This is a genomic window from Corticimicrobacter sp. (assembly GCF_040137905.1).
Classification (GTDB): domain Bacteria; phylum Pseudomonadota; class Gammaproteobacteria; order Burkholderiales; family Burkholderiaceae_B; genus Corticimicrobacter.
The window spans coordinates 1-85041 of sequence record NZ_JBEFDG010000017.1 but is presented as its reverse complement, the minus strand read 5'-3'; the positions used below and the strand labels follow the sequence as shown (position 1 = coordinate 85041).

Below are 85041 nucleotides of genomic sequence, written 5' to 3'. Positions count from 1 at the left end.
GACGCCACGACGCGCCATTACCTTGATCTCCACTGCTTGCTCCTGAGTCAACATTGTCGGTGGCCAAAAGGCCACCATCATTGCCCAGGTGGGTCAGTATTACATCGGCGCTAACAGAAATGGGCTGCATGGCGCATGCGCGGCGCAAGTTCCACGAACTGAACCAGTCGGGCAAAAGCCAGATCGCCGAACCGGCGTTGACCTTGATCCAGGTGCTGTATGCCATTGAGGCTCAGGCCAAGAGCCTAGCGTCAGAAGAACGACAGCGATTACGCCAGGAACAGGCCCGGCCATTAGCCGATGCGCTATATGCCTGGATGCTCGCGCATCGGGAAAAGGTGTCGGACAACAGCGGCACCAGCCGCGCCTTGGACTAGAGCTTGAAACGCTGGGCAGCGCTGACGCGCTACCTGGATGATGGGCACCTGCCCATCGACAATAACCGGGTGGAAAACCAGATCCGGCCGGTGGCGTTGGGGCGCAAGAACTGGTTGTTCGCAGGATCGCTGCGGGCAGGACGGCGGGCGGCTGCCGACGCTGCCCAATAGCAGGATCGGAGAACTGACCGTCAAGGTGGGGTCGTCGGACGCTTCCGGCGACTGACCCGAGATTATTAGCGGCTGCCAGAAACCCTTGCCGGCCGCACTTCGTTGTGTTTGCCATGCTCATGCTGAACAACATGCGGCAGAGATTAAGTCCATAACACGCTCTAAGCGTGGAAAAATATTTTTGGCTTATGTGATTAACACATCAATTCCGTTCAAATTTATACGACAACACCACTTTGAAATGGGATCTTTTTGAAACTCATTCAATACTGCAAAACCTTCAGCCAGTAAATATTCTTTTTCACCATTTTCATAGTGATTGTATTCATATATTGCTACAGGCCTACCAACCCACAGCATGATTTTTTGTCCTGAGGAGTCTTCGATTTCATCATCTTTAGAGAGAAGAACCAAATCTTTATCTATTAGCGAATTGAAGTCCACTCTGATTCTTGGCTTATCCATTCCTGATCACATAACGCCTACAAAACCAGCAAATATAGCAGTCTACAAATCAAATGGAAGCATGGTCCCTGCCTGGAATCTCTCATTGCAAGGCGGAGGGTCTTGGTTTGATGGCCGTACTGCATTTAGCGGCATCATTTTGTGCTGATGATGGGCATCGTCTGGGAAGGCCTGCCGCAGGAGCTTGGCTACGGCTCTGGCATGCCTAAAAATTTGCGGATCGATAATTTTCACTATTGGTAGATTCCAACTTTCACCCCACTCCCAAAACCACTCCCACCATCCCCCCCACCAACGCGACCCCCTTCCCCAGCACTCCTTCATCAAAATCAAACTCAGCCGTATGGTGCCCACTGGGCAGATCCGCCCCCAGCACTATATAAGCCGTCTTTCCCCCCCGAGCAGCCACCGCATGCGTCATCAACGTGGCATCTTCACTGACACGCACATCGTAGCGATTCACCGTGTCCCGAAAGGCACCACTGCACTGCGCAACTTCCCTCGCCCACGCCACCATATCGGCAGGGTTTTCCCAGTCTCGCGCTTCGCCGATCAGCCGAATATCCGCCTCCAGTTGATGCGCAGCCGCCGTCCCTGAAATCAGTGCCTGTACACGGGGATCCAGTGCGTCCAGGTCGTGCTGGCGCTCGGCGCGCAATTCGACGCCGAAGCGGGCTTCGTCCGGGACGATATTGAGAGCCTGGCCGGCGTGCATGGTGCCGACGTTTACGCGGATGCCCGGTTGGCCGGACTGCGCCAGGGCGTGCAGGCCGAGGGTGGCCTGGCAGGCACCGAGCAGCGCGTTGCGGCCGGTCTCCGGGGCGCGGCCGGCGTGGGCGGGGGCTCCGCGATAGGTCACGCTGTACTTGCGCGTGGCCAGGAAGCCGACCGGGTCCAGTGCCACGGTATCGGAGGGGACGCCCAGGCCGATATGAAAGCCCAGGAACACATCCACGTCATCGAGCCAGCCCTGTTCCACGATGGCGCGGGCACCGCGGGTACCCTCTTCTGCCGGCTGGAAGATCAGGCGCAGGGTGCCGCACAGGTGTGCTTTCTGCGTGGACATGATCTGGGCGATACCCAGTGCGATGGCCAGATGCCCGTCATGTCCACAGGCATGCATGACGCCGGTGTGCTGCGAGTGCCAGCCTTCCTCGGCGGGGCGATGGCCCTGCCCTTGTGTGTCTACTTCGTGGATCGGCAGTGCATCGAGGTCGGCACGGATGGCGACGGTGGGGCCGGGCCGGTCGAAATGCAGTTCGGCAATGCAGCCGGTGTGCGCAGGGCCTTCCGCGGGGGCACCCAGGATCTTGCTGCCGATGACGGGTGCGCCGGTCTTGATGTCGAAGCCGAGCGCTTCGACATACCGCGCCACGTAGGCGGTGGTGGCGGCTTCCTGCCAGCCCAGTTCGGGATGGGCATGCAGGTGTCGGCGCCATTGCACCAGTTTGGGGATCAGGGCCTGGGCCTGTTCGGCCATGGACCGGACAAGCGCAGGGTTGGGGACTGGCAAGGTAACGGTGGTCATGGCGAACAGAAATTCAATATATTGGAGGAATGAAACCTAGATGTATGAAACCGGCATCCGCGTATTCATGATCCAGAGCACATTGGCGGCCGTCTCGGTCTCGTTGCGCAGGAAATGGGTCTGCGTGCTGTCGAACTGAAAGCTGTCGCCCGCTTCCAGCCGGGCCTGCTGGCTGCCCACACCCAGGGTGAGCTGGCCGTCGAGTACCAGGCCGGCCTTTTCTCCCGGCCCGATCAGCACTTCGTCAGCGCTGGTATGGGGCGGGATTTCGATGATCATGAACTGGATGTCGTGCTTGCCGTGCGGTGTCAGCAACTGCTTGTTCAGCGGGCCGACGCTGAAGTGCGGGCGCTGCGCTGCGCGGCGCACGAAGTCGTGCTCGGCGCTGGGCTGCGCTTCTTCCTCATCGGTTTCCAGCAGGTCGGAAAGCGGTACGTCCAGCGCCATGCGCAGCCGTTCCAGGGTACGCAGCGAAGGGTTGGCGATGCCTCGCTCGACCTGACTGATCATACCGACGGAGACGCCGGCCTTGAGGGCGAGTTCGTTGACGGTCATCTTGCGCGTGCGGCGCAGGGCACGGATACGGGCACCGGGGCGGGCTGCAGCTGTCGAGTCGGGCATAACGAAATTTCAAGATTTTGAGTTGATTTCATTATATTTATATTTTTGCCTCTGTGTCGCCTATGTGCCGTCTCGTGCTGTATTCCCGCCCTGTGGGGGTCTTCAGGTTGCGTTTCGGATACGCTCGGCAATGTCCTGGCCGACGTCGGTTGTTCTGGCCTGACCACCCAGGTCGGGCGTGTGTGGCCCCTGCTTGAGCGAGTCCTCGATGGCGCGCACGATGGCGTCATGAGCCTCTGCATGACCCAGGAATTGCAGCATCAGCGCACCGCTCCAGATCATGGCAATGGGGTTGGCGATGCCCTTGCCGTAGATGTCGGGTGCCGAGCCGTGCACGGGTTCGAACAGCGAGGGGAAATCACGCTCCGGGTTCAGGTTGGCCGACGGTGCCAGCCCGATGGTGCCGGTGCAGGCCGGGCCGAGGTCGGAGAGGATGTCACCGAACAGGTTGGAGGCCACCACCACGTCGAAACGCTGCGGTTGCAGTACGAAGCGGGCGGTGAGGATATCGATGTGCTGCTTGTCCACTGCGATGTCCGGATAGTCGGCACCGATGGCATCGGCTCGCCGATCCCACCAGGGCATGCTGATGGCGATGCCGTTGCTCTTGGTGGCGACGGTCAGCTTGCGCTTGCGCTGTTGCGCCAGTTCGTAGGCAAACCTGAGGACGCGGTCGGTGCCCTTGCGCGAGAACACCGATTCCTGGATGACGATTTCGCGGTCCGTGCCCTCGAACAGGATGCCGCCGAGGTTGGTGTATTCGCCTTCGGTGTTCTCGCGCACGACCAGAAAGTCGATGTCGCCGGCCTTGCGTCCGGTCAGCGGGCATGGCACGCCGTCGAACAGGCGTACCGGGCGCAGGTTGATGTACTGGTCGAACTCGCGCCTGAATTTAAGCAGCGAGCCCCACAGGGAGATATGGTCGGGCGTGGTGGCGGGCCAGCCGACGGCACCGAAATAGATGGCGTCATAGCCCGAGAGCTGTGCCTTCCAGTCCTCGGGCATCATGGCTCCGGTTTGCTGATAGTAGTCGCAGTTGGCCCAGTCGATGGTGTCGATCTGCAGGCTGATGCCAAAGCGCTGTGCGGCAGCTTCCAGCACGCGCAGGCCTTCCGGCATCACTTCCCGGCCGATGCCGTCTCCGGCGATGGCGGCGATTTTCAGTGTCTGGCTCATGGTCTCTTCCTGTTGTGGTGTTGTGTCAGCCGCTCATCGTAAGCCTCGCTACCATCACCTACAATGAGCCATCTTGTGAACTGAATATTCACACATCATGAATAAAGATCCATTGCCGGAAGACCTGCGGGTATTCTGCGCGGTCGTCAGGCACGCCGGGTTTTCGGCGGCGGCGCGGCAGCTTGGCGCGTCGCCGGCCTATGTGACCAAGCGCATCCATGTGCTGGAGGCGGTGCTGCAGACGACGCTGCTGCATCGCACGACCCGGCGCGTGGCCGTGACGCCGGCTGGCGAGCGTGTCTACCACTGGGCGCTGCGGATTCTCGATGATGTCGAGCAACTGGTGGATGACATCAGCGCCACCCGGCGTGCCCCGCGCGGCGTGTTGCGGGTCTGCAGCAGCATCGGCTTTGGCCGGCGCGTGGTGGGGCCGGCCCTGTCGCAGTTTGCCCGCGAGCACCCGGCGGTGCAGGTGCGCTTCGAGGTGTTCGACCATCTGGTTGATATCGCGGCGGCGGGTTTCGATCTGGATATCCGCGTGGGGGAAGACATTGCGCCGGACATGATTGCGCGTCGTCTGGCGGACAACAGCCGCATCCTGTGCGCGGCACCCGAGTACCTGGCGCGGCGCGGCGAGCCGCGCTCGCTGCAGGAACTGGCGGCGCACGACTGCCTGGTGATCAAGGAGCGCGACCACCCTTTCGGAATCTGGCGTCTGCAGCATGGTCGCCAGGAAAGCCGCGTCAAGGTGCAGGGACCGCTGTCCACCAATCACGGTGAAATGGCCGTGCAATGGGCGGTAGACGGCCATGGCGTGATCCTGCGTTCGCAATGGGACGTGGCACCACTGATCCAGGCGGGAAAGCTGGTGCATATCCTGGCCGACTACCGGCAGGAGGCCAATGTCTGGGCGGTCTACCCGTCGCGGCTCAATGCCTCGGCCAAGGTGCGGGTGTTCGTGGAATTTTTGCAGCGCAGCCTGGATCGGGGGTTTCCCTAGTAACGGCAGCTCGGAGCGCCGGGGATAATGGATCGCGCCAGCCCGAATCCGTACGCTACACCTTTCCTGCCATGTCTGTGCCCATCAAACTCGATCGACTCGACCTGCGTATTCTGTCGCAACTGCAGCAGAATGGCCGAATGACCAATGTGGTGCTGGCCGATGCCGTCGGCCTGTCTGCCAGCCCGTGCCTGATTCGCGTCAAGCGGCTTGAAAAGGCCGGCTACATCGAGGGCTACAGCGCGCAGATCAACCTCAACAAGCTGGGCGATGTGCTGACGGTGTTTACCGAGGTGACGCTGAACGATCATCATCGCGAGGATTTCCAGCGGTTCGAGACGGCCATCCGTGATGTCGACGAACTGGTCGAGTGCCATCTCATCAGCGGCGGCTATGACTACCTGCTGAAATTCATGACGCGCGGCGTGGCTCACTACCAGCAGATCATCGAGGGCCTGCTGGAGCGCGATATCGGCATCGAGCAGTATTTCAGCTATATCGTGATCAAGTCGCCCATCGTCAAGAAACAGTATCTCGTCGAGCGGCTGTTCCCGGCTGTGGCGTAGGCCAGGTACCCGTATGAACCTGGCCGCTTGATCAGTCTGCCTGCTGCAGCATATCGAGCATCCGCGTCAACTGCGCATCGGCATGGGCCAGCTTGTCGGCCGGCACGTCGGCAGTGGACTGCACCGCAGCCTGAGGGGCCGAATAGTCCATGTAGGCCATGACATTGCTGTCGCCCCAGAAAAACGGATAGATCAGGGCGAAGTCATCCTCCGAGGGCAGTTTCTCGTCCTGCAACTGCTGGGCAAACACCAGCAGCGGCAGGATTTCCAGATAGTTTTCCGAGGCCATCACGATCCCGACCTGCCAGCATTGCGTCGGTTCGTCGTAGCTGACGACGGTGCCGGTACGCACATCGTTGCGCCACATCTCCAGGATGGCCTGGTTGGTTTCGCAGCGATAGGCCTGCAGGTCGCTGGCCGTCAGCGGCTGGTCGCCGTATTTTTCCCGGCTGTTCCACCATTGCAGCCATGCCGCGGTAAGTTCGGCGTTGCGCGGCGCAGCCTGGAGAAAGGCTTGCAGCCGCTCGGGGCTGATCGTGGCGCGCAGGAAAAAGGAATGCGGTTCAGACATGCAGGGTGGGCTCCGTTTGAAGATGACACCAATAGCGGAGCACCAGTATAGCGAGAGGCTGCTTTCCTCAATCCAGTGCCAGTACGACATAGACTTTGCGCAGGGTTTCGGTGATCTCCCAGACCCCCGTGGTATTACGCGGAAAGAACAGCGTATCGCCGGCATGGATCCTGACGGGTGCCTGGCCCGTCGGGGTGAAGGTGCAGGCACCCGACAGGATATGCATCACTTCGGCGTTGTCGAGCTGGCGTTCGAAGCGGCCCGGTGCGCACTCCCACAGCCCTGTTCCGTGTTCTTCGGCCCCTGCCAGCATGACCTCCAGTGTGCGGGTATGGATGGGTTTGCCGTCCAGCGGCCGTGACACGGTGCCGGAGTCCAGCAGGCCGGTTGCGGTGGCGGCATCGGAAATGACGGTAATGGACATGGTTTGTGCTCCAGGAAGGTGTGATGACCGTTCGCAGGCATGCGGCGGTTTCGCACGGAAAGGTTACGCGCAGGTGCCGTGGTGATGTGACTGATCTGGCGGGGCACAACCGCATTGAATTGCGATTTTCAGGTGTCGGGCGGCAGATTGTTCGGTGTCTGGCCGGGCTTCGTGCAGATGCAGGGACGATACGGCTCGTTAAAGGCAGAACTGCGGATATTTGCTTCTGTTTTCAGTGAAGATGGAAGCGCTATATCCGAAATTAATAACGGATCAATGTTGTCTTGGCACAAAGACCATGCTCGCGTCGTGGCAGTCCAATACGACTGTAGATTCCCTACATCAATTCAAGGATGTTCCTATGCGTATCGCCAGTGTGCTGGTTCGTACCAGTAGCCCGACCAAAACCAAACAGGCACTGCTGGCGATCCCTGGGGTGCAGATACATATCAGCGATGCAGAAAAGCATGCGCTGATTGTCACGGTTGAAGATGGCGAGGGCTATGACGTTGCCGACTCCCTGACATTGGTCAGCAAAGCGGACGGTGTACTGAGTGCCGCACTGGTCTACGAACATACAGATGAACATCCCGAGCAAGTGGGAGCATGAAATCATGAGCATGAACCGACGCGAATTTATCAAGACCAATGCGGTTGCTGCCGCCGCGACCACTGCCGGCATTACGATTCCAGTCGTGGCCCAACCGGTATCCGGAGGGCAGGATGCGATTCGCTGGGACAAGATCCCCTGCCGTTTCTGTGGAACGGGATGTTCCGTACTGGCAGGGGTGCAGGATGGACGGATTGTGGCGACGCAGGGCGATCCTGATGCTGCCGTCAATCGTGGACTGAACTGCATCAAGGGCTACTTTCTGTCCAAGATCATGTACGGGGCTGACCGGCTGACTGAGCCTCTGCTGCGCATGACCAACGGGCAGTATGACAAGAATGGCGAATTTACGCCGATCTCGTGGGATCAGGCCTTTGACATCATGGCCGAGAAATGGAAGGCGGCGCTCAAGGATCATGGTCCCAATGCGATCGGGATGTTTGGCTCCGGGCAATGGACGGTGATGGAAGGGTACGCCGCCGTCAAGCTGATGAAGGCAGGCCTGCGCTCGAACAACCTGGATCCCAATGCCCGCCATTGCATGGCTTCGGCGGTGGCCGGCTTTATGCGGACGTTCGGTATCGATGAACCCATGGGCTGCTACGACGACATGGAAAATGCCGATGCGTTCGTGCTGTGGGGATCGAACATGGCAGAAATGCACCCGATCCTCTGGACGCGCATCACCGATCGCCGCCTGAGCCATGTGGGCAGTGAAGTGCATGTGCTGTCAACGTTCGAGCACCGTTCTTTCGAGCTGGCGGACAACGGCATGATCTTTGTGCCGCAGACCGATCTGGCGATCATGAACTATATCTGCAACCACATCATCCAGACCGGACGGGTCAATACGGACTTCCTCAGCAAGCATGTCAAGTTCAAGGCGGGCGAAGATGATATCGGCTATGGCCTGCGTCCCAACCATCCTCTGGAAGTAGAGGCCACCAGCAATGGCTATATGGGCGAAGATGGTAAGCCCAAGGGTGATACGGGTGCCGCCCGCGACAGCACGTTCGAGGAGTTTGCCGAGTTTGTGTCGGAGTACACGCTGGAAAAGGTGGCCGAGCTGTCCGGTGTACCGGCAGACCGGCTGTTGCGCCTTGCCGAACTGTATGCCGATCCTGACCGCAAGGTGATGTCACTCTGGACCATGGGATTCAACCAGCATACGCGTGGTACCTGGGCCAACAACATGATCTACAACGTGCACTTGCTGACCGGCAAGATCAGCACGCCGGGTTGCGGGCCATTTTCCCTGACGGGTCAGCCCTCTGCCTGCGGTACGGCACGTGAAGTGGGCACATTCGCCCATCGGCTGCCGGCGGACATGGTCATTACCAATCCGGCGCATCGGGCACACAGCGAAGAGCTGTGGCAACTGCCGGAAGGAGCCATTCCTTCGCTGATGGGCTTGCATGCGGTAGCCCAGAGCCGTGCCCTCAAGGATGGCAAGATCAAGTGCTACTGGACAGGTGCAAACAACAACATGCAGGCAGGGCCCAACGTAAACCAGGAAATCTATCCTGGCTGGCGCAACCCGGAAGCCTTCGTGGTGGTATCGGATGTCTATCCCACCGTGTCGGCCCTGTCGGCTGACCTGATCCTGCCGGCTGCCATGTGGGCGGAAAAGGAAGGCGCGTTTGGCAACGCCGAGCGCCGTACCCAGGTCTGGCGCCAGCAAGTCAAGGCTCCGGGCAACGCCAAGAGCGATCTGTGGCAGATGATGGAGTTTTCCCGGCGGTTCCGGGTGGATGAGATCTGGCCGGAAGAACTCATCGCCAAGAAGCCGGAGTTCAGGGACAAGACGCTGTTCGACATTCTCTATGCCAATGGCACAGTGAACAAATACCCGCTGGAAAACCTGGCAGAGGTCAACGGTCATGCCATCCCGAATTACATGAATGACGAGGCCGCCTATTTCGGTTTCTATGTACAGAAGGGATTGTTCGAGGAGTATGCATCTTTTGGCCGTGGGCACGGTCACGACCTGGCCTACTACGACGTTTACCACAAGGCCCGTGGCATGCGCTGGCCCGTCGTGGACGGCAAGGAGACGCTGTGGCGCTTCCGTGAGGGTTATGACCCCTATGTACCGGCGGGCGAGGACTTCCGTTTCTATGGGCACAAGGATGGCAAGGCCATCATTTTCGCCCTGCCCTATCAGGATCCTCCTGAGATGCCGGACGAAGAATACGATATGTGGCTCTGCACCGGGCGTGTGCTCGAGCACTGGCATACCGGTTCGATGACCCGGCGCGTGCCGGAGTTGCATCGGTCCGTCCCGGAAGCCCAGGTATTCATGCACCCGGAAGATGCCATCCAGCGCGGCCTGCAGCGAGGTATGCAGGTCAAGGTCGTGTCCCGTCGTGGCGAAGTCATTGCCCAGTTGGAAACACGTGGCCGCAACAAGCCACCCAAGGGTTTGATTTTCGTGCCTTTCTTTGATGAAAGCCGATTGATCAACAAGCTGACACTGGATGCGACGTGTCCCATCTCCAAGCAGACCGACTACAAGAAATGCGCAGTCAAGGTCTTGCGTGCCTGAAGGGAACGGCGCATAGGGCACCATCATGGACAAGCAGAAAACTCCTTCCTCCCGGCAGGCTGTCGATCCTCAGGATCGACAGGCGGCGAGTGCCCGGCGGCGGTTCATAAAGAACACGGCCGGTACGGTTTGCGCGGGTTGCCTGCTGTCCATGGGCGTGGGCATGTATGCCCGGCAGACCAATGCCCTGCCGGCCACGGCTTTGCGGCCGCCCGGTGCGCTGCCTGAGGAGGATTTTCTGTCGGCCTGCGTGCGGTGTGGCCTGTGCGTGCGTGCCTGCCCCTTCGATACCCTGGTATTGGCGCAGTGGGGGGATCACGTCACGACCGGCACGCCGTATTTCACGGCACGTGAAACACCGTGCGAAATGTGTACGGACATTCCCTGTGCGGCCGCTTGCCCGACGGGTGCCCTGGATCGCTCATTGACCAATATCGATGATGCCGAGATGGGCCTGGCGGTGCTGATCGACCATGAAAACTGCCTGAATTATCTGGGCTTGCGCTGTGATGTCTGCTATCGGGTCTGCCCGTTGATCGACAAGGCGATCACGCTGGAGAAACAGCACAATCCGCGTTCGGATCGGCATGCCCTGATGTTGCCGACTGTTCACGCCGACGCCTGTACCGGCTGCGGAAAATGCGAAAAGGCCTGTGTGTTGCCCGACGAATCCGCGATCAAGGTATTGCCCGTGTCGCTGGCCAAGGCGTCGCGCGCGCAGCATTATCGGCGTGGCTGGGAGGAAAAGGAAGCGGCGGGCGGTCAGTCCCTGATCGGAGATCAACTGGAGGTGCCGGTACGCGGTCTGGAGGATGGCAATACCTTGAATATCCTGCCGGAGCGCACTCCTGCGATGCCGGCGGCAGAGGTGACAGCCCCTGTGCCCGCCAGCCCTGCTCCTGCTCCTGCCGCTGCGCCTGTTGCGCCTCCGCCTGCGATGGGCAAACAGGACGGTGTCATGCCTTTTACCGGCATGGGCCTCAACTCTAAATGGAAACCGTGATGAGCGAGCCTGGCGCGGTATCTCCTTCTTCCGGATCAAGCCGGCCGACCAGCCAGCCCGTTGGGCTGCGTGCGGGTAAACGACCTGGTGCAGAGGCCATTGCCGTCAAGGGCTGGCTGCGTGCGCACAAATGGTTGCTGCTTCGGAGAATCAGTCAGCTCGGCATACTCTTGCTGTTCCTGATTGGACCGTGGTTCGGACTGTGGGTATTGAGGGGCAACCTCAGTGCCAGTCTGGTGCTGGATACGGTTCCTCTGGCGGATCCATTCGTAGCCCTGCAATCGCTGTCCACGGGCTATCTGCCCTACCGTGAAGTGCTTATCGGCGCAGGCATCATGCTGGCGTTCTATCTCTTGCTGGGGGGGCGGCTCTACTGTTCGTGGGTCTGCCCCATGAATATGGTCACGGATGCGGCTGCGTGGCTGCGTCGCCGGCTGGGCATCAAAGGCAACAAGGCACCTGAGGCCTCGACGCGCTACTGGCTGCTCCTGTTCATTCTGTTGACCGCTTTTCTGACCGGTAGCCTGGCATGGGAGTGGGTCAATCCCGTGTCGATCCTGCATCGTGGCCTGATTTTCGGTTTTGGCTTGTCCTGGGGCATCGTGCTGGGCGTGTTTTTGTATGACCTCTTGATTGCCCATCATGGCTGGTGTGGCCATCTCTGCCCGCAAGGAGCCTTTTATGGCCTGCTGGGCCGGGTCGCCGTGCTGCGCATCAAGGCCGCCAGACGCCAGGATTGTGATGACTGCATGGACTGTTTTGCGGTGTGCCCTGAAATGCAGGTCATCCGCCCCGCCCTGAAGGGGGCCGGACAGGAGCATGCCTTGATTCTCGATGGTGACTGTACGACCTGTGGACGATGCATTGATGTGTGTGGCAAGGATGTCTTCCAACTGGCCAGCCGATTCGATCGCGATATCCCATTACTGCCCGTCCGACAGGAAAGGAGTGCCAGGCGCACTTCTCCCGCAGGGCGGGAATCCCCGGAGCAACACTGATGAAAAACCGCATATCGCCTTCCAATTTTTCCAAGCCGGACAAGCCGAATGACCTGCACGTGGCGATGAAAACCCGCAAACCGTCCGGTCTGGGCCGCTATCGATCCTATGGACTGTCACTGTTCGTGATGGCGGCCCTGTCTGCAGGAGGGTTGTTGACGAATGCCCAGGCGCAGGATGATCTCAAGGGGCTGCGCGGCATTGATGTCGCAGAGCCGGATACCTTGCCTGCCGGCACCTTTCGTTCGACGCAGGACAGCGAGTTGATCGAACGCAATTACGAACAGCAGCCACCTGTCATTCCTCACAAGATTGATGGATATGAAATATCCCTGAACTTCAACCGCTGCATGGATTGCCATTCCGACACCCGCTACAAGGAAATGAATGCCACGCGGGTGAGCCAGACGCATTACAAGACGCGCGATGGCCAGGAGCTGGCGAACATATCGCCCCGGCGCTATTTCTGCGTCCAGTGCCATGTGCCTCAGACAGACGCTCGTCCTCTGGTTGAAAACACGTACCAGCGTACAGAACGGCAACATTGATTGTTCAAGGAATTCAGCATGAAAACGAATGGAAAACTGGTAAGACTGAAAGCCTGGGCATACGAGCGGCGGAAAATGCTGGCGATTGCCTGCGGCAGTTTTGTGCTTGGCATCTTGGCACTGGTGGGTTTCATGGTGGGTCTGGAAGCGACCAATACGGAAAAATTCTGTATTTCCTGCCACGAGATGGGCGACAACGTCTATCTGGAATATCGGAACACCATCCACTATCAGAGTGCATCGGGCGTACGGGCGATCTGCTCGGACTGCCACGTACCCAAGGAGTTCTGGCCCAAGATGTATCGCAAGCTCGAGGCCTACAACGATGTGTTGCAGACGATTCTGGGCAAGGTGGATACGCCCGAAAAGTTCAACCAGCATCGGCGTGAAATGGCGGAGCGCGAGTGGGCCCGGATGCGGCGCAGCGATTCCAGTACATGCCGTAGCTGTCACAAGTCAGATCACTTCGACTTCTCACAGCAGAACAGGCGTGCTTCCACCATGCACCAGCAAGGATTGCTGGAGGAAGGCAAGACGTGTATCGATTGCCACAAGGGAATTGCCCACAGACTGCCTCCGGTTGATCAGGGCATCGGTGCGGAACGATCCGATGCGGTTGCCCCGTCGACCCTGCATCCCGATACGGCGAATTCATCGCCTCACTGAACCAGGAGAGCATCATGGTGCTGCGTGTCCAGGATCTGAGCTGCATGAAAGGCGATCGTCTGCTGTTTCGCGGACTGGCGTTGTGGGCAAAGCCGGGCATGATTCTGCGCGTGGCGGGTGGTAACGGCATTGGCAAGAGCAGCCTGCTGCGTATCCTGGCCGGGTTGGCGGCACCTGAAGGCGGTTCCATAGAGTGGGCGGGTCGCCCGGTCGAGGCTGACCGGGATGGCTTTCGGCGCTGCCTGTTCTATCTCGGCCATGCGGCTGCAACCCATGAATTGCTCAGTCCCTGCGAAAACCTGCGCTGGGCCTGCGCCAGCGCAGGGGAGCCGCAGCCGGATCGCAACCTGCATGCCGCGCTTGAGCAGGTGGGCCTTGAGCGCGAGATGGAGATGCCGTTGCGCATGCTGTCTCAAGGGCAGCGGCGACGCGCCAGTCTGGCACGGCTGTTCCTGTCGGCACAGCGTCCCCTGTGGCTGCTGGACGAACCGTTCGTCGCGCTGGATGTCGAGGCCGTCGGGCGGGTGGTGCAAGCCATACAGGCGCATTGTGCTCGGGGCGGTACGACAGTGCTGACCACGCACCAGGATGTCCCATTCGGCTTGCCGGTGTCCTGTGTCGATCTGGGAGCCTACGCATGAGACAGGTTTTTCTCTCTGTCTTGCAGCGAGATCTGTTGCTGGTCTGGCGCAATCGTATGGATGCGGTGACGACACTGGGCTTCCTGGTTGTGGTGGCCAGTCTGTTTCCTCTGGGGATCGGGGCAGATCCGGCCCGCCTGGCCGCAATCGGTCCTGGCGTGATCTGGGTGGCGGCCTTGCTGTCGGTGCTGCTGTCATTGCCGCGGCTGTTTGCCCAGGATCATGACAATGGCACCCTGGAGCAATTGGTGCTCTCGGGTGAGCCGGCTGTGGTGTGGGTCCTGGCCAAGCTGCTGGCATTCTGGCTGGGAGCCTGCCTGCCGGTCATCCTGGCGACGCCGTTGCTGGCGCTCTGGTTCCAGTTGCCAGCCAGCGCATTGCCTGCGCTGGTGACAGGGTTGCTGCTGGGCACACCGGTACTGGCGATGCTGGGTGCCATCGGTGCCGCGCTGACGCTGGGCCTGCGCAATGGCGGTATGTTGCTGGGGTTGCTGGTACTGCCACTGTATATCCCTGTGCTGATTTTCGGTGCCGGTGCGGTCGAGGCGGACCTGTCCGGCACGGGTGCGCGTGCGCACCTGCTGTTGCTTGGGGGGATCTGTGCTGCCACGTTGGCACTGGCACCCTGGGCCTGTTCTGCCTCTCTGAACATTGCCATGGAGTCCTGACATGAATTCGAATGCCTCCATTTCTTCATTGCCAGCCGCACCCCTGTCGGGAATGACCCAGACAGGCCCGGGCGACCTGCAGGTTGACAGCCCTGCCAGGCGTGTGCGGCTGTTTCATTTTGCTGCGCCACAAAATTTCTATTCCCTGGCTGGCCGGGTTGCGCCCTGGAGCGCTGTGCTTGCCATGTTGCTGGCGCTGGTGGGGCTGTGGCTGGGCTTCTGGGTCGCGCCGACCGATGCACAGCAGGGTGAGGTCTACCGGATCATTTTCATCCATGTTCCTGCCGCCTGGATGTCGATGCTGGTGTATCTGGCCATGGCGTTCTGGTCAGTCATCGGCCTGGCATTCAATACGCGGCTGTCGTTCGTGATGAGCCAGGCGCTGGCCCCGACAGGTGCCCTGTTCTGCGTGATAGCCCTGTGGACCGGTGCCTTGTGGGGGCGACCGACCTGGGGTGCCTACTGGGTATGGGATGCACGCCTGACCTCACAATTGCTGTTGTTGTTCCTCTACCTTGGTCATATCGCCCTGACGCGTGCCATCGATGATCCCCGCCGTGCAGACCGGACGGGTGCCTTGATTGCGTTGGTAGGGGCGGTCAATGTGCCGATCATCTATTTTTCGGTGAGTTGGTGGAATACCCTGCATCAGGGGGCATCCGTCAGCCTGACGCGAGCACCCAGCATGGCGACGACCATGTTGCTGGGCATGCTGGCGCTGACTTTTGCTGCCTGGTTCTACACGATTGCCGTCACCTTGTGGCGGGCCCGCAGCCTTGTGCTGGTGCGTGAGCGCCATGCTGGATGGGTAACACAAATGCTGGATAGCCGCCTGGCCGCTGCCTCGGTAGTTGGAAACCATGCCGGCGATCTGAAAGGAGGTCGATGATGGTCTGGTCATCCTGGTCTGAGTTCTGGAAAATGGGCGGTCATGCCTGGTTTGTATGGGGCAGCTACGGTGTGTGTGCGGCGCTGCTGTTGGTCGAAGTATTGCAGTTGCGTGCGGGGGCGCGTGCCTCGCTGCACAGACTGTTGCGCTGGCGGCGGGCGACAGCTGCCAGACAGGGAGCATCATCATGAAAACACGGCACAAGCGTCTTGCGCTGATCATGGGCGGACTGGGGCTGTTGACGGCAGCGGTCATGCTGGTCCTGTCGGCCTTTCAGGACAATCTGGTGTTTTTTCACTCTCCCAGCGAGATATTGCAGGGTCAGGCCACACCGGAGCGGATGTTGAGGATAGGCGGCATTGTTGAGGAAGGATCCGTGCAGCGTCAGGCAGATGGGTTGAGCGTCAAGTTTGCCGTGACCGATACGGCCAGTTCGATTCCTGTGGTGTACCAGGGCTCGTTGCCTGATCTTTTCCGGGAAGGCAAGGGTGTCGTGGCGCAGGGGCGGCTGGATGAAGCAGGCCTGTTCCATGCCAGTCAGGTGCTGGCCAAACACGATGAGAACTACATGCCGCCCGAAGCTGCGGATGCCTTGCAGCAGGCGCAGAAAAGCATGCTGACGGTGGTGCAGCCATGATTCCGGAGCTTGGCCACTATGCGCTGCTGCTGGCCTTTGCGTTGGCATTGGTACAGGCTGTCGTTCCCCTGGTGGGTGCCAGGTCAGGTCGATTGGCCTTGATGCGTGTCGGGCGTGCTGCAGCCCATGCCCAATTGCTGTTCATTGCCCTCGCCTATGCTGCATTGACCTGGGCTTTCGTGATCAGTGATTTCTCGGTGCGCTATGTCGTCTTGCATTCCAATACCGCGACGCCATTGATCTATCGGATCACGGCGGTCTGGGGCAGCCATGAGGGGTCATTGTTGTTGTGGAATCTGGCGCTGGCTGCGTGGGCCGTTGCCGTCGCCCGCTATTCGCGTAGCCTGCCGGATGATTTCTCGGCACGTGTCATGGCCGTGCTCGGCTGGGTGGGAGCGGGATTTCTGGCCTTCATGCTGCTGACATCGAATCCGTTTGTGCGCATGTTGCCGGCTGCTGCCGAAGGACGTGACCTGAATCCTTTGCTGCAGGATCCAGGCATGATCATCCATCCACCCTTGCTGTATATGGGCTATGTCGGATTTTCAGTGGCGTTTGCCTTTGCCATTGCCGCCTTGTTGTCCGGGCGACTGGATGCAGCGTGGGCGCGCTGGTCGCGTCCCTGGACCACAGCGGCCTGGGTATTCCTGACCGCGGGCATTGCAGTAGGTTCTGGCTGGGCCTATTACGAATTGGGTTGGGGCGGCTGGTGGTTCTGGGATCCGGTCGAGAATTCGTCGCTGATGCCCTGGTTGCTCGGCACGGCGCTGATACATTCCCTGGCCGTGACTGAAAAGCGCGGTGCGTTCCGCAGTTGGACCGTGCTGTTGGCGATCGGTACGTTTTCATTGTCTCTGCTGGGGGCGTTCCTGGTGCGCTCCGGTGTGCTGACCAGCGTGCATGCCTTTGCGGTGGATCCCAGCCGTGGCCTGTTCATTCTGAGTTTTCTGGTGGCAGTGATCGGTTCTTCCCTGTTGCTCTATGCCTGGCGCGCGCCCACGCTGGGTGGGGGTGGGCGTTTCAGCCTGGTGTCGCGCGATGCGGCGTTGCTGGGCAATAACATGCTGCTGGCGGTCGTGACGGCATCGGTGCTGTTGGGCACGCTGTATCCCCTGTTCATGGATGTGCTGAAACTGGGCAAGATTTCGGTCGGCCCGCCTTATTTCGAAGCCGTCTTCGTGCCGCTCATGACGCCTGTGGTGATCCTGATGATGCTGGGGACGTTCCTGCGCTGGAAGGATGACGATCCTGCCATCTTGCTGCGACGGGTGGCTCCGGCATTTGCCATGAGCATCCTCGTGGGGGTGCTGTCAGCCCTGCTGCACCAGCAACTTGGCTGGCGGGCCGGGCTGGGCCTGGGGCTTGCAGCCTGGGTGGTACTGGCCAGCGTGCAACTGCTGATGAGTCAGTTGCGTGCCAGGGGCCGTGCGACACTGCGCGAACGGTTTACTTCCGTGCCTGCTGCCTGGTGGGGAATGTGGCTGTCGCACCTGGGTATCGGTGTGTTCATCATCGGTGTCACTCTGGTGGGCAGCCTGGATGAAAACCGTGATGTGCGCATGCAGCCGGGAGACAGCGTGGCGTTTGCCGGGCATGAATTGCGTTTCGAAGGTATCCAGGATTTCGGCAGGTCGAATTATGATGCGGCGCGGGCAACCTTCACGCTGTCTTACGAAGGACGAACGGTCGGTACGCTGTTGCCGGAAAAACGGTTGTATATCGCGCAGCAGATGCCAATGACAGAGGCTGCGCTGGACATCGGTTTCTGGCGTGATTTCTATGTCGCCCTGGGTGAGCCGCTGGATCAGGACGCCTGGATCGTGCACCTGTATTACCGGCCGTTCATCAGCTGGATATGGGCTGGCTGCGCATTGATGGGGCTGGGTGGTGTCCTGGCCGCGCTGGACCGGCGCTACCGGCGCAGGAAAAAGGGAGCATGACATGAAACTGCGCTTTGTCGTACCTGCTGTGCTTTTGCTGATGCTGGCTGGTTTCCTGGCCTATGGCCTGACATTGGACCCGCGCAGCTTGCCGTCAGCGTTGATCGATCGACCCGTACCTGCCTTTGCGCTGAAACGGCTGGATGCGCCGGAGCAGACCTTCTCGCCCCAGGACATGCGTGGCAAGGTCTGGCTGCTCAATGTATGGGCTTCCTGGTGCGTCGCCTGCCGTGAGGAACATGAGGCACTGATGGAGATTGCCCGGCGCGATATGTTGCCGGTCGTGGGCCTGAGCTACAAGGAAGTGCGCGGAGCCGGTATCAATGTGAGTGGCATGGCCGCCGATGCCGAGATGGCCCAGGCGCGTGAGCGCGCAACCATATGGCTGAACAATCGGGGCGATCCCTATGTTTTGACAGCCATGGATGTGGATGGGCGCACGGCCATCGATCTGGGCGTCTATGGTGTGCCGGAAACCTTCCTGATTGATGGCGAGGGAAGGATACGCTATCGCCATCTGGGGCCGATCACGGTCAGCAAGCTGGAGCAGGAGTTGTTGCCCATGTTGCGTGCTGCGGGCGCACTGGGAGTGGCACCATGATAGAAACAAGAGGGTTGGCACACATACGGTATGGCCTATGCGCAGTCTTTGTGCTGCTGTGTATGCTGGTCGGTGCGGGGGCGATGGCTCAGACCGGGGCAGAGGCTTCGCGCGAGGCCGCCAGCCTGGAGGCGCAGGTACAGAGGATTGCTTATACGCTGCGGTGCCTGGTATGCCAGAACCAATCGATTGCCGAGTCCAATGCCCCACTGGCGCTGGATCTGCGTGAGCAGGTGCGCGAACAGTTGCAGCAGGGACGTACCGAAACCGAGATTGCCGACTATATGGTTGAACGCTATGGCGATTTTGTGCTTTATCGGCCGCCCTTGAAGGGGGCGACGCTGTTGCTCTGGATCGGACCGTTCCTGTTATTGCTGGCGGGGGCGAGCTGGCTGATCGTGTTGCTGCGCAGACGGGCCCGCCAGGACCGGAGTGTCCTGACGCCGGCCCAGCGGCAGCAGGCACAGGCATTGCTTGATGACACACCTGAACGGAGCTGAACATGGATGGGTCTTATATGATGCTGCTGTTCGTCCTGTTGGCGGTAGGCATGACAGTCGCCACGGCATGGTGGATTGCGTTGCCTCTGGTGCGTGGCGTGCGGTCAGCGGGCATGGCACCGCTCGGGCAAGCGCCCGGAGGCGCTGCGGCGGTTGTGGGCCAGAGCCTGGATATCCAGGCCGGGGCTGCGCTGGATGTACTGCGTGAGCAGCGGCGTGACCTGCAGCGGGAACATGCAGCTGGCTTGCTGGATGCTGCTGCATTTGATCAGGCGATGACGGAACTGGAGCTGCGGGCTCTGTCAGACGGGCAGCAACAGATTCAGCAACAGACTGCGACACCCCAGCCGCGCTGGGCGTGGGGTGTCATGGTCTGGCTTGTCGTGATGCCATTGGCAGGCTATCTGGTGCTGGGCAACCAGACCGCAGTCGAGCCTGTCAACAATCAGCCCGCTGTAGAAGTCAATAATGCGCAGGCACTGGCAGAAATGGTCGATGGCCTGGCCCGACGTCTTGATGAAGGTGTAGGTACGCCATCGGAATGGGCCATGCTGGCCAGATCCTATCTCGTGCTGGAAAACTATGCAGGCGCAGCACATGCCTATGAACGGCTGCTGGTCCTGATCGGGCCGGATGATCCGAATGCTGCGGATGTGCAGGCGGCCCTGGTGGAAGTACGGCTGCAACTGGCGAAGCCATAAAAGAACCGAGCCTGAGTGCTGCCAGCAGGCCTTGAATGTGGGTCATGACGTGCCCCAGGATTCGACCCCTGGGGCACGTTCACGTGGTCTTTGTGGAATGACAAACTGAATGCATGTTTGCTGTAGATCCCATGTCGTGAATATTGTTATATATGTAGAAATATAACGAAGATGGAAGCAACATGAAGTCCCGCAGCATCAAGCATCAAATCCAGTCGTACCGTGTTTCCCGTATTTTTGCAGTTATCGCCGCTGCCTTTCCCCTGGTTCCCCTGCCTGTCTACGCTCAGCCGGAACATGTCCCAGCCGTCACGGATCTGCCTGTAATCACGGTTTCCAGCAAGTCCGAACCGCTGACGGTCGGGGAGCCGGAAGACATACAGGGGCACAACAATTACGTCGTTACACGCTCCGATACCGGCAGCAAGACGGAACAACCCAACCGCTGGGTACCGCAATCCGTCATTACTGTCCCGGAAATGGTGATCAGGCAGCAGGGCAATACCAGTGTCTCATCTGCCCTTGAAAATGTTTCGGGAGTCACGAATATTCGTCCTTCCTACTACCCGCTGGATCAATGGTCGGATGCTTATATTCGTGGTTTTCGAACCAGCATGACATTGTATGACGGGCTTTGGGATCCCACGCCGTTTGGTAACTCCTGGATGGGAAATGTCGAACGGGTCGAGGTTCTCAAGGGACCGGCGGGTTTGCTGTATGGGGCCTATTCGGGCGATATCGGCGGCATCATCAATGTCAGGACCAAACAGCCGAAAAAGGATTTCTATGCCGAAGCAACGGCTGAAACCGACAGCTATGGTTCAACGGGGCTGGTTGCAGATCTATCAACACCAATTTCAAACGACAAGACCTGGCTGTTGCGCATCGTCGGCAATGTCGGGAAATACAAATCCTTCTATAAAAACTCGGATACCGACAAGCGGAATATCCAGGTTTCGCTTGAGGGCCTGGCGACTGACAGCGACAGGCTCAAGTTCACGTATGAATATCGCTGGCAAAAAGCTTTTCCCTATAGTGGTCAACCTGGATATGGCGTGATCGGTTCAGGAGACAGCGCACATCTGGTGTCGTTCGGTAGCTTCAAGGATGACTTGAATCTCTTTGACCCGCGCTCATACTGGGAGTACGAGAGTAATACTGGCCGTGCAACCTGGGAGCACAGGTTCAATGATCGCTGGTCTTTCCGGAGCCACAGCCAGGTCACGGAGACATCGCGCGATGTGTTTTCCATCTCGGCTGACCCGAGCTTTGTCAATGGCTCTCCGCTGTATACACAGTATGCGCAGAATATTCGCATGGGGCCTGTCCGAGCCTACGATACGGATAACATGATCAATGGGCGATTTGCTGCGCTTGGCATGGATCATGACTTGGTCGTTGGGGCCCGGTACGCAGTCATCAAATACGATATGAACATGGCGCGCCCTACCCCCTATCAGTTTCGCAATTATCGCTTCACCGATCCGGACTCTCCGAACTGGGGGCAGCCGGCGGGCAATGTCAGTCAGTACATGTACGGGCATTCGGATACCAGGCAGTCCAATTTTTACATAAACGACACCTTGTCCCTGACAGACCGGCTGCGGATTGTCGGCGGTGCGAATTATGTCGACTACACGACCAAATCCAGTTCCGGTATGAATCCCGCACGACTGTCCCAGTCAAGAACCTCCGGGAATGGTTTTGCCTGGCGCGTGGGCATGCTGTATGACATTACGTCCAACGTGACACCCTATGTGTCCTATTCGACGACCTTCAAGCCTCAGGGTACCAATACGACCGATGACGGCACCATCCAGTCTTTTTCTCCGCTCAAGGGTGAACAGATCGAAGGCGGTGTGAAATTTGATATCGATAACAAGGCATCCATCACGGCGGCTATCTACCAGATCACTCTTTCAAATGTGACACAAGCAGATCCTGATCCCGTCCGAGGCACTCTGGGGTATGAGGTACAAACCGGCAAGCAGCGCTCTCGCGGGTTTGAGCTGGATGGAACCTATCGCCTGCAGCCTGGTTGGAACATGCTTTTCTCCTATGCCTACACGGATGCCAGCTATGTCCGGGATGATACCTATGAGGTAGGGTCAGGCGTGCCTAACGTGCCCCGCCACGCGGTTCGTCTGTGGAGCACCTACGACATCCAGGAAGGGCCGCTGCAGGGATTTGGTTTTGGGGCAGGCATCCGGGCCGTCAGTTCGCGCCAGGCAGCCTTGGTCAATAAGGCAACGCCACAACTGTCGGCTACCCTGCCAGGCTATGCCACGTTTGACGCAATGGCCTATTACGCCTACCGGAACATGAAGATCACGCTGAACCTGTATAACCTTTTCGATCGTGACTACACGGCTGGATCCAATGGGTATGCATGGCTCTATCCGGGTGAGCCATTCCACGCGGCGCTGCGACTGCAGGCGAGCTTCTGATGATGGCTGGCTGGCAATGGCGTACGGATGTGCTATTGCGGCCCGGGATGCGGGCCGCAATAGTCAGGGGGATATTGACTCTCCTGATGGTTGTCTGTTCGGCAGGGGTACATGCCCGGGACGTGACGGATATGGCGGGGCGCACGGTGACGCTTCCTGAACGGATCACCAGTATCTATTCGTCCTCGCATCCGGTATCTCTCCTGTTATATGCCCTGGCACCGGAAATGCTGGTTGGCATCAACTATCGTATCCGGGAAGATCTGCGTCCTTATCTGCCGAAAGCGGTTGTTGAGTTGCCGGTAATCGGTGCCGTGATGGGGCACGGCGGCAAGATGGATCCCGAGGAAGTATTGCGGCTTGGGCCGGATGTGGTCATCGTCTGGCTGGATAGATTCAGCGATAACGAACGGATCCTCGCTCAGTTCGACAAGGTTGGGCTGCCAGTCGTTTTTGTCAGGCTGGACACGCTGGAAGATCATCCGGAAACTCTTCGTTTTCTGGGTGATCTGCTGGGGCGCGAGGAGCGAGCAGGCATGCTTGAGATTTATATCTCCAATGTGCTGGGCAAACTGCATGATACGGTGGGACGTATTGCGCCAGAGGCGCGCCGGCAAGTCTATTATGCTGAAGGCCCCGATGGCCTGGCGACGGAATGCGATGAATCCTGGCATGCCGAGGCGATCATTCTGGCAGGTGGCAGCAATGTCCATCGTTGCAAGCAGACTCGTCATGTTGGTATGGATCGCGTCAGTCTGGAACAGATCATGCTCTACAGGCCGGATTTCGTGCTTGCACAGGATGAGAAGTTTACCCAGACCGTTCTTTCCAATCCTGCCTGGCAAGGCATTCCTGCGATTGATGCAGGAGCGATTTCTTTTGCTCCTACGCTGCCATTCAACTGGATTGATCGGCCACCGAGTTTCATGCGCGCAATAGGTGCCCAATGGCTTGCCAATAGACTGTATCCAGCGATTTATCCGCTCGATATCAAAGAAGAAACACGGAGGTTCTACCGGCTTTTTCTTGATGTGGAGCTGGATGATGCGCAAATTTCCAGGATTCTGGCAGGGCAGTCGCAAGGATAAATGTCGAGCATGCCGATACGCAGTATTCGTACGGGTCTGGTGATTTTGCCAGTCCTGTTGGTATTCAGCATTTGCTTTGCCCTCACTGTCGGTCGATATCCGTTGACGCTGACAGACATCCTGGCATGGGCTGGCACACGTCTGGATCTGACCTCCATGGCACAGGATTCGTTCCAGACCTTTGATCGCATCATCATGGAAGTACGGCTGCCCCGGATCCTGGCGGCTGCTTTGGTGGGGGCGGCGCTGGCATCATCGGGTTGTGCGTTTCAGGCCGTGTTCCGCAATCCGTTGGTATCTCCCGGTATTCTTGGGGTCTTGAGCGGGGCCAGTTTTGGTGCGGCGCTGGGGATGCTGGTGCTGGGAAACTGGTTGTATGTGCAATTGTCGGCGTTCGGCATGGGCCTGCTTGCCGTGGGGCTTGGCGTGCTGGTTGCCCGATTGTTCGGGGGGGGATCGCTGATCATGCTGGTATTGGGCGGGATGATCTCGGCGGCATTGTTTACTTCAGGCCTGTCTATCGTCAAATATCTCGCGGATCCCTATGAGCAGTTGCCCTCCCTGATCTATTGGCTGATGGGTAGCTTGGGCGGACTGGACTGGTTGCAGATACAGTGGGCGTCAGGTCCGATATTGGTTGGTATCTTTCTCCTGGCGCTTTCTGGTCGAGCCCTGGATGCACTGACCATGGGTGATGATGAAGCGCGTACGCTAGGTATCCCCGTGGCATTTGTACGCTATGGGGTGATTGGGGCGGCAACATTGGTGTCATCGCTATCGGTGTCGCTGGTCGGTATGATTGGCTGGCTGGGGCTTGTCATCCCTCACGTTGCCCGGCTGCTGTTTGGGCCTGGCAATGTAGGCCTGATCCCGGGGAGCGCCTTGCTCGGTGCCATCTTCCTGGTCTGTGTAGATACTTTGGCGCGTAGCCTGACGCATGCAGAATTGCCGATTGGGGTCTTGACGGACTTGTTGGGTATTCCGCTTTTCCTGCTGGTGCTGGGCAGGGCCAGACGTGCGTGGACGTGATGTTACGGAAAACACAGATGAACCAAGCCAAGCACGAGCAGGAGGTCGTCACGCTTCAGGCCAGTCGTCTTTCTTTCAGTCATGGTGTCCGTACGGTTCTGACGGAGATCGAGTTCTCGCTGAGGCAAGGCGAAATCGTTGCCTTGCTGGGTGCAAATGGTGCAGGCAAAAGTACGCTGTTTCGTCTCTTTCTGGGGCTGATCAGGCCAAAGGGGGGTGTGGTCTGCCTCCAGGGACGAAATATTGCGACCTGGTCCGCACGCGATATCGCCAGGCGTATCGCTTATGTCCCTCAAGGCCATACGGCAGTGTTTCCTTATACGGTGCGTGAGGTGGCCATGCTGGGACGCATTGCCGAGACACGCCTGATCCTTCCGCCAAATGCGCAAGACAGGGCTGTGGTCGATCAGATACTCGGGCGGATGGGGCTTTTGCATCTGGCAGATCAGCCATATACGGAAATTTCAGGAGGCGAAAGGCAATTGACCCTGATTGCCCGTGCCCTTGCCCAGGGGGCGCGCCTGCTGATTCTGGACGAACCGACGAGCAGCCTGGATTTTGGTAACCAGGTCCGTTTGCTCAAACACTTGCGTGGCTTGGCTGCCGAGGGACATGGCATTCTGTTTTCTACGCATCTTCCTGAACAGGCGGCACGGACAGCTACCCGTATCGCAGTACTGCATCAGGGGCGCATTATGGTGGACGGTGCACCGAATGAGGTCATGACATCGAAGCTCATTGGGACAATTTATAACCTCAGGCTGGTGAGCCGTGAAACCGGCGACGAGTGGGAGCCCGTTGATGATGCGCTGTAAATAGGTTGCCGGATGTCCTGGTCGGGACAAAGCCCACCTGCCCTATGGCCTTTGCAACTCCGGATTGTCCCGATCCTTCTCCGCCAGTATCGGCTCGACCCCACCCGGCCAGACGATGCCGATCTTGGGATCGTCCCAGCGCAGCCCGCGCTCCAGATCCCGGCACCAGTAGTCGGTGGTCTTGTGGAAAACGTCGGGCTCGATGAGCTTGATGTCGGGCAGTCGAGTGTCGGTGATGCGCATGGTGTGGGTGACGTGTATGGCCGAAATAGGGGCATGTAAGCCTACCGCTGCAATTGTGCCTGAAATCCGGTTCTGCTCAAGGTGCCGATCTGCCAGTCTGGCTGCTATGCTTCGCCATTATGAAATCGATGCGTGCCCTTCTTTCACTGTGGCTCATGCTTGCGGCATGGGCGTGCGTGGCTGCCGACAGCACCGCACCGTTGCTGCAGCCTGGCCGCCAGACGCTGTACCAGCGCGTGTTGGCCGCTCAGGATTGCATTCTGCATGACACGGCGGGTGGGTCGGTCGCTGCGGGTGATCCGGGTTCAATCCGGATACTGCCACCCCTGAGTCGGCATTATGTCTATGCCCGCCAGCGTGCCGCCGATGGCAGCGACTGGCTGCAGGTCGGGCCGGATGCCCATGGGCAGCGCAGCGGCTGGATCCCTGCTGCCTGCGCGGTCGAATGGAATACGCAGTTGACGCTGGCCCTGACCAGCCCGGCCCGGCGCGACCCGCTGTTGTTTTTCGAGCATCGCGAACAGCTTGAGGATCTGCTCCTGCAACCCGACCGGGGGGCAAGGCTGGATACCCTGCAGGCCCGGTTGCAGCACACGGGCCAGGCCGATGGCGTGCTGGCCCGGGAGCCTTCCGTGGCCATTGACCCGCAGCGGCAGTTCTATCTGCTGCCCGTGCTGTCGGGCGAGGAAATCATGACGCCCGATGGTCAGGTGGTCAGGCTGCTGGAAGTCGCCTCGCTCAACGCCAGTCGTGCCGCAGGGCCGGCAACGGGCCGGTCGCTTGCGATGACGGATGCAACAGCAAGCGCAGCAGGTACGTTGCGCACCGCCGTGGTGTTCGTCATCGACACGACCATTTCCATGCGTCCCTACATCGACCAGACTCGCGACATGATCCGGCAGGTCTATGCCCGGATGCGGGCGCAGGGGCAGACCCAGGACGTACGCTTCGGCATGGTGGCCTATCGCTCCAACGTTGCCGCCGTACCCGGCCTCGAATACACCAGCCGCATCTATGCCGACCCCAGCCAGGCCAGCGACGAAGCCACTTTCATGGCCCAGGTGGCCGATATCCGGCAGGCAACCGTTTCCAGCAGCCGCTTCGACGAAGATGCCTACGCGGGTGTCATGCAGGCCATCGATGGGATCGACTGGAGCGGCTTCGATGCCCGCTATATCGTTCTGGTGACCGATGCGGGCGCGCTTGATGCAGCCGATGCCCTGTCCTCGACCGGACTGGATGCTGCCCAGGTCCGGCAGGCGGCAGCCGATGCCGGTATCGCCATTTTTGCGCTGCACCTGCGCACGCCGGCGGGACGGCGCAACCATGCGCGTGCCGAGCAGCAATATCGCGTATTGGCGCAGCACGCGGCGGCCGATGCCCCGCTGTATTACCCGATTGATGCGGGCAATGTGCGCACCTTTGGTCGCAGAATCGGTGCCCTGACCGAAACGCTGGTCGAGCGAGTTGGCGGGCGTGCCGGTACTGACGGGCAAGAGGTGGCCCTGGCAGGCATTGTCAGGCCTGACCAGAAAAAGGCAGATACCGACGATGCCGATCAGCAGATTCGTCACGATGCTGCCCAGGTAGGCCATGCCATGCAGTTGTCCTGGCTGGGGGGGCGCAGTGCCGCCAGCGTGCCGACGGTCCTGCGTGGCTGGATCAGCGATCATGACTTGCGCCGGCCGGATGTGCCGGCGACCGAAGCGCGAGTGCTGCTGACCAAGGCACAATTGAGCGATCTGAGCGATGCCGTCAGGCAAGCACTGGAGGCCGTCGAATCCGGATTCGGATCGGAGCAGGACATGTTTGCCCGACTGCGCAGCGTGGCCGCTTCCATGGGCACCAACCCGGATGAGGCCGCCCGGCGCGATGACCTGTCCGGGGACGTGTCTCCCGGCATGCGGGTCGGTGAATATCTGGACAGCCTGCCCTATCGCAGTGCCATCATGTCGCTTGATGAAGAGGCCTGGCGCAGTTGGGATCGCCAGACGCAGGCAGCCTTCATCGATGGGCTCAAGGCGCGCCTGCGGCTCTATGAACGCTACAACGAAGATGTCGATCGCTGGATCTCGCTGGCGCACGATGGCGATGTGCGCGATGATGTCTACCCTGTTCCTCTCGAAATGATGCCCTGACATGCAGTCCATGCTGGAAATCCTGAACCTGACGGTAGTGCGCGGCCAAGGTCCCGGCCAGCACAGCATCAGCCTGCCGGCGCTGAGCCTGGCATCAGGCGACGTCTGGGCCGTCACGGGCGAGAGTGGCTGTGGCAAGAGTACGCTGCTGGAGGCCATTGGCCTGCTGCTCAAGCCGGAAACCATCGGGCATTTCGAACTCGGGCGCACGGATGTTGCTGCGCTGATCCAGCAAGGCGATGAGCCGGCCCTGGCCCGGTTGCGTGCCGAGAAGCTGGGTTTTGTGCTGCAGCAGGGAGGCCTGCTGCCTTTTCTGAGCATTCGTGACAACATCACCCTGCCGCGCCGGCTGCTGGGGCTGCCGGCCTGGTCGGAACGACTTGCCCACTGCTGCACCACCTTGCGCCTGGAGTCTGCGCTCGACAAGCGTCCTGCCGCGCTGTCGATCGGCGAGCGCCAGCGTGCAGCCTTCATCCGGGCCATTGCCCATGAGCCGGACCTGTTGCTGGCCGACGAGCCCACGGCGGCCCTCGATCCGCATCATGCCTATACGCTGCTGGAGTTGTTTTTGGCGCTGGTGCGTGAGATGGGCATGGCTGCCCTGATCGTGTCCCACGACTGGCCGCTGGTACAGGGCTTTGGTCTGCCCCGCATCACGGCCTGCAGCATGCCGGGCGCAACGACTTTCGAACTGGTGGGCTAGCGATGATGCGTCGAATCCTCCTGGCCCGCCTGGCGGTGGCCGACCTGCTGCATGACCGCAAGGTGTCGCTGTTCATGATGGCGACGCTGGTGGCCGTGATTGCCCCCCTGCTGCTGCTGTTTGGCCTCAAGCAAGGCGTGGTCGAGCAATTGCGCAGCGATCTGGTGCGCAGCCCCGATGCACTTGAGGTCCGTATGCTGGGTAGCGGCGATTTCGACGATGCCTGGGTCGCTGCCGCGCAAGCGCGTGCCGATGTGGCATTTGCCGTGGGCATGACCCGGGTACTCAACCTGCGTGGCGACCTGCTCGCGGACAGCCGCCGCTTTGCCGAGAACATCGAGCTGATTCCAACGGCGGATGGCGATCCGTTGCGGGCAGAGGAACAGGCCGCAGCCTTGCCTTCCGCCGATGCGGTTGCGCAGACTTTGCCCGCCCTTTTCCTGAGCAGTGCCCTGGCGATGCGCTTGCAGGCTGCGCCTGGCGATACCCTGACGCTGGGCGCACAGCGTCGCCTGGATGGCGTGCTGGAGCGTGGCCAGTGGCAGGTTCGGGTGGCTGATGTGCTGCCGGCGCATGGCATGGACCGACTGGCTGCATTGGCACCCCTGCCGCTCCTGGTCGAACTGGAGCGTTTTCGCGACGGTTATCGGGTCGAGCGCTCAGGGCTGACCACAGGGCGTGCCGCAGATGACGACGAGCCTGTCCGCTATGCTCGTGTCAGGCTCTATGCCTCTGATGCCGACCGCATCAGTTCATTGGCGCGCTGGTTGCAGGAACAGCATATCGATACGCGCAGCCAGCAGGCACAGGCAGACAGCGTCCGGCAGATATCCACCGTGCTGGGCTGGGTGTTTGGTGTGATCGCAGTGGCGGCGCTGCTTGGATGCATCGCCTCGCTGGCCGGTGCCTTTCTCTCCAATATTGAGCGCAAGCGGCGCAATCTGGCCGTATTGGGGCTGCTTGGCAGCACCCAGGGCGAGCTGGCCTGGTTGATGCAGGTTCAGGCGCTGTGCCTTTCTTCGGCGGCCTATGCCTGCAGTCTGTTGATCTACGGTCTGGGCAGCCTGGTGTTTGATGCGGTGCTGGGTGGTGGCCCGGCGACAGGACGGTTTGTGTGCGAACTGGCTGGCTGGCAGATGGCGGTGGGGTATGTCTTGACGCTGTTGCTGGCGGGTAGTGTCTCGTGGGCAGGCACTCGTCGGGCAGTACGGATCGATCCGGCCGAGAGTCTGCGCGAGGTCGGATAGCGACCGGCCGAACCGTCAGCCAGGAAGGCGTGCCGGTTCTGTTGGATAGCAGTGGATGGCGGCACGACCGTCGGAACGGGGCACCGCATCATGGACACAGGCACCGTTGAACGGTGAGTATGTATCCTGTGGCCAGGACACCTGTATAAACCTGGCCACCGGTGCAACTAGCGTGCTGTCGTATGCCCCCGGCGCAGCGCCTGCCCCAGCATGATCAGCGTGATGCCCTGGAACAGCAGGTCGAGGGCCAGCAGGAAGCCCAGGATCCAGAGGCTGTTGGCAGGCCACCCTGCCGCAATGAGCAAACCTGCCAGCAGCGTGATCAGCCCCGAGAGCGCCAGCCATTTCCAGCCCGCCTGGCTGCGGTTGTTGAACCATAGCCATAGCCTCAGGGCACCTGCCGCGATCAGCACGGCTCCCAGCAGCAGGGTCAGCGCGGCCGCGCCCGCAATCGGGTTGTAGAGTGCCAGCAATCCGGCCGCGATGTAGAACAGTCCACTGACCGTCCAGACCAGGAAGCCGCTCCAGCCCTTGATTCGCCACGCCTGGATCAGGTGCAGAATGCCGCCCGCCAGCATCAGGGCACCGACGAACAGCACGCTCACCAGCGTGAAGGCCAGCACATAGACGGCACCGATCAGGCCCAGTACCAGCAGCAGGATGCCCAGCCCGACAAACCAGCCCCAGTGCGCGCCCAGTGCCGTCAGGTTGCTGACCAGCGGGGCCGTGGGTGAAAGGCCCGGTACCGGATTGTCGTGGTGTTCGGAAGAAGGTCGATCATTCATCATGGACTCCTGGAGTGGTGCATCTGGAAAATGGCCGTATCCGGTTCAGCATGAATGGAGTGTGAATGGTTCGTTCATGCTCCATATGGGAGCAGTTTGCCATACTAAATCCATGCCTTGATGAATCGAGGCAGTATCCATTCAACTGATCTGGAGTTTAGATATGCAAAAAACCAGTTTTCTCGCCGCCATTGCCGCCTCCGCCACGTTGCTTGCCGCCCAGCCAGCCCTGGCCCAATATACCGGGCCGGGCGCACAGGGCGTGGCCGTTTCCGTTCAGGATATTCTTGATAATCCCGTCGATGACCAGCGCGTCATCCTGCGTGGCCATCTGGTGCGCCAGGTCTCGGACGACAAATACCTGTTCTCGGACGGTCAGAAGGAAATCCGCGTCGAGATCGACCGCAAGCGTTTCCCTGCCCAGTCGATCGATGAAAAGACCCGCGTGGAGATCGTCGGTGAAGTTGAGAAGGACTTCCTCGAATCGCCCGAGATCGATGTGGAAGTCATGCGGGTTGTTGAATAAGGCAGCGAGGGCGGCCCGCAGCCTGGAGCTGCCTTAACGCAGCTCTTTCTGGGCAGCAATCCGATTGAATTCGGCCTTCACAGTATCGAAGCCATATGCCTTCTCAAGTCGTTTGACGGTGAAGTGGCCGCGCGCCATATCCTGGAAAAAATCAGTGAACATGGTGTTGATCAATGCGCCGCTGGCCGCCCCGACAATCGGAATGGCCTGCGCGGCCGCTTTTTCCGTGACCACCACGCCGAACCGCGTGGCCACTTTTTCCAGCAGGCTGCTCAGCCATTTGCCGGCATGCGTCGTGATGACCTCGGCGGTCATCAGCCGCATGGCATAGTAGGTCGTCTCGGCTGCATCGTCATCCTTGGATTCTCCACCCAGGGCAAAGACCTGCAGGCAGGCCTGTTTGGTGTCCTCATCTTCCAGATCGAAGCCTTCGCTGCGGGCAATGTCTGCTACCGCGCGCATCATGATAGTCGTCGATACGGGCAGCTCGACGGCCAGGCCGGTAAATCCGAAGAATCCCCCCACTCCGCCCGAGATGGCCGCATAGGCCTTGTTCCATTTGGGTGAAGCCTCTTTTTGTTCGTTGCCCAGGCTCCACAGGGCTGCGTCGGCGGCCTTGCTCAGTGCTGTCTTGACCAGCACCTGAATCTTGCTTTCCATGCCGCGCGGCAGGTACTCCAGAATCTTGTCGAGCGGCTTGCCGACGACGCCCGTCAGCTTTGCCGTCAACGTGGGCGACAGCAGGATCTGGACGGCTTGTTCCAGGTCTTGTTGGTCGGTTGGGGTAAGGCGCTGAGCGTGCGACATGGCGGGCCTATGCTTGGGGTCGTTGGCACTATTCTAAACGTACCCTGTAGACCTGTTGGTAGCACTCAAGCGTGCGATGCCCTCTACTGCCGGTGAGTAGTTCTCGCAGTTCTGATAGAAAACCAGAGCGTCTTCATTGTTTCCAAGGCATTCCAGAATCACGCCGATATTATAAAGTGCCTTGAATGAATGCACGCCCTTCTTGCGGCCGGGAGGCATTCTGGTGCATGCAAGAAAATGATCAACGGCCTGTTGCATATCGGCGTTGTTCATGTATATCAGGGCCTTCAGGAAAACAAAATCAGTAGAAGGGCAGTATTTTTCATAATCCAGGAATTTCAGCGCCTGGGTATATTGACCGGAATTGATGAGGGAATATCCATAGGTTTCGATCAGATCTTCGCTGTACTCAAAAAAATGACCGGCTTGTAGTCGCAGAGATCTTTCAAGACATGTGCAAGCCGCAGGATAGTTTCGATGAATATAGTGTGTTTTGCCGAGCTGGTAATGCAAGTATGGATCTTCAGGGGCCAGTCTCAGTGCCGCCTCAAGCAATTTCACGTTGCGGCTCAGTTTGTCCTTTTCTTGCAGAATATCGGTCTGGTAGCCCAGATGATGCAGTGTGATGGGCGCGTCAAAACGGGCAAAGTCCGGCGCTTCGACATGCGGACAGATTTGTTCATGGATGAGGCCCTGGTATCCGTAGCGTGACTTTCGAAACAGTCGGTTGATTCGCTCGGTTTCTTCATTCTCTCCTGCGTGGTTGATCATATTGATCCGCCCCACTGCATCTGGCTGTGCTTGCATCAAGGCCAGCAAAGGCCCGGTATCCAGCGCTGCCAGCGTCTCGTCGGCATCAATGACCAGGACCCAGTCATGCCTGGCGAATTGAATCGAATGGTTGCGTGCCGCAGAAAAATCATCGACCCATCGGAATTCATGGACTTTCGGCACAAACTGGCGGGCGATTTCTTTGGAGTGATCTGTGGATCCTGTGTCCACGACAACGATGTCATCGAAGTGGGGGATGAGCGCTTGCAGGGTTTTTTCCAGGTGTCTGGCCTCGTCCTTGACGATCATGCAGACCGAGATCATCAGCATAGTGTGATCGCCCTTTGAGTCAGGTGTATGGGCGATGACATGAAATGGGGCATGGGATGCGCTTCCTAGACAGCCGTGACATGATGTTTTCAGTGTATGCCAACAGGAGTGGCTTATGTTTGGTTTTCCACATCTTCACGAAAATGATAGCAAGTGCATAAAACAGTGAGCGTAGCAGTATGTCTGCGTTGATGTTTTTGTCTATTCTTGTAGCAACAACCCATTCCGATGCAATAAATCCACCGTATTTCTCAAAATCCTGTCCACAGTCAGTTCAAGATTGCGTTGCCCTTTGAGCATTTTTCCATCAGTATCAGGCACTTGGCCTCGCTGCAAGACATTGCGCAACAACCCCTTCAGCTCCGCGGCCGAGCGCTTGCCATCCATGTGGCGTATCAGCCAGTATTCAGCGTCTTCCAGATGTAGCTGTACTGCGTCGTGCCAAAGATTGTTCAGTCCGATACCAAAGCCTGGTGTACGCCGCTGCTCAAGGATTTCCAATGCGCCAGGAATCAGCATAGGATGCTCGCGCACTGTTGCAAGATCGTAGTCCTGGTAAGGGTCTGCCTCCAGGCCATAATGCAACAGCCCTTGGCGGAACAGGGTATGCATGGCAGCCAGCAGACTGCGGTTTGCGCGGTCGCTATCCGAGTCATGTAACTGTGGGCGCGCGCGCTCCAGCAATGTCATGATATCCAGTGACGCAGGCCAGGCCGCACTGAGCACAGAAGTCACTGCCAACATGGCGGGATCCTGGGTGGCAAGCATGCGGTGGGCATGGTTTTTGAAGTGTTGCATGTCGGATGCGACAGCCTGCTTCGGCGTGTCTGGCCGGAAAAATCCGGCCCAGCGCAGGTCAACAATGCGGCCTGGGTCTGGATCGGGCAGGATGTGTTCACGCTGGGCTGCATGCACGACCAGACTTTTACGAAAGGTGCGCCCCACGGCAAAATCAAGATATTGCTGCCGCATGATGCGGGGTTGATTGGCTGAGATTTGCTCGTGATGTTGCTGTACCGTGGTGCCATAAGAAATGGCCATCTCTGCGTGTGGATCAGCATCGCCAACATGCAGGCACCCTTCTTGCTGGCAGAGTTCCGCAAACTCCAGCAGATAGCAGGGCGCATTGAAGGTTTCGAGATACTCATGCGCAATATAAAAATCCGAATGCTGCAGCAACCGATGAACCGCCGCTTTGAGTACGGAGCCAAGTTGGTTCTGGCTTGCCACACCTTCAGTCAGCAGGCCCAGCATGGCTTTGGCACTGAGGAGCTTGTCGGCATGGTCTGACGTGGCCTGGGCATGCAACAGCATGGCATCGCGCAGGATGTCGTTGGCTTTCCAGCCTGGATAGGTGTTGTAGCTGATATAGGCCAATCCGTAGGGAGACAGGTTTTCGCGCACGATACGCAGGATGGCAAGGCGCACCTCGTGGGGAACCCAACTGAACACACCATGCGCAATGATGTAGTCAAACTGACCGAAATCGGGCGTGATATCGGTCAGGCTCATGGCATGCAATGCCAGGTTGCTCAATTTCAATGCCTGTATCAGGCCCTGACCCTGTTCTATCTGTACTGCGGAAAGATCCACGCCGACAATCTGCGCCTCAGGATGGCTCAGTGCAAAAGGCAATAGATTGCCGCCGCCTGCACAGCCCAGCTCCAGGACACGCGCCTGTTTGAGGGGCACGGAGGACAAACCGTAGAGATGTGCCGCCGCGCGCAGGTGGCGAGGTGACGTATAGGAAAAAGCATTTGATTCGTACAGATGCTTGTCATAAGCGTCGGCAATGGCCAAGTTGGCTGCATCAACGGTTTGCATTCAGGATTCCTTGTGCTGGCTGACGGGATACATCCCAAGCAAAAACAGCCCCGGCCAACGGCAGCAAGGGCTGTTTGGTGTCCGCATGGCGATTCAGCGGACAAATCACTGCGCAAAAAATTAACGCAGCAGCGACAGGACAGTTTGGGGAACCTGGTTGGCCTGGGCCAGTACCGAGGTACCGGCTTGCTGCAGGATCTGCGCGCGCGTCATGTTCGACACTTCGGTGGCGTAGTCGGCATCTTCGATACGCGAACGGGCGTTCGACAGATTGTTGATCGTGTTGTTCAGGTTGGCGATGGTCGACTGGAAGCGGTTTTGAATCGCACCCAGGTTCGAGCGGGCTTCATCGATCTTGTTCAATGCCCCATTTGCCGTATCAATTGCGGCTTGCGCATTTGCCAGTGTATCTACCTTGAGATCTGCAATGCCAAGCCCGTCCGTACCTGTCGTGGCGTTGATCAGGCTATCTTTGGTGACTGTGATCTGGTCGTTGGTCGAGTTGTTGGCACCGACTTGGAAGGTTAGACCTTTTCCTGTTGCTGCCAATTCTCCCGTGCCGTCCAGCAACTGGGTGCCGTTGAAGGCAGCAGACTTGGCAATACGATCAATTTCATTGATACGTTGCGTAATTTCGGTCTGGATCGAGCCGCGGTTGGTCGAGTTGTTCGAATCGCTGGCAGCCTGCACGGCCAACTCACGAATACGTTGCACGTTGTTGTTGATTTCGTTCAGGTTGCCTTCAGCCGTGGCAGCCAGCGAGATACCATCGTTGGCGTTACGGGCCGCCTGGGTCATACCTTTGATCTGAGCGGTCATGCCGTTGGCGATCGCTTGGCCAGCAGCATCATCCTTGGCACTGTTGATGCGCAGGCCCGAGGACAGGCGTTCGATGGCGTTGCCCAGCGAGCTTTGCGACTTGTTCAGATTGGTTTGGGCAACCAGGGACAGGTAGTTCGTATTGATAACGGAGATTCACGCAAACTCTCTGTTTCTTCAGCCTTGTAAAGAACCAACCATTTGATATTTATATAAAAATAGACTCTAACGGAAAGTCTGTCTCAATACACTTGATATCGACATGTATAGCTTTGTGCATATCCTTTCCTGAGCAGGTTGCGCTATTTTGCCGGCATGGTTAAGGCTGTCGGGCGCGATGCCAGTTACAAAGTGGCCCTACAGGTGTATATATTCGTGCCATTTTTCAAGGCAGTGCACGCATGACCATTCATTTGCTTACGGAACGCAGCATCAGAAACGCCGTGCCGCAGGTGAAACCCTATACGCTGCGCGACGGTGGCAGCCTGTTCCTCCAGATCCAGCCGTCGGGAGGCAAGCTCTGGCGCTATCGCTATCGCATGCAGGGCCGAGGGTATATTTATGCCATTGGTCGCTATCCCGATTTTTCGTTGGAGGAGGCTCGCCAGACCTGTGCCCAGGCCCGCGCCCTGGTGCGGAACGGCATTCATCCCCTGGCAGAGCGACAGCGGCGGCTGGCTGTACAGTACGAGGCGGGTCGCCATACTTTTCAGGCCGTTGCCGAGCGCTGGCTGGCATTCAACAGCGATTGGAGTCCAGGCTATGCCGCCAAGGTACAGGCCTATCTGCAGCGGGATGTGCTGCCAGTTATTGGCAAGATGCCTGTCACCATGGTCAGGACGACTCAGTTGCGACCCATCATCCTCGCGGTCGCTGACCGTGGTGCCCCGACGGCTGCAGCGATGGTACGACAGTGGTTGGGGCAGATATTCAGTTACGCTCAGGCACACGGGTTTTGTGAGCATCACCCCGTCCAGGGGCTGCGTGGCCTGTTGAAGCGCAGCGTGACACGGCACCACCCACCTCTGGCGTGGCATGATATTCCGGCGTTTTTCAACAGACTGGAACAATGGCCGGGACATCGCACCACGATACTGGCATTGAGACTGTTGGCGCTGACTTTTGTCAGGACGGGAGAGTTGCGACATGCTCGTTGGGAGGAGTTCGATCTGCAGGCCGGGCTCTGGCATATTCCAGCAATTCGCATGAAAATGCGCCGGGCACACATCGTGCCTTTATCTGCCCAGGCGCAGGCCAGGCTGCGTGAGCTTCACGTATTGACGGGGCATGGTGCGGTGCTGTTTCCCAACATACGCAATCCTGGTCAAGGGATCATGGGGCGTAGTTCGCTCAATCGGGCGATCGGCTGTCTTGGCTATGCCGGGCGCTTTTCCGCGCATGGTTTCCGGGCAACGGCAACGACATTGCTGGGCTTGCTGGGCTATCCCGACAAACAGGTCGATCTGCAATTGGCTCATCGCCGGCTCGACAGTGCGCGGGCACCGTATGACCATGCCCGCTTCCTGAGCTCCAGGCGAGAGTTGATGCAGGATTGGGCCGATATCCTTGAGCGGCTAGAGGCTGGGTGGACGCTGGAACAGATCACCCGAGAATTCGGTCCGGTATCGGTCCGCAGGGCTGCGTTTCTGGGGGTCGTCCAGCGGGAGTGAACTGGATGTTGGCGAGGACTTGTAGAAAATTTACATAGACCCCTAAAGTTTTCGCTGAAGTCCCCGTTAATGGGTGGCAAGGCAGCACAGCCACCCCTAGGGTTCGGCGGCCGCCAAGCTGTACAGGGCATTCCCTGCCCGGCAAAGAACGCCTCTACCTCTTAGGAGTCAAACATGGCTGTTATCAATACTAACTATCTGTCGCTGGTTGCCCAAACCAACCTGAACAAGTCGCAAAGCTCGCTGGGCAACGCCATCGAGCGCCTGTCCTCGGGCCTGCGTATCAACAGCTCCAAGGACGACGCTGCTGGCCAAGCTATCGCCAACGGCATGACCGCTCAGATCAAGGGTATGACCCAGGCTGCCCGTAACGCCAACGACGGTATCTCGCTGGCAGCCACGGCTGAAGGCAACCTGAACGAAATCAACAACAACCTGCAGCGCATCCGTGAACTGGCTGTGCAGGCTGCCAGTGATTCGAACAACTCGACGAACCGTGGTTCGATCCAGACCGAAATCGACCAACGCCTCTCCGAAATCAACCGTATCGCCAATGCGGCTGAGTTCAACGGCACCAAGCTGCTGAACGGCACGGGCGCGCTGGCCTCCGGCGGTTCGGGCCTGACCTTCCAGGTCGGTGCCAACAACACGACCGATGATCGTATCGCTGTCACCAGCAGCAGCCTGATCAACGCCACGACCGCCAGCGGCACGGGCCTGGGCGTTGCCGGTATCAACGTGACCTCGCTGTCGGGTGCACAAGCTGCAATCACCTCGGCACAAACCGCGCTGGACAAGATCGATACGGCACGTTCGAACCTGGGTGCGATCCAAAACCGCTTCCAGTCGACCATCGCCAACCTGAACAACACGATCAACAACCTGTCGAACGCCCGTTCGCGTATCGAAGATGCCGACTACGCAACCGAAGTGTCGAACATGACGCGTGCTCAGATCCTGCAACAGGCTGGTACCTCGGTGCTGGCCCAGGCCAACCAGGTTCCCCAGACCGTCCTGTCGCTGCTGCGTTAATTAGCGACTTCGATCTTGTTGTAAAAACAAGATTGATATATAAAAAGGGCATCCTCTATCAGAGGGGATGCCCTTTTTCACTATTTTTGTCCGAAGTTCCTGCATATCATCACCATGCCTCTTTCCTGGTGATTATCGATTGAAACTGGATTTGTGCTCATGCATGCCAAAGTCAAGGCCCCATTTTTTTCAGTGATATTGACGACGTATAACCGACCTGAGTTATTGCGCCATACATTGGAGAGCTTGAAGGATCAGAAGTTTACTGACTTTGAAGTCATTGTTGTCAATGACAATGGTATGCCTGTTGAAGATGTCATATCTGATTATGAACTGGATCTGACATACCTGAAGCAAGGCCTCAATATGGGTCTTTCCCAGGCGCGAAATGCGGGCTTGAGAATCGCTCGCGGAAAGTACATTACCTATATCGATGATGATGATGTCTACCTGCCTGAACATCTTGAGGTTTTACACCAGGAATTCAATAGAAAAGGCAGTGCCCTGATTTATACGGATGTGGTTTATGTACAGGAAACACTCGATGGTGCAATAAGAAAAGAGGTATCCCGCAGCTATCCAACTCGGCACGATAGCTTTGACAGGGACGCCTTGCTGATAAGAAATAATATTCCTGTCAATAGTTTCTCGCATCCCAGGGATATTCTGGAAAAAGTAGGCTATTTTGATCCTATGCTGCCAGCGTTTGAGGACTGGGACATGTTGCTCAGGCTCAGCGCTGTCTTGCCTGTTTTTCACGTAAAGAAAACGACTGCAGAGGTCAGGCAACGGGTTGCTGCATCGGCAGGTGACAATATGCTCTCGCGGGAGGAAAAGAATTTCATCCCGCTCTATCAGGAAATATACGCTCGTTTCCCGACAGATAACCTGCAGACGATGATTACCCGGCGTGACCTCATGGACGGCATGCAGGATCATAAGCAGCGTCGGAAAAACGAGACCGAACTCTATGCAGCATGGCTCGAGTGGCAGTCTCCGGATACAACGCGTCAGACAATTCTGAATGCACTGGTTGCCGCAAATGGTGGAGAGAATCAGGTAGGTATTGTGCTGCTGGATGACGTCGATTCTGAGCAAAAATACCGGAAAACACTGGATAGCATATATCGGCAGATGGTGCTTCCATGCCGTGTGTGGATATTGACCAATCGCACAATCGATAGTGTCCCGGATGGGTGTTCAGTCATCAATGTTGCACCTGACGAATATATTTCCGGACTCAACGATCTGATCAATCAAACCGATTGCCCCGCAGTGCTGCTGGTTGTAAGAGCCGGCACATCGATTCTGCCCAGCGCTGTGCTCGATATTTCTGTTGCATATGTCTGTGCGCCTAATACTGGCGTGTGGTACATGGACAGTGATGTCATTACAGATTTGGGAACGCCTGAGTCTCCCATGTTGCTGCCGGAAATAAACCTGGATTTTCTGCGTAGTTACCCCTATGTAGGGCAGGATTTTGTCATCAATACAAAAGTCGCCCGTTCTAATGGTGGCCTGAGTATTGACATGGGTGGACTGAGTCATGTGGATTTTATGCTCAGGCTTTTGGAAACCCAAGGGCTGCTAGGTGTAGGGCATATTTCTCGAGTGTTGCTGCATCATGATGAGACCATACCTGTCTGGGCCAGATCGCCTCAGGTGCGTGCTTTGCATCGCAAAGTCATGGAAAGCCATTTCCAGAGAATTGGAAGGCAGGTCGAAATCGTTGAAAACGAAAACGGCTTGGTGTTTGATATTAACTATGAACATGGTGTGAATCCACTGGTATCGATTGTCATACAAAATCGGGACCTGGGTGTCATTCTGAAGGCGTGCATAGATAGCCTGATTGAAAAGACAGCCTACAAGAATTATGAAATATTGATTGTCGATCAATCCAGCACGGATCCAGAAACAGTACGATTTCTTTCTGAAATCAAAGCATTGCAGATTGAACAAATCAAGGTGCTGGATTGGCAAGGCGATTTCAGCTTCTCGGGCATGGCCAACCATGCCCGCAGCCAGGCTCGAGGTGACGTCCTGCTGTTTCTTGATAATGATACGGTGGTGACCCAGCCTGATTGGCTGGATCAGATGCTGAATCATGTGTTGCGGGGAGAAGTTGCCTGCGTGGGTGCCAGGCTTGACTATCCGAATGGGCGTATTCAGCATGCCGGATTGACTTTGGGTATGGCGGATAGCGTAGGTTTTGCATTCAAGGGCATGTCGTCTATGGCACCGGGCTATATGGCCCGGATTCAGGCCACCTCAAGCATATCGGCCGTCAGCGCAAGCTGCATGATGGTACGTACGGCGGTTTTTGATGAGATAAATGGTTTTGATGCATCAGAGTTTCCGGTGCATTATGGTGATGTGGATTTTTGCCTGCGTGCCAGACAGGCTGGATATTTGAATGTCTACGCCGCCCGTGCAGTGGTCGAGCATCTGGGGGGGGCTTCGCTGGTTCAGCAGGATAAATTCGGCGTTTCTTTCCATCCGACTTATGAATGTGTGGATCGGTTGTATGGTCGCTGGCTGAACGTTCTGGCGCAGGACCCTTGTTATCATCCTGCTTACTCTCTGGATGAACCGGGCTTTTCTCTGCCCAGTTCACCGATGATCAAGGCCCCGCTGCCTGGAAAGCCCTTGCCGGTTTTGTTTGCGGTACCCGGTGATCATTATGGTTGCGGGAATTATCGCGTCATGCTGCCCTTTAACGCCATGCGCAGGCAGTTCATGATCGATGGTAATCTGCTCGAGCCAAAGGTGCCCAGTATTATCGAATGTGCTCGGGCGGAGCCGGATGTGATTGTGCTGCAGGGAGCGTGGAGCAATCCTCACATCGTCAAGCATATTCAAAGACTCAAGAAGTTCATTGGCGCAAAAATCGCACTGGAATTTGATGATTATGTGCAGAATGTGCCAACCAGGCATAATAATCGAAAATATTATTCGACCAATCATATTTCAAAAGTACGGCGCGCGATCGAGCAGGTGGACTGGGTCGTAGTGTCTACCCCGGCCTTGGCGGAAGAGTATTCCCGGTTCCATACGGATGTGCGTGTCAGCCTCAATCGGCTGGAGCCTTCATGGTGGGATACACTGCAGTCCAGCCGGCGTACGGGCAAGAAACTGCGCGTAGGCTGGGCGGGTGGCAATAGTCATGCGGGAGATCTGGCCTTGCTCAGGCAGGTAGTCAAGGATACAGAGGCTGACGTTGAGTGGGTGTTTTTCGGGTTGAAACCTGAAGGGGTGTCGGCTGAATATCATTCGGGAACCGCGATCGAGAACTACCCCCGAAAGTTGGCTAGCTTGAATCTCGATCTGGCAGTGGTTCCTTTGGAAATCAATCAATTCAATACCTGCAAGAGCAATCTTCGCCTTCTGGAGCTGGGCGTTCTGGGGATTCCGATTATCTGTACTGATATCGAGCCTTACCGCTGCGGTCTGCCTGTCACGCTGGTACGTAATCGCACCCAGGACTGGGTCGCGGCGATCCGCGAGCACACCTCAGAGCCTCAGGCGCTATCGGTAATGGGCGACAACTTGCGAGAGGCCGTGCTCAAAGACTGGATGCTTGATTCCGAAAACAGCCTGAAACAATGGTTTTCGGCGTGGACGGCAGGTAATTGAAAATGGTCGGGCATAAGGAAATTTTTATATCATGACTGGACAATCTCAAATCAATACCCCCGATGTCACTGTCGTGATACCGACTTACAATAGTGGTCGGTATATCGTTGCTGCCTTGGATTCGATTTTGTCTCAGCAGGGTGTCAGTCTGGAAGTGATCGTGGTGGATGACGGATCTACTGACGATACCCTCGATTATCTTGCCCCTTATCTGGAGGATGAAAAGGTATCGACTGATCACAATCAAAATAACCTGGGGCCCAATGCCAATTTCAACAAATGCATAAAGTTGGGTACAGGGCGGTATATCATCGTATTTGGACATGATGATGTCATGTACGAGAATCACCTGGCATCCTTGGTGCAGGCGATGGATGTGGCATCACAGGCTGCAATAGGGTATACGCAGGCGGACTGGATCGATGAAAACGGGAATTTTATCCGCAGGGCCGATCATGTAGGACATCTACCGGTTTCCTATACAGGTGGTCGAGATGAAATTGTTGATCTGTTGTCGCATGATAATTATATAAATCCGTCAACAGTAATATATCGACGAGAATATATTCCTTCCTTGACCCTGGATAACGGAAATATGACGACGGGTCATCTGCTGGCAGGTGACTGGGAGCAGTGGCTGCGTATTGCACGAACACGGCCGGATTTTGTGTTCTTGCACCAGGCCAGCATCGGCTATCGTATACACGAAGGACAGATTTCCTCCCGATTTTATGCTGACAGTCGACCGTTGCGAGAGCATGCAGAAATTCTGGAAATGATGCTCTCGGAAAAGGCGATTCTGGATCGGCTGCAGAAATCTGCGGCATCGATCTGGAATCTCTACTATGGCCGCCTGATAAATTATCCTGCGGCAATTCAGGAAGAGATGCGGGAGCGCACCAAATCCATTCTGAGCCAGCTTTTTGGCCGTAAACCAAAATTTGATCCAGCCATATCTTTGTTGCTGTTCGCGGAAAATAATGATGAACAGGTATTCGAAACCCTGGATAGTTTGAGTGCATGCACAGACCACGATTTTGAAGTCGTGCTCATAAATGGCGGCGGACAGGCGATTGAGTCCCGACTGGCAACATATGGTTTTCCTGTCACGTACGTCCGTGGAGCGGCAGGCGGCATGGACGCTGAACGAAAATGCGATGCGGAAAAGGTTGCCAGGGGGAAACAGGCTGTCAGGGTTGAGGCAGGTACAAGGCTGTCATCGGCGTGGTTCGATAAAATATACTAGGAGCAATGCTGATGATACCGTTCCTGGATCTCCGTTCCGTTGTTGGGCGCCAGAGGGATGACTTGCTGGAGGATTTCAGACGGGTGCTGGATAGTGGCTGGTTTATCAATGGCCATGAGCAGAAAGCGTTTGAAGCAGAGTATGCGGAGTACTGCGGTGTTCGGCATGCTGTCGGGGTTGGTAATGGGCTGGAGGCCATCAGGCTGATCCTGCGTGCGCAGTTGGAGTTAGGCAGGTTGCAGCCCGACGATGAGGTGTTGGTGCCTGCCAATACGTTTATTGCCACTGCACTGGCCGTGACCGAGTGCAATCTTGTATTGAAGCTCGTGGAGCCGGACGAACACACTTTCAATATCAGCAAGGCATCCGTTGAGGCCGCTCTCTCTGAAAAAACGCGTGTCATCCTGGCTGTGCATCTATATGGTGAAATGGCGGACATGGCCGCGCTTCGGGCGCTGGCTGATCATCGTGGCTTGCTGCTCATCGAGGATGCGGCCCAGGCTCATGGTGCGTCAGTTTCCGGGCGTAAGGCCGGAAGCTGGGGACATGCTGCCGCTTTCAGCCTGTTTCCATCCAAGCCTCTGGGTGCTTTGGGCGACGCGGGTATCATTACGACGGACGATGATGCCCTGGCAGAATGTATCCGTGCTTTGAGAAATTATGGTGCTCGCGTCAAGTACCATCATGATATGAAGGGCGTCAATTCCAGGTTGGATGAGGTGCAGGCAGCTTTCTTGCGTACCAAATTGAAAAGTCTGGATAGCGATAATCAGGAGCGCCACAGGATTGCAGAGCGTTATTGCCAAGGTATCAACAACCCATATGTAAAAACGCCTTCCTTGCCGCAATTCGGAGATGTGCATTCATGGCATATTTTCTCTGTTTGCTCTGATCATAGGGATATGTTGCAGGAATTTCTGCGCAAGAAAGGCGTGGAAACGCTGATTCATTATCCTGTTTCCATTGGCGAGCAACCAGCCTACCATGATGCTGGTTTGAACAAATGCCCAGTCGCTGAATCTCTTTCCCGGCGTGTGCTCAGCCTGCCAATTTATCCAGGGCTGTCTGGCGGTCATATTCAGACGATTATAGATGCCTGCAACGATTTTTCCCCTGATATCAGGAGTGGCGATGAGCATTGATGAATGCCAGCTTGTTGATTTGCCGAGGATACAGGATCCACGAGGTAATCTGACTTACATAGAACAGAATCGGCATATTCCATTCGAAATAAAGAGGGTCTATTATCTATATGACGTTCCTGGTGGCTCGGAGCGCGGCGGCCATGCCCACAAGGAATTGAAACAGTTGCTTATTGCCATGTCGGGAAGCTTTGATGTGGAGCTGGATGACGGATCTTCCAGGAAGAAATTTCACATGAACAGATCCTATTCAGGATTACTGATTCCGCAGATGATATGGCGCAGGATAGATAATTTTTCAAGCGGCAGCGTATGTATGGTTCTGGCTTCCGAGATTTATTCGGAAAGTGATTATTTCAGAAATTACGATGATTTCCTGGCTGCTGTCCGGAATAAGCGTAATGACGAAGCCCAGTTCTAGAAATTTTGATGGAAGCGTGAAATGTCGAAAAATCCTTTCGATGAAATCGGTTTCGAGGACTTTCGAGCCTTCGCCAAGAATCCCCAGCTCTCGAAATATGAAAAGATAGGTTTTCCAGACGCTTTCCGGGCCGGTGCAGAAGAAAGAATTTTTGCCGATATCCGTAGAAAATTGACCAATCTGGATAAGGCCGGCCAAATCGCCCTGGATATTGGTCCGGGTTGTAGTGATCTGCCTTTGATGCTGATCGAGCATTGTCGCCAGTTCCAGAGTCATCTGTATCTGATTGACAGTCAGGAGATGCTTGATCTGTTGCCGGATCCGGCATGGACGAGCAAACATCCGGCCAAATTTCCCGAGTGTCCTGATTTCATGGAGGCTCAGAAAGAAAAAATCGATGTCATACTCTGCTATAGCGTGCTGCACTATATCCTTGTTGACACGGCCTTCTTTCGATTCCTGGATGGAGCCCTGTCGCTTCTCGCTCCGGGTGGACAATTTCTGATTGCTGATATCCCCAACGTATCCAAGCGGAAGAGGTTTTTTGCAAGTGCCACTGGTATAGCATTCCATAAGCGGTTCATGAATACAGAGGCTGCACCTGAGGTAGTTTTCAACAATGTAGAGCATGACAAGATAGATGATGCTGTGGTCATGGCAATCCTCCAGCGCGCGCGCCTCCAGGGGTTCGATGCCTATGTTTTGCCTCAGGATCGCGAGTTGCCAATGGCAAATCGACGTGAAGATATTCTTATTATTCGGCCATAAGTCGAGGTATGCCAATGAAAAAGAACAGAAAGATATTTATCATCGGTGATTCTGCTTTTGCCGAGATTGCCTTTGAGCTATTCAGCCACGATTCTGATTATGAGGTTGTGGGTTTCTCGGTTGAAGCCGGCTATCTAAAGCAGGACCACCTTTTTGGGTTGCCTGTGGTGCCGTTCGAGACGATAGAGACCGTTTTTGATCCGGCTGAAGTTGAATTCTATGCCGCCATTACCTATGGTGCCATGAACAGACTCAGAACTCGACTCTATCAGGCGGCCAAGGCCAAGGGGTTTCGGCCAGCCAGTTATGTCAGCAGTCGTGCCTTCGTATGGCGCAATGTCGAGATGGGCGAGCATTGCTTTATCTTCGAGAATAATACGGTGCAGCCATTTTGCAAAATTGGCGATAACGTAGTGCTCTGGAGTGGTAATCATATTGGCCATCATAGTGTTATTGGCGATAATTGCTTTGTTGCGTCACAGGTCGTCATTTCTGGCTATTGCAATATCGGTCGAAATACATTCCTGGGTGTGAATGCGACTGTGGCAAATAATGTGAATTTAGGTGCGGATAATTGGATCGGCATGAGCGCGTCGATTGGAAAATCGACAGGCGACAACCTGATTTTCAAGGGATCCCAGGCGGAACAGGCCAGGTTGACGGCATTACGTTACTTCAAGGTTGAGGAAGGTGTCGATGGAGTGGCTTAAACGCGGTATCGTCTGGCGTCCCGACTCAGGACATCCCTTGATGTCCAGCCATGCCATTGCGCCGACTCCCTTCTTATTGAATCCGTCAGTTATTCGGGTTTTTGTTACTGTTCAGGATCAGCAGGGGCGCGGGCGGCCGACCTATTTCGATGTGTCCGCAGCTGATCCTGCCACGGTTCTGGGCGTTGCCCCTGGCCCTCTTCTCGATGTCGGTGTGCCAGGCGCATTTGATGATAATGGACTGATGGCATTGAGTGTTGTCAGAGGGGCTTCCGGGCAACTGATGATGTATTACGTTGGTTTTGAGCTTTGCCAACAGATCCGCTATCGCCTGTTCACGGGCTTGGCCATCAGTGACGACAATGGTACCAGCTTCAAGCGTTACAGCCAGGCTCCCATTCTGGATCGCAGCGATAGTGAGCTTTTTTTTCGTGGTGGGGCATTTGCATTAATGGAGGAAGGGCTGTTCCGCTTATGGTATGTGGCAGGAAGCAGTTGGACTGAAATCAATGGCAAAAGCATGCCGGTGTATGACTTGCGCTACCAGGAGTCCCCGGATGGCATTCACTGGGCTGACCAGGGCAGAACCGTATTGCGGATTACGGATCCGGATGAACATGGTTTTGGTCGTCCCTGGGTGACCAGGCTGTCTAATGGGCAGTATCGCCTCTTCTACTCCATACGCCGTTGCTCTTATGGTGCCTATCGCCTTGGATATGCAGAGTCGAGCGATGGGATTTCCTGGGTTCGGCGTGACGAAGACATGGGGCTTGATGTGTCCACCACGGGTTTCGACTCGGAAGCTATCATGTATTCTGCCGTCATTTCTGCTGCTGGCAAGACATACTGTTTCTATAACGGCAATAATTTTGGTGAAGATGGCGTGGCGCTTGCGGAGAAGGTGGATTGAGCATATCAGTGCTTCTGTATCGCGAAGAGCATCGGGCTGTCTGGGAGCAGTTTTGCTCTGTGTCTTCGAATGCCACGATGCTTCATACTCGCCAGTTTCTGGAGTATCACAAGTCTCGCTTTCAGGATCGTTCGTTGCTCATCTTTGAAGATGAGCGCCTGGTGGGCTTGCTGCCTGCTGCCGAGTCGCTGCAAGACGCAACGATAGTGTCGAGTCATCCTGGCGCGACATATGGCGGGATCATTCATGATGGAAGATTATGTGGCGCGAAGATGATCGAGGCAGTCGAGGTAATTGGCCACTTTTATAGAGAGTGCGGATATCGTAATCTCGACTATAAGGCTATTCCTGATATCTATAGCATCAGGCCCGCGCAGGATGACCTGTATGCCCTTTTCAGGTTTGGTGCAAGCCTTTTCCGGAAGGATTTGTCCAGCGCAATTCGACTGGATCGTAGAGGTGCCGTGAGCAGTCGCCGAAAGCGGAGTTTGAAAAAGGCACTGGAGAAGGTGATCGTTTCCGAAGAGATATGTCATCTTGATGCTGTTTGGCATGTCTTGCAGGATAACCTGCAGCGCAAGCATGGTACGCAGCCGGTCCATTCGCTGCCGGAAATCGCAGAGCTGTTTGCTCGCTTTCCCGAGCAGGTCCGATTGTTCTGCGCCCTGATTGACGATCAGGTAGAGGCTGGTGTCGTGCTGTTCAATTCACGGCAGGTCTGGCATGCCCAATACATTGCATCCAGTCAGGCCGGCTATTCCATATCAGCACTTGATGCTTTATTCGAGAATATTATTGCCTGTGCCGGCGCATCCGGTGCCGAGTATTTTGATTTTGGAATCAGTACGGAACAAAGCGGTCGTTTTTTAAATGATGGGCTGTATCGCTTCAAGACGGAGTTTGGCTCCGGCGGCGTGGTTCATGAGTTCTATCGGCTTTCGTTGTCATGAAATTGATAAGCACAAATCTTCCCGGACTGGTGATTGTTGAGCCACGAATCTATGGTGATTCGCGTGGCTGGTTTGCCGAAAGCTTTAATGCAGATCGTTTTGAGGCGGCTTTGGTGGAACTGGGTTTGCCGCCTGCCGGTCTGTTTGTGCAGGACAACCACTCTTGTTCTCATAAGGGTGTGCTGCGCGGCTTGCATTATCAGAAGAGCCCGCATGCGCAGGGTAAACTGGTACGTGTTGTACAAGGCAGCGCATTTGATGTCGTCGTTGATTTGCGGAAATCCTCTCCCACATTTGGGCAATCCTTTGGCATGGATCTGAGTGCGCAGAACAGACTTATGCTCTGGATTCCAGAAGGTTTTGCGCATGGTTTTTTGGCACTGGAAGATAATACCCATTTTCTTTACAAAACAACAGGGTATTATAATCAACTCAGTGAGGCGTGTATTTTATGGAATGATCCTGAGTTGAATATTCCATGGCCCATGCGAGAAGTTGTTCTCTCACCCAAGGATGAGCAGGCTACTGGGCTTGACCTGGCTGAGTTTTTTCCGTAGACAGCTGTAATGCTGGCTTGCGTATAGTCGGGCCTGATTGATTAATAAGCCGTTTCAGTCTTCCAGTAGTCTCAATAAATACTGGCCATAACCGGTTTTGCTGAGCCTCTGCCCGCATTCGGCCAATTGCATGCGATTGAGCCAGCCCTTTGTGTAGGCAATTTCTTCCAGGCAGGCTACTTTAAGACCCTGTCGGGTCTCGACTGTCTGGATGAATTGTCCTGCATCCATCAAGGATTCATGCGTTCCTGTGTCCAGCCAGGCAAAGCCTCGGCCGAGTAATTCGACCCGGAGCTTTCCTTCCTGCAGGTAAGCATTGTTGACATCGGTGATTTCCAGCTCGCCGCGCGCCGAGGGACGGACTGCCCGGGCAATGTCGATGACATCATTGTCGTAGAAATAAAGTCCGGTAACGGCATAGTGCGACTTGGGATGCTGTGGCTTTTCTTCGATGGAGAGGGCTCTGCCGCTGGTGTCGAACTCCACGACACCGAAGCGCTCGGGATCGGTGACATGGTAGCCAAATACCGTGGCACCGGATGTCTGGCCTGCCGCATGGCGCAGTTGTTCCGAAAAGCTTTGCCCGTAGAAAATATTGTCGCCCAATACCAGGCACACGGGCGCATCGCCAATAAATTGCTCGCCGATCAGAAATGCCTGGGCCAGGCCATCGGGAGAGGGCTGTGGCGCATAGCTCAGGCTGATGCCGAAGGCACTTCCGTCACCCAGCAGTTTCTGAAATCCAGGAAGGTCGTCAGGTGTTGAAATCAGCAAAATATCCTGAATGCCGGCCAGCATCAATACCGATAGTGGGTAGTACACCATGGGTTTGTCATAGATAGGCAGGAGCTGCTTCGAGACACCAAGGGTGATCGGATAAAGCCGACTGCCGGAACCGCCGGCCAGGATAATGCCTTTGCGTGGGATCATGGGTGTTGGAGAAGAGGAAAACGGAGTCTATGAACTGCGTTGTTTGATTGGCACAGTGAGCGCTTGTGCCAGTTGTGCTGCCTTGCCATCGCTTTTCCCGGCTGCGCTTTCGAGCTGATAAAGCCAGGCCAATAACTCTGCAATCGCGACATAGAGTTGTGGTGGAATGTGCTGGTCCAGGTCGACTTGCATCAACAGGTCGACCAGCTCTGGCGACTCGTGGATGAATACGCCATTTTCCCGTGCCGTACGAATGATGTTTTCCGCCTGCACACCGTAGCCCTTGGCGACGATCTTGGGGGCTGGTTCGTGGGTTTCGTATCGCAGTACGGCGGCACGCTGGCGCTGCCGTTTATCCTGGCTCATGGCTATCGTCCGGTGTGCCGATCTGGAGCTCGCTCAGGCTCAGGCCTGATGCCTGGAAACGGCTTTGCAACCGGGTGGCATGTCTTTGCAGTGTATCGGCGTGTTCAGTGCTCGATAGATGCACGGACCAATGCCCATTCTGGAGCCGCAAATCAGCCGCAATGGTGCCTAGTTGTGGCAGATGCAGGGTCAGGTGCGAGTGCCAGTGCTCCGCATCTTCGGCAGAGGCTTCGTTGGCATCTTGCTGCTGTCCCTGCCGGCGTTCGATTTCCCATTCCATCTGGGTGCCAGGCCACGCCTCGCCCTGGAACATGACGGACTGCTGCGCCAGAATATCCAGTTGCTGGCGCACGATCAATGTGACTTCCGGGGGAAGTGGTGGTGCTCCAGTATTGAGCATCTGGCCTGTGGTCGAGCCCGGCTGCAGGCCGGTCGGCGCGCCATTGGTGGAGGATTGTGCCTGGGCCCCATAAGCCTGGTGTGGCATGGGTGATGAGGTTCGCCCCTGATGCGCTGCCTCAGGCATTTGCAAATGTGCCTGAGGCTGGGCATGTACCCGTGCCATGGGCTGCTGGCCGTAAGTGGCTCGTGCCAACTGGGATTCGTAGAACAGGCCGCTTTGCGTGACGGTGCGAGCCAGCGCCAGCGCCAGTTGCATCACCGACGGCCCCTGCATGCCTGAGGATGCCAGGGCCTGCGAGACCGAGCCTGGTGCCGCCTGTGCCGGGGAGTTGCCTGGTTGTGCTTGTTGGCTCTGTCCGGGGGGATTGGGAAACAGGGGTGCGCGTAGCTGCGGCTGGGGTGGTAGCTGTGTTTGTGGGTACTGCTGCAACACGCTCATGATGGTCCGTGCTGCCTGCCCCAGAGATGTCGGCGATGACGGAAACAGCTTGCTGAGTGCGGCGAGATCAAAACCTTTGGCGGCACCCAGGCGAGTTTGCCGTGTCTGGTCCAGCGCTGCTTGTCGATTGGTTTCGCGCGCGGCCGGTTCACGGGCAGGTTGCTCCTGACGGCGTCCTGCGCCCGCTACCGGATCGCTTCTATCCACATGGGGAGCAAATGCCGGCTGTTGCCCACGGGTCAATGTGCCGTGCTTGGCCAGCGTGATGCCCAGCGCCGTGTCCAGGCGCTGTATCAGCAGATTGCTGGGCGCAGAGGGGCCACCGCTCATGCTGGTTGCGGATAAAGACCGTAGGCCTGGTTGAGCTTGTGTTCGCGCTGCGTCTGGGCAATCTGGCGGCGGATCTGACCAAGTTGCTCATCGGCCAGCAGGCGTATCTCGGCATCAACTTTCAGGATGCCTTCCAACAGTTCGGCACACCGGTTGCGATCAGCTGTTTCGGCGGGAATGGGTGCGTTGATCAACTCATCAGCCTGGGTTGTGTAGCGCTGCCCCAAGTCCATGAAAAACTCCCAATTGTCTTGCTGCGCGGCTACCAGCATGGCTTTGACCAGGCTGTGCAACTCTTCATATTGGGACAGCGATGCTGTGGGCAGGGGGGCGGCCATGGCGGCGGTTCTCAGGAGATCAGCGATGGGCGGGCGATGAATAGCCCGGGTCGACGGAAGTATGCCATGCGTCGGCGATATTGCTCAACAGGGTCAGAGCCAGATCCAGCTTGGTGCCATCTGCCTGCAGGTTGGCTTCGAGCAACTGGCGTACGACATAGTCATAGAGATCGGCCAGATTGATTGCAAGCTCCCCTCCTGTGTCCATGTTCAGGCCTGTCCGCAAACCATTCTGGACGATGTTGATAGCCTTGGAAATGGCCTGGCCCCGCGCTGAGATATTGCCACTGGCCAGATGTTCCTGTGCCTGGCGGATTGCATTGGTTGCGCCGTCGAACAACAGAGTGATCAGACGCTCCGGCGATGCATTGAGCACGCCGGTTTCGACGCCCACCTGTGCATAGCTGTTAAGGGAGCGTCTGTGGTTGGCGCGGGAAGGAAGAGGGGAGCTCATCTTGATTTACTACGAGTTTTTGGTGCCGTTGAGCACTGAGATCTGCGATGTCAGATAGCTGCTGGTGCTGCTCATCTGCGCAACCAGTACGTCAAGTGCGACAAAGCGGGCCGTATAGCGTGCCATGGTGTCTTCAATGCGCGCCCTGAGCTGTTCGTCTTGCTGTTCAAGGCCTGTCTGAGTGCGCTCGAGGCTGGTTCTACCATTATAAAACAGGCCATCAGTACGCAACATTTCTTCGGTGATGGCCTTGGTTTTGGCGGCAACACCGGTCTCGCCCTGAAATATTGCTGTGACATCGCCCGGACGCTCGCGGAGTGCCGTAGCCAGCAGGGTTTCGTCGATTTCAAGCTGACCTGTCTTGAAATTGGTCGTGATGCCCATGCCGGAAAGCGTCCGGTAGTCACCGCTGTCCAGTACGGGGGTCAGGGTTTCGCGGATGCGGGACTGGACACTGCGTGCCAGATAGTCGCCGTTGAGCGGGGCCGTGTTGCTTTCGCTTTTGGTCGTGTAGTCGGTGTAGACACCGATCTGGCTCAGGATGGCGTTGTACGAGGTTACGAACGCGCGAATGCCTTCCAGTGTGGCTTTCGTGTCGTCGGCGACATCCAGGGTATAGGCTTTGCTGGGGTCTGCTGCCGTCAGGTTAAGGGTAATTCCCTGAATGGCATCCTCTACCGTGTTTGAACCACTGCTGACGACGATGTCGTTGATCTTGACCGAGGCGTTGACTGCCGCCTGCGTGTTGGTCAGCTTGTCGAAAATCTGGGTCTTGACGTCGTCGTTGCCCGTGACGGTGATGCTGTCGATGTCTGCATTGACACCTGTGTCGCCAGCCGTCAACTGCAGATGGCGTGACGTGCCGTCGTTGATGATCGTGGCACGCACACCCAGGTTCTTGTCATCGTTGATGGCCCGCACGATGCCTTCCAGCGACGTGTCATTGAGCTCCAGCGTACGAGGCTTGGTGTCGGCGGTATCACCCTTGAGCTTGAACGTCACGGTACCACCGGTACCCAGTTGAGCGTAGCGGTCAAGATCGCTGTCCAGGGCACCCGAACGCACGCCACGCGTGGCCAGACTCTGGATGGTGACACTGTATTGGCCTGCAATGGCACCATTGCCTGTCGTGGCCGTCAAGCCTTCGCCCCCGGTCACTTTGGCGGTGGTGGCACCGAACAGGTTTTTGTCTGAGGACAGAAGTGGCTTGGCCAGCGCATTGCCGGCATTCTGGAAGCTGGCGACCGTGTTTCTCAGCGTGTTGTAGGCGTCAAGCTTGGACTTGTTGCGCTGATACTGCTTGGCCAGCAAGGCGAGCGGCGCTTCCTCGACCGTGCGCAGCTTGGCCAGTGTTTCGGTCAGGGGCAGGCCTGAACCCGCACCCAGGTTGGAGTTGATTGCTGTTGCCATGATGTGTTCTTTCCTTGTGTTGGTCTGGCTCGCCGGCTTTCAGGACGTGCGCTGAGGTTTGTTCTGTCGCGTGATCTGATCGATCAGGCCTGTGTGTCAATCGTGCGGTTTTGCGTGCTGGAGATCATCTTGGCGGCGCGGATGACTGCATCGGACGGGATGGTCTTGAGCACCTCACCGGTTTCCGCATCGACGATCGTGACAACCAGGCGGTTGGCATCCTTGTTCTGTTCGAATCGAAGCTGGGTCGCCCAGGCCTGCATGCTGCGGTTGAGCTGCTCCAGTGCCTTGTCGAGCGTGTCCTGGTCATTGGCCTGGCGACCCGGACGGTCATACGGCAAGTCAAATGGGTCGGCTGTGGCCGAGCCGGTCTGCCCCTTGTCCGGTGCATTGGTGGGCTGTACTCGCACGACGGCTTCGGCAGGCTGCGGAGCAGGTTGCTGCGCGGCGACAGGGCTTGCTGTCTGCACGAAGGTAGGAATCGGGGCAATGGTCATGGGTAACTCCGGTCGAGTTCACGGCTCCAGAAGAGCGATCCAGGTTCCTATAACGACAGCATGCGGCAGAACTTTAGGGGTGAGGCAAGGGTATCAGAATGTGGTTTATGGCGCAAAATGCAAGCAAAGTATTGGGGGATGTGCCAAATTCATCTTTGCGCTGTCATGATTCTGATACTATTGCGCCGATAGACTTAGAAAATGGTTCTTGATACAACAATTTGTATCTTGCATCGATAAGCCGTGTGGACTGCGACTTTCCAGTAGAGAAAGTGCCGTCATGTGCGGGGAGTGAAGGGGGCGGGAAGTAATAAAAGTTGCATGTATGTTGTCATACAGGCATTGCGGGCTCATCTTTCCAGCATGCGTGATATTGACAGATGGTGATAGAGTCGAAAAGGATGAATAAAGTGCAGTCAGGTACGCTATTAGACAATATCAAGGAAATCAATCTGTCCTATCTGATGTTGGCTCAACGGATGTTAAGGGATGATTACCCTGCAGCATTATTTCGACTTGGACTGGGACGGGAGGCGGCGGATGCGTTGCTGTCGCTGTCGCCGGCGCAGCTCGTGAAGCTGGGCAGCAGCAGCATGCTGCTGTGCCGTTTGCGGCTGGATAATCCCAATTTGTTGTCAACGCTCAACGATTCGGCACCTCGGGCTGAGTTGCAGCAGGTGCATGCAGCCATTCTGCTGTCATCGCAATCTGTCGAGCAATTCGCGTAATGCGGTGTATGCAGTGATGCACCGCCGGGGCATATGGATAGGATGCTTATGACTGTCAAGAGCGTCAGGCACGAGGCCCATGAAATCGAGCTGGCTGCATCGATGATCGAGCTGGGCGCGCGTTTGCAGATGTTGCAGGCAGAAACCAGCCTGAGTCGTGACCGCCTGGCTCGGTTGTATCGGGAAATTCGTCGGATGTCTCCGCCAAAGGGCATGTTGCCTTTCTCGGTGGATTGGCACATGACGTGGCTGCCCAACATTCACTCTTCGCTGTTTTACGGAATTTATCGATTCATTGTCGAGAATACGCCCAGCAAGGGTGCGCAGGCGCTGGTCGATGCCTATCGGCTGTATCTTGAGCAGGCGGGCGAGGACAGTAACGTCGAGGAGCCCGTGCTGAGTTTTACGCGTGCCTGGATGCTGGTGCGTTTTTTCGATAATGGCATGGTGCAGATGTCGCGATGTACCAAATGCAGTGGCCACTTCGTGGCCCATGCCTACGAGCCTGCGCATGAGTATGTGTGCGGTATTTGCCGGCCTCCGCCGCGTGCTGGCAAGACGCAGGCCCGCTCTGTGGCGGCACGCGGGCAGTGTGCGAAAGTGCAGGCCGAAAATGAGGATGCATCTGCCGACACCGAAAAGGGTCGGGCAACACGCCAAATAGCAAGGAAAAAAATGCGCTAACCATGCTTTTTGTTTGGTGGGTGGCGGGTGATCATATGCTGCTATCGATGCGCATGCTCAGAGTAGGGATTCTATCGTGCTGATTATTGTTGGTTATTTCGTCGTGTTCCTGGCTGTGGGTGGGAGTTATGTCGCCATGGGCGGGCACTTGGGGGCGCTTTACCAGCCTTTCGAGTTCACGTTGATTGGCGGCTCAGCGGTCGGTGCCTTCATTGCTGCCAATAGCCCAAAGACAATCAAGCTGACAGCCCAGAGCTTGGGACATGCACTGCGCAACTCTCCCTATGACAAGAAAATCTACATGGAGCTGATGGCCTTGCAATACGTGCTGCTCAACAAGGCGCGGCGCGAAGGCCTGATGTCCATCGAGTCACATATCGAGGATCCCGAGTCCAGCAGTATTTTTTCGGAGTATCCCCTGGTCAAGAAAGACAAGCGCATCATGGAGTTCCTGATCGATTACCTGCGCATCATGACCAGCGGCAACATGAGTGCCTTTGAAATCGAAGCACTCATGGATGAGGAAATCGAGACTTATAAGCATGAACGCGAGTTGCCCTCACATGCATTGAACGCTGTAGCGGATGGTCTGCCTGCCTTCGGGATTGTGGCGGCCGTGCTGGGGGTGATCAAGGCGCTTGCGGCCATTGATCAGCCGCCCGCCATTCTGGGGGACCTGATCTCCAAGGCCATGGTGGGCACATTCCTGGGGATTTTGCTGTCCTATGGCTTTGTTGCACCGTTGGCCAGTATCGTTGGACGGCGGGCTGACGATGCCGTCAAGGTGCTGGAGTGCATCAAGGTCACCTTGCTGGCCAACATGAACGGCTATCCGCCCCAGCTGGCCATCGAATTTGGCCGAAAAGTGTTGTTTTCCGGTATCCGCCCCTCGTTCAATGAGCTTGAGGAGCATGTGCGGCAGACCAAGCAGCCTGCTGCTGGCCGCTAGTTGACAGGGGATATGCATGGCTCGGGATGAATCCCAGCGGATTGTCATCCGGCGCAAGAAGTCGGGGCACGGTGGCGGCCATCATGGCGGCAGCTGGAAGATCGCGTACGCCGACTTCATTACTGCCATGATGGCGTTTTTCCTGGTGATGTGGCTTCTGAGCCTGATCCCCAAGGAAGATCTGAAGGGGCTGGCTGATTATTTCCGCACGCCGTTGAGTGTTGCCATCAAGGGTGGTCCGGCTGCAGCGACCCAGTCTCAGCCGATCCCCGGTGGGGGCAAGGATATTACCGAACGCGATGGCGAGCAGACGCGCTCTGATGGTGGTCAGTTCCATGGCACCAAGGAGCGGGAAATGCGACGCCTGCAGACCTTCCGGTTGCGGCTCGAAAATGTCATCGATCACAGTCCCATGCTGCGGGCCTATCGTCCCCAGTTGTTGATCGACATGACGACTGAAGGGTTGCGTGTGCAGATCGTCGATACCAACAATCGTCCGATGTTCGCGACCGGCAGTGCCCAGGTCGCCCCGTATATGCGCGCCATCCTGCGCGAACTGGGGCCGTTGCTCAATGAGCTGCCCAACAAGGTCAGCCTGTCCGGCCATACCGATGCGCTCAACTATGCGCAGGGTGAGCGTGCGTACAGCAATTGGGAGCTGTCGGCTGATCGTGCCAACTCTTCGCGCCGCGAACTGGTCGCGGGGGGCTTGAGCGATGACAAGGTCATGCGTATCGTGGGGCTGGGTGCCAATATGCCGTTGGTCAAGAATGATCCTTATGCGCCCGTCAATCGACGGATCAGTCTGGTCATCCTGAACGAGAGCACCCAGAAACGTATTGAGCAGGAAAATCAGGCAGCGGCTGACGTCACCTCCACGAACCCGGACGAACTGCAGGAGCAACTGGACAATATGCCGCTGCCCGAGACGCGTGAGTTCGAATATCAGATGCCGGTGTCCTTGCAGCGTGAGCCCGCATCGGAAGAGTCAGAAACGCTGCCGGAATGGGCCCGGGTGCCTTCCCTTGAGGAAGCGCGGGTCGAGACAAGAACGGACGTGGCGCACCATGAAGATGACGGTGCTGCCAACGCCGAGCAACTATAGGCTGAAGTTTATGGGTATTCGAGTTCTGGTAGTGGATGATTCGGTCACCATGCGCATGGTGGTGCAGGCTGCTTTTCTCGACGTGGGATGGCAGGTCACGACGGCCAGCAATGGCAAGGAAGCGCTGGATCTTGCGCAGCAGCAGCATTTCGACCTGGTGGTCAGTGATCTGAACATGCCGGTCATGCATGGGCTGGAGTTCATTGGCAATATGCGACAGCACTCTGCCAATCAGGATGTCCCTGTATTGGTGCTGACGACCGAAGATGACGACGCCAGCAAGGAAACCGCTGCGGAACTGGGCGTTTACGCCTGGGTCCACAAGCCCGTGGATCCGGATACGCTGGTTGCGCTGTCCCAGGATCTGCTGGATGGGCTGGCGGCTGAGAATTCAAATGGAGCATCGGAATAATCATGAGCATAGGCGTTGATCTTGGCCAGTTCTACCAGACCTTCTTTGATGAAGCCGACGAACTGCTGGCCGACATGGAGCGGCTGCTGCTTGAGCTGGATGTCGAGCAGCCCGATATTGAACATCTGAATGCCATTTTCCGGGCTGCGCATTCGATCAAGGGTGGCGCTGCCACCTTTGGCTGTTTTGGGGTCCTGGCGGAAACCACCCACCTGCTGGAAAGCCTGCTTGATCCGATTCGTCAGGGTGAAATGAAATTGCGCCCCGAGATGATCGATATTTTCCTGGAGACCAAGGACGTGCTCAAGAGCCAGCTGGATGCCTACCGTGCCGAGACCGAGCCCGATCCCGATACCTACGAGCATATCTGTGGCGTGTTGCGCCAGCTGGCACAGGAAAAGAATGGCGTTCCGGCTCCGGCTCCGGCTGCAGCGCCTGCGCCTGCCGCTGCACCTGCCGCGGCCGCGGTGCCTGCCTCAGCGGGAAATGATGCCATGCGGATCGTGTTCAGCCGCGTTTCCGAGAAAGACGGACAGTCCCTGCTCGAAGAGATGGGCAACCTGGGCAAGGTGCTCAAGCATGAGAAGGGCTCCGACAGCCTGACCGTGTGGATGGAGACGACTTGTTCCAAGAATGATGTCGAGGCGGTTTGCTGCTTCATCATCAACGAAGACCAGATCGCAGTCGGTCGCGAGGTCATCGAGGCTTCCGAGGCGGCAGTCGTTGCTGCCGTGATTCCCGAGGTGGCTCCGGTGCAGGTGCCGGTTGCGGCTCCTGTGGCAGACGTGTCTGCCGAAGCAACTGCCGAGGCGACACCCGCCCGTGCCGCCGCCAAGGCAGCGGCCAGGCCTGCCGTAGCAGCAGACAAGGAGTCGGGTTCGATCCGCGTCGGTGTCGAAAAAGTCGACCAGATGATCAATCTGGTGGGCGAACTGGTCATTACCCAGGCCATGCTGACGCAGATCGCATCCTCGCTGGATCCGGTGCTGCATGATCGGTTGCTCAACGGACTTGAGCAGCTTGAGCGCAATGCCCGGGATCTGCAGGAATCGGTCATGTCCATGCGCATGATGCAGATGGATTATGTGTTCAGTCGCTTTCCTCGCGTGGTGCGCGATCTGTGCACCCAGACAGGCAAGAAGATTCGTCTGGAAACCCAGGGCAAGGCGACCGAACTCGACAAGAGTCTGATCGAGCGGATCATTGATCCCCTGACTCACCTTGTGCGCAACAGCATGGATCATGGGATCGAGGATCCCGATACGCGCGCGCAGAAAGGCAAGAATCCGGAGGGGGTCATCACGATGTCCGCTCAGCACGTTGGCGGCAATATCGTGATCGAGGTCAGCGATGACGGCAACGGCCTGAACAAGGACAAGATTCTCGCCAAGGCGGCGAAGTCCGGCATGGTGTTGCCTGACAACATCACCGACGAAGAAATCTGGCAGCTGATCTTCGCGCCGGGTTTTTCGACCGCCGAGCAGGTCACGTCGATTTCTGGACGCGGCGTCGGCATGGATGTCGTGCGCCGCAACATCCAGGACATGGGCGGTCACGTCAAACTGTATTCGGAAGCAGGCAAGGGGACGCGCACCCAGATCATTCTGCCGCTGACGCTGGCGATCCTGGATGGCATGTCGGTACGCGTCGGCTCGGAAGTGTTCATTCTGCCGTTGAACCATGTTACGGAATCGATCCAGCCCCAGCTCGATCAGATTCATTCCGTGGCGGGCAACGAACGGGTGATACAGGTTCGAGGTGAATACCTGCCGCTGGTCGAGCTGCACCGTACCTTTTCGGTTGATAGCGCGCAGGAAGATCCTTCGCAGGCCATCGCCGTCATCATGCACGCCCAGGAGCGCCGTTTTGCGCTGCTGGTCGATCACCTCATCGGCCAGCACCAGGTCGTCGTCAAGAACCTGGAAGCCAATTACCGCAAGGTTCCCGGCATTTCGGCGGCGACGATCCTGGGGGATGGCAGCGTGGCACTGATTATCGATGTGTTCGCCATGGCCCGCAGCAGCGGTCGCGATTGATGTGCGCTGTGCGCAAATTTAAGAATTGATGGAGAAGTGTCATGACACAGCAAATGAATGCACTGGTTCGCAGCAGCGACGATGTGACTTCCGGCAATGAGTTTCTGGTCTTTACCCTGGGCCACGAAGAATACGGGATCGATATTCTCAAGGTTCAGGAAATCCGCGAATATGACGTCGATGGTGTGACGCGCATTGCCAATGTGCCCTCTTTCATCAAGGGGGTGACCAATCTGCGCGGCATTATCGTGCCGATCGTCGATCTGCGTATCAAGTTCAACCTGGGCGATGCACAGTACAACGAGCAGACGGTGGTCATCATCCTGAATCTCGAGCGTCGTGTGGTCGGGATCGTCGTCGATGGCGTGTCCGACGTGCTCATGCTCAATGCGAGCCAGATTCGTCCCGCCCCGGAATTCGGTGCCACGCTGTCGACCGAATATCTTACCGGTCTGGGTACGGTCGATGAGCGCATGCTTATCCTGGTGGATATCGAGAAGCTGATGACCAGTGACGAAATGGCACTGGTGGAAAAGGTCGGCACCTGACGCATCAGAGCATGGGAAGGTAGACGCGTGCGAAAACTGTTAGTCAATCTGAGCCTGCGCAGCAGCATCATTTCGGTGCTGCTGCTGTTTTGCCTGATGCTGGTGGCTGGGGCCGGGCTGGGCCTGGTGCCCTTGAGCTGGAACAATACAGAGTTCCAGCGCAATGCCGAACAATCCGAGCAGGTGCTGCGCCTGCAAGGGGCTGTGTCGCGCCTGGATGAAACCGTTGCCCTCTATCTTGATCTGAGAGCGGCTCAGTCCAGCGTCGTCGAGCGGTATTACATTGCAGAGCATGCAGCACCCGTACAGCCGCGCATTGAATACGATGCCTTGGGCAACCCCGTGGCTGTGCTGCCAACGGCAGAGGCACGAGGGCTCGGACCTGTCAGCAGAATTCGCCTTGCCGCTGCGCAGCAGCGCCTGGCAGAGGTCAGCGAGGCGCTCGAGCAGTTCAAGGCGTCCGCAGTCAGCTCCGGAGCAGACCAGGCCCAGTTGCAGGCATTGCTGTCGGCATGGAACAGCGTCGTCGGGCAGATCTTTCCCCGGCTCTTGGAGGCACTCGACAAGGCTGACATGCTGGCCTATCACACCATACTCGTGGATGAGCTCGAGGAGCGTGAGGCACAACTTGGCGAAGCATGGGCCAACTGGCGACGTACCCTTGAAAGCCTGATCGAGCAATCGGCCAATGCGACCCACCAGCAGTCCGAACAGGCGGAATACCGTTTCAAGTGGATCGTGGGTGGTGTCGTAGTCGGCATGATCAGTTCCGTCCTGCTGGTGCTGCTGACCTATATCTACCTGCAATGGCTGGTGCTGCGTCCTCTTGAAGAGGTCGTCGGGCATATCGAAGCGGTTTCCCAGGGCGACCTGACCACGCGGGTACGCGGTGAGTCGCGTAACGAAATCGGACGGCTCAATGCCGTGTTGCGTCGCATGCAGACCAACCTGACCCGCATGGTGTCGCAGGTGCGTCGTGGCGTGGATGAAATCAATCTCGGTGCGCGTGAAATTTCCCAGGGTAATTCGGATCTCAGCAGCCGTACCGAGCAGCAGGCATCTTCCCTGGAAGAGACGGCAGCGAGCATGGAGCAATTGGCTGCCACGGTCAGCCAGAATGCCGATCATGCCAGCCAGGCCGATCAACTTGCCAGCAGCAGCATGGAAGTGGCGCGTCGTGGTGGCAGTGCAGTGGCCGATGTCGTGAATACGATGCAGGATATTTCGGGCAGTTCACGCAAGATTGCTGAAATCGTCAACGTGATCGACAGCATTGCCTTCCAGACCAATATCCTGGCACTCAATGCCGCGGTGGAAGCCGCACGTGCCGGCGAGCAGGGCAAAGGTTTTGCCGTGGTGGCTGGAGAGGTTCGCTCGTTGGCACAGCGCAGTGCCCAGGCTGCCCGAGAGATCAAGATCCTGATTTCGGAGTCCGTCAACAAGGTCGACGTCGGTTCCTCCCAGGTCGAACATGCCGGCATGACCATGGATGAGATCGTTGCGGCGGTTCAACGGGTAACGGATATCATGGCCGAGATATCTTCTGCTTCACAAGAGCAGGCAACGGGTATCGATCAGGTCAATCAGGCCGTGACGCAGATGGACTCGGTCACGCAGCAAAATGCTGCGTTGGTGGAACAGGCTGCCGCGGCGGCGGCATCCCTGGAAGAGCAGGCGCGCAATGTGGCCGAGGCTGTAGCCGCATTCAAGGTAGCCTCCAACGAGGTGATCGATGTGCCCATGGATCGTTTGGTAAAGCAGGGATAGGAAATGTCAGCAGAAATGACGTCTCCACAAGCATCCGAGCGGGAGTATGTGCTCAGCGATCGCGATTTCGAGCGTGTACGCGCTTTGATCTACGCGCGCGCGGGCATTGCGCTGGGCGCGCAGAAACGCGAGATGGCTTACAGCCGCCTGGTCAGGCGGCTGCGGAATTTTCCGGGTGTGGATTTCAAGACCTATCTGGATCTGCTCGAAAATGACTCCAACTCTTCGGAGTGGGAGGATTTCACCAATGCATTGACCACCAACCTGACGGCGTTTTTCCGCGAGCCGCACCACTTTCCGTTGCTGGCCCGGTTTGTGGCACAACGGCAGGATCCGGTCGAGGTCTGGTCCTGTGCCGCGTCCACGGGCGAAGAGCCTTACTCGATCGCGATGACATTGACAGAGGCCCTCGGTAGTCGAGCGTCACAGGCCAAGGTGCTGGGGACCGATATCGATACCAAGGTCATTCAGCAGGCTCAGCGTGGCGTGTATGCCATGCAGCGTGTCGAGGGCATGTCACAGGAACGGCTCAAGCGGTTCTTCCTCAAGGGAAAGGGCGAGCAGGCGGGCTATGTGAAGATCAAGCCCGAGTTGGCGCGCATGCTCGAATACCGGCCGCTCAACCTGCTGGATCGTGATTGGGGAATGCAAGGACGGAAATTCGATGTAATTTTCTGTCGGAATATCATGATCTATTTCGACAAGAAAACGCAGGCCGAGATTCTCAAGCGGTTCGTGCCATTGATGAAACCGGGCGGTTTGCTGTTTGCTGGGCATTCGGAGAACTTTACCTATATCACGAACGATTTCGTGCTGCGTGGGCAGACCATGTATGAACTGACCGGAGGGCGCCCATGAAAGCATTGGGCCCTGACGCTCGTGCCACCCGTGAATACCACGACAACGATCATCAGACAGCGGCCGTCAAGATCCTGCCCAACGAGTACTACGTGACCAAGGCAGGCCAGGGCATGATGCTGACGACGGTGCTGGGGTCGTGCGTGGCTGCCTGCATCCGCGATCCGCATACTGGTGTGGGGGGCATGAATCACTTCATGCTGCCGGGTGGTGCCCAGACCGGGGGCGACAGTACCATGCGCTATGGTGCCTATGCCATGGAAGTGCTGATCAACGAAATCCTCAAGGCCGGTGCTGTGCGCGAGCGTCTGGAAGCCAAGGTATTCGGGGGCGGTGCCGTGCTGCACCAGATGACCTACCTGGATATTGGCAATCGCAATGCGGATTTCGTGCTTGAATATCTGAAGGTTGAACATATTCGTATTGCGGCCCAGGATCTGCGTGGCACGCATGCGCGGCGGGTCAACTATTTTCCTGCTACGGGGCAGGTGCTGGTGCGCAAGCTGGCAGGCAGCCGTGATGATGCGGATGTCATCCGCCAGGAAGACGAGCTGCAGCGTTTCATGGGTGCATCGCCACGAGCTGGCCGTGTCGAATTGTTGGGAGGCGGGCGCAAGCCTGCCGTCGGTGGCGTGGGTGCCGCTGCTGCCGGGACAGGCTCGTCGGCCATGGAACGGTTGCGGGCGTATAACCAAAGTGGACGGGTCGAGCTGTTGCAGCGTCCGCCCAAGAAGGAGAAATTGTGAAACCCAAGATTCGCGTATTGTGCGTGGATGATTCCGCACTGGTGCGCGGGTTGATGACCGAGATCATCAACAGCCAGCCGGATATGGAGGTCGTGGCCGTGGCCCCGGACCCCTTGGTTGCGCGTGAATTGATCAAGCAGCACAACCCTGACGTACTGACGCTGGATGTCGAAATGCCCCGCATGGATGGCCTGGACTTCCTCGAGAAGCTCATGCGGCTGCGCCCCATGCCGGTCATCATGGTGTCGTCCTTGACTGAACGTGGGGGCGAGATTACGATGCGGGCGCTCGAGCTGGGTGCCGTCGATTTCGTGACCAAGCCCAAGCTGGGTATTCGGGAAGGGTTGCGCGACTATACAGACCTGATCGCGGAGAAAATCCGCATTGCCGCCAGTGTGCGGCTTGCTGCCCGCCCCAAGCTGGCTGCTCCGGTCGTGCCACAGCGCCTGATCAGCCCGCTGTCCAGTACCGAGAAACTGATCATCATCGGGGCCTCGACGGGTGGGACCGAAGCTATCCGGCATGTGCTTGAACCCTTGCCGCCCGATTGCCCGGCCATCCTGATCACGCAGCACATGCCGGCAGGTTTTACGCGCTCATTCGCGCAGCGGCTCGATGGTTGTTGCGCCATGACGGTGCGCGAGGCCACGCATGGCGAGCGTGTGCTGCCAGGCCATGCCTATCTCGCACCCGGTGGCGAGAGCCATATGCGACTGGCACGCAGCGGGGCCAACTATATTGTCGAACTGGATGCCAGCGAGCCGGTCAATCGGCACCGGCCTTCGGTGGATGTACTGTTCAATTCGGCTGCCAAGATGGCGGGCAAGAATTCCATCGGCGTGATTCTTACCGGTATGGGCAAGGATGGCGCGGCAGGTCTGCTGGCGATGCGCCAGGCGGGTGCCCGCACGCTGGCACAGGACGAAGCCAGTTGCGTGGTGTTCGGCATGCCTCGCGAGGCCATTGCCATGGGGGCGGCTGAAGAAGTCGTGTCTTTGAATGAAATGAGTAGCCGCGTACTGGCCAGGCTGGCAGGTATGGGTGATCGTGGAAATCGTGTCTAGTCGGCGTTACGGCTAGAGTTTTGGAGCATTTGGAATATGGACAAGAATATCAGGATCCTGGTTGTGGATGATTTCCCCACGATGCGACGCATCGTGCGCAACCTGCTCAAAGAGCTGGGGTTCGAGAACGTCGATGAGGCAGAGGATGGAGCCCAGGGGCTGGACAAGCTCCGGAATGGCAACTTCCAGTTCGTGGTGTCTGACTGGAACATGCCGAATCTGGATGGCCTCGAAATGCTCAAGACGATCCGGGCTACGCCCGCACTGTCGCATTTGCCTGTGCTGATGGTGACGGCGGAAGCCAAGAAGGAAAACATCGTGGCGGCTGCCCAGGCCGGTGCCAACGGTTATGTCGTCAAGCCGTTCACCGCTGCCACGCTGGAAGAAAAGCTCAACAAGATCTTCGAAAAGCTGGCTGGATAAAGATATGTGAAGGAGTGTCTCCATGGCACAGATTGAAAATCCGGCGGCCTCCCAGAACCTGCCCGATCAGGAGCTGATCCAGCGTATCGCCGGCCTTACACGCATGCTGCGGGACAGCATGCGCGAGCTTGGACTCGACCGCGCCATCAAGGATGCAGCCGAGGCAATTCCGGATGCCCGTGACCGGCTGCGCTACGTGGCGCACATGACCGAACAGGCAGCAACGCGGGTGCTGTCGGCAACCGAGGCAGCGCAACCTGTACAGGACGAGATTGCCAAAGGGGCCACGGAACTGGAGAAGCGTTGGGCGGCCTGGTTCGACCAGCCTCGCGATCTCGAGTTGCCCGAGGCCCGTGAGCTGGTCGATGATACCCGCAGCTTCCTGCGCGCGGCACCGGACAAGGTGCAGCAGACGCATTCGCTGCTGCTGGAGATCATGATGGCCCAGGACTTCCAGGATCTGACGGGTCAGGTCATCATGAAGATGATGGATGTCGTCGGAGCTATCGAGAAAGAACTGTTGCAGGTTTTGCTCGACAACGTTCCCAAGGAAAAGATCGACAATTCCGACAGCCTGTTGAACGGCCCCCAGGTCAATACCAACAAGGCCGATATCGTGACCGACCAGGAGCAGGTCGATGACCTGCTGGCAAGCCTGGGCTTCTGACCTGAGCGGGTATGGCAGAAGACAGCGACCTGGAAAAAACAGAACCAGCCTCACCCAGGCGCCTGGAAAAGGCGCGTGAGGAAGGCCAGGTCGCTCGTTCGCGGGAACTGACGACGTTCCTGATGCTGCTGGGAGGCGTTGCCACGCTGTGGCTGGTGTCTGGCTGGATGTTCCAGCAATTGGGCAGCATCTATCATCGCGGCCTGGCCTTCGACCAGATTGTGATTGCCGATCCTGGACAGATGGTTGCCAATGCGGTCTATATGGTCGGATTGGGGCTGATTTCCGTTGCGCCCGTGCTGGCCGTGCTGGCCGTGCTGGCTGTCTTGGGATCGGTTGCGATGGGGGGGCTGGTCATTTCCTCCAAGGCGCTTGAGCCCAAATTCAGCCGGATGAGTCCGCTGAGTGGCCTCAAGCGGCTGGTCTCGATGCAGGTTCTGGTCGAGCTTTTCAAGTCACTAGGCAAATCCCTGCTGGTGGGTGGCGTGGCAGCCTGGATCATATGGGGCAACCGTGATGCCATGCTGTCCCTGATCGCTGCGCCATCGGCGGCGGCAATCGCGGCGTCACTGGATATGGTGGCCGTGACATGCATTCTTGTTGTGGCCAGCCTGTTGCTCATTGTCTTGATCGATGCGCCATGGCAAATGTTCAGCCATATGAAAAAGCTGCGCATGTCCAAGCAGGACATCAAGCAGGAGTACAAGGAAAGCGAAGGGGATCCGCAGGTCAAGGGGCGCATCAAACAGCAGCAGCGGGCGATGTCCCGCCGGCGCATGATGTCGCAGGTGCCCATGGCGGATGTCGTGGTCACCAACCCGTTGCATTTTGCCGTGGCGCTGCGCTACCAGGAAGGCGTGAATGGTGCCCCGACCGTGATTGCCAAGGGCAGCGGATTGATCGCTGCCCGTATACGGGAGATCGCGGCGGAACACAGGATTCCCGTTCTCGAAGCGCCGCCATTGGCGCGGGCGCTACATAAACACGTGGAACTGGATCAGGAGATCCCTACGGCGCTGTACACTGCGGTAGCAGAGGTCTTGGCTTGGGTCTTCCAGCTTCGTGCCTGGCGCGAGCATGGCAAGGGCGTACAACCAACCGCGCCCAGGAAACTGCCTGTACCGAACAATCTGGACCCGCTGGCGTCCCAACCGGTTGAACCTGCATGAATTCAATAATGAGCTTGCTGCGCGGAAGGGGCGCAGAATACTCCAAGCTGATGGCTGGCCCGATCCTGATCGTGCTGATTCTGGGCATGATGATCCTGCCCTTGCCGCCTTTCGTGCTGGACCTGATGTTCACGTTCAACATCTCATTGTCCATCATGATCTTGCTGGTCGCCATGTTTACCCGCAAGCCGCTGGATTTTGCCGCCTTTCCCTCGGTTCTGCTGTTTGCAACCCTGTTGCGGCTGTCGCTCAACGTGGCCTCGACGCGCGTCGTGCTGATGAATGGCCACGAAGGGCCAGATGCCGCGGGCAAGGTCATCGAAGCGTTCGGACATTTTCTGGTGGGCGGCAACTTCGCCGTCGGCCTGATCGTGTTCATCATTCTGGTGATCATCAACTTCATCGTGATTACCAAAGGTGCCGGCCGGATTGCGGAAGTCGGTGCACGCTTTACCCTGGATGCGATGCCAGGCAAGCAGATGGCGATCGATGCCGACCTCAATGCGGGCCTGATCGGCGAGGCAGAGGCGCGCAAGCGGCGTGAAGAGGTATCCCAGGAAGCCGAGTTCTATGGTTCCATGGATGGTGCCAGCAAATTCGTGCGTGGTGATGCCGTGGCTGGCCTGCTGATCATGGTGATCAATGTCGTGGGTGGCCTGATCGTTGGGGTCGGCCAGCACAATATGGGCTTCGGTGAGGCCGCGCATGTTTACACGCTGCTCACGATCGGTGATGGCCTGGTGGCCCAGGTGCCGGCACTGGTGATCTCGACCGCTGCGGGTGTCGTGGTGTCGCGCGTAGCAACCGATCAGGACATCGGCCAGCAGGTCATGGGGCAATTGTTTTCCAACCCTCATGTATTGTTCCTGACTGCTGGTGTGCTGGGCCTGATGGGCATGATCCCCAACATGCCGCATGTGGCATTTCTGTCGTTGGCTGCCATCCTGGGTGCGGGAGGATGGGCAATTTATAAACGACAGCAGCGGGAGATGGAAGTGCAGGCCCGGATGCCGCTGGAGCAAGAGGCTGCGGCGGCTACAACAGCGGTAGAAGCCAGTTGGGACGATGTTTCCCTTGTGGATCTGCTGAGTCTGGAGGTGGGCTACCGATTGATTCCTCTGGTGGATCATACCCAGGGCGGCGAGTTGCTGCAGCGCATTCGCAGCTTGCGCAAGAAGTATGCCCAGGATGTCGGCTTCCTGCCGCCCGTGGTTCATATTCGCGATAACCTTGAGTTGCGGCCAGGTGATTACCGGATACTGTTGTCCGGCGTAGAGATCGGCAAGGGCAGCGCTGAGCCCGATTTCTGGTTGGCAATCGACCCTGGTGGCATTGATCAGGCGGTGCAGGGCGTACCTACCCAGGATCCGGCTTTCGGCTTGCCTGCACTCTGGATCGAGAACGGCGTGCGTGAAAAGGCCCAGGCTGCTGGCTATACCGTGGTGGATGCCGGCACCGTGATCGCCACCCACATCAATCACCTGATGCATCAGCATGCCGCCGAGCTGCTGGGACGCCAGGAAGTGCAGCAACTGCTTGACCGGATCGGTCGCGAGGCACCCAAGCTGGTCGAGGACTTCGTGCCCAAGACGGTTTCCCTGTCGACCCTGCAGAAGGTATTGCAGGGACTGCTGGCTGAAGAAGTGCCGATTCGCGACATGCGCAGCATTATCGAGACGATTGCCGAGTATGTCCCACGCATTGTTGCCCAGGGGGGCACGCCGGATGCGGCTGACCTGTTGCCTCAGGTGCGCCGCAGTCTGGGACGGGCGCTGGTCCAGCAATGGTTCGATGGCAAGAATGAGTTGCGGGTGATCGGCCTGGAGCCCAGGCTTGAGCGCGTGCTGGGCCAGGCCATCTCCACCAGTGGTGCACTTGAGCCGGGGCTGGCCGAAACCGTGCTGCGCGAGGCGCAGGCGGCCGTCGAACAGCAGGAGGCCAATGGTGATCCTCCCGTCTTGCTCGTACCGACGCCGCTGCGTACTGCGCTGGCCCAGTTCCTGCGCATGCATATTCCCCATATGGCCGTACTGGCCAATAGTGAAATACCCAGTGATCACATGATCCGTGTGACTGCTGTGATCGGAGGTCAGGCGTGAAGGCAATGCGGTTTACCGGTGCCACGGCACGGGAGGTGATGGGGCAGGTCAAGGCTGCGCTGGGTGAACATGCCCTGATCATTTCCAGCAAGCGGGTAGGTGACCAGATTGAAGTGGTGGCAACCGGAGCCGACGAGATCGAAGTGACGCAGGTCACGCCGGCACCCTCTGCGCCAGCGCGCCCTGTGCCGACAGCCCAAGCTGCGCCTGCTGCGCAATCGTGGCAAGCACGTCCTGCTCCCGTGGTTCCTCCTGTGCAGGAAGCACCTGCGGTGCCGGTGGCCCAGCCACAGCGTTTCGCACCGGCCATGGCTGCCTATGCACAGGCTGCCGATCTGCCAGCCCAGAATCCTGCACTCGCACAAGCCACAACCGAATCAGTCCGACCGGCACCGGTCACCGCGGAGGCAGTGCGCACGAGTGCAGCAGCCTCGGGGCCGGCCGAGGCCCAGATGGCGGAGGCACTGGCCAATTTCCAGAATCTCATGTCCAGCCGCCTGGATGGCCTGGTATGGGGCGATACTCTCAAGCGTGCGCCCACGCGCGTGGCGCTGATGCGCGATATGCTGGCAGCCGGGTTCAGTACGGTGCTGACACGCGAGTTGCTGTCGGCCATGCCGGAACACCTGACGGAAAACGTTGCCATGTTCCGCTGGCTGCGACAGGAATTGGCTGCCCGTCTGCAGGTTGTGGCCGACGATACTGCCGTGCTGCGTCAGGGTGGTGTCTATGCGCTGGTGGGGCCTACGGGCGTTGGCAAGACCACGACCATTGCCAAGCTGGCGGCACGCTGGGTGCAGAAGGAAGGTCGCGATGCCCTGGCACTGATCACGACGGATGGCTACCGGATCGGTGCACACGAGCAACTCCAGACCTATGGCAGGATCATGGGCGTGCCGGTTTTCCCGATGCGTCACGACGGAGACCTGAAGCCGTTGATGCAGAGGCTCGAGGACAAGCGCGTCGTGCTGATCGATAACGTCGGGCTGAGTCAGCGCGACCAGGGGGTCGAGCGCCAGTTGGCCATGCTGGATGCTGCGGGTCGCAGCGTGCAGCGGCTGGTCGTGCTCAATGCCGCCAGCCAGGGGGATACCCTTGAAGAAGTGTTGAATGCCTTTTCCGTCCGCGCCGAGAGCGGAGAAACGCAAAGCACCTTGCGGGGCTGCATCATTACCAAGGTCGACGAATCCACGCATATCGGTTCCGTGCTGGATGCAGTGATCCGTCATGGGGTGCCCATTCACTACGTGTCAGGTGGCCAGCGTGTGCCCGAAGACCTGGTCTTGCCCGATGCCATGGATCTCGTGGAGCGCGCACTTTCCAAGGTGGGTCAGGAAAAATCCGGCCTCTATGCGCCTGCCGAAGCAGATCTGGCCGCCCTGATGGGCAATGTCCAGGCCGCAGCGGAAACCGGGCCGGGTGGTGGTCCGGGTACAGAAGAACGACAGCGCGTACTGCACTGGCTGATGGCTCAGGGACAACCAGAGCAACAGGGGCAGGAAGGTGCCGAGGCCGCCTATCAGGCGGCGCTCAACTGGATTGCTTACGACCGTGCCAGCAGGCTGGCGCGGGAAAGCTGGCGCGACCAGGTCTATCTGCCCGGTGATGGCCGGGTCAGCGTGGCGTCTCTGGCGCAGTTGTGGCTCAAGACGGCGCGCGATGCCTACACTTCGGTGTGCGAAAACTATATGCTGGCACTGCATGGCCGCGTATCGCTGGCGGCCAATGTGCCCGTGACGACTCTGGCCGGCGCACTGCTGATGAGCGATACCGGGCAGGTCATGACGACACCCGCGCAGCAATTGCTGATGCCCTACGGTTCTTTCAGTGCCTGCGAGCCACATGACATGCCCGTGGCCCTGGATGTCAACGATGCTTTCCGGCAGCGGGTGTCCTGGCTGCAGCAGGGTGTGGCGCACATGCCGACCGTGCATGTATTCGACCGGGTGCCTCAGGCGCAGATGGAAGCACTGGATATGCCCCACCTCAAGTGGCTTATGCTGGTGGCGGGTAGCCTCAAGCTGCAGACGGCCCAGGGAGCGGTCTCAAGCGTGCGCGAACTGGCCGATCATCTTGCGTACGTGCCGCTGCGGCGTCGCCCGGACGGTATGGCCGAGTTGCGGGCGACACCGGCCGGCCGGCTGGGCAGCGGCGATGTCCTGTTGATTGGGCAGGCTCGCGTCAGTTGGTTGCATGTGGCTCCCGCCGAGGGCGAGGCAGGGCATGTGAGCGATGTTGCACCTGCAGAGCTGAGGCTGGTCGTGATCCGTTCCCTGAATCCCGAGACCGGGCAGGTGATGAACCAGTGGTTCGGGTTGAGCAACATGCCGGAGATCAAAGTGTCAGCCGATATGTTGGCTGTCTGGATGATGCAGTATGAGCACGCCCGCGTGTGTTTCAAGTACATGGCCCAGGCCTGGCCGTTGCTTGATGGTGTCGGTAACGAGGATGCATGGCTGCAGCGTGCGATGCTGGCCGGCCAGTTGGGCGCGGCGACCTGGCAACTGACGCATACGACACATGCGGCACCGTTTCGTGAACTGGTGACACGCTTGACGGGATGGACGCCGGCGCAATCAGGCAAGAATACGCTGGCTGCGTTGCTCAAGACCTTTGCGTTTCTGGAAATGGCCGTCTAAAAGACCCCGCCCTCTTTTGTGGGCGAATGACATAGCCTGTTTTGTTGTACAGGCGCACGGGATGAGCTGTTCAGTCAGTCAGCCTGCGACCCCGGGGCGTCGCTGACGGATGGCTTTGGTCTTGCCCTGAGCGTCGTACAACTGGTTGCTGCGTTGTGCTTTGCGCAATTCAGCCAGCGAGTCGTCAATGTACTGGCGGTGGACGCTGATGATGATGCCGTTGTGGCGATTCTGCTCGGATGCCTTGTTTGCAGCAACCATCAGGCGATCCCAGCCGGCCTTGATCTCGACGTGCTCAAGGGCGATGTCGGAAGGTACTTCCGGGTTGTCGGCAGACAGATTGAGTGATTGCAGCAATTCAAGGCGCAGTTTGGCGCAGTCTTCCAGACGATTGGCGAAAGTCTGTTTCTTTTCGGCGATCTGGTTAAGCTCAAGCAGCGTGTCGATCCCGTTCAGGAGATTGGATTCCTGCAACAGCACATCCACGAATTGTTCGACCAATTCCGCTTCCTGGGCAAGTGCCGCAGAGAGATCCTGAATCGTGTGTGCAGTCATGGCAGCTTAGCGATAGAGATCGCGAATGTTGTCGATCAGATTGTCTGCAATGCGGGCCGGATCAATCTTCAGCTCCCCGGCCTTGATGGCCGCGAGTACGCGAGAGACCTTGGCCTGGTCGATATCCTGGGCGGGGGATTGCTGGGCCAGGATGGCCCGTGAGGCAGAACTCAGTGTGACGGGCGCACTGTTGCCCTGGGTCGCAGGCTGCCCCGCTTGATGCTGCGTGGGGGCATTGGCACGAGCGTATTCCGCTGCCGACGACTGCGCACGATTCAGCGCCCGGTCGGCAGCCGGTGTCACTGAGGCGAGTGTAGGCAGAACTTTCACGGTTATCTCCAGGTGCTTGCGCGTTGATTGTATGGCAGATCAAGGGTCTTGCCATACATAACGGAAAGACGGTGGGATTCTTTAGAGTAACAAAGGTGAAAAAATCTTCACGGATACTGTCTGTCTGGATCGCTGTATCAAAGCGGAATCTCGACGGTTCTGGCATCCAGCACCACGCCTGTCACGATTTGGCCAGACGCTGCACGGACCTGGACCCGGCTGCCTGGTGAGGCATCGGCCATCGCCTGACCTTCACCTGTCACGACAAAACCGGCTCCTCGCACGATCAGTCGCACGGCTTGACCACGCACGATGGCGTCGGCATGTCGCAGTGAACCAAGTCGGAGCGGTTGTCCGGCAGGAATGCGCTGGCGTGCCGAAGTATCGATGGCCTGTGCAGGGTCCATGACGGTGTCATCGGGCAATCCCAGCAGTTCGCCCTCTTGTGGGGCAATGGCATCGGCTGTAACGGCGTCACCCGGTTGCAAGGTTCGGGTTGTCGCGTAGTACGTCCCGATCAGGCTGATTTGCGTGGGGACATAGAGTGTCCAGTTCGTCGGCGCGAGGCAACGCACACCGATCGACATCCGGCTGCGCAGACGTGAACCACCGGAGCGTGTCACGCTCAGTTCGTCGCAGTCGGCGTACCGGGTGAGGTCAGGAATATCCGGTGCGGTTTCCAGGCGTCCCGGCAGGTTCTGGGTTTCCTGCCGGAGATGGGCATCTATGGCCTCATGGATCCTCAGGGCCAGGTCTGGACCTGCTTCGGCGGCAGCGGCCTGAGCCACCGGGGACAGGCACGCGGCCAGGGAGAAGAGGGCTGCAAGCAGGCGGCGTATCGGCATCAAACGAGTGTAGAAGTGGTGGCAATGAGGCATTTTTCAAACAAACGGGGAAATTCAGGCTTGTTTGCGGGATTGCATTGCATAATGGCTACGTAAGATTCATAAGTCGTAAAAGTAGATATGCCTTGCAAAGGGTGTTGTTACAAAAGGGATTGAGCGGAGTATCCATGCCTGTACTGGATCGCATCAACGAGCATTTCGGCTTTCATCAGAAAGCTATCGGCCTGCGTGCAGAACGTCAGGAAGTATTGTCGTCCAATATTGCCAATGCTGATACGCCTGGCTACAAAGCGCGCGATTTTTCGTTTGGCGATGCGATGCAGCAGGCCATGGAAGGCAGCCGTCGCCTGCCGGATGTCAGCCTGGCGCTGACGTCCTCGCGTCATATCCCGGCCAAGGCACACAGCGCGGGAGGGCCGGAAACGCTGCTGTATCGCCAACCGCTGCAGCCCAGCCTGGATGGCAACACTGTCGATATGGATGTCGAGCGTGTGCAATTTGCCGATAACACGCTGCGATACCAGACGGGTTTGACCGTCATGTCGGGCCGGATCAAGTCGTTGCAGTCTGCGCTGCAGTCGCAATGATGACAAAGGATTGAAAGTATGCCCCTGATGAGTATTTTCGATATCGCGGGTTCGGCCATGGCGGCCCAGTCGCAACGCATGAACGTGTCGGCCAGCAACATGGCCAATGCCGACAGCGTGGCAGGCCCCGATGGCCAACCCTACCGGGCACGCCAGGTCGTTTTCCAGGTCGCACCCGCAGCAGGCCAGCCTTATGGGCAGGAAATCGGCGGTGTGGCAGTGGCTGGCGTGATTCAGGACAACACCTCTCCTTTGCGTATGGAATACAACCCTGGGCATCCAATGGCCGATGCGCAAGGCTATGTGGCCATGCCCAATGTGGATGTGGTGGCGGAAACGGTCAACATGATTTCCGCATCGCGTTCTTACCAGGCCAATGTGGAAGTGCTCAATACGGCCAAGTCGCTGATGCAGCGTACCTTGACGATCGGACAGTAAGACGGCGCAGGCCGAGGAAGGAAGTCATTATGGCGACGACAGATACCAGCAATACCGTAGTCAACAACAGTGGTGCCGCGATGCGGCTGGCAGCTGCACAGAACGAGGCTATCCTCAAGGAAACGCAGGATCGTTTTCTCAAACTGCTGGTGACGCAGTTGCAGAACCAGGATCCGCTCAACCCGATGGACAATGACCAGATCACGTCTCAAATGGCGCAACTGTCCACCGTCAACGGCATCAATCAGCTCAACAATACCATGCTGGCGCTGAGCGGCCAGATCGATATCGGACAGTCCATGCAGGCCACCAGCCTGATTGGTCGCAATGTGTTGATTCCAGGTACGTCGATCAAGCTCGGAAGCAATAGCGAGGATCCGTCCCTGCGTGAGGCGACCCCGTTCGGCATTGATTTCATGGCTCCCGCAGCAAACACCACGGTGCAGATCACCGATACCAGTGGCAAGGTGGTGCGGACGATCGAACTGACCGACCAGAAGGTCGGTGTCGTGTCTGTGACCTGGGACGGAAACAATGACCTGGGCGAGGCCGTGCCGGATGGCGGGTATGTTGTCAAGGTCAAGGCTGTGGATGCCGATGGCAAGGAAGTACTGGCCGAGGCGCTGACATCAGGTGGTGTGCGTAGTGTGGTGTATACCGCAGATGGTTTGAAACTGGATCTCGGTATGGGCAAGCAGGTCAGCCTGTTCGATATTCGCAAGATCATGTAATTGAGTCCGATCGGACCAGGCTTCAGGCTGTCGGCAGCGGCATGAAGCAGTTCCGGGTCGGAGGGTTCAACAGCAAATCAAGGTAAGTGAGGTTCAATTATGGGTTTCGGACAAGGTTTGAGCGGCCTGAACGCCGCGTCGCAAAATCTGGACGTTATCGGCAACAACATTGCCAACTCCGGTACGGTGGGTTTCAAGGCTGGATCGGCTACTTTTGCTGATGTGTACGCCAGTTCACGTGTGGGTCTGGGTGTGCAGTTCACTGGGGTGAGCCAGCGGTTCACGACGGGCAACATCACGGGCAGTGGCGGCGAGCTCGATATGGCCATTGATGGCCCCAAGGGGTTTTTCCGCGTGGTGGATACCAGTGGCTCGGTGATGTATACCCGTAATGGCCAGTTCTACAAGGACAAGGATCACAAGATCGTCAATATCCAGGGGCAGCAGCTCACGGGATATGCCGCAGGTGCGGTTGGCACGGATCCCATACCTCTGGTTGTGCCTGTCGAAAACATACCGCCGCGCGCGACGACGACCCTGACTGCATCCAAGCTGACGCTCAATGCAAATGCACCAGTCAAGCCCGCTACCCCGGCATTTGACCCTGAGGATGCCAGCACCTATACCAAGGCTGAACCACGTACGGTGTACGACTCGTTGGGCAATGCGCATGAACTCAAGTTGTACTTTGTCAAGCGTGATGCCGCAAGCGGCAATAGCGTGTGGGATGTCCATCCCTATCTGGGATCGAGTCCTATGGTGGTAGGTGGCGGGCCGGCTACCTCGTTCCAGATGACCTTCAACAATGAAGGCGTTTTGCAGTCGGGTGGTAATAACGTATTGAATTTTGCTGCTCCGGGCGGTACAACTTCCCCGGCGGCACCACTGGCAATTACAACCAATTTCAATAACGCCACCCAGTTTGGCGGCGAGGCCAGTGCCAACCTGTTGCAGGATGGCTATGCCACAGGCGAATATGCCAGCGTGTCGGTTGATCGGGATGGTACGCTCGTAGCCAAATACACGAACGACCAGAATCGTATTGTGGGTGTGCTGGCCCTGGCCGATTTCAACAACCTGCAAGGGCTTCAGCCGCGTGGTGGCAATGCCTGGGTCGAGACCTCCGCTTCCGGGCCTGCCAACTTGGGACAACCTGGCACAAATGGCCTGGCTGTGATCAAGGGTAGCTCCATTGAAGAGTCCAACGTGGACATGAGCCAGGAACTGGTCAACATGATCATTGCGCAGCGGACCTATCAGGCCAATGCGCAGACGATCAAGACGCAGGATCAGATCATGCAGACGCTGGTCACGATGCGCTGAGCATGGATCGCATTCTGTTCACTGCGGCAGGTGGTGCGGCGCGGACCCTGGAAAACCAGGCCGCGCTCAGCAACAACATGGCCAATATCAATACGCCGGGGTTTCGCGCCGAAATCGCGGCGTATCGCGCCGTGCCCATCGTCGGTGAAGGACTGCCGACGCGTGTGGCCACAGTCATGACCACACCGGGCGCTGATTTCTCGCAAGGTGTGCTGCAGACGACGGGGCGAGAGCTGGATGTGGCGGTTGCCGGGCAGGGCTGGTTTGCTGTTCAGACGCCCAATGGCGAGGCCTACACCCGGGCTGGCAGTTTCCAGGTCGGTGTCGATGGCGTGCTGCGTACGGCACAGGGTAATCCGGTCGTGTCGGCCGACGGTGGACAGATCGATGTCCCTGAGCGGGCACGGTTGACCTTCTCCACCGATGGCACACTGGTGGCACTGGGCGCAGGCGATCCACCCAATGATGTCGTGGCACTGGGGCAGATCAAGCGTGTCAATGCGGGCCCTGGTGAACTGGTGCGTGGCGATGATGGTCTGTTTCGCCCGGTTGGGCCGAACGGCCAGCCAGCAGGCCCGCTCCCCAACGATCCGACGATCGGTATCGTATCCGGCGCGCTGGAGGGCAGCAATGTCAATCCTGCGGCTGCCATGGTGGGCATGATCAACAATGCCCGCCGTTTCGAAATGCAGATGAAGGTGATTCAGCACGCTGATGGCAATGCCCAGCGTGCCAATGCCATTCTGTCTCCTGCCAACTGATGAATTATTGATGCCCGTATCTGCGGGTGCAAATGGAGTAAAGCAATCATGATCCGTTCGCTGTGGATTGCCAAGACCGGGCTGGAAACCCAGCAAATGGGGATGGACGTCATCTCCAACAACCTGGCCAACGTCAGTACCAATGGCTTCAAGCGTTCGCGCGCCGTGTTCGAGGATCTGATGTATCAGACCTTGCGCCAGCCGGGTGCACAGGTCGGCGATGCCAACCAGTTGCCGTCTGGCCTGCAACTGGGTACGGGTGCACGAGTGGTGGCCGTAGCTCGGGTTCAGACCGATGGCAATATGAACCAGACAGGCAACGAAATGCATGTGGCGATCGAGGGACGTGGTTTCTTCGAGGTCGAGATGCCGGATGGTACGCTGGCCTATACCCGTGATGGCGCACTTCAGAAAGACCAGAACGGACAGCTCGTCACGGCCGGCGGCTACGTGATCCAGCCGCCGATCAATATTCCCGACAATGCGCTCCAGATGACGATCGGCAAGGATGGTACGGTGTCCGTGACCCAGCCCGGTGCAGCAGGTACCAGCGTGCAGGTAGGGCAGTTGCAGGTGGCGACCTTCATCAATCCGACCGGCTTGCAAAGCATCGGCCAGAATCTGTATCTCGAAACGGATTCGTCCGGTCCTGCCAATGTTCTGCAACCCGGGCTCGATGGTGCTGGCACGCTGGCACAGGAATACCTCGAAACGTCCAACGTCAACGTGGCCGAGGAACTGGTCAACATGATCACGACCCAGCGGGCCTACGAAATCAACAGCAAGGCCGTCTCGACGTCGGACCAGATGCTGGCGCGCTTGACGCAACTGTAAGACAGGCGGGTGTCGGGCATGATCGCAGTGTGGAATGCAGTGGTGTGGCGTGATGCAGTACGCCGGCTGGCCTTGCTGGGCGGTATCGCCCTCCTGGGTTTGGGGGGGTGTGCCCTGGTGCCGCCCGAGCCCGTCGTGGTGGGGCCTCTCACGGCACCGCCACCGCCACCACTGGCGGAGGTGCGAGTGCCCAATGGATCGATCTACAGCAATTCTGCCTATGGCAACTACCCGCTGTTCGAGGATCGCCGGCCGCGCAATACCGGCGATATCGTGACGATCGTGCTTAACGAACGCACCAATGCGGCCAAGGGTGTTTCCACGAACACCAATCGTACTGGTGGGGTGGGGATGACATTCGACGCTACGCCGGCAATCCTTCCTGGTGCTTTTGGGGACCGGCAGAACACGACTCTCTCGGGTAATAACCAGGCGCAGGGCACAGGCAACAGCAGCGCCAACAATACTGTTTCCGGAACGATCACGACGACCGTGATCGGCGTCCTGCCCAACGGCAACCTGCAGGTTGCCGGTGAGAAGCAGATTGCCATCAACCGGGGCAGCGAATATGTCCGGTTTTCGGGGGTGGTCGATCCACGCACGATCAATGGCAATACGAACTCCGTATCTTCGACCCAGGTCGCCGATGCACGCATCGAGTACCGCAGCAAGGGCACCATGGACGAAGTTCAGACCATGGGCTGGCTGCAGCGCTTTTTCCTGATAGCTTCGCCCTTCTGATCCATGATGTCCTGGAACCGAATTCTCGCCTGTCTCTCATCCATCCTGCTGTCTGCAATGCTGGCAGGGCCTGCAACTGCGGCACCCGAACGCATCAAGGATTTGGCCAATGTCCAGGGTGCGCGCGGCAATCCGCTGATCGGCTACGGGCTGGTGGTCGGGCTTGATGGCAGTGGCGATCAGGTCCGCCAGACGCCCTTTACGCAGCAGAGCCTGACCAACATGCTGTCGCAGCTTGGCATTACCGTGCCGCCTGGTACAAACATGCAGCTCAAGAACGTCGCCGCCGTTATGGTGACCACGACCCTGCCAGCCTTTGCCCGTCCAGGCCAGACGCTGGACGTCGTGGTGTCGTCGATGGGGAATGCCAAGAGCCTGCGCGGCGGTACGCTCCTGATGACGCCGCTCAAGGGGGTTGATGGGCAAGTCTATGCGATTGCCCAGGGCAATATGCTGGTCGGTGGTGCCGGTGCCTCTGCGGGGGGCAGCAGCGTGCAGGTCAACCAGCTCAATGGTGGACGTATTTCCAACGGCGCGATCGTCGAACGTCCCGTGCCGACCATGCTGGCCCAGGATGGCCTGATCCATCTAGAGATGATGGATTCGGATTTCGGCACGACCCAGAACGTGGTCAACGCCATCAATCAGAAGTTCGGCTCGGGAGCAGCCCAGGCGCTTGATGGTCGACTGGTGCAGATCCGGGGCCCGCTTGATCCATCGGCTGTGCCGGCATTCCTGTCCCAGCTCGAGAATATCGAGGTGCGACGGGCTCCGGCCGTGGCCAAGGTCATCATCAATGCCCGTACCGGTTCGGTGGTCATGAACCGCAATGTCACGATCGATGAAGCGGCCGTGGCGCACGGCAACATTTCCGTGATCATCAATCGCAGTGCTGCGGTCAGCCAGCCTGATACGCCATTTACCGATGGTCAGACGGTGGTGGTGCCACAGACAGAAATCAGCATGCGCCAGGAAGGGGGGGGGCTGCAATTGGTCAAGACCAGTACGCGCCTGTCTGATGTGGTCAATGCACTCAATGCCCTGGGCGCTACGCCACAGGACCTGTTGTCCATCCTGCAGGCAATGCAGACGGCGGGTGCCTTGCGCGCCGAACTTGAAATCATCTGAGGCGGGCAGTACGCGATCATGGCGATTGATTCATCGGATTCCCTGCAGTACCGCGCCAATATGGTTTTTGATGTACGCGAGCTGGATAGCTTGCGCGGTACGGTACAGCGTACGCCCGAATCGCGGGCGGCACAGCAGCAGGTGGCACAGCAATTCGAGTCGCTGTTTCTCAACATATTGCTCAAGCGCATGCGCGAGGCCACGCCGCGCGAGGGGCTGTTCGACAGCGACCAGACCCGGCTGCTGGAGTCCATGCGTGATGAACAACTGGCGATGGATCTCTCCAATCCCGGGATCGGGCTGGCCCAGGCGATTCTGCAGCAAATGCAGCAGGGCATGGGTACCGGGCTGCCTGCCGGAGCGCTGGGGCAAGCAGCCCTCCAGACCAACGAAGATGATGATTTCCTGAGTGCACTGCCGGTTCATGACGGCAATGACCGGCATCTGCGTACCTGGGAAGCCGAGGTGCAGTCACCGGGCGTGGCCAATCTGATGGATGTCATGACGCAGCAGGACCCGCAACTGGCTGCGCAGACCCGAGTGCCGCGTGCAGCCGGCATTCAGCGCCAGCAGGCAGTCAGCGAGGCGCTGGCAGCCGGAGCACCGCAGCATGTCGTCGACTTCGTGGCGCGCATGGCACCGCAGGCCCGCAATATTGCCGAAGATAGTGGCGTGCCGGCTCGCCTGATGCTGGCCCAGGCGGCTCTCGAATCCGGCTGGGGGCAGCGTGAAATCCGTCACGCGGATGGTCGCAGCAGTCATAATCTGTTCGGTATCAAGGCGACGGGCAGCTGGAAAGGCAAGGTCGTGCACGTCATGACAACCGAGTATCAGGACGGCGTGGCGCAGAAAGTCATGCAGCCGTTTCGCGCTTATGACTCCTACGAGGAGTCGTTTGCCGATTATGCGCGGCTGATCAGTCGCAGCCCGCGCTACCAGGCCGTTATGGATGCAACCACCGAGCATCAGGCGGCACGTGCTGTCCAGGCAGCAGGCTATGCAACCGACCCACGCTATGCGGACAAGCTGATCCGCGTCATGGCCCAGATGGGTCCACACTAAAGAATGCGCCCTGCGTGCCGTTATAGTGTTGGATCATAGACATTAAGAGTGCAAGACGATGAATCTATACAACCTTGGCGTGGCAGGTATCAATGCGGCCCGCATCAAGCTGGACACCACGGGCCACAACCTGAACAACGTGGATACGGTTGGATTCAATCGTCAGAAGGCCCTGACCTCCACGGCAGGGGCCACGCTATCGGGTAACGGGTTTATCGGTCGAGGCGTGCAGATTGATGGTGTCGTGCGCCAGTACGACGACTTCCGGTTTCGTCAATTGGTGACCGCCAGTTCAACACAGTCTTTTTATGCCGCCTATGCAGGGCAGATCGGGCAGTTGAATGATTTGCTGGCAGACAAGGCGACAGGGATTCATCCTGCTCTGACCAAATTTTTTGATAGTGTCGATGCTGTGGCCAGCCAGCCCGGCATGCCTGCGACCCGTCAGGAGATGCTGGGACAGGCACAGAGCCTTGTCACGCAAATCAATGAGGCCAACCGTTTCCTGAATAACCAGCGTGACGATCTCAATACCCAGATTCAGACAACGGTAGAGCAGATCAACAGTTATGTCGAGCGCATCAACGATGTGAACAAGCAGATCGTCTCCGCCAAGGCAACCGCGCGCGATGGTCAGCATCCCAATGATCTGTATGACCAGCGGGATCAGTTGGTCAGCGAACTCAATAAATTGGTTGATGTCAATTTCACAGAAGAGGGTTCGTATTTCAGCCTGAGCATTGGCAACGGGCAGACATTGTTGTCCGGAGAGCGAGTCTATCCGCTGAGTGCCGTTCGCTCGGCTGCCGATCCGTCGCGCACGGTAATCGCTTATTCGTCTCCTAACAGCAGTGGTGGCTTCAATCAGGTCGAGCTCAAGGAAGATCTTCTCAAGGGCGGGCAACTGGGTGGCTTGCTGGCGTTCCGCCGTGAAACCATCGACAGTGTCCAGAACGACCTGGGGCGGTTGGCAACCGGATTGGCCCTGGCCTTCAATGCTCAGCATGAAAAAGGCCTGGATTCATTCGGGCAGCCGGGGGGGGCGTTTTTCAATATCGCGAATCCTGTCACGCTTGCGAGTGGTCGTAACGCGGCTACGACCGGTCCGCTGCAGGTGCAGTTTGCCGATAGTGGCACGACACCTGCCAACCAGGCGTTGACGGGCCACGACTACGAACTCAAGTACGACGGCAGTGCCTATACGCTGACCAATCTCACGACGGGCCAGACGCATTCTCCGGTGACTGACAATATGGTCGTTGACGGAGTGCAATACACTTTGCCGACCACGGCCAGTGCTGGTGACTCCTGGCAAATTCAGCCGGTTCGGCATGGTGCGCGTGATTTGTCCCTGGCGATCACCGAGCCTGACAAAATTGCTGCAGCGGACAGTACCGGTGGCTCCACCAATGGTGAAAATGGCCTGCTGCTGGCCAAACTGCGGACGGAGCGGATTCTCGGGAATGGCACCCTGAGCCCGAATGATGCCTATGGGCGTTTGATCAATAAGGTTGGTGTCAAGACCGGAGAGGTCCAAACCGCCAACAAGTCACAGCAGAATCTGGTGACGCAACGGCTACAGGCACAGCAGGATGTGTCAGGTGTGAACCAGGATGAAGAATTGATGAGCTTGATGCAGTTCTCTGACCAGTACCGGGCGGCAGCAAAACTCATTGATGTGGGTTCGCAACTGTTCGATACCTTGCTGGGGCTGCGCAACTGATTGCGGTTGGCAATAGATAGATTACGAGATTGACGGAATAACCAGGATAAAGCCATGCGCCTCAGCACCTCGCTCATGTATAGCATCAGCACTGCGACAATGAACAACAAGCAAAGTGACATGTCGCAGCTTTACCAGCAAATTGCGCAGGGTAAGCGGGTGCTGCGACCTGGAGACGATCCTCTGGCTGCTTCGTTGGCGATCAGTGTCAGCCAGAGCCAGGCAGTGAATGTCCAGCATGGAAAGAACCGTGATGTGGCCGAGCAGAATCTCAAGACATCGCTTGAGGCTCTCGATACGGTGGTCACATCCATGACTTCCGTGAAGGAGAAGCTGGTCAATGCGGGCAATGGCAGCCTGTCGCCGTCGAATCTGCGCGCATTGTCGACGGAACTGAAGGAAATTTATGCCAGCCTGTATACCCAGGCAAATGCGACGGACGGGAACGGGCACTACATTTTCTCGGGTAATCAGGGCCAGACACCTGCCTACGAAGTGCAGAATGGTTGGGTGACGAGTGACTATCAGGGTGGCAACCAGCCACGCATGATTCAGGTCGACCAAACCCGTCAGATGCCTTCGTCCAATTTGGGTTCCGACATTTTCGAGCGGGCCAATCCTGGCTCACGGGATGTTGTGGCAACAGTGGCACCGGGTGCAGGTACATCCAATTCCACGCTGGTTGTCGGCACACCGGTATTACCGGCTGGAGGGGCCTCCAACAGCAATAGCTACACGATTGTATTTGATGGCACTGCAGGTACTTACGATGTTCGCCAGGCCGATGGCACGACCTCTGTCGTACCGCCTATCAGTGGTGCCTATGATGCCGCTACGGGCTTGACGGTGACCCTGCCCAACAATGTCAAAATCCAGCTGAGTGGTACGCCGGGTACTGGTGGCACGGGCAACGATGTCGTGACTGTGGCACCCATTACGTCTTCTGATGTCGATATGAACATGTTTACGACCTTGAAGACGGCGATTGATGCCCTGGATCAGGTGGATATGAACGATCCGGCCAGTGTGGCCGTGTTTCGTAACGCCATGAGTGAAGCCAGTGCCAAACTGTCCAATAATTTCGACAATGTACTGACGGTGCGTGCGTCCATCGGCGCGCGCATGAATGAACTGACAGCACTCGACACCAACAGCAGCCTGCGTGCACTGAGCTACAGCGCACAGATGACCAGTCTGGAAGGCAGCAGCGAAATGGATATGGTCGAGATGTACAGCATGCTGCTTTTCCAGAGCAATGCGTTCGAGGCCTCCATGCTTGCATTCCAACGCATACAGGGATTGTCCTTGCTGAACTCGCAGCGATAACCGGAAGTCACCCCAAAGCGGCCTGTTTCACGACAGGCCGCTTGGTTTTCCCGGATTGATTTTGCGCTGCAGCACGATAAGATTGTTGAAAGTTGATAGGGAGTAGCGAGTGCTGAAGAATCTCACCGTCCGCACGGGTATGTTGCTGGTGCTGTCTTTGTTTGTGTCAGGGCTGTTGTTGGCGATTGGCTTTACATGGAATAACGCCCAGCGTTCTGAACAAGGCTTCCAGAATCTCTATGACGTGGCGACGAACCGCGTCGAAGTGCTGACGTCATTGCGCGCTGCCCTCAATGAAAACCGCCTTTACCTGGCGCTGTCGCACCGGGATTACCTGCTGAACAATCCCAATGGTGTAAAGGCCAATGTGGCCAAAGCCAAGGAAACCGAGCAGAAAATCGAAAGTATCTTCCGGCGGTTTCATGATGCGCCCAAGGATCCGGAAGGGCAGAAAATCTCCGACAGCATCGATCAGGCGCTCAAGGGCTATCTGGGCATGGCCGCAAATGCCGTGCAGGGTTTCGGTGATGGCGATGATACTGAATATGCCTCGCCCTCGCGGGCGGCAGATCGTGACCAATACGTGGCGGAACTGAATCGGCAATTCGATGCCTATTTTGTCTGGGCGCGTGAACTGTATGCAAATCTGACGGGTGATGCTGCGCGGCAAACGGATATTGCCACGATAGGTGCTGCCATCTTGCTGGTCGTCGCGTTGGTGCTGGCGCTGGGATGCTGGCTCTATATTTCCCGCTCTGTGTTGCGCCCGCTGGCTCAGGCTGGTGAAGCCCTGGGGCTGGTGGCTGCCGGCGACCTGACGCACCGGGTTGACGCGACGTCACGCAACGAGATTGGTCAGTTGTTTGTGTCGCTGCGCAAGATGCAGGAGAGCCTGACGCGGGTGATAGCGCAGGTACGTCAGGGTGTTGACGAGATCAACACGGGCTCGACGGAGATTGCGCAGGGCAATACGGATCTGAGCAGTCGTACGGAGCAGCAGGCGGCATCGCTGGAAGAGACGGCGGCGAGCATGGAAGAGTTGTCGGGCACGGTCAAGCAGAATGCGGACAATGCGAGACAGGCGGATCAACTGGCGGGCAACAGCATGGGTGTTGCGCGTCGTGGCGGCGAGGTGGT

85 protein-coding genes and 3 pseudogenes are annotated in these 85041 nt (G+C 57.7%); 66 read left to right on the top strand and 22 right to left on the bottom strand.

Going from position 1 to position 85041, the window contains the following annotated elements:
• Positions 1 to 113: 113 nt before the first annotated feature.
• A pseudogene (locus ABN482_RS02315) lies at positions 114 to 533 on the top strand (IS66 family transposase); the annotation flags it as partial.
• Positions 534 to 734: 201 nt separating this feature from the next.
• On the opposite strand, the gene ABN482_RS02310 reads toward ABN482_RS02315, so the two are convergent.
• Entirely contained in the window at positions 735 to 992 is a 258-nt protein-coding gene (locus tag ABN482_RS02310) for a hypothetical protein (RefSeq protein WP_143859382.1), read from the bottom strand.
• 142 nt (positions 993 to 1134) lie between these two features.
• Here ABN482_RS02310 and ABN482_RS02305 point away from each other — a divergent pair.
• Positions 1135 to 1217 (top strand): annotated as a pseudogene (locus ABN482_RS02305) (IS5/IS1182 family transposase); the annotation flags it as partial.
• A gap of 49 nt (positions 1218 to 1266) precedes the next feature.
• On the opposite strand, the gene ABN482_RS02300 reads toward ABN482_RS02305, so the two are convergent.
• The 3 genes from ABN482_RS02300 to ABN482_RS02290 form a co-directional block, all read right to left on the bottom strand.
• A complete protein-coding gene (locus ABN482_RS02300; RefSeq protein WP_349502475.1) occupies positions 1267 to 2541 on the bottom strand; it encodes an amidohydrolase in 1275 nt (424 codons plus the stop codon).
• Positions 2542 to 2577: 36 nt separating this feature from the next.
• Positions 2578 to 3162, bottom strand: coding sequence for a helix-turn-helix domain-containing protein (locus ABN482_RS02295; RefSeq protein ID WP_109063071.1), 585 nt, complete (start codon positions 3160 to 3162; stop codon positions 2578 to 2580).
• Positions 3163 to 3264: 102 nt separating this feature from the next.
• Positions 3265 to 4338 (bottom strand): tartrate dehydrogenase, encoded by a 1074-nt coding sequence (locus ABN482_RS02290; RefSeq protein WP_349502474.1) that lies wholly within the window; start codon positions 4336 to 4338, stop codon positions 3265 to 3267.
• A gap of 97 nt (positions 4339 to 4435) precedes the next feature.
• Here ABN482_RS02290 and ABN482_RS02285 point away from each other — a divergent pair, with 97 nt between their 5' ends.
• Positions 4436 to 5338 (top strand): LysR substrate-binding domain-containing protein, encoded by a 903-nt coding sequence (locus ABN482_RS02285; RefSeq protein WP_349502473.1) that lies wholly within the window; start codon positions 4436 to 4438, stop codon positions 5336 to 5338.
• 71 nt (positions 5339 to 5409) lie between these two features.
• Entirely contained in the window at positions 5410 to 5904 is a 495-nt protein-coding gene (locus ABN482_RS02280) for an Lrp/AsnC family transcriptional regulator (protein ID WP_349502472.1), read from the top strand.
• 31 nt (positions 5905 to 5935) lie between these two features.
• Here the strand turns inward: ABN482_RS02280 and ABN482_RS02275 are convergent, their stop codons facing one another.
• Both ABN482_RS02275 and ABN482_RS02270 read right to left on the bottom strand, forming a co-directional pair.
• Positions 5936 to 6475 (bottom strand): hypothetical protein, encoded by a 540-nt coding sequence (locus ABN482_RS02275; RefSeq protein ID WP_349502471.1) that lies wholly within the window; start codon positions 6473 to 6475, stop codon positions 5936 to 5938.
• A gap of 67 nt (positions 6476 to 6542) precedes the next feature.
• Positions 6543 to 6899 (bottom strand): cupin domain-containing protein, encoded by a 357-nt coding sequence (locus ABN482_RS02270; RefSeq protein WP_349502470.1) that lies wholly within the window; start codon positions 6897 to 6899, stop codon positions 6543 to 6545.
• Positions 6900 to 7260: 361 nt separating this feature from the next.
• Between ABN482_RS02270 and ABN482_RS02265 the strand changes: the two genes are divergently transcribed.
• The 19 genes from ABN482_RS02265 to ABN482_RS02175 all read left to right on the top strand — a co-directional run bounded on the left by ABN482_RS02265 (position 7261) and on the right by ABN482_RS02175 (position 25225).
• Positions 7261 to 7509 (top strand): chaperone NapD, encoded by a 249-nt coding sequence (locus ABN482_RS02265; RefSeq protein ID WP_349502469.1) that lies wholly within the window; start codon positions 7261 to 7263, stop codon positions 7507 to 7509.
• Positions 7510 to 7513: 4 nt separating this feature from the next.
• A complete protein-coding gene (gene napA / locus ABN482_RS02260; protein WP_349502468.1) occupies positions 7514 to 10054 on the top strand; it encodes a nitrate reductase catalytic subunit NapA in 2541 nt (846 codons plus the stop codon).
• A 25-nt stretch (positions 10055 to 10079) separates the two neighbouring features.
• Positions 10080 to 11057 (top strand): ferredoxin-type protein NapG, encoded by a 978-nt coding sequence (napG, locus tag ABN482_RS02255; RefSeq protein WP_349502467.1) that lies wholly within the window; start codon positions 10080 to 10082, stop codon positions 11055 to 11057.
• Positions 11057 to 12055, top strand: a complete 999-nt coding sequence (gene napH / locus ABN482_RS02250; protein ID WP_349502466.1) for a quinol dehydrogenase ferredoxin subunit NapH — start codon at positions 11057 to 11059, stop codon at positions 12053 to 12055. The genes napG and napH overlap by 1 nt, the downstream gene beginning before the upstream one ends.
• Positions 12055 to 12603, top strand: a complete 549-nt coding sequence (locus ABN482_RS02245) for a nitrate reductase cytochrome c-type subunit (RefSeq protein ID WP_349502465.1) — start codon at positions 12055 to 12057, stop codon at positions 12601 to 12603. Before napH ends, ABN482_RS02245 begins: the two co-directional genes overlap by 1 nt.
• A gap of 18 nt (positions 12604 to 12621) precedes the next feature.
• Complete coding sequence (locus tag ABN482_RS02240) at positions 12622 to 13269, top strand: NapC/NirT family cytochrome c (protein ID WP_349502464.1); 648 nt, start codon at positions 12622 to 12624, stop codon at positions 13267 to 13269.
• 14 nt (positions 13270 to 13283) lie between these two features.
• Positions 13284 to 13910 (top strand): cytochrome c biogenesis heme-transporting ATPase CcmA, encoded by a 627-nt coding sequence (ccmA, locus tag ABN482_RS02235; RefSeq protein ID WP_349502463.1) that lies wholly within the window; start codon positions 13284 to 13286, stop codon positions 13908 to 13910.
• Positions 13907 to 14578 (top strand): heme exporter protein CcmB, encoded by a 672-nt coding sequence (ccmB, locus tag ABN482_RS02230; RefSeq protein WP_349502462.1) that lies wholly within the window; start codon positions 13907 to 13909, stop codon positions 14576 to 14578. Before ccmA ends, ccmB begins: the two co-directional genes overlap by 4 nt.
• Before the next feature lie 52 nt (positions 14579 to 14630).
• Positions 14631 to 15467 carry a heme ABC transporter permease CcmC gene (ccmC, locus tag ABN482_RS02225; protein ID WP_349502477.1) on the top strand — a complete coding sequence of 279 codons (837 nt, stop codon included), beginning with the start codon at positions 14631 to 14633 and terminating at the stop codon, positions 15465 to 15467.
• A complete protein-coding gene (ccmD, locus tag ABN482_RS02220) occupies positions 15464 to 15658 on the top strand; it encodes a heme exporter protein CcmD (RefSeq protein ID WP_349502461.1) in 195 nt (64 codons plus the stop codon). Before ccmC ends, ccmD begins: the two co-directional genes overlap by 4 nt.
• Positions 15655 to 16104, top strand: a complete 450-nt coding sequence (gene ccmE / locus ABN482_RS02215) for a cytochrome c maturation protein CcmE (RefSeq protein WP_349502460.1) — start codon at positions 15655 to 15657, stop codon at positions 16102 to 16104. Before ccmD ends, ccmE begins: the two co-directional genes overlap by 4 nt.
• Positions 16101 to 18044, top strand: a complete 1944-nt coding sequence (locus tag ABN482_RS02210) for a heme lyase CcmF/NrfE family subunit (RefSeq protein ID WP_349502459.1) — start codon at positions 16101 to 16103, stop codon at positions 18042 to 18044. Before ccmE ends, ABN482_RS02210 begins: the two co-directional genes overlap by 4 nt.
• Position 18045: 1 nt before the next feature.
• Entirely contained in the window at positions 18046 to 18645 is a 600-nt protein-coding gene (locus ABN482_RS02205; protein WP_349502458.1) for a DsbE family thiol:disulfide interchange protein, read from the top strand.
• On the top strand, positions 18642 to 19145 hold the full coding sequence (locus ABN482_RS02200; RefSeq protein ID WP_349502457.1) for a cytochrome c-type biogenesis protein: 504 nt from the start codon (positions 18642 to 18644) through the stop codon (positions 19143 to 19145). The genes ABN482_RS02205 and ABN482_RS02200 overlap by 4 nt, the downstream gene beginning before the upstream one ends.
• A gap of 2 nt (positions 19146 to 19147) precedes the next feature.
• Positions 19148 to 19846: a c-type cytochrome biogenesis protein CcmI gene (ccmI, locus tag ABN482_RS02195; protein ID WP_349502456.1), complete on the top strand. Its 699-nt coding sequence runs from the start codon at positions 19148 to 19150 to the stop codon at positions 19844 to 19846.
• Positions 19847 to 20028: 182 nt separating this feature from the next.
• Positions 20029 to 22293: a TonB-dependent siderophore receptor gene (locus ABN482_RS02190; protein WP_349502455.1), complete on the top strand. Its 2265-nt coding sequence runs from the start codon at positions 20029 to 20031 to the stop codon at positions 22291 to 22293.
• Positions 22293 to 23381, top strand: coding sequence for an ABC transporter substrate-binding protein (locus ABN482_RS02185; protein WP_349502454.1), 1089 nt, complete (start codon positions 22293 to 22295; stop codon positions 23379 to 23381). Before ABN482_RS02190 ends, ABN482_RS02185 begins: the two co-directional genes overlap by 1 nt.
• Before the next feature lie 9 nt (positions 23382 to 23390).
• A complete protein-coding gene (locus ABN482_RS02180; protein WP_349502453.1) occupies positions 23391 to 24410 on the top strand; it encodes a FecCD family ABC transporter permease in 1020 nt (339 codons plus the stop codon).
• Positions 24411 to 24427: 17 nt separating this feature from the next.
• On the top strand, positions 24428 to 25225 hold the full coding sequence (locus tag ABN482_RS02175; RefSeq protein ID WP_349502452.1) for an ABC transporter ATP-binding protein: 798 nt from the start codon (positions 24428 to 24430) through the stop codon (positions 25223 to 25225).
• Between the two features lie 42 nt (positions 25226 to 25267).
• Here ABN482_RS02175 and ABN482_RS02170 read toward each other — a convergent pair whose 3' ends face one another.
• Positions 25268 to 25468 carry a dTDP-4-dehydrorhamnose 3,5-epimerase family protein gene (locus ABN482_RS02170; protein ID WP_349502451.1) on the bottom strand — a complete coding sequence of 67 codons (201 nt, stop codon included), beginning with the start codon at positions 25466 to 25468 and terminating at the stop codon, positions 25268 to 25270.
• Positions 25469 to 25596: 128 nt separating this feature from the next.
• Between ABN482_RS02170 and ABN482_RS02165 the strand changes: the two genes are divergently transcribed.
• Genes ABN482_RS02165 through ABN482_RS02155 form a run of 3 tightly spaced genes read left to right on the top strand, consistent with a single transcriptional unit; the run spans position 25597 to position 29556 of the window.
• Positions 25597 to 27606, top strand: coding sequence for a VWA domain-containing protein (locus ABN482_RS02165; RefSeq protein WP_349502450.1), 2010 nt, complete (start codon positions 25597 to 25599; stop codon positions 27604 to 27606).
• A gap of 1 nt (position 27607) precedes the next feature.
• A complete protein-coding gene (locus tag ABN482_RS02160; RefSeq protein WP_239990182.1) occupies positions 27608 to 28309 on the top strand; it encodes an ABC transporter ATP-binding protein in 702 nt (233 codons plus the stop codon).
• Between the two features lie 2 nt (positions 28310 to 28311).
• Complete coding sequence (locus tag ABN482_RS02155; RefSeq protein WP_349502449.1) at positions 28312 to 29556, top strand: ABC transporter permease; 1245 nt, start codon at positions 28312 to 28314, stop codon at positions 29554 to 29556.
• 167 nt (positions 29557 to 29723) lie between these two features.
• On the opposite strand, the gene ABN482_RS02150 is transcribed toward ABN482_RS02155, so the two are convergent.
• Entirely contained in the window at positions 29724 to 30344 is a 621-nt protein-coding gene (locus tag ABN482_RS02150) for an HdeD family acid-resistance protein (RefSeq protein WP_349502448.1), read from the bottom strand.
• Between the two features lie 160 nt (positions 30345 to 30504).
• Here ABN482_RS02150 and ABN482_RS02145 point away from each other — a divergent pair, with 160 nt between their 5' ends.
• The gene (locus tag ABN482_RS02145) at positions 30505 to 30867 is read left to right on the top strand and encodes a YgiW/YdeI family stress tolerance OB fold protein (protein WP_349502447.1); all 363 of its coding nucleotides are present in this window, start codon (positions 30505 to 30507) and stop codon (positions 30865 to 30867) included.
• Positions 30868 to 30900: 33 nt separating this feature from the next.
• Here the strand turns inward: ABN482_RS02145 and ABN482_RS02140 are convergent, their stop codons facing one another.
• The 4 genes from ABN482_RS02140 to ABN482_RS02125 form a co-directional block, all read right to left on the bottom strand.
• Positions 30901 to 31674 (bottom strand): EcsC family protein, encoded by a 774-nt coding sequence (locus ABN482_RS02140; RefSeq protein WP_349502446.1) that lies wholly within the window; start codon positions 31672 to 31674, stop codon positions 30901 to 30903.
• A 33-nt stretch (positions 31675 to 31707) separates the two neighbouring features.
• On the bottom strand, positions 31708 to 32754 hold the full coding sequence (locus ABN482_RS02135) for a glycosyltransferase (RefSeq protein ID WP_349502445.1): 1047 nt from the start codon (positions 32752 to 32754) through the stop codon (positions 31708 to 31710).
• A 222-nt stretch (positions 32755 to 32976) separates the two neighbouring features.
• A complete protein-coding gene (locus ABN482_RS02130) occupies positions 32977 to 34575 on the bottom strand; it encodes a methyltransferase regulatory domain-containing protein (protein WP_349502444.1) in 1599 nt (532 codons plus the stop codon).
• Between the two features lie 144 nt (positions 34576 to 34719).
• Entirely contained in the window at positions 34720 to 35565 is an 846-nt protein-coding gene (locus ABN482_RS02125; protein ID WP_502877219.1) for a flagellin N-terminal helical domain-containing protein, read from the bottom strand.
• 254 nt (positions 35566 to 35819) lie between these two features.
• On the opposite strand from ABN482_RS02125, the gene ABN482_RS02120 reads away from it, so the two are divergent.
• From ABN482_RS02120 to rfbC, 11 genes are all read left to right on the top strand, one after another.
• Positions 35820 to 37088: a tyrosine-type recombinase/integrase gene (locus ABN482_RS02120; RefSeq protein WP_349502443.1), complete on the top strand. Its 1269-nt coding sequence runs from the start codon at positions 35820 to 35822 to the stop codon at positions 37086 to 37088.
• A gap of 174 nt (positions 37089 to 37262) precedes the next feature.
• Positions 37263 to 38120, top strand: coding sequence for a flagellin N-terminal helical domain-containing protein (locus ABN482_RS02115; RefSeq protein WP_349502442.1), 858 nt, complete (start codon positions 37263 to 37265; stop codon positions 38118 to 38120).
• 159 nt (positions 38121 to 38279) lie between these two features.
• Entirely contained in the window at positions 38280 to 41756 is a 3477-nt protein-coding gene (locus tag ABN482_RS02110) for a glycosyltransferase (RefSeq protein WP_349502441.1), read from the top strand.
• Positions 41757 to 41787: 31 nt separating this feature from the next.
• Positions 41788 to 43002 carry a glycosyltransferase family 2 protein gene (locus ABN482_RS02105; protein ID WP_349502440.1) on the top strand — a complete coding sequence of 405 codons (1215 nt, stop codon included), beginning with the start codon at positions 41788 to 41790 and terminating at the stop codon, positions 43000 to 43002.
• Between the two features lie 11 nt (positions 43003 to 43013).
• Complete coding sequence (locus ABN482_RS02100; RefSeq protein WP_349502439.1) at positions 43014 to 44144, top strand: DegT/DnrJ/EryC1/StrS family aminotransferase; 1131 nt, start codon at positions 43014 to 43016, stop codon at positions 44142 to 44144.
• Complete coding sequence (locus ABN482_RS02095; RefSeq protein WP_349502438.1) at positions 44134 to 44565, top strand: sugar 3,4-ketoisomerase; 432 nt, start codon at positions 44134 to 44136, stop codon at positions 44563 to 44565. Before ABN482_RS02100 ends, ABN482_RS02095 begins: the two co-directional genes overlap by 11 nt.
• A 21-nt stretch (positions 44566 to 44586) precedes the next feature.
• Positions 44587 to 45333, top strand: coding sequence for a class I SAM-dependent methyltransferase (locus ABN482_RS02090; protein ID WP_349502437.1), 747 nt, complete (start codon positions 44587 to 44589; stop codon positions 45331 to 45333).
• 14 nt (positions 45334 to 45347) lie between these two features.
• Complete coding sequence (locus ABN482_RS02085; RefSeq protein ID WP_349502436.1) at positions 45348 to 46043, top strand: acetyltransferase; 696 nt, start codon at positions 45348 to 45350, stop codon at positions 46041 to 46043.
• Positions 46030 to 46953, top strand: a complete 924-nt coding sequence (locus tag ABN482_RS02080) for a glycoside hydrolase family protein (protein WP_349502435.1) — start codon at positions 46030 to 46032, stop codon at positions 46951 to 46953. Before ABN482_RS02085 ends, ABN482_RS02080 begins: the two co-directional genes overlap by 14 nt.
• A 77-nt stretch (positions 46954 to 47030) precedes the next feature.
• Positions 47031 to 47903 carry a GNAT family N-acetyltransferase gene (locus tag ABN482_RS02075; protein WP_349502434.1) on the top strand — a complete coding sequence of 291 codons (873 nt, stop codon included), beginning with the start codon at positions 47031 to 47033 and terminating at the stop codon, positions 47901 to 47903.
• Positions 47900 to 48460 (top strand): dTDP-4-dehydrorhamnose 3,5-epimerase, encoded by a 561-nt coding sequence (gene rfbC, locus ABN482_RS02070; protein WP_349502433.1) that lies wholly within the window; start codon positions 47900 to 47902, stop codon positions 48458 to 48460. The genes ABN482_RS02075 and rfbC overlap by 4 nt, the downstream gene beginning before the upstream one ends.
• Before the next feature lie 54 nt (positions 48461 to 48514).
• On the opposite strand, the gene rfbA is transcribed toward rfbC, so the two are convergent.
• The 7 genes from rfbA to ABN482_RS02035 form a co-directional block, all read right to left on the bottom strand.
• Positions 48515 to 49390 (bottom strand): glucose-1-phosphate thymidylyltransferase RfbA, encoded by an 876-nt coding sequence (gene rfbA, locus ABN482_RS02065; RefSeq protein WP_349502432.1) that lies wholly within the window; start codon positions 49388 to 49390, stop codon positions 48515 to 48517.
• 27 nt (positions 49391 to 49417) lie between these two features.
• Complete coding sequence (locus tag ABN482_RS02060) at positions 49418 to 49756, bottom strand: EscU/YscU/HrcU family type III secretion system export apparatus switch protein (RefSeq protein WP_349502431.1); 339 nt, start codon at positions 49754 to 49756, stop codon at positions 49418 to 49420.
• The gene (gene fliK / locus ABN482_RS02055) at positions 49743 to 50927 is read right to left on the bottom strand and encodes a flagellar hook-length control protein FliK (RefSeq protein WP_349502430.1); all 1185 of its coding nucleotides are present in this window, start codon (positions 50925 to 50927) and stop codon (positions 49743 to 49745) included. The genes ABN482_RS02060 and fliK overlap by 14 nt, the downstream gene beginning before the upstream one ends.
• Positions 50924 to 51265: a flagellar protein FliT gene (locus ABN482_RS02050; RefSeq protein WP_349502429.1), complete on the bottom strand. Its 342-nt coding sequence runs from the start codon at positions 51263 to 51265 to the stop codon at positions 50924 to 50926. The genes fliK and ABN482_RS02050 overlap by 4 nt, the downstream gene beginning before the upstream one ends.
• A gap of 19 nt (positions 51266 to 51284) precedes the next feature.
• Positions 51285 to 51719, bottom strand: a complete 435-nt coding sequence (gene fliS, locus ABN482_RS02045; RefSeq protein WP_349502428.1) for a flagellar export chaperone FliS — start codon at positions 51717 to 51719, stop codon at positions 51285 to 51287.
• A 9-nt stretch (positions 51720 to 51728) separates the two neighbouring features.
• Positions 51729 to 53129 (bottom strand): flagellar filament capping protein FliD, encoded by a 1401-nt coding sequence (fliD, locus tag ABN482_RS02040; RefSeq protein ID WP_349502427.1) that lies wholly within the window; start codon positions 53127 to 53129, stop codon positions 51729 to 51731.
• Between the two features lie 83 nt (positions 53130 to 53212).
• On the bottom strand, positions 53213 to 53626 hold the full coding sequence (locus ABN482_RS02035; protein ID WP_349502426.1) for a flagellar protein FlaG: 414 nt from the start codon (positions 53624 to 53626) through the stop codon (positions 53213 to 53215).
• A gap of 401 nt (positions 53627 to 54027) precedes the next feature.
• Here ABN482_RS02035 and flhD point away from each other — a divergent pair, with 401 nt between their 5' ends.
• The 16 genes and pseudogenes from flhD to flhF all read left to right on the top strand — a co-directional run bounded on the left by flhD (position 54028) and on the right by flhF (position 71520).
• Positions 54028 to 54354, top strand: coding sequence for a flagellar transcriptional regulator FlhD (gene flhD, locus ABN482_RS02030; RefSeq protein WP_349502425.1), 327 nt, complete (start codon positions 54028 to 54030; stop codon positions 54352 to 54354).
• Positions 54355 to 54402: 48 nt separating this feature from the next.
• Entirely contained in the window at positions 54403 to 55038 is a 636-nt protein-coding gene (gene flhC, locus ABN482_RS02025; protein ID WP_349502424.1) for a flagellar transcriptional regulator FlhC, read from the top strand.
• Between the two features lie 76 nt (positions 55039 to 55114).
• Positions 55115 to 55987, top strand: coding sequence for a flagellar motor stator protein MotA (gene motA, locus ABN482_RS02020; protein WP_349502423.1), 873 nt, complete (start codon positions 55115 to 55117; stop codon positions 55985 to 55987).
• A gap of 16 nt (positions 55988 to 56003) precedes the next feature.
• Positions 56004 to 56864: pseudogene (motB, locus tag ABN482_RS02015) on the top strand (flagellar motor protein MotB); the annotation flags it as partial.
• A 238-nt stretch (positions 56865 to 57102) separates the two neighbouring features.
• Complete coding sequence (locus ABN482_RS02010) at positions 57103 to 57504, top strand: response regulator (RefSeq protein ID WP_109063107.1); 402 nt, start codon at positions 57103 to 57105, stop codon at positions 57502 to 57504.
• A 2-nt stretch (positions 57505 to 57506) separates the two neighbouring features.
• Positions 57507 to 59540, top strand: coding sequence for a chemotaxis protein CheA (gene cheA, locus ABN482_RS02005; protein ID WP_349502421.1), 2034 nt, complete (start codon positions 57507 to 57509; stop codon positions 59538 to 59540).
• 53 nt (positions 59541 to 59593) lie between these two features.
• Positions 59594 to 60088: a chemotaxis protein CheW gene (gene cheW / locus ABN482_RS02000; protein ID WP_420810478.1), complete on the top strand. Its 495-nt coding sequence runs from the start codon at positions 59594 to 59596 to the stop codon at positions 60086 to 60088.
• Between the two features lie 27 nt (positions 60089 to 60115).
• Entirely contained in the window at positions 60116 to 61855 is a 1740-nt protein-coding gene (locus ABN482_RS01995) for a methyl-accepting chemotaxis protein (RefSeq protein WP_349502420.1), read from the top strand.
• Positions 61856 to 61858: 3 nt separating this feature from the next.
• Positions 61859 to 62713 (top strand): CheR family methyltransferase, encoded by an 855-nt coding sequence (locus ABN482_RS01990; protein WP_349502419.1) that lies wholly within the window; start codon positions 61859 to 61861, stop codon positions 62711 to 62713.
• Positions 62710 to 63459 (top strand): chemoreceptor glutamine deamidase CheD, encoded by a 750-nt coding sequence (gene cheD / locus ABN482_RS01985; protein ID WP_349502418.1) that lies wholly within the window; start codon positions 62710 to 62712, stop codon positions 63457 to 63459. Before ABN482_RS01990 ends, cheD begins: the two co-directional genes overlap by 4 nt.
• Positions 63460 to 63512: 53 nt before the next feature.
• Positions 63513 to 64523, top strand: coding sequence for a protein-glutamate methylesterase/protein-glutamine glutaminase (locus tag ABN482_RS01980; protein WP_239990189.1), 1011 nt, complete (start codon positions 63513 to 63515; stop codon positions 64521 to 64523).
• Positions 64524 to 64559: 36 nt separating this feature from the next.
• Positions 64560 to 64946, top strand: coding sequence for a chemotaxis response regulator CheY (cheY, locus tag ABN482_RS01975; RefSeq protein ID WP_349502417.1), 387 nt, complete (start codon positions 64560 to 64562; stop codon positions 64944 to 64946).
• Between the two features lie 22 nt (positions 64947 to 64968).
• Complete coding sequence (cheZ, locus tag ABN482_RS01970; protein ID WP_143859336.1) at positions 64969 to 65613, top strand: protein phosphatase CheZ; 645 nt, start codon at positions 64969 to 64971, stop codon at positions 65611 to 65613.
• 11 nt (positions 65614 to 65624) lie between these two features.
• A complete protein-coding gene (gene flhB, locus ABN482_RS01965; RefSeq protein ID WP_349502416.1) occupies positions 65625 to 66782 on the top strand; it encodes a flagellar biosynthesis protein FlhB in 1158 nt (385 codons plus the stop codon).
• Positions 66779 to 68881, top strand: coding sequence for a flagellar biosynthesis protein FlhA (gene flhA / locus ABN482_RS01960; RefSeq protein WP_349502415.1), 2103 nt, complete (start codon positions 66779 to 66781; stop codon positions 68879 to 68881). The genes flhB and flhA overlap by 4 nt, the downstream gene beginning before the upstream one ends.
• A 5-nt stretch (positions 68882 to 68886) precedes the next feature.
• Positions 68887 to 71520 carry a flagellar biosynthesis GTPase FlhF gene (flhF, locus tag ABN482_RS01955; protein ID WP_349502414.1) on the top strand — a complete coding sequence of 878 codons (2634 nt, stop codon included), beginning with the start codon at positions 68887 to 68889 and terminating at the stop codon, positions 71518 to 71520.
• Between the two features lie 78 nt (positions 71521 to 71598).
• On the opposite strand, the gene ABN482_RS01950 is transcribed toward flhF, so the two are convergent.
• The 3 genes from ABN482_RS01950 to flgA form a co-directional block, all read right to left on the bottom strand.
• Positions 71599 to 72075: a flagella synthesis protein FlgN gene (locus ABN482_RS01950; RefSeq protein WP_349502413.1), complete on the bottom strand. Its 477-nt coding sequence runs from the start codon at positions 72073 to 72075 to the stop codon at positions 71599 to 71601.
• Between the two features lie 6 nt (positions 72076 to 72081).
• Complete coding sequence (flgM, locus tag ABN482_RS01945) at positions 72082 to 72405, bottom strand: flagellar biosynthesis anti-sigma factor FlgM (protein ID WP_349502412.1); 324 nt, start codon at positions 72403 to 72405, stop codon at positions 72082 to 72084.
• Between the two features lie 137 nt (positions 72406 to 72542).
• Positions 72543 to 73250: a flagellar basal body P-ring formation chaperone FlgA gene (flgA, locus tag ABN482_RS01940; RefSeq protein ID WP_349502411.1), complete on the bottom strand. Its 708-nt coding sequence runs from the start codon at positions 73248 to 73250 to the stop codon at positions 72543 to 72545.
• 167 nt (positions 73251 to 73417) lie between these two features.
• Here flgA and flgB point away from each other — a divergent pair, with 167 nt between their 5' ends.
• The 12 genes from flgB to ABN482_RS01880 form a co-directional block, all read left to right on the top strand.
• Entirely contained in the window at positions 73418 to 73837 is a 420-nt protein-coding gene (gene flgB, locus ABN482_RS01935) for a flagellar basal body rod protein FlgB (protein ID WP_349502410.1), read from the top strand.
• An 18-nt stretch (positions 73838 to 73855) separates the two neighbouring features.
• Positions 73856 to 74275, top strand: a complete 420-nt coding sequence (flgC, locus tag ABN482_RS01930) for a flagellar basal body rod protein FlgC (protein ID WP_349502409.1) — start codon at positions 73856 to 73858, stop codon at positions 74273 to 74275.
• 29 nt (positions 74276 to 74304) lie between these two features.
• Positions 74305 to 75006, top strand: a complete 702-nt coding sequence (locus tag ABN482_RS01925; RefSeq protein ID WP_349502408.1) for a flagellar hook capping FlgD N-terminal domain-containing protein — start codon at positions 74305 to 74307, stop codon at positions 75004 to 75006.
• A 99-nt stretch (positions 75007 to 75105) separates the two neighbouring features.
• Positions 75106 to 76329, top strand: coding sequence for a flagellar hook protein FlgE (gene flgE, locus ABN482_RS01920; protein ID WP_349502407.1), 1224 nt, complete (start codon positions 75106 to 75108; stop codon positions 76327 to 76329).
• Positions 76330 to 76331: 2 nt separating this feature from the next.
• Positions 76332 to 77090: a flagellar basal body rod protein FlgF gene (locus ABN482_RS01915; protein ID WP_349502406.1), complete on the top strand. Its 759-nt coding sequence runs from the start codon at positions 76332 to 76334 to the stop codon at positions 77088 to 77090.
• Between the two features lie 48 nt (positions 77091 to 77138).
• Positions 77139 to 77924: a flagellar basal-body rod protein FlgG gene (flgG, locus tag ABN482_RS01910; RefSeq protein WP_349502405.1), complete on the top strand. Its 786-nt coding sequence runs from the start codon at positions 77139 to 77141 to the stop codon at positions 77922 to 77924.
• A gap of 18 nt (positions 77925 to 77942) precedes the next feature.
• Entirely contained in the window at positions 77943 to 78665 is a 723-nt protein-coding gene (locus ABN482_RS01905) for a flagellar basal body L-ring protein FlgH (RefSeq protein ID WP_349502404.1), read from the top strand.
• A 57-nt stretch (positions 78666 to 78722) separates the two neighbouring features.
• Positions 78723 to 79793: a flagellar basal body P-ring protein FlgI gene (locus tag ABN482_RS01900; protein ID WP_349502403.1), complete on the top strand. Its 1071-nt coding sequence runs from the start codon at positions 78723 to 78725 to the stop codon at positions 79791 to 79793.
• A gap of 18 nt (positions 79794 to 79811) precedes the next feature.
• Positions 79812 to 80855 carry a flagellar assembly peptidoglycan hydrolase FlgJ gene (gene flgJ / locus ABN482_RS01895; RefSeq protein ID WP_349502402.1) on the top strand — a complete coding sequence of 348 codons (1044 nt, stop codon included), beginning with the start codon at positions 79812 to 79814 and terminating at the stop codon, positions 80853 to 80855.
• Positions 80856 to 80913: 58 nt separating this feature from the next.
• Complete coding sequence (flgK, locus tag ABN482_RS01890) at positions 80914 to 82578, top strand: flagellar hook-associated protein FlgK (protein WP_349502401.1); 1665 nt, start codon at positions 80914 to 80916, stop codon at positions 82576 to 82578.
• Between the two features lie 54 nt (positions 82579 to 82632).
• A complete protein-coding gene (gene flgL, locus ABN482_RS01885) occupies positions 82633 to 83904 on the top strand; it encodes a flagellar hook-associated protein FlgL (RefSeq protein WP_349502400.1) in 1272 nt (423 codons plus the stop codon).
• Positions 83905 to 84013: 109 nt separating this feature from the next.
• On the top strand, positions 84014 to 85041 hold a 1028-nt coding region (locus tag ABN482_RS01880; protein WP_349502399.1), incomplete at its 3' end, for a Tar ligand binding domain-containing protein.

Coding starts and splice junctions, on each gene's coding strand:
- ABN482_RS02300 (WP_349502475.1), bottom strand. CDS start 2,541: ATGACCACCGTTACCTTGCCAGTCCCCAACCCTGCGCTTGTCCGGTCC.
- ABN482_RS02295 (WP_109063071.1), bottom strand. CDS start 3,162: ATGCCCGACTCGACAGCTGCAGCCCGCCCCGGTGCCCGTATCCGTGCC.
- ABN482_RS02290 (WP_349502474.1), bottom strand. CDS start 4,338: ATGAGCCAGACACTGAAAATCGCCGCCATCGCCGGAGACGGCATCGGC.
- ABN482_RS02285 (WP_349502473.1), top strand. CDS start 4,436: ATGAATAAAGATCCATTGCCGGAAGACCTGCGGGTATTCTGCGCGGTC.
- ABN482_RS02280 (WP_349502472.1), top strand. CDS start 5,410: ATGTCTGTGCCCATCAAACTCGATCGACTCGACCTGCGTATTCTGTCG.
- ABN482_RS02275 (WP_349502471.1), bottom strand. CDS start 6,475: ATGTCTGAACCGCATTCCTTTTTCCTGCGCGCCACGATCAGCCCCGAG.
- ABN482_RS02270 (WP_349502470.1), bottom strand. CDS start 6,899: ATGTCCATTACCGTCATTTCCGATGCCGCCACCGCAACCGGCCTGCTG.
- ABN482_RS02265 (WP_349502469.1), top strand. CDS start 7,261: ATGCGTATCGCCAGTGTGCTGGTTCGTACCAGTAGCCCGACCAAAACC.
- napA (WP_349502468.1), top strand. CDS start 7,514: ATGAGCATGAACCGACGCGAATTTATCAAGACCAATGCGGTTGCTGCC.
- napG (WP_349502467.1), top strand. CDS start 10,080: ATGGACAAGCAGAAAACTCCTTCCTCCCGGCAGGCTGTCGATCCTCAG.
- napH (WP_349502466.1), top strand. CDS start 11,057: ATGAGCGAGCCTGGCGCGGTATCTCCTTCTTCCGGATCAAGCCGGCCG.
- ABN482_RS02245 (WP_349502465.1), top strand. CDS start 12,055: ATGAAAAACCGCATATCGCCTTCCAATTTTTCCAAGCCGGACAAGCCG.
- ABN482_RS02240 (WP_349502464.1), top strand. CDS start 12,622: ATGAAAACGAATGGAAAACTGGTAAGACTGAAAGCCTGGGCATACGAG.
- ccmA (WP_349502463.1), top strand. CDS start 13,284: ATGGTGCTGCGTGTCCAGGATCTGAGCTGCATGAAAGGCGATCGTCTG.
- ccmB (WP_349502462.1), top strand. CDS start 13,907: ATGAGACAGGTTTTTCTCTCTGTCTTGCAGCGAGATCTGTTGCTGGTC.
- ccmC (WP_349502477.1), top strand. CDS start 14,631: ATGACCCAGACAGGCCCGGGCGACCTGCAGGTTGACAGCCCTGCCAGG.
- ccmD (WP_349502461.1), top strand. CDS start 15,464: ATGATGGTCTGGTCATCCTGGTCTGAGTTCTGGAAAATGGGCGGTCAT.
- ccmE (WP_349502460.1), top strand. CDS start 15,655: ATGAAAACACGGCACAAGCGTCTTGCGCTGATCATGGGCGGACTGGGG.
- ABN482_RS02210 (WP_349502459.1), top strand. CDS start 16,101: ATGATTCCGGAGCTTGGCCACTATGCGCTGCTGCTGGCCTTTGCGTTG.
- ABN482_RS02205 (WP_349502458.1), top strand. CDS start 18,046: ATGAAACTGCGCTTTGTCGTACCTGCTGTGCTTTTGCTGATGCTGGCT.
- ABN482_RS02200 (WP_349502457.1), top strand. CDS start 18,642: ATGATAGAAACAAGAGGGTTGGCACACATACGGTATGGCCTATGCGCA.
- ccmI (WP_349502456.1), top strand. CDS start 19,148: ATGGATGGGTCTTATATGATGCTGCTGTTCGTCCTGTTGGCGGTAGGC.
- ABN482_RS02190 (WP_349502455.1), top strand. CDS start 20,029: ATGAAGTCCCGCAGCATCAAGCATCAAATCCAGTCGTACCGTGTTTCC.
- ABN482_RS02185 (WP_349502454.1), top strand. CDS start 22,293: ATGATGGCTGGCTGGCAATGGCGTACGGATGTGCTATTGCGGCCCGGG.
- ABN482_RS02180 (WP_349502453.1), top strand. CDS start 23,391: ATGCCGATACGCAGTATTCGTACGGGTCTGGTGATTTTGCCAGTCCTG.
- ABN482_RS02175 (WP_349502452.1), top strand. CDS start 24,428: ATGAACCAAGCCAAGCACGAGCAGGAGGTCGTCACGCTTCAGGCCAGT.
- ABN482_RS02170 (WP_349502451.1), bottom strand. CDS start 25,468: ATGCGCATCACCGACACTCGACTGCCCGACATCAAGCTCATCGAGCCC.
- ABN482_RS02165 (WP_349502450.1), top strand. CDS start 25,597: ATGCGTGCCCTTCTTTCACTGTGGCTCATGCTTGCGGCATGGGCGTGC.
- ABN482_RS02160 (WP_239990182.1), top strand. CDS start 27,608: ATGCAGTCCATGCTGGAAATCCTGAACCTGACGGTAGTGCGCGGCCAA.
- ABN482_RS02155 (WP_349502449.1), top strand. CDS start 28,312: ATGATGCGTCGAATCCTCCTGGCCCGCCTGGCGGTGGCCGACCTGCTG.
- ABN482_RS02150 (WP_349502448.1), bottom strand. CDS start 30,344: ATGATGAATGATCGACCTTCTTCCGAACACCACGACAATCCGGTACCG.
- ABN482_RS02145 (WP_349502447.1), top strand. CDS start 30,505: ATGCAAAAAACCAGTTTTCTCGCCGCCATTGCCGCCTCCGCCACGTTG.
- ABN482_RS02140 (WP_349502446.1), bottom strand. CDS start 31,674: ATGTCGCACGCTCAGCGCCTTACCCCAACCGACCAACAAGACCTGGAA.
- ABN482_RS02135 (WP_349502445.1), bottom strand. CDS start 32,754: ATGATCGTCAAGGACGAGGCCAGACACCTGGAAAAAACCCTGCAAGCG.
- ABN482_RS02120 (WP_349502443.1), top strand. CDS start 35,820: ATGACCATTCATTTGCTTACGGAACGCAGCATCAGAAACGCCGTGCCG.
- ABN482_RS02115 (WP_349502442.1), top strand. CDS start 37,263: ATGGCTGTTATCAATACTAACTATCTGTCGCTGGTTGCCCAAACCAAC.
- ABN482_RS02110 (WP_349502441.1), top strand. CDS start 38,280: ATGCATGCCAAAGTCAAGGCCCCATTTTTTTCAGTGATATTGACGACG.
- ABN482_RS02105 (WP_349502440.1), top strand. CDS start 41,788: ATGACTGGACAATCTCAAATCAATACCCCCGATGTCACTGTCGTGATA.
- ABN482_RS02100 (WP_349502439.1), top strand. CDS start 43,014: ATGATACCGTTCCTGGATCTCCGTTCCGTTGTTGGGCGCCAGAGGGAT.
- ABN482_RS02095 (WP_349502438.1), top strand. CDS start 44,134: ATGAGCATTGATGAATGCCAGCTTGTTGATTTGCCGAGGATACAGGAT.
- ABN482_RS02090 (WP_349502437.1), top strand. CDS start 44,587: ATGTCGAAAAATCCTTTCGATGAAATCGGTTTCGAGGACTTTCGAGCC.
- ABN482_RS02085 (WP_349502436.1), top strand. CDS start 45,348: ATGAAAAAGAACAGAAAGATATTTATCATCGGTGATTCTGCTTTTGCC.
- ABN482_RS02080 (WP_349502435.1), top strand. CDS start 46,030: ATGGAGTGGCTTAAACGCGGTATCGTCTGGCGTCCCGACTCAGGACAT.
- ABN482_RS02075 (WP_349502434.1), top strand. CDS start 47,031: ATGCTTCATACTCGCCAGTTTCTGGAGTATCACAAGTCTCGCTTTCAG.
- rfbC (WP_349502433.1), top strand. CDS start 47,900: ATGAAATTGATAAGCACAAATCTTCCCGGACTGGTGATTGTTGAGCCA.
- rfbA (WP_349502432.1), bottom strand. CDS start 49,390: ATGATCCCACGCAAAGGCATTATCCTGGCCGGCGGTTCCGGCAGTCGG.
- ABN482_RS02060 (WP_349502431.1), bottom strand. CDS start 49,756: ATGAGCCAGGATAAACGGCAGCGCCAGCGTGCCGCCGTACTGCGATAC.
- fliK (WP_349502430.1), bottom strand. CDS start 50,927: ATGAGCGGTGGCCCCTCTGCGCCCAGCAATCTGCTGATACAGCGCCTG.
- ABN482_RS02050 (WP_349502429.1), bottom strand. CDS start 51,265: ATGGCCGCCCCCCTGCCCACAGCATCGCTGTCCCAATATGAAGAGTTG.
- fliS (WP_349502428.1), bottom strand. CDS start 51,719: ATGAGCTCCCCTCTTCCTTCCCGCGCCAACCACAGACGCTCCCTTAAC.
- fliD (WP_349502427.1), bottom strand. CDS start 53,129: ATGGCAACAGCAATCAACTCCAACCTGGGTGCGGGTTCAGGCCTGCCC.
- ABN482_RS02035 (WP_349502426.1), bottom strand. CDS start 53,626: ATGACCATTGCCCCGATTCCTACCTTCGTGCAGACAGCAAGCCCTGTC.
- flhD (WP_349502425.1), top strand. CDS start 54,028: ATGAATAAAGTGCAGTCAGGTACGCTATTAGACAATATCAAGGAAATC.
- flhC (WP_349502424.1), top strand. CDS start 54,403: ATGACTGTCAAGAGCGTCAGGCACGAGGCCCATGAAATCGAGCTGGCT.
- ABN482_RS02010 (WP_109063107.1), top strand. CDS start 57,103: ATGGGTATTCGAGTTCTGGTAGTGGATGATTCGGTCACCATGCGCATG.
- cheA (WP_349502421.1), top strand. CDS start 57,507: ATGAGCATAGGCGTTGATCTTGGCCAGTTCTACCAGACCTTCTTTGAT.
- cheW (WP_420810478.1), top strand. CDS start 59,594: ATGAATGCACTGGTTCGCAGCAGCGACGATGTGACTTCCGGCAATGAG.
- ABN482_RS01990 (WP_349502419.1), top strand. CDS start 61,859: ATGTCAGCAGAAATGACGTCTCCACAAGCATCCGAGCGGGAGTATGTG.
- cheD (WP_349502418.1), top strand. CDS start 62,710: ATGAAAGCATTGGGCCCTGACGCTCGTGCCACCCGTGAATACCACGAC.
- ABN482_RS01980 (WP_239990189.1), top strand. CDS start 63,513: ATGACCGAGATCATCAACAGCCAGCCGGATATGGAGGTCGTGGCCGTG.
- cheY (WP_349502417.1), top strand. CDS start 64,560: ATGGACAAGAATATCAGGATCCTGGTTGTGGATGATTTCCCCACGATG.
- cheZ (WP_143859336.1), top strand. CDS start 64,969: ATGGCACAGATTGAAAATCCGGCGGCCTCCCAGAACCTGCCCGATCAG.
- flhB (WP_349502416.1), top strand. CDS start 65,625: ATGGCAGAAGACAGCGACCTGGAAAAAACAGAACCAGCCTCACCCAGG.
- flhA (WP_349502415.1), top strand. CDS start 66,779: ATGAATTCAATAATGAGCTTGCTGCGCGGAAGGGGCGCAGAATACTCC.
- flhF (WP_349502414.1), top strand. CDS start 68,887: ATGCGGTTTACCGGTGCCACGGCACGGGAGGTGATGGGGCAGGTCAAG.
- ABN482_RS01950 (WP_349502413.1), bottom strand. CDS start 72,075: ATGACTGCACACACGATTCAGGATCTCTCTGCGGCACTTGCCCAGGAA.
- flgA (WP_349502411.1), bottom strand. CDS start 73,250: ATGCCGATACGCCGCCTGCTTGCAGCCCTCTTCTCCCTGGCCGCGTGC.
- flgB (WP_349502410.1), top strand. CDS start 73,418: ATGCCTGTACTGGATCGCATCAACGAGCATTTCGGCTTTCATCAGAAA.
- flgC (WP_349502409.1), top strand. CDS start 73,856: ATGCCCCTGATGAGTATTTTCGATATCGCGGGTTCGGCCATGGCGGCC.
- ABN482_RS01925 (WP_349502408.1), top strand. CDS start 74,305: ATGGCGACGACAGATACCAGCAATACCGTAGTCAACAACAGTGGTGCC.
- flgE (WP_349502407.1), top strand. CDS start 75,106: ATGGGTTTCGGACAAGGTTTGAGCGGCCTGAACGCCGCGTCGCAAAAT.
- ABN482_RS01915 (WP_349502406.1), top strand. CDS start 76,332: ATGGATCGCATTCTGTTCACTGCGGCAGGTGGTGCGGCGCGGACCCTG.
- flgG (WP_349502405.1), top strand. CDS start 77,139: ATGATCCGTTCGCTGTGGATTGCCAAGACCGGGCTGGAAACCCAGCAA.
- ABN482_RS01905 (WP_349502404.1), top strand. CDS start 77,943: ATGATCGCAGTGTGGAATGCAGTGGTGTGGCGTGATGCAGTACGCCGG.
- ABN482_RS01900 (WP_349502403.1), top strand. CDS start 78,723: ATGCTGGCAGGGCCTGCAACTGCGGCACCCGAACGCATCAAGGATTTG.
- flgJ (WP_349502402.1), top strand. CDS start 79,812: ATGGCGATTGATTCATCGGATTCCCTGCAGTACCGCGCCAATATGGTT.
- flgK (WP_349502401.1), top strand. CDS start 80,914: ATGAATCTATACAACCTTGGCGTGGCAGGTATCAATGCGGCCCGCATC.
- flgL (WP_349502400.1), top strand. CDS start 82,633: ATGCGCCTCAGCACCTCGCTCATGTATAGCATCAGCACTGCGACAATG.